At 39.1% G+C, this 115,343-nt stretch carries 119 protein-coding genes and 2 other annotated features (2 of these 121 only partly in view); of the genes, 12 read left to right on the forward strand and 107 right to left on the reverse strand.

The genetic code is table 11. The features are described 5' to 3' along the window. The 23 genes from lepA to rpsB form a co-directional block, all read right to left on the reverse strand. On the reverse strand, positions 1-1,729 hold the 5' portion of the coding sequence (lepA, locus tag PL11_RS09515; protein WP_035167030.1) for a translation elongation factor 4. 110 nt of this gene lie to the left of the window's left edge; only the first 1,729 of its 1,839 coding nucleotides appear in the window; it begins with the start codon at positions 1,727-1,729; its stop codon lies beyond the left edge, outside the window. 172 nt (positions 1,730-1,901) lie between these two features. Continuing rightward, the gene (gene dnaJ, locus PL11_RS09520; RefSeq protein ID WP_035167029.1) at positions 1,902-3,053 is read right to left on the reverse strand and encodes a molecular chaperone DnaJ; all 1,152 of its coding nucleotides are present in this window, start codon (positions 3,051-3,053) and stop codon (positions 1,902-1,904) included. Positions 3,054-3,153: 100 nt separating this feature from the next. Then, entirely contained in the window at positions 3,154-5,004 is a 1,851-nt protein-coding gene (gene dnaK / locus PL11_RS09525) for a molecular chaperone DnaK (RefSeq protein ID WP_035167028.1), read from the reverse strand. 38 nt (positions 5,005-5,042) lie between these two features. Next, positions 5,043-5,594 (reverse strand): nucleotide exchange factor GrpE, encoded by a 552-nt coding sequence (grpE, locus tag PL11_RS09530; protein WP_152639032.1) that lies wholly within the window; start codon positions 5,592-5,594, stop codon positions 5,043-5,045. A gap of 41 nt (positions 5,595-5,635) precedes the next feature. Next, positions 5,636-6,673: a heat-inducible transcriptional repressor HrcA gene (gene hrcA, locus PL11_RS09535; protein ID WP_035167026.1), complete on the reverse strand. Its 1,038-nt coding sequence runs from the start codon at positions 6,671-6,673 to the stop codon at positions 5,636-5,638. Positions 6,674-6,797: 124 nt separating this feature from the next. Next, on the reverse strand, positions 6,798-7,754 hold the full coding sequence (gene ribF, locus PL11_RS09540; protein WP_035167024.1) for a riboflavin biosynthesis protein RibF: 957 nt from the start codon (positions 7,752-7,754) through the stop codon (positions 6,798-6,800). Positions 7,755-7,770: 16 nt separating this feature from the next. Then, positions 7,771-8,676, reverse strand: a complete 906-nt coding sequence (gene truB / locus PL11_RS09545) for a tRNA pseudouridine(55) synthase TruB (RefSeq protein WP_035167022.1) — start codon at positions 8,674-8,676, stop codon at positions 7,771-7,773. A 108-nt stretch (positions 8,677-8,784) separates the two neighbouring features. Next, complete coding sequence (rbfA, locus tag PL11_RS09550; RefSeq protein ID WP_035167021.1) at positions 8,785-9,135, reverse strand: 30S ribosome-binding factor RbfA; 351 nt, start codon at positions 9,133-9,135, stop codon at positions 8,785-8,787. 12 nt (positions 9,136-9,147) lie between these two features. Next, positions 9,148-11,625 (reverse strand): translation initiation factor IF-2, encoded by a 2,478-nt coding sequence (infB, locus tag PL11_RS09555; RefSeq protein ID WP_035167020.1) that lies wholly within the window; start codon positions 11,623-11,625, stop codon positions 9,148-9,150. Positions 11,626-11,629: 4 nt separating this feature from the next. Then, complete coding sequence (locus tag PL11_RS09560) at positions 11,630-11,947, reverse strand: L7Ae/L30e/S12e/Gadd45 family ribosomal protein (protein ID WP_035167019.1); 318 nt, start codon at positions 11,945-11,947, stop codon at positions 11,630-11,632. Continuing rightward, the gene (gene rnpM / locus PL11_RS09565) at positions 11,937-12,236 is read right to left on the reverse strand and encodes an RNase P modulator RnpM (protein WP_035167018.1); all 300 of its coding nucleotides are present in this window, start codon (positions 12,234-12,236) and stop codon (positions 11,937-11,939) included. The genes PL11_RS09560 and rnpM overlap by 11 nt, the downstream gene beginning before the upstream one ends. 26 nt (positions 12,237-12,262) lie before the next feature. Then, a complete protein-coding gene (nusA, locus tag PL11_RS09570; protein WP_035167017.1) occupies positions 12,263-13,390 on the reverse strand; it encodes a transcription termination factor NusA in 1,128 nt (375 codons plus the stop codon). Positions 13,391-13,406: 16 nt separating this feature from the next. Continuing rightward, complete coding sequence (rimP, locus tag PL11_RS09575; protein WP_035167016.1) at positions 13,407-13,877, reverse strand: ribosome maturation factor RimP; 471 nt, start codon at positions 13,875-13,877, stop codon at positions 13,407-13,409. Positions 13,878-13,988: 111 nt separating this feature from the next. After that, complete coding sequence (locus PL11_RS09580) at positions 13,989-18,308, reverse strand: PolC-type DNA polymerase III (protein ID WP_152639014.1); 4,320 nt, start codon at positions 18,306-18,308, stop codon at positions 13,989-13,991. Positions 18,309-18,373: 65 nt separating this feature from the next. Then, positions 18,374-20,086, reverse strand: coding sequence for a proline--tRNA ligase (locus tag PL11_RS09585; protein WP_035167015.1), 1,713 nt, complete (start codon positions 20,084-20,086; stop codon positions 18,374-18,376). A 24-nt stretch (positions 20,087-20,110) separates the two neighbouring features. Next, positions 20,111-21,382: an RIP metalloprotease RseP gene (gene rseP / locus PL11_RS09590; RefSeq protein WP_035167014.1), complete on the reverse strand. Its 1,272-nt coding sequence runs from the start codon at positions 21,380-21,382 to the stop codon at positions 20,111-20,113. An 18-nt stretch (positions 21,383-21,400) separates the two neighbouring features. Continuing rightward, positions 21,401-22,189 (reverse strand): phosphatidate cytidylyltransferase, encoded by a 789-nt coding sequence (locus PL11_RS09595; RefSeq protein ID WP_035167013.1) that lies wholly within the window; start codon positions 22,187-22,189, stop codon positions 21,401-21,403. A gap of 12 nt (positions 22,190-22,201) precedes the next feature. After that, positions 22,202-22,963, reverse strand: coding sequence for an isoprenyl transferase (locus PL11_RS09600; RefSeq protein ID WP_035167012.1), 762 nt, complete (start codon positions 22,961-22,963; stop codon positions 22,202-22,204). A 61-nt stretch (positions 22,964-23,024) separates the two neighbouring features. Continuing rightward, positions 23,025-23,462 (reverse strand): hypothetical protein, encoded by a 438-nt coding sequence (locus PL11_RS09605; protein WP_035167011.1) that lies wholly within the window; start codon positions 23,460-23,462, stop codon positions 23,025-23,027. 10 nt (positions 23,463-23,472) lie between these two features. Further along, a complete protein-coding gene (gene frr, locus PL11_RS09610; protein ID WP_035167010.1) occupies positions 23,473-24,036 on the reverse strand; it encodes a ribosome recycling factor in 564 nt (187 codons plus the stop codon). A 3-nt stretch (positions 24,037-24,039) separates the two neighbouring features. After that, entirely contained in the window at positions 24,040-24,762 is a 723-nt protein-coding gene (pyrH, locus tag PL11_RS09615; RefSeq protein WP_035167009.1) for a UMP kinase, read from the reverse strand. Between the two features lie 157 nt (positions 24,763-24,919). Continuing rightward, on the reverse strand, positions 24,920-25,795 hold the full coding sequence (gene tsf / locus PL11_RS09620) for a translation elongation factor Ts (RefSeq protein ID WP_035167008.1): 876 nt from the start codon (positions 25,793-25,795) through the stop codon (positions 24,920-24,922). 86 nt (positions 25,796-25,881) lie between these two features. After that, complete coding sequence (gene rpsB, locus PL11_RS09625; protein WP_035167007.1) at positions 25,882-26,661, reverse strand: 30S ribosomal protein S2; 780 nt, start codon at positions 26,659-26,661, stop codon at positions 25,882-25,884. 238 nt (positions 26,662-26,899) lie between these two features. On the opposite strand from rpsB, the gene PL11_RS09630 reads away from it, so the two are divergent. Continuing rightward, a complete protein-coding gene (locus PL11_RS09630; RefSeq protein ID WP_035167006.1) occupies positions 26,900-27,616 on the forward strand; it encodes an HAD family hydrolase in 717 nt (238 codons plus the stop codon). A gap of 75 nt (positions 27,617-27,691) precedes the next feature. On the opposite strand, the gene PL11_RS09635 is transcribed toward PL11_RS09630, so the two are convergent. The 3 genes from PL11_RS09635 to PL11_RS09645 form a co-directional block, all read right to left on the reverse strand. Continuing rightward, entirely contained in the window at positions 27,692-28,690 is a 999-nt protein-coding gene (locus PL11_RS09635) for a D-2-hydroxyacid dehydrogenase (protein WP_035167005.1), read from the reverse strand. Between the two features lie 72 nt (positions 28,691-28,762). After that, positions 28,763-29,029 (reverse strand): GIY-YIG nuclease family protein, encoded by a 267-nt coding sequence (locus PL11_RS09640; RefSeq protein WP_035167004.1) that lies wholly within the window; start codon positions 29,027-29,029, stop codon positions 28,763-28,765. Next, positions 29,016-29,765 (reverse strand): tRNA1(Val) (adenine(37)-N6)-methyltransferase, encoded by a 750-nt coding sequence (locus tag PL11_RS09645; protein ID WP_035167003.1) that lies wholly within the window; start codon positions 29,763-29,765, stop codon positions 29,016-29,018. Before PL11_RS09645 ends, PL11_RS09640 begins: the two co-directional genes overlap by 14 nt. 113 nt (positions 29,766-29,878) lie before the next feature. On the opposite strand from PL11_RS09645, the gene PL11_RS09650 reads away from it, so the two are divergent. Next, the gene (locus PL11_RS09650; protein ID WP_035167002.1) at positions 29,879-30,502 is read left to right on the forward strand and encodes a lysophospholipid acyltransferase family protein; all 624 of its coding nucleotides are present in this window, start codon (positions 29,879-29,881) and stop codon (positions 30,500-30,502) included. 31 nt (positions 30,503-30,533) lie between these two features. On the opposite strand, the gene PL11_RS09655 is transcribed toward PL11_RS09650, so the two are convergent. Together PL11_RS09655 and PL11_RS09660 are read right to left on the reverse strand one after the other, a co-directional pair. Further along, complete coding sequence (locus PL11_RS09655; protein ID WP_035167001.1) at positions 30,534-30,758, reverse strand: YneF family protein; 225 nt, start codon at positions 30,756-30,758, stop codon at positions 30,534-30,536. Positions 30,759-30,854: 96 nt separating this feature from the next. After that, positions 30,855-31,103 (reverse strand): DUF896 domain-containing protein, encoded by a 249-nt coding sequence (locus tag PL11_RS09660; protein ID WP_035167667.1) that lies wholly within the window; start codon positions 31,101-31,103, stop codon positions 30,855-30,857. 148 nt (positions 31,104-31,251) lie between these two features. Here PL11_RS09660 and lexA point away from each other — a divergent pair, with 148 nt between their 5' ends. Next, positions 31,252-31,878: a transcriptional repressor LexA gene (lexA, locus tag PL11_RS09665; protein ID WP_035167000.1), complete on the forward strand. Its 627-nt coding sequence runs from the start codon at positions 31,252-31,254 to the stop codon at positions 31,876-31,878. Between the two features lie 60 nt (positions 31,879-31,938). On the opposite strand, the gene PL11_RS09670 is transcribed toward lexA, so the two are convergent. After that, positions 31,939-33,111: a hydroxymethylglutaryl-CoA synthase gene (locus PL11_RS09670; RefSeq protein WP_035166999.1), complete on the reverse strand. Its 1,173-nt coding sequence runs from the start codon at positions 33,109-33,111 to the stop codon at positions 31,939-31,941. 75 nt (positions 33,112-33,186) lie between these two features. Continuing rightward, the gene (locus tag PL11_RS09675; RefSeq protein WP_035166998.1) at positions 33,187-33,438 is read right to left on the reverse strand and encodes a hypothetical protein; all 252 of its coding nucleotides are present in this window, start codon (positions 33,436-33,438) and stop codon (positions 33,187-33,189) included. Positions 33,439-33,553: 115 nt separating this feature from the next. Between PL11_RS09675 and PL11_RS09680 the strand changes: the two genes are divergently transcribed. Further along, positions 33,554-33,742 (forward strand): PspC domain-containing protein, encoded by a 189-nt coding sequence (locus tag PL11_RS09680; RefSeq protein WP_035166997.1) that lies wholly within the window; start codon positions 33,554-33,556, stop codon positions 33,740-33,742. 13 nt (positions 33,743-33,755) lie between these two features. Here the strand turns inward: PL11_RS09680 and PL11_RS09685 are convergent, their stop codons facing one another. From PL11_RS09685 to ccpA, 16 genes are all read right to left on the reverse strand, one after another. Next, complete coding sequence (locus PL11_RS09685; protein ID WP_035166996.1) at positions 33,756-34,394, reverse strand: TIGR01906 family membrane protein; 639 nt, start codon at positions 34,392-34,394, stop codon at positions 33,756-33,758. Between the two features lies 1 nt (position 34,395). Next, positions 34,396-35,169: a TIGR01457 family HAD-type hydrolase gene (locus PL11_RS09690; protein ID WP_191982109.1), complete on the reverse strand. Its 774-nt coding sequence runs from the start codon at positions 35,167-35,169 to the stop codon at positions 34,396-34,398. Between the two features lie 4 nt (positions 35,170-35,173). Beyond that, on the reverse strand, positions 35,174-35,770 hold the full coding sequence (locus PL11_RS09695; RefSeq protein ID WP_035166994.1) for a YutD family protein: 597 nt from the start codon (positions 35,768-35,770) through the stop codon (positions 35,174-35,176). Between the two features lie 11 nt (positions 35,771-35,781). Beyond that, positions 35,782-37,173, reverse strand: a complete 1,392-nt coding sequence (locus PL11_RS09700; protein WP_035166992.1) for a bifunctional metallophosphatase/5'-nucleotidase — start codon at positions 37,171-37,173, stop codon at positions 35,782-35,784. A gap of 6 nt (positions 37,174-37,179) precedes the next feature. Further along, entirely contained in the window at positions 37,180-37,788 is a 609-nt protein-coding gene (locus PL11_RS09705) for a metallophosphoesterase (protein WP_035166991.1), read from the reverse strand. A gap of 152 nt (positions 37,789-37,940) precedes the next feature. Beyond that, entirely contained in the window at positions 37,941-39,320 is a 1,380-nt protein-coding gene (locus PL11_RS09710; protein ID WP_035166990.1) for an amino acid permease, read from the reverse strand. Between the two features lie 122 nt (positions 39,321-39,442). Beyond that, on the reverse strand, positions 39,443-40,633 hold the full coding sequence (locus PL11_RS09715) for an acetate/propionate family kinase (protein ID WP_035166989.1): 1,191 nt from the start codon (positions 40,631-40,633) through the stop codon (positions 39,443-39,445). Between the two features lie 20 nt (positions 40,634-40,653). Next, complete coding sequence (locus tag PL11_RS09720) at positions 40,654-41,739, reverse strand: class I SAM-dependent methyltransferase (protein ID WP_335621937.1); 1,086 nt, start codon at positions 41,737-41,739, stop codon at positions 40,654-40,656. Positions 41,740-41,882: 143 nt separating this feature from the next. Beyond that, positions 41,883-42,323, reverse strand: coding sequence for a competence type IV pilus minor pilin ComGF (locus PL11_RS09725; RefSeq protein ID WP_191982066.1), 441 nt, complete (start codon positions 42,321-42,323; stop codon positions 41,883-41,885). After that, a complete protein-coding gene (locus PL11_RS10395; protein ID WP_052127782.1) occupies positions 42,283-42,480 on the reverse strand; it encodes a hypothetical protein in 198 nt (65 codons plus the stop codon). The genes PL11_RS09725 and PL11_RS10395 overlap by 41 nt, the downstream gene beginning before the upstream one ends. Then, positions 42,464-42,925, reverse strand: a complete 462-nt coding sequence (locus PL11_RS09730; protein ID WP_152639015.1) for a type II secretion system protein — start codon at positions 42,923-42,925, stop codon at positions 42,464-42,466. Before PL11_RS09730 ends, PL11_RS10395 begins: the two co-directional genes overlap by 17 nt. Beyond that, on the reverse strand, positions 42,885-43,214 hold the full coding sequence (gene comGC, locus PL11_RS09735) for a competence type IV pilus major pilin ComGC (RefSeq protein WP_035166983.1): 330 nt from the start codon (positions 43,212-43,214) through the stop codon (positions 42,885-42,887). The genes PL11_RS09730 and comGC overlap by 41 nt, the downstream gene beginning before the upstream one ends. A gap of 1 nt (position 43,215) precedes the next feature. Beyond that, positions 43,216-44,238 (reverse strand): type II secretion system F family protein, encoded by a 1,023-nt coding sequence (locus PL11_RS09740; protein WP_035166982.1) that lies wholly within the window; start codon positions 44,236-44,238, stop codon positions 43,216-43,218. After that, positions 44,195-45,136 (reverse strand): competence type IV pilus ATPase ComGA, encoded by a 942-nt coding sequence (comGA, locus tag PL11_RS09745; RefSeq protein ID WP_237047494.1) that lies wholly within the window; start codon positions 45,134-45,136, stop codon positions 44,195-44,197. Before comGA ends, PL11_RS09740 begins: the two co-directional genes overlap by 44 nt. Positions 45,137-45,235: 99 nt before the next feature. Beyond that, entirely contained in the window at positions 45,236-45,973 is a 738-nt protein-coding gene (locus PL11_RS09750; RefSeq protein ID WP_035166980.1) for a YebC/PmpR family DNA-binding transcriptional regulator, read from the reverse strand. A gap of 215 nt (positions 45,974-46,188) precedes the next feature. Then, entirely contained in the window at positions 46,189-47,190 is a 1,002-nt protein-coding gene (gene ccpA, locus PL11_RS09755; protein WP_035166979.1) for a catabolite control protein A, read from the reverse strand. 210 nt (positions 47,191-47,400) lie between these two features. Here ccpA and PL11_RS09760 point away from each other — a divergent pair, with 210 nt between their 5' ends. Continuing rightward, a complete protein-coding gene (locus PL11_RS09760) occupies positions 47,401-48,498 on the forward strand; it encodes a M24 family metallopeptidase (protein WP_035166978.1) in 1,098 nt (365 codons plus the stop codon). 66 nt (positions 48,499-48,564) lie between these two features. Here the strand turns inward: PL11_RS09760 and PL11_RS10400 are convergent, their stop codons facing one another. Together PL11_RS10400 and PL11_RS09770 are read right to left on the reverse strand one after the other, a co-directional pair. Continuing rightward, positions 48,565-48,972: a YtxH domain-containing protein gene (locus tag PL11_RS10400; protein ID WP_052127780.1), complete on the reverse strand. Its 408-nt coding sequence runs from the start codon at positions 48,970-48,972 to the stop codon at positions 48,565-48,567. 12 nt (positions 48,973-48,984) lie between these two features. Next, positions 48,985-49,398: a DUF948 domain-containing protein gene (locus PL11_RS09770; RefSeq protein ID WP_035166977.1), complete on the reverse strand. Its 414-nt coding sequence runs from the start codon at positions 49,396-49,398 to the stop codon at positions 48,985-48,987. 141 nt (positions 49,399-49,539) lie between these two features. On the opposite strand from PL11_RS09770, the gene PL11_RS09775 reads away from it, so the two are divergent. Further along, entirely contained in the window at positions 49,540-50,406 is an 867-nt protein-coding gene (locus PL11_RS09775; protein ID WP_035166976.1) for a mechanosensitive ion channel family protein, read from the forward strand. Positions 50,407-50,451: 45 nt separating this feature from the next. Here the strand turns inward: PL11_RS09775 and cbpB are convergent, their stop codons facing one another. The 4 genes from cbpB to murI are packed head-to-tail and all read right to left on the reverse strand — an operon-like array spanning position 50,452 to position 52,870. Then, a complete protein-coding gene (cbpB, locus tag PL11_RS09780; protein ID WP_035166975.1) occupies positions 50,452-50,934 on the reverse strand; it encodes a cyclic-di-AMP-binding protein CbpB in 483 nt (160 codons plus the stop codon). A 17-nt stretch (positions 50,935-50,951) separates the two neighbouring features. Continuing rightward, complete coding sequence (locus tag PL11_RS09785; RefSeq protein ID WP_035166974.1) at positions 50,952-51,470, reverse strand: YfcE family phosphodiesterase; 519 nt, start codon at positions 51,468-51,470, stop codon at positions 50,952-50,954. Beyond that, positions 51,467-52,060, reverse strand: coding sequence for an XTP/dITP diphosphatase (locus PL11_RS09790; protein ID WP_035166973.1), 594 nt, complete (start codon positions 52,058-52,060; stop codon positions 51,467-51,469). Before PL11_RS09790 ends, PL11_RS09785 begins: the two co-directional genes overlap by 4 nt. 21 nt (positions 52,061-52,081) lie before the next feature. After that, a complete protein-coding gene (gene murI / locus PL11_RS09795) occupies positions 52,082-52,870 on the reverse strand; it encodes a glutamate racemase (RefSeq protein WP_035166971.1) in 789 nt (262 codons plus the stop codon). Between the two features lie 130 nt (positions 52,871-53,000). Between murI and PL11_RS09800 the strand changes: the two genes are divergently transcribed. Further along, positions 53,001-53,501 (forward strand): DUF2507 domain-containing protein, encoded by a 501-nt coding sequence (locus tag PL11_RS09800; RefSeq protein WP_035166970.1) that lies wholly within the window; start codon positions 53,001-53,003, stop codon positions 53,499-53,501. A 29-nt stretch (positions 53,502-53,530) separates the two neighbouring features. On the opposite strand, the gene trxA is transcribed toward PL11_RS09800, so the two are convergent. The 40 genes from trxA to ezrA all read right to left on the reverse strand — a co-directional run bounded on the left by trxA (position 53,531) and on the right by ezrA (position 98,417). Further along, positions 53,531-53,842 (reverse strand): thioredoxin, encoded by a 312-nt coding sequence (gene trxA, locus PL11_RS09805; RefSeq protein ID WP_035166968.1) that lies wholly within the window; start codon positions 53,840-53,842, stop codon positions 53,531-53,533. 77 nt (positions 53,843-53,919) lie between these two features. After that, a complete protein-coding gene (locus tag PL11_RS09810; protein WP_035166967.1) occupies positions 53,920-56,286 on the reverse strand; it encodes an endonuclease MutS2 in 2,367 nt (788 codons plus the stop codon). Further along, positions 56,287-56,781, reverse strand: a complete 495-nt coding sequence (locus PL11_RS09815) for a CvpA family protein (RefSeq protein ID WP_035166966.1) — start codon at positions 56,779-56,781, stop codon at positions 56,287-56,289. Then, positions 56,778-57,041, reverse strand: a complete 264-nt coding sequence (locus PL11_RS09820; RefSeq protein ID WP_035166965.1) for a cell division protein ZapA — start codon at positions 57,039-57,041, stop codon at positions 56,778-56,780. The genes PL11_RS09815 and PL11_RS09820 overlap by 4 nt, the downstream gene beginning before the upstream one ends. A 74-nt stretch (positions 57,042-57,115) precedes the next feature. Beyond that, positions 57,116-57,436, reverse strand: coding sequence for a DUF1292 domain-containing protein (locus tag PL11_RS09825; protein ID WP_035166964.1), 321 nt, complete (start codon positions 57,434-57,436; stop codon positions 57,116-57,118). A gap of 13 nt (positions 57,437-57,449) precedes the next feature. Then, positions 57,450-57,884, reverse strand: coding sequence for a Holliday junction resolvase RuvX (gene ruvX / locus PL11_RS09830; RefSeq protein WP_035166963.1), 435 nt, complete (start codon positions 57,882-57,884; stop codon positions 57,450-57,452). After that, positions 57,885-58,163, reverse strand: coding sequence for an IreB family regulatory phosphoprotein (locus PL11_RS09835; protein ID WP_035166962.1), 279 nt, complete (start codon positions 58,161-58,163; stop codon positions 57,885-57,887). It abuts the gene before it with no gap. Between the two features lie 96 nt (positions 58,164-58,259). Then, entirely contained in the window at positions 58,260-60,902 is a 2,643-nt protein-coding gene (gene alaS, locus PL11_RS09840; RefSeq protein WP_035166960.1) for an alanine--tRNA ligase, read from the reverse strand. Between the two features lie 271 nt (positions 60,903-61,173). Further along, positions 61,174-62,532, reverse strand: coding sequence for a DEAD/DEAH box helicase (locus tag PL11_RS09845; RefSeq protein WP_035166959.1), 1,359 nt, complete (start codon positions 62,530-62,532; stop codon positions 61,174-61,176). Between the two features lie 8 nt (positions 62,533-62,540). Next, the gene (locus PL11_RS09850; protein ID WP_035166958.1) at positions 62,541-63,488 is read right to left on the reverse strand and encodes a DHH family phosphoesterase; all 948 of its coding nucleotides are present in this window, start codon (positions 63,486-63,488) and stop codon (positions 62,541-62,543) included. Positions 63,489-63,557: 69 nt separating this feature from the next. After that, positions 63,558-64,652, reverse strand: a complete 1,095-nt coding sequence (gene dinB, locus PL11_RS09855; RefSeq protein ID WP_035166956.1) for a DNA polymerase IV — start codon at positions 64,650-64,652, stop codon at positions 63,558-63,560. An 83-nt stretch (positions 64,653-64,735) separates the two neighbouring features. Further along, positions 64,736-65,134, reverse strand: a complete 399-nt coding sequence (yajC, locus tag PL11_RS09860) for a preprotein translocase subunit YajC (RefSeq protein WP_035167664.1) — start codon at positions 65,132-65,134, stop codon at positions 64,736-64,738. Positions 65,135-65,222: 88 nt separating this feature from the next. Continuing rightward, complete coding sequence (tgt, locus tag PL11_RS09865) at positions 65,223-66,365, reverse strand: tRNA guanosine(34) transglycosylase Tgt (RefSeq protein WP_035166955.1); 1,143 nt, start codon at positions 66,363-66,365, stop codon at positions 65,223-65,225. Between the two features lie 17 nt (positions 66,366-66,382). Continuing rightward, a complete protein-coding gene (gene queA, locus PL11_RS09870; protein WP_035166953.1) occupies positions 66,383-67,423 on the reverse strand; it encodes a tRNA preQ1(34) S-adenosylmethionine ribosyltransferase-isomerase QueA in 1,041 nt (346 codons plus the stop codon). Between the two features lie 13 nt (positions 67,424-67,436). Beyond that, positions 67,437-68,459 carry a Holliday junction branch migration DNA helicase RuvB gene (gene ruvB / locus PL11_RS09875; RefSeq protein WP_035166952.1) on the reverse strand — a complete coding sequence of 341 codons (1,023 nt, stop codon included), beginning with the start codon at positions 68,457-68,459 and terminating at the stop codon, positions 67,437-67,439. A 12-nt stretch (positions 68,460-68,471) separates the two neighbouring features. Further along, entirely contained in the window at positions 68,472-69,074 is a 603-nt protein-coding gene (gene ruvA / locus PL11_RS09880; protein ID WP_035166951.1) for a Holliday junction branch migration protein RuvA, read from the reverse strand. 54 nt (positions 69,075-69,128) lie between these two features. Continuing rightward, positions 69,129-71,063, reverse strand: a complete 1,935-nt coding sequence (gene mutL, locus PL11_RS09885; RefSeq protein ID WP_035166950.1) for a DNA mismatch repair endonuclease MutL — start codon at positions 71,061-71,063, stop codon at positions 69,129-69,131. Between the two features lie 10 nt (positions 71,064-71,073). Continuing rightward, positions 71,074-73,674, reverse strand: coding sequence for a DNA mismatch repair protein MutS (gene mutS / locus PL11_RS09890; RefSeq protein ID WP_035166949.1), 2,601 nt, complete (start codon positions 73,672-73,674; stop codon positions 71,074-71,076). 12 nt (positions 73,675-73,686) lie between these two features. Continuing rightward, entirely contained in the window at positions 73,687-74,484 is a 798-nt protein-coding gene (locus PL11_RS09895; protein WP_035166948.1) for a TIGR00282 family metallophosphoesterase, read from the reverse strand. Positions 74,485-74,581: 97 nt separating this feature from the next. Next, on the reverse strand, positions 74,582-76,162 hold the full coding sequence (gene rny, locus PL11_RS09900) for a ribonuclease Y (RefSeq protein ID WP_035166946.1): 1,581 nt from the start codon (positions 76,160-76,162) through the stop codon (positions 74,582-74,584). 205 nt (positions 76,163-76,367) lie between these two features. Continuing rightward, the gene (recA, locus tag PL11_RS09905; protein WP_035166944.1) at positions 76,368-77,471 is read right to left on the reverse strand and encodes a recombinase RecA; all 1,104 of its coding nucleotides are present in this window, start codon (positions 77,469-77,471) and stop codon (positions 76,368-76,370) included. A gap of 93 nt (positions 77,472-77,564) precedes the next feature. After that, on the reverse strand, positions 77,565-78,035 hold the full coding sequence (locus PL11_RS09910; RefSeq protein WP_035166943.1) for a CinA family protein: 471 nt from the start codon (positions 78,033-78,035) through the stop codon (positions 77,565-77,567). A 67-nt stretch (positions 78,036-78,102) separates the two neighbouring features. After that, positions 78,103-78,684, reverse strand: coding sequence for a CDP-diacylglycerol--glycerol-3-phosphate 3-phosphatidyltransferase (gene pgsA, locus PL11_RS09915; protein ID WP_035166941.1), 582 nt, complete (start codon positions 78,682-78,684; stop codon positions 78,103-78,105). Positions 78,685-78,705: 21 nt separating this feature from the next. After that, positions 78,706-79,713, reverse strand: a complete 1,008-nt coding sequence (locus tag PL11_RS09920; RefSeq protein WP_035166940.1) for a helix-turn-helix domain-containing protein — start codon at positions 79,711-79,713, stop codon at positions 78,706-78,708. An 80-nt stretch (positions 79,714-79,793) separates the two neighbouring features. Beyond that, positions 79,794-81,074, reverse strand: coding sequence for an EF-P 5-aminopentanol modification-associated protein YfmH (gene yfmH, locus PL11_RS09925; protein WP_035166939.1), 1,281 nt, complete (start codon positions 81,072-81,074; stop codon positions 79,794-79,796). Continuing rightward, positions 81,061-82,338: an EF-P 5-aminopentanol modification-associated protein YfmF gene (gene yfmF / locus PL11_RS09930; protein WP_052127778.1), complete on the reverse strand. Its 1,278-nt coding sequence runs from the start codon at positions 82,336-82,338 to the stop codon at positions 81,061-81,063. The genes yfmH and yfmF overlap by 14 nt, the downstream gene beginning before the upstream one ends. 168 nt (positions 82,339-82,506) lie before the next feature. Beyond that, positions 82,507-83,361: an amino acid ABC transporter substrate-binding protein gene (locus tag PL11_RS09935; RefSeq protein ID WP_035166938.1), complete on the reverse strand. Its 855-nt coding sequence runs from the start codon at positions 83,359-83,361 to the stop codon at positions 82,507-82,509. Between the two features lie 11 nt (positions 83,362-83,372). Next, a complete protein-coding gene (locus PL11_RS09940) occupies positions 83,373-84,008 on the reverse strand; it encodes an amino acid ABC transporter ATP-binding protein (RefSeq protein ID WP_035166937.1) in 636 nt (211 codons plus the stop codon). An 11-nt stretch (positions 84,009-84,019) separates the two neighbouring features. Further along, positions 84,020-84,673: an amino acid ABC transporter permease gene (locus PL11_RS09945; RefSeq protein ID WP_035166936.1), complete on the reverse strand. Its 654-nt coding sequence runs from the start codon at positions 84,671-84,673 to the stop codon at positions 84,020-84,022. Positions 84,674-84,826: 153 nt separating this feature from the next. Beyond that, positions 84,827-85,055: a binding site (T-box leader), on the reverse strand. A 60-nt stretch (positions 85,056-85,115) separates the two neighbouring features. Further along, entirely contained in the window at positions 85,116-85,922 is an 807-nt protein-coding gene (gene minD, locus PL11_RS09950; protein ID WP_035166934.1) for a septum site-determining protein MinD, read from the reverse strand. Then, a complete protein-coding gene (locus PL11_RS09955; RefSeq protein ID WP_035166933.1) occupies positions 85,915-86,604 on the reverse strand; it encodes a septum site-determining protein MinC in 690 nt (229 codons plus the stop codon). Before PL11_RS09955 ends, minD begins: the two co-directional genes overlap by 8 nt. A 27-nt stretch (positions 86,605-86,631) precedes the next feature. Further along, entirely contained in the window at positions 86,632-87,159 is a 528-nt protein-coding gene (mreD, locus tag PL11_RS09960; RefSeq protein WP_035166932.1) for a rod shape-determining protein MreD, read from the reverse strand. Between the two features lie 16 nt (positions 87,160-87,175). Further along, positions 87,176-88,024: a rod shape-determining protein MreC gene (mreC, locus tag PL11_RS09965; RefSeq protein WP_191982067.1), complete on the reverse strand. Its 849-nt coding sequence runs from the start codon at positions 88,022-88,024 to the stop codon at positions 87,176-87,178. Between the two features lie 68 nt (positions 88,025-88,092). Beyond that, positions 88,093-89,100 (reverse strand): rod shape-determining protein, encoded by a 1,008-nt coding sequence (locus PL11_RS09970; RefSeq protein ID WP_035166930.1) that lies wholly within the window; start codon positions 89,098-89,100, stop codon positions 88,093-88,095. Between the two features lie 152 nt (positions 89,101-89,252). Next, positions 89,253-90,563, reverse strand: coding sequence for a bifunctional folylpolyglutamate synthase/dihydrofolate synthase (locus PL11_RS09975; protein WP_035166929.1), 1,311 nt, complete (start codon positions 90,561-90,563; stop codon positions 89,253-89,255). 152 nt (positions 90,564-90,715) lie between these two features. Beyond that, a complete protein-coding gene (locus PL11_RS09980; RefSeq protein ID WP_035166928.1) occupies positions 90,716-93,367 on the reverse strand; it encodes a valine--tRNA ligase in 2,652 nt (883 codons plus the stop codon). Between the two features lie 42 nt (positions 93,368-93,409). Further along, positions 93,410-93,616: a binding site (T-box leader), on the reverse strand. Positions 93,617-93,642: 26 nt separating this feature from the next. Further along, a complete protein-coding gene (gene tpx, locus PL11_RS09985) occupies positions 93,643-94,152 on the reverse strand; it encodes a thiol peroxidase (protein WP_035166927.1) in 510 nt (169 codons plus the stop codon). Between the two features lie 70 nt (positions 94,153-94,222). Further along, positions 94,223-95,440, reverse strand: coding sequence for a tRNA uracil 4-sulfurtransferase ThiI (gene thiI / locus PL11_RS09990; RefSeq protein WP_035166926.1), 1,218 nt, complete (start codon positions 95,438-95,440; stop codon positions 94,223-94,225). A 10-nt stretch (positions 95,441-95,450) separates the two neighbouring features. Further along, entirely contained in the window at positions 95,451-96,596 is a 1,146-nt protein-coding gene (locus tag PL11_RS09995) for a cysteine desulfurase family protein (RefSeq protein WP_035166925.1), read from the reverse strand. Between the two features lie 120 nt (positions 96,597-96,716). After that, entirely contained in the window at positions 96,717-98,417 is a 1,701-nt protein-coding gene (ezrA, locus tag PL11_RS10000; RefSeq protein ID WP_035166924.1) for a septation ring formation regulator EzrA, read from the reverse strand. Positions 98,418-98,577: 160 nt separating this feature from the next. On the opposite strand from ezrA, the gene PL11_RS10005 reads away from it, so the two are divergent. The 5 genes from PL11_RS10005 to PL11_RS10025 all read left to right on the forward strand — a co-directional run bounded on the left by PL11_RS10005 (position 98,578) and on the right by PL11_RS10025 (position 102,077). Continuing rightward, the gene (locus tag PL11_RS10005) at positions 98,578-99,036 is read left to right on the forward strand and encodes a GAF domain-containing protein (RefSeq protein WP_035166923.1); all 459 of its coding nucleotides are present in this window, start codon (positions 98,578-98,580) and stop codon (positions 99,034-99,036) included. Between the two features lie 197 nt (positions 99,037-99,233). Beyond that, positions 99,234-99,842, forward strand: a complete 609-nt coding sequence (rpsD, locus tag PL11_RS10010; protein ID WP_035166921.1) for a 30S ribosomal protein S4 — start codon at positions 99,234-99,236, stop codon at positions 99,840-99,842. A gap of 95 nt (positions 99,843-99,937) precedes the next feature. Next, positions 99,938-101,212, forward strand: coding sequence for a replication-associated recombination protein A (locus PL11_RS10015; RefSeq protein ID WP_035166919.1), 1,275 nt, complete (start codon positions 99,938-99,940; stop codon positions 101,210-101,212). A 24-nt stretch (positions 101,213-101,236) separates the two neighbouring features. Further along, positions 101,237-101,524: a hypothetical protein gene (locus tag PL11_RS10020; RefSeq protein WP_035166917.1), complete on the forward strand. Its 288-nt coding sequence runs from the start codon at positions 101,237-101,239 to the stop codon at positions 101,522-101,524. 73 nt (positions 101,525-101,597) lie between these two features. Continuing rightward, entirely contained in the window at positions 101,598-102,077 is a 480-nt protein-coding gene (locus PL11_RS10025) for a universal stress protein (RefSeq protein WP_035166916.1), read from the forward strand. Positions 102,078-102,135: 58 nt separating this feature from the next. On the opposite strand, the gene PL11_RS10030 is transcribed toward PL11_RS10025, so the two are convergent. The 15 genes from PL11_RS10030 to PL11_RS10100 all read right to left on the reverse strand — a co-directional run. Then, positions 102,136-103,071: a helix-turn-helix domain-containing protein gene (locus PL11_RS10030; protein ID WP_035166914.1), complete on the reverse strand. Its 936-nt coding sequence runs from the start codon at positions 103,069-103,071 to the stop codon at positions 102,136-102,138. Between the two features lie 115 nt (positions 103,072-103,186). Beyond that, positions 103,187-103,729: a DNA-3-methyladenine glycosylase I gene (locus PL11_RS10035; RefSeq protein WP_035166912.1), complete on the reverse strand. Its 543-nt coding sequence runs from the start codon at positions 103,727-103,729 to the stop codon at positions 103,187-103,189. Between the two features lie 31 nt (positions 103,730-103,760). Further along, complete coding sequence (locus PL11_RS10040) at positions 103,761-104,927, reverse strand: glycerophosphodiester phosphodiesterase family protein (protein ID WP_191982068.1); 1,167 nt, start codon at positions 104,925-104,927, stop codon at positions 103,761-103,763. 385 nt (positions 104,928-105,312) lie between these two features. Beyond that, positions 105,313-106,437 (reverse strand): D-alanine--D-alanine ligase family protein, encoded by a 1,125-nt coding sequence (locus PL11_RS10045; RefSeq protein ID WP_035166910.1) that lies wholly within the window; start codon positions 106,435-106,437, stop codon positions 105,313-105,315. A gap of 135 nt (positions 106,438-106,572) precedes the next feature. Continuing rightward, the gene (locus PL11_RS10050; RefSeq protein ID WP_035166908.1) at positions 106,573-107,442 is read right to left on the reverse strand and encodes an SPFH domain-containing protein; all 870 of its coding nucleotides are present in this window, start codon (positions 107,440-107,442) and stop codon (positions 106,573-106,575) included. Positions 107,443-107,834: 392 nt separating this feature from the next. Further along, complete coding sequence (locus tag PL11_RS10055; RefSeq protein ID WP_035166906.1) at positions 107,835-108,659, reverse strand: MetQ/NlpA family ABC transporter substrate-binding protein; 825 nt, start codon at positions 108,657-108,659, stop codon at positions 107,835-107,837. A gap of 16 nt (positions 108,660-108,675) precedes the next feature. After that, the gene (locus PL11_RS10060; protein WP_035166904.1) at positions 108,676-109,368 is read right to left on the reverse strand and encodes a methionine ABC transporter permease; all 693 of its coding nucleotides are present in this window, start codon (positions 109,366-109,368) and stop codon (positions 108,676-108,678) included. Further along, positions 109,361-110,395 (reverse strand): methionine ABC transporter ATP-binding protein, encoded by a 1,035-nt coding sequence (locus PL11_RS10065; protein WP_035166902.1) that lies wholly within the window; start codon positions 110,393-110,395, stop codon positions 109,361-109,363. The genes PL11_RS10060 and PL11_RS10065 overlap by 8 nt, the downstream gene beginning before the upstream one ends. Before the next feature lie 336 nt (positions 110,396-110,731). Next, the gene (locus tag PL11_RS10070; RefSeq protein WP_035166899.1) at positions 110,732-111,025 is read right to left on the reverse strand and encodes a glycine cleavage system H family protein; all 294 of its coding nucleotides are present in this window, start codon (positions 111,023-111,025) and stop codon (positions 110,732-110,734) included. Between the two features lie 11 nt (positions 111,026-111,036). Then, positions 111,037-112,236, reverse strand: a complete 1,200-nt coding sequence (locus PL11_RS10075) for an FtsW/RodA/SpoVE family cell cycle protein (protein ID WP_035166897.1) — start codon at positions 112,234-112,236, stop codon at positions 111,037-111,039. 21 nt (positions 112,237-112,257) lie between these two features. Further along, on the reverse strand, positions 112,258-112,479 hold the full coding sequence (locus tag PL11_RS10080) for a DUF2969 domain-containing protein (protein WP_035166895.1): 222 nt from the start codon (positions 112,477-112,479) through the stop codon (positions 112,258-112,260). Between the two features lie 17 nt (positions 112,480-112,496). After that, on the reverse strand, positions 112,497-112,772 hold the full coding sequence (gene yidD, locus PL11_RS10085) for a membrane protein insertion efficiency factor YidD (RefSeq protein WP_237047495.1): 276 nt from the start codon (positions 112,770-112,772) through the stop codon (positions 112,497-112,499). 7 nt (positions 112,773-112,779) lie between these two features. Next, positions 112,780-113,790, reverse strand: a complete 1,011-nt coding sequence (gene mreB / locus PL11_RS10090) for a rod shape-determining protein (protein ID WP_035166894.1) — start codon at positions 113,788-113,790, stop codon at positions 112,780-112,782. Positions 113,791-113,980: 190 nt separating this feature from the next. Continuing rightward, positions 113,981-115,288: a UDP-N-acetylglucosamine 1-carboxyvinyltransferase gene (murA, locus tag PL11_RS10095; protein ID WP_035166892.1), complete on the reverse strand. Its 1,308-nt coding sequence runs from the start codon at positions 115,286-115,288 to the stop codon at positions 113,981-113,983. 25 nt (positions 115,289-115,313) lie between these two features. After that, positions 115,314-115,343: the final stretch of a DUF1146 family protein gene (locus PL11_RS10100; RefSeq protein WP_035166891.1), read on the reverse strand. 201 nt of this gene lie beyond the right edge of the window; 30 of the gene's 231 nt are visible here — the last part of the coding sequence; its start codon lies off the right edge, out of view; the stop codon is at positions 115,314-115,316.

Genomic DNA, 115,343 nt, shown 5'->3' on the forward strand with positions numbered 1-115,343 from the left:
TATCGAGCAATTTTGCTCGCCGATCGGGGTCACCAGTATGAATCTTTGAGGTAACATCTTTACGGTAAGCCTTGATGTTTGTTCTGGCAATAATTTTTGACCCGACAGCCGCTTGAATTGGGATTTCAAAGTTTTGTCTAGGGATGATGCCCTTCAACTTGGTAACAATATCTCTACTTCTAGAATCAGCAAACTGCCTATGAGTGATAAAGCTCAAAGCATCGACCTTGTCACTATTCATAAGAATATCTACCTTAACTAGGTCACTTGGTCGATAATCTTCAAGGTCGTAGTCGAGGGATGCATATCCACGGGTACTAGATTTTAATTTATCAAAGAAATCAAAAATGATTTCTGATAAAGGCATATGGTAAATGACGTTTACTCGGTAATCATCTAGATAATCCATCGTCTCAAAAATCCCTCGGCGTCTTTGGCAAAGCTCCATTACGGCACCAACATAATCATTAGGGACCATAATAGTCGCCTTTACAAATGGCTCAGAAATCGTCTTGATTTCTGAAGAATCAGGCATTTCAGAGGGATTTTCGACTTCAGCTTGAGTACCGTCTGATTTTTCAACTTCATACGTTACAGATGGTGCTGTTGTAATCAGGTCAAGATTAAATTCTCGCTCTAGTCTTTCCTGAACAACGTCCATATGAAGTAGTCCCAAAAATCCACACCGGAACCCAAAACCAAGAGCTTGAGAAACTTCAGGTTCAAATTCTAACGCGGCATCATTTAGCTTCAATTTTTCAAGCGATTCACGAAGGTCTTCAAATCGAGCATTATCAGTTGGATAAAGCCCCGCATAAACCATCGGATTCATTTCCCGATAGCCAGGAAGTGGTTTGTCAGCAGGGTTTTTAGCGTTCGTAATCGTATCACCGACACGAGTTTGGCCAATATCTTTGATGCTAGCGGTGATGTATCCAACGTCACCAGACATCAAGTAGTCTCGTTTGACTGGATTAGGTGAGTTAACCCCAACTTCAGTGACCTCATACTCAGAACCAGAGTTCATTAATCTGATTTTGTCACCAGGCTGAACAGTTCCTTCGGCCAAACGGACACTTAAAACAACCCCACGGTAATCGTCATAAACTGAATCGAATACAAGCGCTTTTAATGGAGCCTCAACATCTCCAGCTGGTGCGGGTACCTTGGCCACAATCTGTTCAAGCAGCTCCTTGATTCCAATCCCCTTTTTAGCACTTGCCATAACAGCGTCTGATGCATCAATGCCAATGACGTTTTCAATTTCTTCTTGAACCCGCTCAGGGTCAGCAGATGGCAAATCGATTTTATTAATAACCGGAACGATTTCCAAGTCATCATCCAAGGCTAAATAAACGTTAGCTAGGGTCTGGGCTTCAACACCTTGGGCAGCATCAACCACCAAAATTGCCCCTTCACACGCGGCTAAACTTCTAGAAACTTCGTAAGAAAAGTCAACGTGTCCTGGGGTGTCAATTAGATGAAATTCATAATCATTACCATCGTCAGCGTGGTATTTAAGCTCCACGGCGTTTAACTTAATGGTAATTCCTCGTTCACGTTCCAAATCCATGTTGTCCAACAGTTGATCTTTCATTTCTCGTTCTGAAACCGTATCGGTCATTTCCAGAATTCGGTCAGCCAACGTGGATTTTCCATGGTCAATATGAGCAACAATTGAAAAGTTCCGAATATATTTTTGATGCTCTTTCATTTTTTCAATATCCATGTTGATATCTCACTTTCGTTCAAATTACTACTAGTACAATTATAAGTGATTTTGCCTACAAAAGAAAAGAGGCTGCTAGAAATGTTTCTGCTAACAGTCTCCATATTCATACCTAGGTATCAATATAATGCGATAGCAGTACGATTTAAAAAACGAACCGTCGGCATCAACATTACTTTTTACCGTCAAAGGCATCTTTTAATTTGTCGAACAAGTTTCCTGGCTTACCCGATCCGAGATCTTCCTCACCAAAAGCTGCAGCAAGGGCTTCAAGCGCAACTTTTTGCTCTTTATTTAATGATTTTGGTGTAACAACGTTGACTGTAACTCTCTGGTCACCGTTACCCTTACCACGAAGATGAGGAACGCCCTTACCTCGAAGCTTGAATACAGTGCCGTTTTGGGTTCCCGCAGGAATCGAAAGTTCTACTTCACCATGAACAGTCTGAACCTTGACTTTACCTCCGAGGGCAGCCTTAGCAAAACTAATGTCTTGGGTCATGTAAATTGTAGCACCGTCACGTTGGAATATTTTGGATGGTCGAACTTTAAAGACGATGTAAAGGTCTCCATAAGGACCACCATTTTCGCCTGCTTCACCTTGATTTTGAAGGCGCATTTGTTGGCCATCGTCAACTCCAGCAGGAACTGTAACTTCGATCTCATGGCGTTGGTCAACGTGGCCACTACCACCACAAGTGGGGCATTTTTCTTTAATCTCTTTACCAGTACCGTTACATACAGGACACTCCTGACGGGTTTGCATCCGTCCGAGTGGTGTATTGGTTTCAACAGTCACAAAACCACGACCATCACAATTATGACAGGTTACAGGCGATGTTCCTGGTTTTGCTCCAGAACCTCCACAAGTGTCACATTGTGCTTCACGATTATATTTAATGCGGGTTTTCTTTCCGAAAATCGCCTCTTCAAACTCAAGAGTCATCTGGTACTGTAAATCACGTCCTTGACGCGGAGCAGTTGGATCAGCAGATTGCTGACCGCCACCACCGCCGAAGAACTGACTGAAAATATCATCAAAACCAAAGCCACCACCGAAGTTTCCGGCACCACCTTGTGAGAATCCTCCGCCAAATCCTTGAGGACCGTCAGCAGACCCATATTGATCGTAATTAGCACGCTTTTGAGGATCACCTAGGGTTTCATAAGCCTCGGTAATTTCCTTGAACTTTTGTTCAGCATCTGGTGCCTTATTTATATCTGGATGGTATTTTTTTGATAATCTTCTGTACGCATGTTTAATGTCGTCATCAGAAGCATCCTTAGAAACTCCAAGGATATCATAATAATCTTTGTTAGCCATGCTAAACTCCCGTCTTTGTTACTTTATCATCTTTGACAGAATACCATATTTTAACAAAAAGCCAAAGCTCACTAGCCTTGACTTTGTTAGGTAATATTAATTACTTTTTGTCATCGTCGACTTCTGAGAAATCTCCGTCAACAGTACCGTCATCCTTTTTACCATCAGATGAACCGGCATCTGAAGCACCTTCAGCACCTTGACCATTTTGAGCTTGATCTTGATATAACTTAACCGCTAAATCTTGAGTGATTTTTGTAAGTTCATCCTTCTTAGCCTTCATGTCCTCGATGTTGTTGTCTTCACGAGCCTTCTTCAAAGCATCACGAGCATCGGTTGCCTTCTTGATTTCGTCTTCGGAAACTTTGTCCTTAACTTCTTCTAAAGTCTTATCAGTTGAGAACAATAATTGGTCAACTTCATTGTTAAGGTCAGCTTCTTCTTTACGCTTCTTGTCAGCATCTTCGTTTTCTTGGGCTTCCTTCATCATCTTATCGATTTCCTCATCTGATAAACCTGATGAATCCTTGATGGTAATTTTTTGTTCCTTACCAGTTCCCTTGTCCTTTGCAGAAACATTTACGATACCGTTCTTATCAATATCGAATGTAACTTCAATTTGAGGTACTCCACGAGGAGCAGCAGGAATGTCAGTAAGTTGGAATTGACCCAAAGTCTTGTTATCAGCAGCCATAGGTCTTTCACCTTGCAAGACGTGGATATCAACAGCAGGTTGATTGTCAGCAGCAGTTGAGAATACTTGTGACTTGCTAGTTGGAATGGTTGTGTTTCTATCGATCAACTTAGTGAACACGCCACCCATTGTTTCGATCCCAAGTGAAAGTGGAGTAACATCAAGCAAAACAACGTCCTTAACGTCACCAGTGATAACACCACCTTGGACAGCAGCCCCAAGGGCAACGGCCTCATCAGGGTTGATCGAATGGTTTGAATCTTTACCAGTCCAGCTCTTAACAGCTTCTTGAACTGCGGGAATTCGAGTTGAACCACCATTTAAAATAACTTGGTCGATATCACCAACTGAAAGGCCAGCATCCTTCAAAGCATTGTCAAATGGTACTTTAGTCTTTGAAACAAGATCTGCGGTTAATTCATTGAACTTAGCACGAGTCAATGTAGTTTGTAAGTGAAGTGGTCCACTCTCGCCAGCAGAAATAAATGGCAAGCTAATTTCTGATTCAGAAACTCCTGACAAATCCTTCTTGGCTTTTTCAGCAGCATCCTTTAAACGTTGAAGTGCCATCTTGTCTTTAGATAAATCAACGCCGTTAGCTGCCTTAAAGTCATCAACTAACCAATCCATGATGCGCTTGTCAAAGTCGTCACCACCAAGATGAGTATCACCATTAGTTGAAAGTACTTGGAACACACCGTCACCTAATTCAAGGACGGAAACATCAAAAGTACCACCACCAAGGTCATAAACCAATACCTTTTCATCTTTGTCTTGTTTGTCAAGACCGTAAGCTAATGAAGCAGCAGTTGGTTCGTTGATGATTCGTTCAACTTCAAGGCCGGCAATCTTACCAGCATCTTTAGTTGCTTGACGTTGAGCATCGTTGAAGTAAGCAGGAACTGTGATTACGGCCTTTTCAACGGTATCGCCAAGGTAGTCTTCAGCAAATCCTTTGATGTATTGAAGAATCATTGCTGAAATTTGTTGAGGTGTGTACTTTTTACCTTCAATATCAACAGTATAATTTTCTTCACCCATGTGACTCTTAATTGATACCACCGTGTTAGGGTTAGTGATTTCTTGACGCTTGGCAACTTCACCAACTTGAGGTTGGCCATCTTTAAACGCAACTACGGAAGGTGTAGTTCTTGAACCTTCTGGATTGGGAATAATCTTTGGCTCGCTACCTTCAAGTACGGCAACGGCTGAGTTAGTAGTTCCTAAATCAATACCAATAATTTTATTACTTGCCATGTTTTATCGTATCCTCTTTTTCAAATTTATTTGATTGTTTATTTTGCAACAACGACCATTGCTGGTCGTAACACTCTATCCTTCAATTTGTAACCATCTTGAAGAACCTGAACGACTGTATCAGCCTTGTGATCATCATCGGCAGCAACCGTTTGGATTGCTTGGTGATACTTAGGATCAAACTGTGATCCCTCAGCGGAAATTAATTCGACCCCGTTATCCGACAAAGCTTTTTGCAAGTGTTCAGAGACCATCTGAACTCCTTGCTTTAATTGCTTTCCACTTTCGTCGGTAACCTCAACACTTAGTGCTCTTTGCAGGTTATCCACTACTGGTAGGATGTCATGTGCTAACTGTTGACCATCATACTTAATCAAGTCAGCTTGGTCTTTTCTTGCGTGATTCTGAATGTTTTTAATTTCAGCTTCAGCACGCAAATACTTATTCTCCATGTCATCCAACTTAGCTTGCAGCTCGTTTTGTTTGTCTGCTTCAGAATCTTGAGGCTTAACATCCTCAGCGGACTCTTTATCGTTGCTTGTTTGTTGGCTGTCATCTACAGATTGCTTATCTTCTGATGCCTCATCCATAGAATCTCTTTTTTCCTCTGACAAAAAATCGCCTCCTCTGGTTAACTACCATTTTGATCGTAATACCCAAGAATTTTTCTGGTCATTTCTTCTCTGAGTGCACCAACGATTCCGATTACCTTTGAATATGGCATTCTAGTTGGGCCAATTACGGCAATCACTCCGTGACCATACTCCTTCAAGTCGTATGTTCCAGTAATTAAACTATAATTTCTCAACAAATCATTTCGCAACTCATTACCAATCCGCACTTCGACGTCGTTAGAATCTGGATCAACTAGTTGGGCAACGCCATCCCCAGTGTCCAGAAGGTTATACAATGGTTTCAAATAATCAATATCTTGACGCTCAGCAAACCTTAACAAATTCAAACGACCGCCAATATGGACTCTGTCCTTGCCAACTTCATTGACCATCTCATCAAATACGTTCAAAAATCCTTCAGGAGTTTGAACATATTTTGCAATCAATGCTGGAATCTCAAACTGGAGTTTTTCAGTAATCTCATTCAGAGGCTTGCCAACCAGCTCTTCGTTAATAATATTAACGATTGTTTGAAGCTGTTCTGGTGACACTTCACGAAGATGGAACACCTTATCGACAACGTGACCATTATCGATAACAATGATGGCCATGACTTGTCGATCGTCAAGCTTAACTAACCTAAATCCGGATAACTTGATTGCTTTATCCTGTTCAGGGTTAAAAGTAACTGCCATATAGCTGGTTAGGTCGGACAGCACCTTAGCGGACTCTTGAATAATCTCGTCAATTCGACTGAAATCGCCATTAAACGAGCTTTTAATCAAGTCCTCAGCGCTATCATCTAGCGGATCGGGTTGCACCAAATTATCCACGTAATACCTGTACCCCTCCATCGATGGAATTCTTCCAGATGAAAAGTGGGTCTTAGTTATTAGTCCCTTGGCCTCTAAGGCCGCCATTTCATTTCGAATGGTAGCTGAACTAACACTAGTTGGAAACTCGTTTGAGAGCACCTTGGATCCAACAGGCATTCCGTTCTTAGTGTAATCACGAATAATTATTTGCAGAATTTCCTTCTGTCTATCAGTTAACAATTTGAAATCACCTCTTTTTAGCACTCATTATCTACGAGTGCTAAGGCACATATATAATCTATCAAACCCATTACTATTAGTCAAGGCTTTACGGCGATTTTTTAGCAAATAAGCACCCAGAGTGCTAATCAATAACCTCTGGATGCTTTTGTACGTAATTACGCGTAAAAACTTCATCGTCGTACAGTTGACTGGTAAGTTGCTGTGGAGTGTCAAACTTAACTTCTCCACGAATATATGACAGCCAATCAATTGTTAGTGTTTCACCATAGATATTTTTATCAAAATCAAGAATATTTATCTCAACGGTCATTGGCAAGGAATCTGAAAAGGTAACGTTATGGCCTACCGACGCCATGGCGATGTGACTCTCATCCCCGAAACTAACCCTAACGACGTATATTCCAATACTTGGAAGCCATTGAAGTTCTGGATGCTCAATGTTCGCAGTTGGGTAACCTAACAAACGGCCAACTTCTCGTCCATGAACAGTCACCCCTGACGTTCTGTAAGGTCTACCTAAAAGCTTTCCTGCTAGCTCAACATCGCAATCATCAAGAGCTTTGCGGATCCGCGTAGAGCTCACCTTCTCACCATCAAGCGTCACTGGATCCGCAGTGATCACTTCGAATTCACCATTGCTATATTTAGGCAAATTTTCCATGTTTGCATCTTTCGTACCACCGTAAGTGTGATCAAAGCCAGCAACTACTGCCACCGCGTTGAACCGTTTAATAAAGTTATTCACAAACTCTTGCTCTGATTGATTTTGAAATGCGTACGTATAATTTGTGTAGTAAACCCTGTCCACACCCATCTGCTCAAATAGGCGCATCTTTTCATCATATAGCGTTAAATATCGCTTTTCATGAGCGGTCATCTGTTTATATACGACTGCCGGATGATGGTTGTATGTGAGTACGCAAAACTTCGCCCCCAGCTCCTGAGCTTTTTGCTTTGCTTTATTCAGCACGTCTTGATGCCCGAGGTGGACACCATCAAAAAATCCCATTGCAAGGACGATTTTTTCATCGCCCTTAATTTCAGCTTGCAATGGGTAATGTAGTTTAACGATTTCCAATTCTCTTCACCCTCAACTAGTTTAAAAACATTTTATAAGGTCTGTACTGACCCTTTGTATCATCAAATTGATAAAGTGCTTTGACTTTACCTTCATACTTTAATTTAACCACTTTTTCAGTAGATTGTAGTTCATTAGTGTTTAAGAAAACACCATTACTTACCAAATTCATCAACTTATCTGACAAATCAAAACTCGCATATTTAGACAGCGACTGGTCTAAAGAGACCAAAACATCATCAATTTTTCCTGCATTCATCGCTTCTTCAACCTCAGACAGTTTTACACATTGATCAATAGTGAATCCGGCACTTTTAATTCTAGTCAATGACGACATTACTGCCGGGACACCCAAGTGCTTACCTAGGTCTACTGCCAGCGTTCTAACGTACGTTCCCTTAGAACAACCAACCTCAAAGAAAATTGTCTGTTGTCGTTTATCATGGTCATACACAGCAGGCGAGGTTTGCTTAAAGTAATCAATGTGAATGTTCCTTGGCTGACGTTCGATTTCAATTCCCTCACGGGCGTATTCGTATAATTTTTTACCGTTAACCTTCACCGCTGAAAACATTGGCGGAATTTGTTGAATATCACCGACCATCTTCCCTAATGCGTCATCAATCTGAACATCAGAAAACGGTTCATTGATAGCTTGGGTCGTAATAACTTCTCCATCCAAATCTTCCGTATCATAGGCAACTCCAAAGGTAATCGAGCCCTTATATGCCTTACCTGATTGCATCAACAATTCTGAAATTTTAGTTGCCGGGCCAACACATATGGGTAAAACACCATCCACGTTGGGATCTAATGTTCCAGTGTGACCGATTTTCTTTGTGTTCAGAATTTTTCTAAGCTGACTAACGCAATCATGGCTAGTCATATTTTTTTCTTTAAAAAGTGGTAATACACCATTCATCACTATATCTCCTGTAAGATTAATCTAATAAATTATATCACAATCACACTAACGAATTATGTATCAAAAAAGGAGATTCAACCGATTAGCGGTAAATCTCCAAAATTGTTATTTCTTTGAATTCATTTCGTTTATCAGACGATCGATTTTATCGCCATAACGAACTGATTGATCCTGTTCAAATTGGATTTCTGGTGTCTTATAGATGCTTAAGCGTGAGCCAAGCTCTTTTCTAATCAGACCCGTTGCCTTTTCAAGACCCTCTTGAGTCTTTTCGTTATCAGAGGCTTTATCTGACAAGATACTATAATAAATTTTCGCCTGTTGAAGGTCACCAGTAACGTCAACTCCAGTTACTGTAACCCCCTGAACTCGAGGATCCCGAACCCGCTTCAATAAAATATCAGTGACTTCTTTTTGAATCTCTTGTTCAAGTCGGCCAACTCTATATTGAGCCATGGTCTTCCCTCCTTATTCTACAGGTACTTCTTTCATTTCATAAGCTTCGATGACATCGCCAACTTTAATATCGTTGTAGTCTTCAATAGTAAGACCAAGCTCAAATCCTTGCTTAACTTCGTTAGCATCGTCTTTGAATCGCTTCAAACTGTTCAATTGGCCATCGTACTTAACAACGCTGTCCCGAATTAAACGAACCTTACTATTCTTCTTAATGACACCATCAACGACCATTCCACCGGCAATGGTACCAACTTTAGAAGCCTTGTACGTTTCACGAACTTCAACAGTTCCCGTAACTTCTTCTTTATAAGTTGGTTCAAGCATCCCCTTCATGGCAGATTCAACTTCATCAATGGCGTTATAGATAACTTGGTGAAGACGAATATCAACCTTATCAGTTTCTGCTTGTGATTTTGCTTGTGGAGTTGGACGAACATTGAAACCAATAACAATTGCGTTACTTGCTTCAGCCAATGCAATATCACTTTCGTTGATTGCTCCAACAGCTGCATGAATAATGTTGACCTTAACACCTTCAACATCAATTTTTTGCAAACTATTAGCTAAGGCTTCAACAGAACCTTGAACGTCAGCCTTGATTAATACGTCAACTTGCTTCATTTCGCCTTCTTTAAGGGAGTCGAACAAGTTATCAAGAGTAACGTGGGTAGTCTTGCGACGCTCTTCCATTTGAGCTTCTTTGGCACGAGCTTCACCAGCAGAACGAGCAGTCTTTTCATCTTCAAAGACAACGAAACGGTCACCTGCTTCAGGAACATCATTCATACCAGTGATTTCAACTGGGACAGATGGTGTTGCCTTTTTCAAGTCACGGCCAAGCTCATTGTTCATTGTTCTAACTCTACCGAAAGTGTTACCAACTACGATTGGGTCACCAACATGAAGAGTTCCTTGTTGAACAAGTAAAGTTGCAACCGATCCACGGCCTTGATCAAGACGTGCTTCAATTACTGAACCAACAGCAGGTTGATTAGGGTTAGCCTTCAATTCCATCACGTCAGATTCAAGAACAATCATATCTAACAGTTCGTCGATATTCTTTCCGAATTTGGCAGAAATGTTGACGAAGATGGTATCCCCACCCCAGTCTTCAGGAATCAAACCGTATTCAGCAAGTTGCTCAATAACGTGGTTTGGATTAGCATCTGGTTTATCAATCTTGTTCACGGCAACAATGATTGGTGTTCCAGCAGCCTTGGCATGGTTAATTGCTTCAACAGTTTGTGGCATAACACCATCATCTGCAGCAACAACTAAAACAGTAATATCAGTAATATTAGCCCCACGAGCACGCATTTCAGTAAACGCAGCATGTCCCGGAGTATCCAAGAAGGTAATTACGTTATCGCCGTGACGAACTTGGTAAGCACCAATAGCTTGAGTGATTCCACCTGCTTCGCCAGCAGTGATGTGTGAATGTCTCAAGTGATCAAGTAAAGTCGTCTTACCATGGTCAACGTGTCCCATGATGGTAACAACTGGAGGGCGGCTTTCAAGGTGAGCATCGTTAGCCATCTCACCCTCAAAAATCTTATCGATATCAGATACATCTTCTTCAACTTTTTCTTCAGCAGTGATACCGTAATCAGCTGCCAAAATTTCGATTGTGTCTTTATCGAGCGATTGGTTTTGGTTAACCATTACTCCCAGCATAAACAACTTTTTGACAATTTCAGCTGGCTCTCTGTGAAGTGCCTTACCTAAGTCTTGGGCATTCATACCATCAGAATACATTAATACTTCTGGCAATGGCCGTTCCTTACGTTCAGGTGCACCATGATGCTCAACTTCACGCATCCGTTGGTTCTTTTGCTTACGTTGCTTCTTTTGACGCTTCTTGTTGGCCTTACGAGAATTATTATTACCTCGTGATGGATTTAAGCTACCACCAAACCGACCACTTCCGGTATTAGTTCTGTGACCATTGTTGTTATTGTTTGTATGACCACTATTATTACTTGATTGAGTATTGTTTGAGTGGCTTTGTGGCTTATTTTGGCTCTGAGCTGGGCGACTGCTTTGGCCTTGAGAACTATGATTATTGTTACTATTGCCATTGCTATGACTATTATTTTGGTTATGGCTATGGTTATTGTTCAAATTATTACTCCGATTGTTTGCAGAATTGCCACCCCGATTATTATTAGAGTGGGTGTTGCTTTGGTGATTGTTTGCAGCTTGTGGTTTATCCTCGTGTTTAGCGTTAGATGAACCATTGGCTGAATGATTTTTGCTGCCCTGTGTTTGTCTTGGGGCAGTTTGATGGTTATTAGAATGATTTGCAGCGGGCGATTTAGTGCTTTGACTCTTATCACCAAATACCTGACGTAAATGCTTTTCTTGGTGGTCATCAACAGTTGACATATGATTCTTGATATCATAGCCAGCTTCAGCGGCCTTATCCAAAATCGCCTTGCTTGATACTTTGAGTTCTTTAGCTAATTCATAAATTCGCTTTTTACCCATATCATCACTCTCCCTTAAGTTTATTTGTTAACTCGATCAGCTTTTTTGCCATTCCAGGATCACTAATTCCAATTAAACTACGTTTCATCCCTACGGCATCGCTAAGCTCTTCACCTGTAAACATGGTATTTGTGGGAACATTATAAGACTTAGACTTATCAGTAAACTTTTTAAACGTATCCTTACCGCTATCACTAGCGATGAATAGAAAGCGAAGTTTATTGGCACGAAGTTCGCTTAACAATATTTCTTGACCAGAAACTGTTTTCCGAGCCCGTTGTGCAAGTCCTAAAAAGTTTAATGTTGCCTGTTTATTGTCCATCTTCAAACAACTCTTTTCGAGCTTGTTTGTGATCAATGTAAGAGATTAGATCATCATAAAATGAATCTTCAATTTTTGCGGAAAAAGCTTTTTCAAAGACCCGCTCTGCCTTGGCTTTTCGTGCGCTATCAACATTAATCGAAATATAGGCACCGCGACCAGACTTTTTACCAGTTTCATCAATGGCAACATTTCCTTCAGAATCGCGAACGATTCTTACCAGTTCCTTTTTAGGGGCCATTTCACCAGATACGATGTCTTTGCGCATTGGAATTTTTCTCTTCTTCATTAAATCCGCCTCCAAACAACTTTTAATTATTCTTCGTTAGTTGAATCTGACTGCTCGTCACCTTGTTGTTCTTCATCGTCTGGCAAATCAGCCTCTTCATTTGTTTGATCGATTTCGGCTGCTGCCTCTGATTCTGACTTAATATCAATTTTAAATCCAGTTAATTTAGCAGCTAAACGAGCATTTTGTCCTCGCTTACCAATTGCTAATGACAATTGGTAGTCAGGAACGATTACAGTACAAGCTCTGTCGTTATCTTCGTCAAAAATAACGTCAACTACTTCAGCAGGATTAAGCGCATTTGCGATATATCTTGCGTCGTCTTCGTCCCACTCAACGATATCCATGTTTTCACCGTTCAATTCATTAACAATGGTTTGAACACGCTGACCTTTAGGACCAACCGAAGTTCCAACCGGGTCAATATCAGGATTGTTAGTACGAACAGAAACCTTAGCTCTATCGCCAGCTTCACGGGCAATAGACACGATTTCTACAGTTCCATCATATATTTCTGGAACTTCTTGTTCAAACAAACGCTTCAACATTCCAGGTGCTGTCCGGCTGACAAACACTTGGGGACCTTTAGTAGCATTTTCAACCTTTGATACATAAACCTTAATGCGTGACTGAGGGCGATAAACCTCATTAGGCATTTGGTCACGAACGCCCATTACTGCCTCAACTTTGTCTAAACTAACATAAACAAATCGAGTATCTTGGCGTTCGATCGTTCCAGTAACCAATTCATCTTCATACTTGCTGTATTCGTCAAAAACGATTTCACGTTCTGCTTCACGAACTCGTTGCATAATCACTTGCTTTGCTGTTTGAGCGGCAATTCGACCAAAGTTCTTGGGGGTAACCTCAAACTTAATTTCATCACCTAGTTCGTAACCACGGTTGATTGCTAATGCATCCTCAAGGGATACTTGGAGTTGAGGGTCTAAAACATCCTCAACAACCGTTTTAACAGCATAAACATGCATGTTACCCTTCTTTTGATCAAATTCAACATCAACATTTTGTGCTTGACCATAGTTTCGTTTGTAAGCTGATACCAAAGCTGCTTCAAGCGCTTCGATCACAACTTCTTTTTTTATACCTTTTTCTTCTTCAAGAGACGAAAGCGCACCTAAAAGTTCACTACTCATTTTTTACTCTCCTCTTTTAAAATTTGATTGCTAATCTTGATTTGGCAATTAGTTCACGTGGAACTTCCAAAACTGTTTGTTTGGCATCATTAATTTGTAACTTAATGTCGTCATCATTCACACTCAGTAAAGTTCCTTCGTAAGCTTTTTCACCATTTAATTTTTTAAACAATGAAACGTGAATATACTCATTAATTGCCTCTTTAAGTTCTTTTTCGTTTCTCAGAGGACGTTCGGCACCTGGTGATGAGACTTCCAAAAAGTATGCTTCCGGAATTGGGTCTTCTGGCAAAGCATCAATCTTCTCACTTAGCTCGTCAGATACCAATACACAGTCATCAATAGTAATGCCGCCAGGTTTGTCAATATAGACCCTGAGGTAATAGCTCTTATTTTCCTTAACAAATTCTACATCAAATAAGTAAAAGGAATGTGACTCTAAAATTGGTTCAACAAGTTCCTTTACTGTCTCAACAACGTTGCTCAAATATTCTCCTCCTAAAAAATCCAATAAAAAGAGCGAGCATTTCTGCTCACTCCTTTTCCAAGTTATTTAGTAACACTAATTTTAGCATAGTTAAACGGTTTTGGCAAATTGCTACATCATGTCAAACAAGCTTAACTGGTTCTCGTCAGGTAATCCTTCCAATATACCGTTTTCAGTCATAAACTCAATCAGGGTTTTGGAAACCTTTCCTCGCTTAGCAAGGTCCTCTTTAGAGATAAACGGTCTATCTTCCCGTGCCGCAACAATCTGCTTGGCAACATTAAGTCCTAGACCAGGTACAGAATCAAAAGGTGCGATTAAAGAATTACCGTCAATTAACCATTCAGAAGCATCTGATTTGTCTAAATCAACCATTTTAAATTCATAGCCACGTTCTAGCATTTCATTGGCTAATTCCAAAACAGTCAATAAATTCTTTTCTTTGGTAGATGCGTCCATTCCCTTATCGTTAATGGCCTGCATTGCGTTTTTAACGGCTTCTTTACCGCGGCTCATTGACACGATATCAAAATCGTCAGCTCGCACTGAGAAATATGCAGCGTAATAAACCAGTGGGAAGTAAACCTTAAAGTATGCAATTCGTAACGCCATCAAAATGTATGCAGCGGCATGGGCACGTGGGAACATATACTTGATTTTCAAACAAGATTGGATGTACCAATCAGGGATATTGGCCTTCTTCATTTCTGCTTGCCAATCATCTGGAATTCCCCGCCCCTTACGAACGTGTTCCATGATTTGGAACGATAGTTCAGAATCAAGTCCCCAATGAATCAAATCAGTCATGATGTTATCACGACACCCAATAACGTTAGCAATAGTTGCTGTCCCGTTTTTAATTAACTCATCTGCGTTACCAATCCAAACATCGGTTCCATGAGATAATCCAGAAATTTGTAGTAGTTCGGAATAGTTGCTAGGATGAGTTTCCTCAAGCATCCCCCGAACAAATCGGGTCCCAAATTCAGGGACACCTAACGTTCCAGTTTTGGATTGAATTTGGTCTTCAGTCACCCCAAGCACTTCGGGACTAGAGAACAATGACATCACGCCAGGATCATCCATCGGGATAGTCTTGGGGTTGATCCCAGATAAATCTTGAAGCATTCGGATCATTGTTGGATCATCATGACCCAAGATATCAATCTTCAAAATGTTGTCATGAATAGAATGGAAATCAAAGTGGGTAGTCTTCCACGCAGCTGATCTATCATCTGCTGGGAATTGAATTGGCGTAAAGTCATAAATATCCATATAGTCAGGAACAACAATAATTCCGGCTGGATGTTGTCCAGTAGTCCGCTTAACCCCAGTGGCCCCTTTTGAAAGCCTGTCTTCTTCAGTTTGTCTGAATGTTTTACCGGTGTCACGCTCATATGCTTTTACATAACCATACGCTGTTTTGTCAGCAACAGTACCAATCGTCCCGGCACGGAACACATTTTTCTCACCAAACAATACCTTAGTGTAATTATGCGCAATTGGTTGATAGTCTCCAGAGAAGTTCAAATCAATATCCGGAACCTTATTACCTGTGAATCCTAAGAAGGTTTCAAAGGGAATATCATGCCCATCACCGATCATCTGGGTGCCACACTCAGGACAGTTCTTTTCAGGTAAATCATAACCCGAGCTATACTCACCCTTCGTAAAGAACTCACTGTGTTGACAGTTTGGACAACGATAGTGTGGTGGCAATGGATTAACCTCAGTTATTCCAGTTAATGTGGCAACCAAACTTGAACCAACAGAACCACGGGAGCCTACCAAATAACCATCCTTATTACTTTTATGCACCAATCGTTGGGCAATCAGATAAATAACCGAGAATCCATTTCCAATAATACTCTTCAATTCTTTTTCTAATCGCTTTTCAACGATTTCAGGTAATGGATCTCCGTACATCTCATGAGCAGTATTCATCGTCTTACTTTGAATCTCATCCTCTGCTCCTTCCATTCGAGGAGTGTAAAGTTTGTCCTTTAGAGGATGAACCTCATCGATACTGTCAGCAATGGCATTAGTATTGGTAACCACGATTTCTTTAGCTTTCTCTTCACCTAAGAAATCAAATTCAGCAAGCATTTCGTCAGTACTCAAAAAATGTTGATCAGGCAATGTTTGCCGGTTTAGCGGATTTGCCCCACCTTGAGAATTAATTAAAATTTTTCGGTAAATATAGTCATGGTCATCAAGGTAATGAACATCACCTGTTGCAACAACTGGCTTATCAAGTTCATCACCTAAATCTATCATGTTTTGAATAATTTCATGGAGCTTGTTCTCGTCAGAGATCAGGCCAGACTCAATCAATGGTTGATATACCCGTGGTGGTTGTACTTCTAAGTAGTCATAGAACTTAGCCTTTTCACGAGCCTCTTCCATTCCCTTTTGCATCATGGCTGTAAAAACTTCACCACTTGAGCAAGCAGACCCAACAATGATGCCATCACGGTATTTTTCAAGCTGTTTTCTAGGTACTCTAGGCACCCTATAGAAGTACTCGACATTTGAAAGTGAAACGATTTTAAACATGTTTTTCAACCCTGCCTGGGTCTTCGCTAACAACACCGCATGGCTTGGTCTAGCATGCTTATACGCATCGTTGTCCGCCATATGATCATTTAACTGGTCATGGTATTGAATACCATACTTTTCCTCAGCGTCTTTCAAGAAGATATAATTTAAATGCCCAGTTGATTCAGCATCATAAACGGCACGGTGATGATGTTCCAAACTAACATCAAATTTTTTTGCTAATGTATTTAGTCGGTATCCCTTTAAATGAGGATATAAGAACCGTGCCAACGTCAACGTATCAATAATTGGGTTGGAAATTTCTGACATTCCATGACGCTTGTACCCAGTATTCATGAACCCGACATCAAACGTCACGTTATGCCCGACAATAATTGAGTCGCCACAAAATTCACGGAATAGCTTGAAAACTTCCTCCTCAGACTTTGAACCACGAACCATATCGTCAGTAATCGACGTTAAATTAGTCGTTTGTTCAGACAGATGGAATCCAGGATCAATAAATTCTTCAAACTGAGCAACTACATTTGCATTTTCCATCCTAACAGCTGACAACTCGATTACGCGATCATAAATCGCTGACAAACCAGTTGTTTCCACATCAAAGATGACATACGTAGCGTCTTTTAACGGTATGTGAGTATCATTGTAGGTAATTGGAACACCCTCATCTACAAGGTTTATTTCAACACCGTAAAGCATCTTTAAATCGTTTTTTTCTCCAGCATGAAAAGCATCCGGAAATCCTTGAACTCCAGAATGATCTGTAATCGCCAACGCTGGATGTCCCCATTGTTTAGCTCTTTTTGCAAAATCTGCAATATTGTTGGTAGCATCCATCTGACTCATAGAAGTGTGTAAGTGGAGTTCAACTCTCTTTTCATCTTCTGGTGCAAGATCCTTTTTTGAAGTGTGATTGAATGGATTAATATCATTTGCCATAAATGTCAATTCATGAGAGTAATTGTCTTCTTGGACACTTCCTCTAACCTTTATCCAAGCGCCTTCATCCACATTATCGAAGGCACCTTGCTCATTTTTACCAGAGAATTTTTTGATTGAAATTGACGAGGTGTAGTCGGTTACCTTCAACATCAACAATTCACGGCCAGAACGTAACGCCCGGACTTCCTTTGAAAATACATATCCTTCAACGACAACCGAACGCTCCTCGTCTTGAATATCAACCATCTTGGTTATCGGAATATCAGGCTTAATCTTTTTCCCAATCGAGCTTGAGCTATTGTTAGAACTTTGTTTCTTTTGTTTAGCCTCATTTAGTTTCATAGCCGCATTGGCTTTTTTCACTAACTCAGCACCATTAGCTTCATTTCGTTTTCTCATTGCCTCAATGTTTTTTTGTGAGGCAGTTTCATCAACAATCGTATGAATTGAAAAGTTTGGGAAACCAGCCCGGCGATATAAATCTTCAATCGGGCCAAGTGCCGTATTTGTCATAAAGTTCTTAACGATTTCATTTTCAGCGCTAAACTCTACCCTGTCACCATTCATATATGGCAAATGATTATCGCACAGCTCCTTTAAAAGTGGAGATGTAACTCCTGAATTGGTAACAATCCATTCCCAATAATCCTTTAATAAATTCTCGTCAAAGTGGCTTTGAGTGGGTTTGATAATGAATGACACATTGGCAATCTCATTAAAACTAGCTTGCAAACGATCATTAAGCTGATCAAACACATCAAATGGCAGAATAGTATTAGTACTAATATCAAATTGCCACTTGCGACTCTTTTCATGCACCTCTAGTTTGTCCAAGCGTGCATTTTCAAAAACGGGGTCATCTTTCATCTCAAACCATTTAAGTTGTTCAAGAAGCTTTTGAAACATTTCGTTTTGATTGAGCGCCAACCTTATTCCTCCTCAGTAGGTAGAAAAAAACTGGGGTTACCCAGTTTTTTAATAAAAACTATCGATTACTCTTCTAAATTGTCGAGTAATATTTTAACTGTTTCACTTAATTCTTCAACCTTAGCTTCAATTGTCTCACCATTCTTACGAATTTTGATTTCAACGATCCCATCTTCGGCCTTTTTACCTACTGTAACTCGGACAGGAAGTCCTAATAAATCAGAATCGGCAAATTTTACGCCAGCTCTTTCTTTACGATCATCGACCAAGACATCCAAACCACTTTCGGTTAAATTGCTTTCAATTTGGTCTGCTAACTCGCGTTGAACGTCGTTTTTAACGTTAACGGGAATAACGTGAACCATGAACGGTGCAACTGATTTTGGCCAAACTAAGCCGTTTTCGTCCCCATACTGTTCAGCAATTGCTGATAGCAAACGGCTGATACCAATACCGTATGAACCCATAATAATTGGCTTTGCACGGCCATTTTCATCAAGAACCGTAGCTCCAAGACTATCTGAGTATCGGGTACCTAATTTAAAGATATGACCAATTTCAATCCCACGAGTAAATTTAAGGGTTCCTTGACCATCAGGTGATGTTTCACCCTCTTTAACAAAGACAAAGTCATCAACATCGTCACTTTCAAAATCACGACCCAGATTAGCATTTAGGTAGTGGAAGCCATCTTCGTTAGCACCAACAACAAAGTTGCGCATATTTTTAATCCGAACATCAACAAGTAACCGAACTTCATCATTAACATTAATTGGTCCAAGTGAACCAAAGTTAACACCAATATACTTTTCAGCTTGCTCGTCAGTCGCTGGCTCAAGAAAATCAGCTTTAAGGAAATTTTTAACCTTAACGTCATTCACTTCATAGTCACCAGGAACCATAACAAGAACCGGCTTTTCATCAGCAATAAATAACATCGATTTAACAATTTGCTTAGGTTCAACCTTCAAAAAGTCAGAAACCTCTTCGATCGTCTTTGAATCAGGGGTAGCAACCTTTTCAAGCTCCTGCAATTCAGCATGAGACGATTGTTCACTAATTTTAGCCTTAGCCATCTCTAGGTTAGCAGAATAATCACTGTCGCTAGAGTACGCAATTGTATCTTCCCCAATAGCTGCAAGGGCAGAGAATTCTTTAGAATCTGAGCCACCCATTGCACCACCATCACCGATGATGACGCGGTAGTTTAAACCGATTCTGTCAAAAATGTTAACGTAGGCCTTTTCCATTGCGCGATAAGCTTGATCTAAATCTTCCTCATTAGCTGAGAAAGAGTAAGCATCTTTCATGATAAACTCGCGACTTCTGAGCAACCCATAGCGGGGACGATCTTCATCACGATACTTTGCTTGTATTTGGTAAAGCATAAATGGTAACTGCTTGTAAGATTTAACTGCATCACGAACTAATTGAGTAAATGTTTCCTCGTGAGTTGGGCCAAGGATAAAATCAGTTTCGTGGCGGTTTTTAAATTTAAATAACTCTGGTCCGTAGGTTTCATACCGTCCTGATTCCCGCCAAAGGTCAGCAGGTAACACACCTGGAACAAGCATTTCAAACGCATTTGCTTTTTCCATTTCTTCACGAACAATCTTTTCGATGTTAGTGATCACTTTGTATGCTAGTGGTAAATATGCATACATACCAGCAGATACTTGGCGAATGTATCCCGCTCTTAATAACATTTGGTGACTTAAAGCTTCTGCACCACTAGGTGTTTCCTTTAAGGTTGGAATCAAGATTTTTGACTGTTTCATAATTCAACTATTCTCCTTCGGACATTAATGCAAGAAATATCTAGAAATGTCATTCCAAGTTACTAAAATCATTAGTAACATTAAAAAGGCAAATCCGATTAATGTAATTACCGTTTCTGTTTTTTCTGATACAGGCTTATGCCTAATAGCTTCGATGATGTTTAACAACAGCTTCCCACCATCAAGACCAGGAATTGGAATCAGGTTGATGATTGCCAAGTTCAGTGATAGGAATGCCAAGAAATACATAACTCCGGCAACTCCACCCTTTGTAGCTTGAGATGTTGTAGCAAAGATAGCTACTGGTCCACCAAGGTCATTTAGACTAAAGTGACCAGAAACCATTGACCATAATGCAGACAACAAGCGTCCTGTTAAGTTAAAGGTCTGTGTGAACCCACCTAATATTTTTGCTTTAAAGCTATTATCTAAGTGCTGAGTGATTCCAATCACGCCAACTTTTTTATCACCGGATTTAACCGTTTTGGGAGTTAATGTGATTATCTTAGTCTGGTCGTTACGTTTAACCTTGAGGTCAACGTTCTTACCCGCTTTTCCCTGTATTTGGGTAGCTAAGTCCGACCAATTTTTCGTCTTTACTCCATCGACTGATAGAATCTGATCACCATTCTTGATTCCGGCATCCTTAGCAACCGAATCTTGAGGCGCAACATCAATCTTAGTAGAGTTATTAGCGACCCCACCCTGAACAAACGCCAAGATAGTAAACACTAAAATTGTCAGGACAAAGTTGTTGAACACACCAGCAACGTTAGTAATCATCCTCTTTGGCAAGGATGCAGATTGAAATTGAACATCAACTGGAGCGATTTGAACCTCAGTACCATCTGACTCAATGATTGTAGCGTCGTGAGCAACTGAATATCGCTTCAGCTCAGATTCATCACCATTTTCGTAACCTTCGATAAATAGTTCTTGTTCAAGGTCTGTCCTAACAACAGTAACGGGAATTCCTTGGAACAATGAATTCTTGTTACTTGTGTTAATCGAAGTTACTTTATTATCGGCACCAACCTTTAGTGATACTGGGGTTCCCGGTTTGATTTCTTCTTCGTCATCAGCATCACCAGCCATACGGACATATCCACCTAAAGGTAATAACCTCAAAGTGAAAGTTGTGTGATTCTTGATGTAATAAAATAGTTTAGGACCCATCCCCACAGAAAACTCGCGAACGAGGATTCCTGACTTTTTGGCAGCATAATAATGACCAAATTCATGAGAAATGACGATAATCCCAAAAACTATAATGAACGCAATAATAGTTGTTATCAAAGAGGTATTCCTCCGTTTTTATATAATTCCAACCAAGTGCATGATTGGCAAGACAAGCAATAGGCTGTCAAATCTATCTAAAATTCCACCGTGACCGGGAAGAATTTTTCCTGAATCCTTTACATCATAATACCGTTTTAGTGCTGATTCAATTAAATCTCCAAATTGACCAGCAATTGATAGCAATGCACTTACAATAACAATTGTTAAAAGACCCATTGAATTGATTGGATAAAGAATTAGGAAGATAGAACAAATAATCACTGCTGCTAATGAACCTAAAACAGAGCCTTCCCAGGTTTTATTAGGACTAATGTGCGGTGCCAATTTATGTTTTCCAAATGTTCGACCAAACATATATGCGCCACTATCAGTAATCCAGACAATAAATAAGGCGTAAAGCAACGTAGTTAAAGATAACTCTCTTGCCATTAAAAAGTAATGAAATCCTGAGCCAACGTAAAGCATTCCCAGAGTAATCACACCAACATCATCAAACGTGAACATATTCTTTGAAAATACTGTCAGTAATAACAATAAAATTACAAACACATAAAACAAAAACATTCTGTCGATGTAACTTGGTAACAGATTCATCCAGGCGTCTGGGATTATCAAAACCGACACCCCTAAAAAGCTTAAAATCGATTCTGGAGAAACCAATAGTTTTTTCTTCATAACTAAAATTTCAGAAATTCCAATTATTCCGAGCACTAAAGCAGCAACATCAATCCAGGTGCCACCAATAATTATAATTGGGATAAAAATAATTAAGGCCACAACAGCCGTTATAACTCTTTGTTTCAAAATAAAGCACTCCTATTCAGATTCAAGTCCGCCAAACCGTCGATGACGTCCCTGATACTCGATGACTTCCTTAATTAAGGTGTCACCATCAAAATCTGGCCATAATGTATCAACAAATGCTAACTCACTATAAGCAATTTGCCACAGTAAGAAATTAGAGATTCTTTCTTCACCGCTAGTTCTTATCAGCAAATCAGGATCAGCATACTGTCCAAGTGGTGCAGACATTAAGTGATGGCTTACCACATCCTCATCAATTGAATCAACATCAAGTTGGCCCCGTTTAGCCAGATTAGCGATTTCTTTGACTGCATCAACAATTTCTAAACGGCTTCCATAATTAAGAGCAAAGTTCAAAATCATTCCAGTACATTCAGAAGTTTGAGAAATTGCATCAGCAACTGCCTTTTTTGTCGCCTTCGGTAGTTGATCAACATCCCCCATTACTTGAACTCTAACGTTATTTTTAATCAAATCTGGAACAAAGTCGCCAAAAAAAGTCACCGGCAACTTCATTAAAAAATTAACTTCCTTATCTGGCCTTTTCCAATTTTCAGTTGAAAATGCATAGAGCGTTAGAACTTTAATACCCAAGTTACTAGCAGCAATTGCCACTTTTTTGACCGTTTGCATTCCCTCTTTATGCCCTGCTACCCGTGGCAAGTGACGTTTTTGTGCCCAACGACCATTGCCATCCATAATAACAGCCACGTGATTAGGAATATTTTCGCTATCAATTTGGTTAACTAATTCTTCATCGACTTCTTTATTCATAATCCCATCCTTAAATCTTAGCAAAAATAAAGGATGAGTACCTGCTCATCCTAAATAGTCGCTATTCTTCATTTGAGGCATCTTCAGGCTTGTCAACCATGCGCCATTCGCCACGGCCGGCATCAGATAAAGTATTAAAGTACTTTAAAAGGTTATTTGCATCGGCAGGACTAACGCCACCAAGAACGTTAAGTCCCTTACCTGTTGTCATTGGTTCTGATAAATCAGTGATTTCATTATTATTTTCGATTGTGGCAGTTGAAAATGCCATTACCCAATCGTCTTCAACTAGTTTAGAAACAATGAAGAAAAGGTTGAAATCTTCCTGAACAAGGGCAGGCATTGCATAAAGCCCATCTTGAACTTGTTGTAATTCGTTACCGTTGTAATTTAGCACCGAAACGTCACCTGAAGTAACATCCATGTTTAATTTAAACAACATATGTTCAAATTCTTCTGTTCCTGGTACTACTTCTACTTGATTATTATCGTCAGCCATTAAAATTCTCCTATCCGTTTACAACTTCTTTTTCTTTTTCAGCTACTTTTTGATCCACCACTTTAATGGCATCATCGGTTGCCTTTTGGGCTTCATCCTCATACTTGTGAAGTTCATCATCCGTAATTTCTTCAGCTTTATGAGTCTTCTTCAATGCATCCATTGCTTCTCGACGTACGTTTCGAACCGCAACCTTACTTTGCTCACCGGTCGCTTTAACTTGCTTAGCAATTTCCTTACGGCGTTCCTCAGTAAGTGCAGGAACTACTAACCGAATTGAATTACCATCGTTTGTAGGGCTAATTCCAAGATCAGCTTCATAAATACCCTTTTCAATATTTTCCAAAGCAGTTTTATCGTACGGAGTAATCATAATCACCCGTGCTTCAGGAATTGAAATCGCTGCAACTTGGTTAAGAGGTGTTTGAGCTCCATAATAGTCAACCATTACACGATTAAGCAAGCTAGCATTTGCCCTACCTGCCCTAATACCACCTAACTCACGGTCTAAAACTTCATGAGCCTTTTTCATTTTTGTTTTTGCTTCACTGATAATTGATTTAGCATCTGCCATAAATTACTTCTCCTTAACAGTTGTTCCGATATTTTCTCCGGTAATTACCTTACGAATGTTACCTGATTTATTCAAATTAAACACGACCAACGGAATATGGTTATCCATTGAAAGAGAGCTTGCAGTGGAATCCATAACTTTAAGACCTTTACTGATGATGTCCATATAAGTTAAAGAATCATACTTAACTGCGTCTTCGTTAGTTTTAGGATCGTCAGAATAAATTCCATCAACCCCATTTTTGGCCATCAAAATTGCATCAGCACCAATTTCCGCTGCTCTTAATGCAGCAGTAGTATCAGTTGAGAAGTAAGGATTTCCAGTACCGCCAGCAAAAATTACGACTCTGCCCTTTTCAAGATGGCGAACTGCCTTACGTCTGATGTAAGGTTCAGCAATTTGTCTCATTTCAATAGAAGTTTGGACTCTGGTAGGAACTCCTAATGATTCAAGGTTGTCTTGCAGTGCTAGCCCATTCATCACCGTTCCAAGCATTCCGATGTAATCAGCCTGGGCACGTTCCATACCCATTTCAGCGCCTGCTTCACCACGCCACATGTTACCGCCACCGACGACGATACCAATTTGAATTCCTAAATCGTAAATGTTTTTAATTTCAGATGCAACATCCTTAATAACTGGTGGATTTATTCCAAATCCTTTTTCACCCGCTAAAGCCTCTCCACTTAGCTTTAAAACGATTCGGTTGTATTTTATATCAGACATCAAAGTGCCTCCCATTGTTAATCATTAACTATAATTTTAGCATAATCACAAGGGGAACAACAATATATCTGCCAATTTGAGAAATTCTTATTTTCTAATAATTGACGTGGATAAAAAATTGGTACAAAAAAAGCGCCACGCGGGCGCTCCATTCTGATTATTTCAATTGTGAACGAACTTCATCTTCAAAACTTTGTTTGTTTTGTTCGATTCCTTCACCAACTTCATAACGAACAAACTTCTTAATTTTACCGTTCTTAGAAGCAACGTACTTAGCAACTGTTTGGTCTTGGTCCTTAACAAATTCTTGGTCTTCAAGTGAGATTTCTGCCAAGAACTTGTGAAGACGACCTTCAACCATTTTTTCAACGATCTTTTCAGGCTTACCTTCATTTAGTGCTTCTTCGGTAAGAGTCTTCTTTTCTTCTGCAAGACGATCTGCAGGAACTTCGTCTTTGTTCAAGTATTCTGGGTTGATGGCTGCAACGTGCATTGCAACATCTTTAGCAGTTTCTTCATCAGCACCATCAAGAAGTACCAAGGCACCAATTTCGCCACCATTGTGAAGGTATGAACCGAACACTTCGTTGTCGCCCTTTTCAACAATTTCAAAACGTCTCAAAGTAACCTTTTCACCAGTAACTTGAGTGGTTTCGATGATATCGTCTTGAACAGTACCCTTTTCAGTCTTAAGCTTCAAAGCGTCTTCAACTGTTGCAGGTTTTTGTAATGCGATGGCATCACTAACCTTGTTTACAAGGTCCTTAAATGGATCACTAGTAGCAACAAAATCAGTTTCTGAGTTAACTTCAACGATAACTGCAGTGTTGTCATGAATAGCAATGTTAGCTAAACCGTTGGCAGCAACACGACCACTCTTCTTTTCAGCTTTAGCAACACCTTTTTCACGTAAAACTTCGATTGCTTTATCAAAGTCACCTTCAGTTTCAACAAGTGCCTTCTTAGCGTCCATCATACCAACGCCAGTTTTTTCGCGTAATTCTTTAACTTGAGCTGCAGAAATTTTTGCCATTATATTGGCCTCCCTTTTCAAATAAAAACTGACCCCTCACTAGGCCAAATTGGTCTGAAGCGATGGAGTCAGCCTAAGTGCTTTAATTATTCTTTGTTTCCTTCAACTTCGTCAGCAATTGCTTCGATTGAATCGTCGCTCTTTGACTTGTCTCCGTTAAAAGTATCTTCGTTAACATCGTCTTCACCTTGGTTACCTTCGATGATAGCGTCAGCCATCTTTGAAGTGATCAAGCGAACGGCACGAATAGCGTCATCGTTAGATGGGATAATAACATCAATATCATCTGGATCAGTGTTAGTATCAACCATAGCAACGATAGGAATGTTCAATTTTTGAGCTTCCTTAACAGCGATTTGTTCCTTACGAGGATCAACAATGAACATAACATCAGGAATCTTTGGCATATCTTCGATACCACCAAGGAATCTTTCAAGCTTTTCTTGTTGCTTAACAAGCAATGAAACTTCCTTCTTAGGTAAACGTTCGAAAGTTCCGTCAGTTGCCATTTTCTTTAATTCTTTTAATCTTTTAACACGTGATTGGATAGTGTTCCAGTTGGTTAAAGTACCACCAAGCCAACGGTTGTTGACGAAGTATTGGCCTGCACGAGTTGCTTCTTCAGCGATAGCGTCTTGTGCTTGCTTCTTAGTACCAACAAAAAGAATAACAGCACCCTTTGATGCTTCGTCCTTAACAAAGTTGTAAGCAGAATCGATAAGCTTAACAGTCTTTTGTAAGTCGATGATGTAAATACCGTTACGTTCAGTAAAGATATATTCCTTCATCTTTGGGTTCCAACGACGAGTTTGGTGACCGAAATGTACTCCGGCTTCCAATAATTGTTTCATAGAAATAACAGCCATGATATAGCCTCCATATAAATTAGTTTTTCCTCCCCAAAGATCACCTGCGCTAACAACCAAATAGGCACTTGTTAGCACATCACTTCAGGTGTGTATTTAAAACACCTTTAAAATTATATCTAAATCCGCTGATTAAAGCAACCCTTTATTGTCTTAACATAGCAAAAATCCAAGTGAATTTTTAAATTTAGGTTAAACATGTTACAATACTATTTCGTAACAAGGAGGCAACATACAAATGATAAAAGCCATCGTTTTCGACGTTGACGATACCCTGTATAATCAAGAGCCTTGCTTTAATGAGGCATTTAGAACCGTGTTTGATTCTAACATTGATGATAACCAATTAAAACAAATTTATATTAACTATCAAAACCAATTTGAATTAGTGAGTTCACCAAGTGATAAAGAACAAATTAGTCTTAGTGATAGTGAAGCTAACTTTCACAGTCTTCACCACACTTTTAAAAAGTTCGAAATTGAAGGGCTCACAAAAGATAATGCTGACAAATTTGAAGATGCATTTCTACAAAATCGTGAGAATATCCAGCTTTCTGAGGGACTAGCCACAGTTTTTAATCGCCTTGCTTCAAAATTTAAGCTCGGAATCATTACTAATGGATCTAACGAAGAACAACTTTCAAAGATTATGAAACTGAAACTTCATAATTGGATCAGCCGTGACCAAATAATCACTTCAGAAGATGCCAAAGCTGAAAAACCTGATCCTTTGATTTTTACGATGATGAATCGTAAATTTGAACTTCGAGGTAGCGAAATGCTGTATGTTGGTAGCTCATTTAACGAAGACATTATCCCGGCTAAAAAGGCTGGTTGGCAAGCTGTTTGGTATAACCCATTTAACGGCACGATTAGTGATCCAAGTGCAATTCCAGATCAAACAGTTTCCACCCCCGAGGAGCTACGAGAATTACTAACAGAATTAGCGCTTTAATTCTATAAGCACAGAAAAAAGGGACCACGGTGATAGCCACCGTGGTTCCCTTTTTATTTCGAATCACTTGGATGATTATAAATCAACGAGCTTATCTGATTTACCAGATTCAATCAATGATTTATTAGCGTCCATTGCAAAATAAACCATATTTCTGACAGCTCTCTTGGTGTAGAAAGCGATATGTGGGCTTACCAGAACATTTTCACGTTTCATCAAGTTTTTTAACCGTTCATCAGGAATCTTGTCAAAGCTTCCAAAATCAGTGTTGAAAATACCAACTTCGTTTTCGTAGGTGTCAACTGCAGCACCGCCTACTTTTCCTGAATCTAGTGCCCGAATCAACGCGTCTGTATCAATTAATGCTCCACGAGCTGGATTGAGGATATAAACCCCGTCCTTCATCTTTGAAAAAGCATCATCATTTAACATATGCTCGTTTTCCTTGGTTGCTGGAGCATGAAGAGAAATTACGTCAGATTGAGAATACAGCTCATCCATTGTATCAACATAGATCCCCTGTTTTTCTAGCTCGGGATTATGGAATACATCATAAGCAATGACCTTAGCTCCAAAGCCTTCATAAATTTTCATTGCCGCACGGCCAATTCGACCAGTAGCAACAACCCCGACAGTCATTTGATTTAACTCTTCAGCGATGTCAGGTGCCCATTGAAGGTCCCCATCTTTTTGCTTTCGGTCAAATGTATTTGTTCTTCTCAGGAGTCTCATCAACTGAGTAACAGTAAATTCTGCAATTGCTTCTGGAGAGTAAGCTGGAACGTTGGTAACTTTGATTCCATTACGCTTAGCAGCTGTGGCGTCAATATTATCGACACCTACGTTTCTGAGTGAAAGAAACTTGATTCCAAAGCTCCCTAGTTTGTCGAGTACTTCTGCGGTATAAGGCTTTTGTTGGTATGTAACAACCCCATCAGCACCATTTGCCAACCCAACAGTTGATTCATCTAACAAGTCACCTGTTGATTGAACTTCAACATCTGGATTTTCATCGCTCCATTTGTCAAGATAAGGTTTTTCATCGTCTCTAATTCCGTATGCAACAATTTTCACGAAAACTACCTCCTATACGTAATACCAACAGTATAACACTGAAACCGCTGTCTATGACGTTTGGCGTCCTGTTCACAATGATTGATGTTCACGAATATATGTTAGCTTTTGTGATTTGGTATGCTTTTTAAAATGGTACTCCGCACTCATTGCTTCATGTTTCGTAGAAAATTCTTCCTGGTATAAAATTTTAACAGGCTTGTGTGCACGCGTGTATTTAGCACCTTCGCCACTTACATGAGTTTCAAACCGTTTTTGGACATCATCAGTATATCCTGTGTATAAACTATTATCTTCACACAATAAAACATACATATAAAACTTTTTATCGCTTGCCATACAGCATCATCTCGATTGATTTAGAATAGTGATCTCCATCGTGGACAATCACATCATCCAATATTTTGACACCATTATATCTGCCATCTTTAATTCCAGAAACTAAAACCATATTTGCTAACTTTCCATGACTTGGTCTCACAAATTGCAATGCTTTGGGTTCAATTCGATTATGACGCATTGTAGTCAAGATGTCTGTCAGTCGATCCGGTCGGTGGACCATGAAAAATTTCCCATTCATCTTTAATAGATCGGCGGATGTTTTAACAACTTGATTTAAAGTAGTCGTAAGCTCATGACGGGCAATCGCTAAATATTCATTCGGATTTTTTTCGGATGTATCGTAATTTAAAAAGTAAGGTGGATTAACCGTGACAACGTCAACTGAGTCCTTTTTAATGTGATCTGTCGTGTTTTTTAAGTCATCATTAATAACAACGACTTGATCTTCAAGATTATTCAGCTTTACACTTCTAGTAGCCATATCAGCGAGTCTAGGCTGTAGTTCAATTTCATAAATTTTTGCATTAGTCCGTTCACTGATGAATAATCCAACAGCCCCATTGCCGGCACAAAGGTCGACTAAGGTCTTAGTTTTATTTTTAGACACAGATGCAAACTCAGCTAACAAAACCGCATCTAATGAAAATGAAAAAACATTTGCACTTTGGATTATTGAAATATTTTTACTGTATAACTGGTCAATTCTCTCGCCAGACTTTAATTCTGCATTCATTTGTTTGTTCCTTTATTTTGAGTTTGTATTATTAAGTATACCAACATTTGCCAAATAACGGTTTTTTACGTAAAATAGTCCTATTAAATCAGCATGAAAGAAGGAAACAGAAATTGTTTTACTCATTTGCTCGAGTATTGGTCAAAATTATTCTGTTTATCATAAATGGCAACGCTCATTATCTAAATAAAAGTCGATTGCCAAAGGGTAACTATATTTTAGTTGGTCCCCACAGAACTTGGTTTGATCCTATTTACTTCGCGGTGGCCGCGAGCCCTAAAAAGTTTAGTTTCATGGCAAAAAAAGAATTATTCAAAAATCCAATTCTAAAAGCTATTCTGGTCCACGCTAATGCATTCCCAGTGGACAGGGAAAACCCTGGGCCATCAGCAATCAAAACTCCAGTGAAGATTTTAAGAAAAAAGGATCTCTCATTGATCCTATTTCCATCAGGTACCAGGCATTCATCTGAACTCAAAGCTGGAGCCGCATTGATTGCTCAACTATCAAATGTGCCACTCGTCCCAACCGTTTACCAAGGACCGTTAACATTCAAGAGCCTCTTTTCAAGAAAAAAAGTCATCGTTTCGTTTGGTGATCCAATCTACGTTGATCGAAAAACCAAGCTTGACGATCCAGCTCAAAAGGAAATCGAGCAAAAACTACAAGAATCCTTTAACAGACTAGATCAAGAAGTGAATCCAAACTTTAAATACGTAGACGTTTCAAAAAAATAAAAGCGTGATGAGTGTCCAGCTCATCTCGCTTTTATTTTTTATTACTCTGTGACTTCATTGAATTCATCATTTGATGAAGTTTCTTTTGAGATGGTTTTTGTCCCATTTGAAGCATCATTTGTCTCAATTGATCTTCGCTGAATGGAGGGTTTTCTTTGAGGTATTTCTCCATGTAACGACGAGAAATGAAAAAACCACCAAACAGGCCACCAATTAACGCAACGATTACAATTAGAATCCACAACCAAGTTGCCATGTTTCGGCCTCCTTATTTACATATCGATAATAATTTTACACAAGATTGTTGAAAATATAAAGATAAATCGGGATAAAAACGAATATAATCTTTAGATCAGTCGTCACGTAAATTCTTTTTGCGTTGAATTTTACGAACCTTTTCTGGGGTAACTTCCTTGCCATCATTGTCGTAAACTTTCATCATTTCAATCTGACGCCTAAAGTTTTCCTTGAAACGAGTTACATATTTTTTACGTAAGTCGGCTTGTTCAACCTTCTCAACTTCAGTCAAGCCAGCCCCTTTAGCCTTTTTAGCGAGTTCGTTAATTCTAGGAACAATTTTCTTTAATACTTCGTCTTCAATTTCTTCGACAGGATGTTTCTTTTGATTATCTTTAGTCAACTTAATTCCTCCATATTTTTATAGCTTTCCAAATGCGAACATGTGTTTGAAAGCCAGCATAGTTTATGTTACGATTATTATAATAATAAAGAACGATGAGGTGTCTTCGATGAAAGCAACCCAAAGCAAACAAATAGAAATTTTACATTACATATGGGAAAAAGTAAACGAACACGGTTATCCACCTACAGTTCGTGAAATTGGTGAAGCAGTAAACCTTTCATCAACTTCTACAGTTCATGGCCATATTGCTAGGTTAGAGCGTAAAGGTTATATTGTCAAAGACCCATCAAAACCCCGCGCGCTAGAAGTAACTGCTTCAGGTATGGAAGTGTTGGGCATCACTCCCAACCAAAAGCAAATTCCTGTATTAGGAACTGTGACAGCCGGTGAGCCAATTTTGGCTGTCGAGGAAGCCACCGACTACTTCCCATTGCCATCTTCTCTAGCTAATTCTGATCAACCACTGTTCATGTTACAAATTCGTGGTGAAAGTATGATTAACGCCGGTATTTTAAATGGGGACTATGTGATTGTAAAGAAGCAGGCTTCAGCCGAAAATGGTGACATTGTCATCGCCATGACTGACGAAAACGAAGCCACTTGTAAACGTTTCTTCAAGGAAAGCGACCATTTTAGATTACAACCTGAAAATGACACCATGGCGCCAATCATCTTAACTCGGGTAAGTATCCTTGGTAAGGTTGTCAGCTTATTCAGATCAGAAATATATTAATCCAAAAACCATTATAAAAACAAAATTCAGTTGATTTCAAATTGCAATCAACTGAATTTTTTATTTGTCCTCACCAGTCACTTGGTCTAAATAAATCAACTTATCCTTTGCTCTGCCTTTCAATACGAACCTAGAATCATCATCTGAATAATTAATGCTTAGATCAGCCGTTTCTTTTAAGCCGGACCGATACATCTGTTCATATTCTGTAATTGTTAATCGCTTTCTACGATTAATTTGTTGGTCAACTGATTGTTTAAGCAATTTACGGTCGAATTCTCCAAGAACACCGGAATAAAACTCACCTTGGGCACCTGAACCATAGCTGAATAAGCCAATATTAGCACCAGCTGGAATCGTTTTTGAATTCGCGATAAGTGAAATTAGGCTGAGGTACAAAGAACCAGTGTATAAGTTTCCAACAAGAGAGTTATACAATTTCGAATGGTTGAACTCAACCCACAGGGGATTATTTTCCTCCTCTTGTGGTACAACCGTTCTTAATGCTTTTACTCCCATCTTCGGATATGGCAGATGGAAAACTAGAGCATCAAAATCCGTCACCTGTTTATTATATCTATCAAGATACTGATTAAACGTCCGGTTGAAAAAGTCCACGTAGACATCGTTAGAATAATGGCCATCGACCCGAGCCTCTTTTGTATAATTTGGTCTCCAAAAGTCCATGATGTTTTTTGAGTAAAAGGCGCTCTTGCCATCTAACGCAAGGACGGTTGGATTACTAGACAAAAGCATTGCAACTGCTCCGCCACCCTGAGTCACCTCTCCAGGAGTTTCCAAACCATAGCGGGCAATATCCGCACCGATAACCAAAACTTTTCTGTCAGGATTCAAAGCTAGGTAATTGATTCCCATCTGAATTCCTGCAGTCCCACCATAACAGGCTTGCTTAACTTCGAACGCTCTTGCATAGTCAGATATACCTAAAAGTGACTGCAAGTACATCGAAGCTGCTTTCGAATTATCAATTCCAGTTTCGGTACCAAAAATAATCATATCAATTGTTTTTTTATCTTCCTCAGTTAGAATCGTTTCTGCAGCATTTGCTGCCATTGAAACTACATCCTGTGAAGGTGGAATCACTGATTGCTGCTTTTGCCCAATTCCAATCAAAAACTTATTTGGGTCCTGATTTCTTGCTTCCGCTAAATCGACCATGTCGATATAGTAAGGAGCAGTGTAAAAACCAATTTTTTCAATTCCGACACTCATAATAATCCTCCAAAAAATAAAACTATGGTGACACAGTATCTGTCATCATAGCTTTTTAACGTATGTACCCTTAAATTACATCTTAATCTTAATTTGGTACTGTTCTTTTCCGCTCATTGATTCAATGATCATACCATCGCTGAATGCCCCAGAATAAACAAAGCCTTCATGAGCCCGGCCAGTTGAGATGAATGTCCATTGAACGGCCATGGAGTTACTACCTAAAATCGAACCAGAAATGCGTACTCCTGATAATTGACCAGTACTACCATCAGATAATTCAACTTCTTGATTTCCTAAATTTCCGTCTACATATAAAGTTAACATGTGATCTCCTACCAATCATTTTCTATTTCAAAATATATCATAAGATATGAATAATTGCCATAATCCTTGATACGACTTAAACTTAAGTTATAAAATTCCTTGGGAGGGACTAATAATGAAAATTGATATTCACCGCTCAAAAGATGACAAACTCTTGGCTGGAGTGATCGGTGGACTTAGCGATCACTTTGAATGGAACTCAACCTTAGTGAGAGTTTTGTTTGTTATCTTGGCCATTACCCCGATGTTTCCCGGAATTATAATTTACCTTGTACTTTGGATTCTAATGAAAGATCCCGAATAATAATTTGACGCCATTATGGCGTCTTTTTTATTGCCCTTTTTGCCCAGAAATACCAACCTCCTAAAACCAAGAAGAACAATGTAAAAAACAGCAAGAAGAATTGCAAAAACAAAGTATCAGGCAACATATTAATTACTGGATCAACAGCTGGATCAAATATCCAGTCTTCATTTCTAAATAACACTTCATGAAACCAGATGAACACCTGATCAAAGCTAACTGCCATCATGGCAACAATCATTAGTGAAACGGTAACGATAATCTTAATTGGGCTTAACAACAACCACTGCAGACCTGTTCGCTTTAACCATCTAACGCATTGGACAACAAATGGAATTGAAATGATGAACACCAAATTATTAAACATCACAAGGTGCCTAACATCTCGAAAATGTAATAACCCACCCTTTGAACTTCTAAAGTACTTAAACCCAATTTGTGATTTAAAGGGGTTTTCAAGATAGTTTATAATTCTCAAATATTCCTGGTGCATTTGGTTAAACGACAATCCGGTCAACTTTCCCAGGTGTTGAAAATGAGCATTGATACTAAACAGCCACACACTGTTGATTGTCAAAAAAATGGCCAATGAGATTGAGAATAATCCGACAACCAAAGCTACTTGCCACTGCCGTACGGTTAGTCTTCCCATCTTAAAGCTTCCAATCGTCTAAAGACTCAATTTCGTGAGTTGGTTGAATTGCTTCCTTTGCAACTTCATCTCTTGTTGAAAGTCCTGAATATACCAAAAGCGTATCAACATTTGCGTTAATTCCAGCTTTGATATCGGTATTGTAATTATCACCGACCATAATCACATCTTCACGCTGTAACCCAATTTTTTTTAAGGCACTGTTTAAAATCATTGCGTTAGGCTTTCCAATCATAATCGGTTCTTGTTGAGATGCATGCTCAACAAAGTTCACTACGGTCCCAGCTCCAGGAAGCATTCCCCGCTCCTTTGGAATGTTTGTATCAGGGTTCGTTCCAATAAAAACAGAACCATTTCTAACTGCTAAAACAGCTTCTGTTAATTTTTCGTATGTTAAATCGGAATCAAGTCCCACAACAACGTAGTTAGGATCAACATTATCCAAATGAAATCCCTTAGCAAGAATGGCTTGATACAACCCCATCTCACCAACGATATACACAGATGTCTTTGAAGGATCACCCGCATCTTCGGCAATATAATCTGCTGTTGCCATCCCCGACGTATAAACATTATCTTCCGTTACATGAATGTCATGGTTTTGCGCTAAATCAGCCACAACATCACGTGGTAATTTTGTTGAGTTATTAGTCACGAAGAGGAACGGAATTGACTGTGCCTGTAAATTTTCGATAAATCGCTTGGCAGCAGGAATTCTTTTTTTTCCAGCATAAACAGTTCCGTCTAAATCAATAAAATATCCCTTGTACTTCATCATGTTAATCTCCTGCGTTATCTTTGTTTTCTTTAATTACAAAACGGTGCTTATGCTGTGATTTCTTTTCCTGACTAACGGTAACGTTCTTACGCTTGGACAAGGGTGGCTTTGTCTTTGTGACCTTTTGCTTAACATAACCGCCCTTTTGTGGATTTCGTTTTCGGCTATTGTTGTTATTATTTCTTCTCCGTCGGCGAGTATTGTGACGCTCACCATTATTGTTTCGTCTAGTAATTGGGCGGGCCTCTAAATTATGCACAACAAAATATTTAGCACCAAAATTAACTAACTCTAATATATAGTCAGGAATTTGTTCTGCAAACGGACCCTTTACCTCTGAGCGATCATTTTCAAAAAAGCCCTTCAGTCTAAGCTGATCATAGCTATAATCACCAACAATGTAATCATATTGGCTTAAGGCAGGATTATAACGATTACGAAAATCTTCAAACTCAAAGCCTGACACAAATTGAGGATCAATTTCATATTTGTGATCATTAACTGTAAATTCCGTTTCACTTTGGCGAATAATTTTCGCCATTGGCGATTGCTGCTCATTTTTCTCGGCTAACAATTCATCTAAAACACTTTTTTCCAAATGCTCACCTCCTAAATTTTAGTTAATGGGTAGTTCTTTGCCAAATAATCTCCAAATACATCTCGTAAACTTTGATCATATAGTATTTCGTTGTTCCCAATAATATCTAACGTTGGGAAAAATGGAATAAATAAATAATGATCCGGCATTGCCACCTCATAAGTTTTTAGCGGAGAAACCGGCTCTTCGCGGAATAGTAGTTGACCACTATTTTCGTCAAACCTCAAGCCACCATAGTGCAACAAGCCGAAGTACTTACCTCGAAAGCCCATTCCCTTTTGAGGAAATTTAACTAAGAAGTTACGGTTTTTTTGCATTTCTTGAACCAGTCTCCACAAATTATAACCATCCAACGTGACTTTCATTACGTGCATTGAATGAGGTAGCATCTTATGCAACTGGTTTCGATCGACGATTCCAGCTGGCAAATTAGTTAAAAACAAACCCGAATTCAAAATTGCTGCTTGTGTCCCAGCTTTTTGCATCAAAGCATGGAGGCCTTCATTAACTAACCTCGAGTGGCCAACCAGATTAGTGGTCATTTCAGCCGGAATCCTTGCTAGCTTATTTTTGGCCAACAGTTGTTCGCCGCGCGTCTCATATCCTTCAATTTCAGCCTTATCAGATTGCTCCTCTTTTAAATCAGTTGTCTTGATAACTTTAGCTTTTTTATTGACAACTTTATGATCATCTAAATCTAGGGTAATTTCACCAACATAATGCTCCCACTTTTCGGCTGCCGCTAAAATCGACTGATTGACAATCTCACCGTGTAACAACAAATGGTGAGTGTGGGAACCAATTATCACTGTTAACTCTGGAAATTTTCTGGCTAAAATTCGATCTTGGTTAATTCCTAAATGACTAAGGAGTACTACTAAATCGTACTCCCCACGACGCTTGGCCAAGAGTTTAGGAATAACAGTTTCTGGATTGATTGGTTGCCATCCCAAAATTGGGTAAGTTAGCGTATATGGAGCAGTCATTCCTAAAATTAGTACTCGGGTTCCGCCCTTAGTAGTAACAATCTTATCAGGATGTGCCCACTTTGGATACGTGTTATTTTTGTCGTCCAATATATTACCCAGTACAACGTCAAAATTAGCATCTGAATACAATTCATCCAGTTGAGCGTGGGTGTTAGTTAAGCCCTCATTATTGCCAATTGTCACTGCATCATAGCCAATTTGATTTAGTAGTTCAACATTAGCTCTTCCGTTTGTAACCTCTGTCAAAGGATGTGCCCTATCTAACGCATCTCCTAGATCAACGGTAATCACTGAACTTTGCCGCTCATTGGATAATATCTCACGTTCAGACAATAAAAATCTTCTAATTTTTGGCCAATTTTCAAAGTGTGAATGGAGGTCATTGGTATGCAAGATAGTTAATTTTTCCTTCATCACCGATTACCTCCTCTTCGCGAAATCAATTGCTTTTTGTTCCACCATTTTTTCAACCTGAGCTGACGACAATGGGGTTCCAAATGGAATCTTTTCATCAAGATAATCAGTCTCCGGGGTGTCGACACCAACGTTAATGTTCTCTTTGATAGGCACAGCATAGTGATGAATATGCCCATGCAAATTAATTATTTGTTTTACAATTCCCATCATCATTGGATAGTGCGTCAAGTAATACTGGCGATGATTCATCTTTATCAATGCCCCTACATCATGAAATTCAAATTTCATTCCACTGCCAGCAGGATGATTATTTTTTTCAAGATACTTGAATAAATCTCGAGCATCATGGTTTCCCTTAATTAAAACTAAACGTCCATTAAGAGAGTCCAAAACTTCAAAAATTTGTTCATAAGCAGCTTTTGCAGGGCGAGTATGCAACATTGCAATATCACCAAGATGATAGACAATATCATTCTCATCCACCACTTGGTTCCAATTATTGATAATGGTTTCATTCATATCTTCAACAGTCAAAAATGGTCTGGGAGCAAACTCACTGACTCCTAATAAACGATCATGAAAAAAATGCGTATCAGCAGTAAAGTATTGCATTTTATCGTCTCCCGTACTTATTCATACAATATATGATACCACCTGGCTTATGGGCTGTAAGCTAAAATGCGTATCTACATCACACATTTATAAAAACCTAAAAATAAGGTACAGGAGTAATGTGCACTCTCTTGTACCTTACAAAAATAGTATTAGTTTACTTCCTCTTTAACCTTATCAGAAAATCCTTTGAAGAAATAAAGCGCCAATAACCAAACAATTGAACCAATTAGCGCAATTAGCGTGTCAGTCTTGAAGATTAAAACAACACCAACAAAAGCAAGGAAAGCCAACACGAAGTAGTCAGAAAATGGAAATAGTGGCATCTTAAACTTCAAGTGATGGTCTGCTTCCTTATTTTTAATTTCTTTACGGTACTTAAGGTGAGCTACCACAATCGAACCCCAAACAAATAAGAAACAAGTCGTTGCCACACTGGAAATAAAACTAAATACATTTCCTGGCATGAAGATACTAATAATCACGACCAATGCTATAACTAACGTTGAGAACATAATCGCATTGACTGGAATTTGTCTCCGTGAGAGACTCCCCACCTTTTTACCAAACTTTGATTTACTTTCAAACGTAAGCGAAAATAGCATCCGCCCAGTTGTAAAAATCGAACTGTTACAAGCAGACAAAGCAGCCGTTAACACAACAAAGTTAATGATCATTGCTGCTGAATTGATTCCAATTCCTGAGAACACTTGCACAAATGGGCTGCTTGTTGGAGATACGTGTCTCCAAGGAAAAATGCTCATCAACGCAAGCAGTGAACCTACATAAAATAAAATTACCCGAGTTGGCACTTCATTAATACTCTTAGGAATAGTTATTTCTGGATCTTTTGTTTCAGAAGCAGTCATTCCAATCATTTCAATTCCGGCAAAACTAAACAATACCATTTGGAAAGATAGCAGGAAACCGGAAATATGATTAGCAAAAATTCCACCTTCAACAACATTACTAAGCTCTGCATGTCCGTATGGTGTCTTATAGTGCATCAAGACTAGTACGATTCCCACAAGAATTAGTGCTATGATGGCAATTATTTTAATAATCGCGAACCAAAACTCAGTTTCACCGAACGCCGAAACAGCAAAGATGTTAACCAAAAACAGAACCATAAGGATGACTAAGCCAGTAACCCATACGGGAATCTTTGGAAACCAAAACTGGACATACAGCCCAGAGGCCGTCACTTCGGCCATCGCAATTGCGACCCAACAGGTCCAATACGTCCAGCCAATTACAAATCCGGCACGTTCTCCGAGATATTTTTTTATAAAATGAACAAACGAATTACTGTCTACATCTGACAATAACAACTCGCCTAATGCGCGCATTAACAAAAAACACGCAATCCCCGCAATCATATATGCAAGCACGATTGATGGCCCTGCCAAATGAATCGATTGGCCAGCACCAAGAAACAATCCAGTTCCAATCGTGCCACCCAGGGCAATCAATTGAACATGGCGATTTTTCAATCCTCGGGACAGCTGTTCCTCTTCACCTTTAGATTGCACAAATCCACCTCCGAAATTTTATAAACTATTTTAAAAAGTTATCCATAACATTGTATCATTTATTTTTACAGGATAACAAAAAAACCGCGAGAACTTCTCACGGTTTTTTAATCTTTTATAAATTATTTACGAAGTCTTTCGATATCGCGCACAATCATTAACTCTTCATCAGTTGGTATCAACAATGTTTTAACCGTTGATCCTTCTGCACTCAAGTCACGTTCAACTCCACGAATATCGTTCTTTTCTGGATCAACTTTAATTCCGAAGTATGAAAGCTTATCAGTTACTTCTTGTCTTAATGTAATACTGTTTTCACCAATACCAGCGGTGAATACTAATGCATCAATTCCACCCATTTCAGCAACGTAACTACCAATGTAACGAACTACACGGTTCATGAAGATATCACGAGCTAAGTGAGCACGGTGATTTTCTGTCTGAGCTTCTTCGACTTCACGCATATCTGCAGAAACTCCAGAAATACCGATCAATCCTGATTTATGATTTAAGATATCAATCATATCGTCCATGTTGTCGATACCATCTTTTTCCATTACGTATTGGAGAACTGAAGGATCAACATCACCTGAACGAGTTGCCATGGTAATACCAGCAACTGGCGAGAAGCCCATTGAGGTATCAAATGATTTACCATCTTTAACAGCGTCGATTGAAGCACCGGCACCAAGGTGCAAGATAACCAATTTAAGGTCTTCTAATGGTTTGCCAAGCATATCTGCTGCCCGTTGAGATACGTAACGGTAACTGGTACCATGGGCACCATATTTTCTAGCTTTGTACTTTTCATAGTATTCATATGGCAAACTGTACATGTAGTTTACTTCTGGTAATGATGTATGGAATGAAGTATCAAAGACTGCAATACTTATAGCATCGGGAAGAATTTTTTTGAATGCCTTAATTCCAAGAACGTTTGCAGGTTCATGAAGGGGAGCAAATTCCTTTAGTGATTCGATTTTCTTAAGATTTTCGTCATCAACTACAACTGAATCTGTAAAGAATTCGCCACCAGCAACAACCCGGTGACCAACCCCAGTGATTTCATGAAAATCATTAATAATCTTTAGACTGATCAACTTATCAAGCAATAATTTAATTGCTTCATCATGATCCTTAATGTCTAGATTATCCTTGTATTTTTCGCCATCGCCGTACTTGATTTCAACATCTGAGCTACCAAGGCCAATTCTTTCAATGGCACCCATTGAAAGAAGTTTTTCACTTGGCATTTCAAAAAGTTTGAACTTTAATGTAGAACTTCCTGCATTAATTGCAATCGATTTTCCCATAACAGTATTACTCCTCAATTTTATTTATCCAGGTAGTTTTTCCGCCAGTCGTCAATTTCTGTAAGGAACCCTTGTACTCCCTTAGCATCTTTGAACGACGGAAATTCACCCAACATGACTGGCTCAGCTTGCTTGGCACTGCCACCAACTTTTTGCAAAATTAAAACTGACTTTTGAGCAGCTTCGTTAGCAAATAAGTCTTTTGGTAAGTTTAACAATCCTTGCAAATACACTTTGCCCTGCATCCATTTTAGCAAAGATTTAGCTTCTTCGGACTTAAAAATTGCAGATGGAACCAGAAAAATTCCAAATCCGCCATCATTTAAGTGATTAGCTGCCATTTCTAAAAACAAGTGATGCACGTAAGAATGACCTTTTTGAGCTCTGGTTTTAAAATTCTTGACGTTATCATCAACTGGATAATATCCAATTGGCAAATCAGAAATCACTAAATCAACCTTAGGCACCATGACGTCAACAATTGCGTCTTCATGATATAACTCGGCTTGAATCTGTTGAAGTTCAAACGATGCTGCGGCAATCTCAAACATCGCATCATCATTCTCAAGCCCATATGGATGAACCTGGGCACCAATATTATCTGAAAGACTGTTGGTCACCGTAGTTAGCAGGTTTCCTGTTCCCATCGCGGGATCGAGGATGCTGACATTTTTTTGTTTTTCAAACAATCCAGAAGCAATGTAGCTAACCACATCACCAATTGTGTCAGGTGTTAACTGATAGTTTGCTGGCAACTGGTCCTCTTTGGAAGCTTTTAGGACCATCATCTGCAGTGCCTTGCGTAGCGTCTCCGGCTCGTACTCAATCTCATCAAAAGTACTGATTGCCGTTTGAATTTTGTCGGCATCGGAATCAGTTAAACCGCCACCCTCTGGAGTGCCTTCCAAGATGTCATTTAAAACCTCAATTAAAGCGTCAATCCAGGAAGAATCTCGAGCTTGTTTAACAACTTCTGTAGCAGTATTGAATACATTGAAGATCTGTTCAATCTGTGTATTACTCAGCTTGCTCAGCTCCTTTTCACATGTGTTAGTACTGTTAAATACTACCAGAAAAGGGGTACCAAATTCAAGAATGATAGTAATTCACAAACTATTTATGGGACTTATAAGTTCTTATTAACTGATTAACATTACCGTGTTGTTGATAAAATGAATTACTTTTGATAATCAGACAAAAAGTAATCAATGTCGCAAACAAAATGGCTACCACTGTCAAATATCCGTGGTTATCCCGAACCGCTGATAATTTTTGCATGATATGTTTCCCCATTCTGATACCTCACCTCAAAATTAATTTGCTTATATTTTCGCCAGAATCTAATGGCAGACACCCTTTCAATTAGCGGGACATAGCCATTCTCATAACCAGTTAAAATCACATTATCTTTGTATTTCATTAATCGATATTTCTTATGGGTTTTAGGACTGGACATTTTAAGTTCATCATTACTAATTCCATCCACTTTAAACGAAAACTTCTCTCCTTCAATCAAGCTAACACATCGATAAAAGGTAACTTGCTGATAATTTTCAGGTCGCCTAACCGCATCAAGGCTAAGCACCATTAAATCAAAAGCCATTAGTATTATGACCATGCTAACAATTGATTCAATAAGTACAAAGCCACTATTTTTTTGACTGTTTCGAATAACTTGTTTGATTTTCATACTGATACCTAGCCTGTTGCAGTCGAATGTGGTCATACTTGTCCTGTTCATGTAATTGATGTTGAAGTCCAAAGTATAAAATACTGAACATTGTAATTATGGTGATGCCGATCAAAGAATCAATCAGCGTGAACCCTTGTCTATTCTTCTTTTTCAACAACAAACCCTCCCCAACCTAACTGGATTTTTTGTTTATACTTAACGTTGCCGTCCTGATTCAACCATTGAATTGTTTGTGGACTAACGAATCCGGCATCAGTAATATATATTGTTTTTGAATTAGCTAGGTGAATTGTTTCTGGAACATTAAGCGTAAAGTTACGAGCTTCGTCACCATAGTCAATGAACTTTAAATGCCCATCTTCAACTGTAATCTGCGTCTTTCTGTGCATTAATAACGAGCTATTCTGAGCCTTTCTAAAGCAGCGTTCATATTCGTCAAAAAAAGCTTTTTCTTGAATTCTATTTTGCCTGATTCCGCTTATCATGGTAACGGTTAGTCCTAAAATCATCGCCGCAATTAATAACCCAATAATGCTTTCAACAACTGTAAACCCAGACTTACTTGACTGCTTGAGAATCTTTAATTTTAATTCCATCATCGTTTGCTTCTTTTAACTGCTTATTGGTTAAATAACCTTTGTTGTGTAGCTCTGCCAAAGTTACGTGCTTTGCTTTAGGAAATTCGCTGTAATAAGCATCAACTTGTGATTGAACTACTGAAACCATTGCATTTGAATGGATTCCCTGAGCATGCTTACGTTGATTTGAAAGATTAGGAATAATTATCAGAATCAGTAATGAAATGATAAACAGAACAATTGTCATTTCAATCAGCGTAAATCCCCGCCTCTCAACCATTAGTTTCTTTTTAATTTTGGACTTATTCATATCAATATATCTCCTTTAATGATCCGTAAATTGGCATCAAGATTTGAAAGTAAGCTGCCACAATTGCTAATCCAATCACACAGAATAAAATTGGCTGAATACAGCCAATTAGCCTATCAATTCGATTAGAAAACGTCTGAAACATTTTTTGTGAATACGCCAAAAGTGATTGTGCGATTTCATCTGTAGTGCCACCACTGTTCAAGAATTTAATCATCTCTTTAGGTACGAAATCATAGTTTTTTGCCACAATTACAATATCGGTTCCAGATTTTAATTCACGGTTTAATGAGCCTCCCAAGTTGTACAACAACGAGTGATGATCAAACGTTTTCAACAATTCAATGATTTCTTTGATTGGCAATCCGTTTCTCAACAATACCGCTAGGTTGCTGGCTAAGTAATAAGATAGATAGCTTCGAACGACTTTCCCAATAACCGGAAGTTTACTTAATGCTGAAAAGCGGTTAATCACTGACAAACCTGTCCAATAAAACCAACCAAAATAACCAACCACACCAATCAAGAAAACACCTAAAAACAACAAATACGGTGTTTGATTATGGTGATTATTTGCAACGTAGATTCCAGAGATGTTAGGTAATATATACAACTTAATGGTAACCACTAATATCACAATCATCGCCATCAAAAAAACGGGATAAGTTAAAAGTCCCTGGATTTTTTTCATTTGAGTTTGTCTGATGTCAAAAAAAGCTCCTAACTCACTTAACGTGCGTCCAAGTTGACCATGTTTTTCTGCAACCAAAATCTGGTGATAAGTTTCAGAATCAATAAACTCCCTAATACTGACAGAAAATCCTGCCCCAGTTTCCATTTTTTGATTTATTTTTGTCACTGAATTTGTGAGTTTAGGTTCAGTCTCGCAAATGTATGATAGTGCGTGATTTAACGAAAAACCGGTACTGATTAAATCCCCTATCGTTTTAAAAAAGACCGTTTTATCAGCTGCGGACCACTTATCCGTACCAATGCTCTTCAGCTTCAGCAATGGATACTTCATCCTCTGCAACCCCCTTCTGTAAATACTGTTGCCAAGTCGACCAGTCATAATTTTCGTGATTCAGTTCTTCATATGAATGACCGACAATAATTCCTTTTTGACTACCCGAGTTTGTATTCAACAATCTTTGGTACACAATTCCTGTCAGTGCCTGTTCTAAATATCCTGATTCAATACCAAGGTTTAGTAACCGTTGAATCACCCCCGTTGGGCTTTGAGCATGAACCGTTGTCAATACCAGGTGTCCTGATAAAGCGGCCTGAACGGCTGCGTTCGCAGTCTCAAAATCACGAATTTCGCCAATTATGAACACATCTGGTCGGTGGCGTAATCCGACCTTTATCAATTCCATATAAGAGAGTCCTGCATCATTATTGACCTGCAACTGCAAAAAATCATTTTGGTAGACCTCTACAGGATCTTCAATTGCCATAACAATTTGCTGTTTAGAGAAACTAGATGCCAATTGGTAAATAGTTGTTGTCTTCCCCGAACCAGTTGGTCCCGGAAAAACTATCAATCCACGCATTTGGCATAACCGGCTTACTTTTTCGTATTCCTCGGTATTGACAAACTTTGCAGGAGTTGTTTGCCAGTCATAAATAAGTCTAATCACCAAAGATTCGTGGCTGTGAACATCCCCAACAGTTGAAATTCTAAGTGATAACTTTTTGTTTTCCTCATGCCATGACAACCGGCCAGCTTGAGGGCGCCTTCGCTCACTAATTGACATTTCGGCCGCGTACTTACAATAGTTAATTACTTGATTTGCATTCTGCATATTTAGGGTTAAGTAGCCGTCTAAGCCTTTCGTACCTCTAAATAACACTTGGTAACTATCTTCTCGCCACATAAAGTAGATATCAGAAGTCTTGGATTCAATTGCTTTAGTTATCATTTGGTTAAAGAACACCTTTGCATCCATTTTTTTCACCTCGTAAAAACTAAATACGCAAAAAAAGCCAACCTTTTTCAAGGTTGGCTTTAAATATTTATTTTATTCTTCTGATTCAGGCAAAACAGCTGCTTCGTAGACGTCTTGAACATCATCATTATCTTCAAGTTCATCAATTAAGCCAGTGTATTGAGAAATCTTTTCTGCTGGAACTTCAGTAGTCGTTTCAGGGAACAAACGAACTTCTGCAGTATCAAGTGAATAGCCCTTTTCTTGAAGTGCATCACGTGCACTCGCCAAAGATTGTGAATCTGTGAAGATTTGGAACATTTCGTCACTAGTCTTCATGTCATCAGCTCCGGCATCTAAGGCATCCATTAACATAGTATCTTCATCTGTGTCTAAACCATCACGAAGGATTTCAATAATACCTTTACGATCAAACATATAAGACACTGAACCACTAGCTCCAAGAGAACCACCGTGGTGGGTGAAAGCAGAACGAACTGCTGCTGCAGTTCTGTTCTTGTTATCAGTTAATGCGGAAACCATGATAGCAGTACCACCAGGGCCGTATCCTTCATAAGTGATTTCTTCGAACTTAGCTCCACCAACACCTGAGGCCTTATCGATAGCACGTTGAACGTTATCTTTAGGCATGTTAGCTGCGCGGGCCTTATCCATTACCAAACGAAGTTGTGGGTTATTGTCTGGATCAGGATCACCTGCTTTAGCGGCTTGGTACAAGTCACGTGATATTTTTTGGAAAATTTTTCCACGTTTAGCATCTTGAGCGTTTTTACGGCCTTGGATGTTATGCCATTTTGAATGTCCTGACATATCAAATACAACTCTTTTCCTTATTAATTTGGTTATCGTTTACATACTCGTTTATTCTATCAAACTAAAGGCACTGTTTCAAGGTCAGCAAATTCATGAATGCTTGGGCACATTGCAAGGGCTTTAGTTATGGATCATAAAGCTAGCCTTATATAATAAGGGCTGGCATTTCAGTAATATTTTCAAATAAACTATCTGTATGAAACAGCATCACATTATTTTGTTGATTCACGCTTCATCAAACCATAAGGCAAGAGAACGTTCTTTTCATCAATTGGCTCACTATTCATAAGTTTTGTAAGCAAACGCATTGCCACGGCACCAATATCATAAAGTGGCTGGGTGATTGATGACATCTTTGGCCTAATCATCTCAGTTAATTTTGTATCATTACTAGTAATAACCTCAAAATCAGCTGGTACACTTACACCTGCATCAGTCATACCGTTAACAATTCCAGCGGCCAACTCATCATCTGTAACCATTGCTGCAGTCGCCTTAGCAGAAACTAATGCTGGTTGCAAAAGGGTTCCAGTTTTATAGGAATTATCAGTTTCAAATACCAATTTATCATCAAATGAGATTCCGGCATTCTTAAGCGCTTGTTTGTATCCCTTTAAGCGGTACTTACTGTTAATTGGTTGGTCAAGCGGACCACAAACGAAGGCAACTCGCTTATTACCACGGTCGATCAGATTCTTAACTTCTTCCTGAACTGCGGCTGCATAGTCGATGTTGACACTAGGTTTAACTTGCTCATCATCAATTGAACCAGCTAACACAATTGGCGTCTTGGTTCTTCTGAACTCTTCACGCAAATCATCAGTAATGTTATTACCCATAAAAATAATTCCATCAACTTGTTTCGACAATAATGTGTTCAGTACGGTAATTTCTTTTTCACCGTTTGAATCTGAATTGGTTAAAATAATGTTGTATTTGTACATACTAGCAACATCATCAATTCCTCGAGCTAATGCTGAGAAATAAAGGTTGGTAACATCAGGTACAATTACACCAACAGTAGTAGTTTTCTTGCTTGCAAGTCCACGTGCAACGGCGTTAGGACGGTAATCAAGTTTATCAATTACATCCAAAACTTTTTTTCGAGTAGCTGGCTTTACGTTATTGTTCCCATTAACAACACGAGAAACCGTCGCCATTGACACATTGGCTTCACGAGCAACATCATAAATCGTCACAGTTTGTTTATCCATAAGTGATAGCCCTTTCTTTGAAGACACAATATGTTTTCATCAGTTTTCAAAACATACTCCAATATAACAAAAAAAACGCATCATCGCAATTTGAAAACGTTTTCATATCAAATGATAAACTATCGCTATTCACTTTTCAAGAAAAACGCTAATTATTAGCTAATTTATGTATGATATACTGAAATTACTATATATAAAGAGGTGCTTTGATTGAATAAAGTAGAAAAAATTCAAAAATGGCTTTCTGACAACCAAAATGATGTTGCACTGATTACTGACCCTAAAACCATTCAGTATTTAACCGGTTTTTACAGTGATCCCGTTGAACGCGTTTTGATGATGGTCGTGTTCAAAGATAGTGAACCATTTATCTTTGGCCCTGCACTAGAATCTGAAGCAATTAAGGATACAGGCTTTTCAGGCCATGTGTATGGTTACTTAGACCATGAAAATCCATGGAAAATGATTGCTGACCAGATTAATAGTAGAAAACCAAGTGGCAACCGCTACGCAATCGAAAAAACTGCCTTGACAGTCGATCGATTCGAAAATCTAAAACAAGTCCTACCAAACGCAGATTTTGAAACTAATCTCACCCCTTTCATTGAACAAATGAGGCTGATCAAGTCTGCTGATGAGATTGAAAAACTAAACATTGCTGGTAAATGGGCTGACTTTGCATTTAAAGTTGGCTTTGAAGCAGTTAAAAAAGGTGTTCCAGAATCAGCAGTTGCTGCTGAACTAGAATATGCTTTAAAGAAAAAAGGAATCATGGAGATGAGTTTTGATACCCTAATTCAAGCTGGTCCCCACGCTGCCGAACCACACGGAGCTACTGCTGGAAATCTAATCCAAGACAATCAACTCGTACTGTTTGATTTAGGAACTGTCTGGGAAGGTTACATTAGTGACGCTTCAAGAACAGTGGCAGTTGGTAAACCAGACGACAAATCAATGGATATTTATAAAGTCTGTTTAGAAGCTCAACTCACTGCTCAAGAAGCTGCTAAACCCGGAATTACAGCAGCCGAACTTGATAAAATTGCTAGAGATGTGATTGATAAAGCCGGCTATGGAGAGTACTTCATCCACCGTCTTGGCCATGGAATGGGAATGAGTGAACACGAATTTCCATCAATCATGGAAGGAAATGATATGGTTCTCGAACCTGGAATGTGCTTCTCAATTGAACCTGGAATTTATATTCCAAACGTTGCTGGTGTTCGTATCGAAGATTGTGTTCACATTACCGATGACGGTTGTGAACCATTTACCCACACAACTAAAGATCTACAATACGTTGATTAATCAATAAATAAAAAGAGTTAGAAACCAATTGGTTTCTAACTCTTTTTTTATTAAGTATGTTTTAGCTTATTTAAACTCTTCGCTAGTTCCATCTGGATGGATAAGTAATGTTGGTGCAGCTGAAGCAGTTTCGCCACCAAAGGCTTCATCTGGAGTCACGACAATGTCTACATCATCCTTCTGTGTAGCATCCCCACTACTATTTTTTGCCTTACTATTCTTAAATGAATCAACAGTTGATTTAGCTTTATCAGAAGTTTGTTTCATTTGATCAGAAATTACTTCCTTAGCATCATTGATAGCATCCTCTGCGTAGAAGGCGTAGTCAACAGCACGTTCCTTCAAATCATCTGCACGATCCCTCAACTCTTGTTTGAGCTGGTTTCGTTTGTTTTCATCAAGTTTTTGGTAAGCTGCATAAATCCCGGCTCCTAACAAACCGGCAAATAATCCCCCTGCAAGTTTCTTGCCCATTAATATCAACTCCTACTCTGTTTTCTTATTTTTTCTGTGATTTCTAAATGAACTCCAGGCTGCTTTTGAGACTGCCCCAGCAACTCCAGCTTTACTACCTGACTTACCTGAATCTTTAACCCGCTTTGTTAAGTTCTTAGTTGCTTCATTAAGCTCAGAAACACTTTCCCCTAAATCAGCTGCTGCTTGAAATACAGGAGTGGTAATGTTCAACTTATGATCAATATCATTAACCAAACTATTTGAAGTTGCCATTATTTTGTCAGTTTGCTTTGCAATAACATCAACATTGCTAGTAACTGAGCGAATGGTCAAGTTGATTTCTGAAATCGTCCTGGAAATTTTCAATAAGAACAGTCCGATAAAGATAACTAATAGTAAAAATGCACATGCGGCAATTAGCCCCGCAATTTGACCTGCTGTCATAATTCTTCCTCCTTGTGCAACAATTTACTTTTAGAATAGCATTAGGCCGCTAAAATAACAATGAAATTGTCCTAATTCAGCTTTGCAATAAGTCAGGCGTTTGTTACGATAGTGTTAAATAACATGAATTGAGGAAAAATAATGAAAGCTCCAAATCAATTAGTCACGCAAGTTCACGTAAAAAATGTCTTTAAATACTTAAATTGGGATGAAATTTTAAACTCATTGATCAAAAATTCGTTACTGATTATTATCGTTTCCATTTTGTTAGTGTTGGTAAATAAAATTGGAAAAGCATTGATTCATCACCTGTTTAAACAGTATCGAAAGAAATACTCAAAAACAGTCACTGAAAAACGAATCAGGACTTTTCAAACTTTATCCCTCAACATTTTCTCTTATGTTATCTGGTTTCTGTGGATTTACTGGATATTGTCGATCATTGGGATTCCGGTTGGCACCCTAGTTGCCAGTGCTGGAATTTTTTCTCTAGCAATTGGGCTTGGTGCTCAAGGATTTGTGACTGATATCGTCAGTGGATTCTTTATTTTATTAGAGAAACAAATTGAAGTTGGCGAATATGTAAACATTAATAATATTAAAGGAACCGTGAGTGCTGTCGGCCTGAGAACTACCCAAGTGATATCTGATGACGGGACCCTAAACTTTATTCCAAACAGAAGTATCCAAACGATTGCCAACCTTTCACGAAATAATATGGTCGCAATCATTCAAGTTCACATTACTCCGGAAACAGATATCAACAAGGCATTAGAAATAATTGACCAAGTAAATGATGCTAATGTTTCAAATTACACTGATATCGTTGGTGCTCCCAATGTTCTCGGTACGGTTGCTTTGACTGATAATAAACTTGCCATTCAAGTTAATATGACCACTAAGAACGGTGCCCAATACCACATTCAACACGACTTCTTAGCACTATATCTCCAAGCATTAACTCAGAATGGAATTAAATTAGATAATAGTCCCGTGACATATAAGTAAGTCAAAAAAGGAGCTAGCATTTTCAACAGAAAATGCTAGCTTCTTTTAATCATGATTGTATTTATACGCCGGAAGAGCAACGTAGTTTTCAGTAAAGTTATGGGTCAAGAAGTTTATCTGCTTCATTACTTCTCTTCTAGTACAGATTCCAACAAATTCTTCATCCTCGTTAACAACCGGTAAGAAATTTTCATCCTCTAAGTAGCGCATAATCACTTCCAAATCTTCAGGGTCAGTTATGATTGGGACGTCAGTCTGCATAACATCCCTTACCTGAAGGTTTGCCAAAGGTACCGTTGAGATGCCTTCGTTTGTAAGCATATGCTCAGTTATCATTTGAAGTGAAATCAGTCCCTTAAAATGATTTTGATTATCCAATACCGGGATTTTTGCATACTTAACCTTTGTTAGAACTAAAAAAACGTGAGCTAAATTGTTATCTTCGTTAACAGTTGCAACTAAGTCAGCCGCAATCATTGGCTGTCGCTCACTCTTCTTTAAGACGTTTTCAATGGGTTTATCAAGCATTAATTAAATCTCCTTTATCAACGATCAAATTGAAAATGTAATGAAGGAACCAGATTAAGATCTCGATCATAATAATCCACGATGAATTTTTGGGTCGAAACGTCCACGATACAAAATGTGCCACCAATCATCTGGAACTCACCTCTAGGTTGAGAAATACTTCCAGGATTGACTAAAAGCAAAGAACCATCCATCGTACACATTAGTTGATGAGTATGACCGAACAAAGCGATGTTAGCAGATACGGACCGAGCTGTAAGCTCTAAATTTAGTGGACTTTGATTAACATTCTTTAAATGTCCATGGGTTTGGTAGACAACATCATCACCGATATTAACTACATTTTCTAATGGAAAATCTTCAAAATCCATATTTCCCTTAACGATATTAAACTGTTGAACCAGTGGTGAGTCAATGGACAATTCAGAATCTCCATTGTGAAAACGATAGTCAACTTGATCACCAAATTGGTGCAGAATTTTCGTTAAGATTTGCTGGTCTCCGTGGTTATCACTTACAACTAATAATTTACTCATGACCACGCCTCAGATAGTTTAGCGACCAATTGCTTAATCGCCCGACCTCTATGGCTTACGGCATTTTTTTCGTGAATGGACATTTCTGCCATTGTTTTTTGACTGCCTGGAATCAAAAAGAATGGATCATACCCAAAACCATTGTCACCGCGAGACTCAGTTAAAATTTCTCCATCAACCTTACCTTCAGCGACAACTTTATCGCCCGCTGGGGTTAAGAATACTAGAACTGATTCAAAATAAGCTTCCCGATTTTTTCCAGCAAGCTCTTTAATTAGCTTACGATTGTTAGCATCATCATCATGATCACCTGCATATCTAGCCGAATGAATACCTGGAGCACCATTAAGTGCAGGAACAACTAAACCAGAATCATCGGCAATTACGGGCTTATTAACTAAATTCATAACTGCCCTGGCCTTGATTTCGGCATTTTCTTCAAAACTGCTACCATTCTCATCGATTTCCCCAACTTCGGAGTAATCATTCAAAGAGGTTACCTTGACCGAAAATTTTGCTAAGGCTTCCTCAATTTCATTAATTTTATTTTGATTTTGTGAGGCAATTACAATTTCTTCTGGTTTTTCCATTGAACTCTCCTCTAATAAGTATTACAAGTTTAGATTATTCGCCGCAATGCTAGATTTCAAGAAATTATCCGCAACTTTTACGAACTCTTCAGGGTTTCCTGTCGTATAAAAAACATCCGAACCATCGCGATCTGATTCAGCTAATGCATCATTTTGCTCCAGTAGCTCCTTAACCTGCCTTGCTGTAGCAACTCCCGGGTCAACTAATGTTACGTGAGGCATTGCCGTTCCAATCTCTGCTTGAATAACTGGGAAGTGAGTACAACCCAAAATTAATGTATCAATAGATGACGTCTTTAAGTTTGCTAGTTGAGATTCAACAACTTCATACGAGTGTTCACTGCCAGCTTCGCCATCTTCTACCAACTGAACAAAATCAGGGCATCCCTGGGATACTACTTCAAAGTTACCCGCCGCTTTGATAATTCGTTCGTAATCACCTGATTTAACAGTCCCATTAGTCGCAATTACACCGATAGATCCTGTTTTGGAAACTGAAACTGCGGTTTCCGCACCAGGTTTAATTACACCAATTACTGGAATTGGAAGTTCCTGTTTAATTCGCTCATACGCAGCTGCTGTTGCCGTGTTACAAGCGATTACCATTGCTTTTACATCTTGCTTCAAGAAGTAGTTAGCAATTCTTTTTGTCAGCTGATAAACTTCTTCAGCCGTTTTTTCACCGTATGGTAAATTTTTTTGGTCACCAACATAAATAAATTGCTCGTTTGGGAGGATTTTCTGAAGTTGGTTATACACCGTTAAACCACCAATTCCTGAATCCATAACCCCGATTTTTCTGTTATCCATCGTATCACTTCTTTACATAGACTAGACTTAATTATCAAACATTTATTAAGTACATTCAACTAATGACTTCGTTTATTACAAAATATTGTATAATAAAAATATTAGATTTCGAATCAATGGAGATTAGAAAATGAATAGCAAAACATATGAACAACTGCGCAACGATCCAGACTTGGAGAACCTTTTAGGTCAAACTTTACTGAGAGATGACTTATTAGTAGAAATTTTAGGCGATGAGTATCATGAAATTTTATATTGGGCGGGTAAGCGGCTAGGACGCAAATACCGTCTAGCGAACTATGAATCACTGTCTGTGTTCTTTAAACAATTTGGTTTGGGAGACCTAACTCTAGTTAAACAAGGAAAAAATCAGTTAGATTTTGAATTAACTGGAAAAATTATTGAAAGTCGATTACTGCAAAATGATGATCCTGACTTCCAATTAGAGTGTGGATTACTCGCACAATTTGTAGAATACATTCTAAACCGGCAGTCAGAGGCCGAAATCTCTAAAATAAACGCTAAAAAAGGGCTAGTAAGCATCAACGTACTAACCAGTAGTGAACCACCCTTAGACGGCCAGGAATCTGACGAAATTTTTAAACTAATTACAGAGGAAACTAATGAATAAAAAAGGTAAGCCCACCGGCTTACCTTTTTTTAATCAGTATATTGATCTAGAACTTTCTTAAGTTGTTCCTTTGAATGATAACCCACTACTGTATCAACTACTTCACCATCTTTTTTGATAAGTAAAGTTGGAATACTCATGATTCCAAATGATTGGGGTGTATTTGGATTAGCATCAACGTCCATCTTATTGAAAGTAACGTTATCCATTTCGTTGGCTAACTCTTCAACTACTGGAGATTGCATTCTACATGGTCCACACCAAGTAGCCCAAAAGTCTGTTAACGTTACTCCTTTAGAAGTATCGCTTTCAAAAGTTTTATCTGTTGTTTCATTTACCATAAAAAGCTGCCTCCTTATTTTACTTAAACCATTTTAACAACAATCCAGCAAAAAGCCAATCAATTGCACACAATTAATTACTTGAACTTAACAATGGTGGAGCCGTCCCCACCGGCATTAGGGGCTGAATATCCATAGCTACCCACTCGTGGATTGCTTTTAAGGTAATCATTGACACCATTTCGAAGAGCTCCAGTTCCCTTACCGTGGATGATAGTAACGGTTGGATAACCCGCCAGCAAGGCTGAATCAATATATGAATCCAACCGACTCATTGCTTCTTCATAACGCTCGCCCCGCAAATCGAGTGTGGGTGAAATCCCGCTTGAACGGGTTCGAGAAACGTGAGCACGGTATTTTTGTTTTTCCTCAGGAACTGACTTTTCTTTTTCTAGGTCATTGGGATCAATTTTCATCTTCAATATTCCCATCTGAACTTCCCAAGAACCGTCTTTTTGCTTATCCACTAATGTTCCATGTTGTCCATATGACTTAACAAGGACCTCATCGCCCTTGTGAAAATCATGTTTACGCTTCTCGCGCTTAAGAACCTTATTTTTCTTTAAGTTAGGTTCAACTTCCAGTGCGTTCAAGGCACCCTTCGCCTCAATTAGCTCATTTTCCTTAACTGTAGCCTTGCCAACTTGAGCTTGTTTTTTATGCAAGTCAGCAATAATCTCATCAGCTCGTTTCTTAGCATCAGAAACTACTTGGTTAGCCTCAAATTGGGCCTTTTCAAATAACTTCTGCTTACTCCCCTGGTACTTATCAAACTGAGCTTTTAGCTCTGTCTGAAGTTCAGTGGCATCCTGTAATTGTATCTCTAATTCTTCAGCATCGACCCGAGCTTTTCTAGTCTGCTCAGTTAATTCAGCAATCATATTGTTGATATCCTGATTAGAATCATCAGTGTATGCTCTTGCCTTTTCGATAATTGACTCATCGAGGCCTAATTTTTCAGCAATATTTAACGCATTACTTTGGCCAGGAACCCCAATCATCAACCGGTATGTCGGCTTTAGAGTTTCAACATCGAATTCCATAGATGCGTTGATCGTATTTTCCCGATCGTATGCAAATGCCTTCAGCTCAGGGTAATGGGTGGTAGCAATTAATTCAGACGATTTGGCCGCAATTGCATCAATAACCGCCATTGCTAAAGCTGCACCTTCCTTAGGATCTGTACCAGCTCCTAATTCATCTAATAGTACCAATGACTTATCAGTTAACTGATTAAGAATCGATATAATATTATCCAAATGTGACGAGAAGGTACTTAGATTGGCTTCAATTGATTGATCATCACCGATATCGGCAAAAACATCATCAAAAATACCAATGTGGCTTTCTTCGTTAGCAGTGATAAATAATCCTGATTGCCCCATTAGTTGCAAGAGACCAACTGTTTTAATGGTAATTGTTTTACCACCTGTGTTGGGTCCGGTAACAATAATTGAACGATATTTTTCCCCGATCTCAATGTCATTGGGAACAACTTTATCGATATCAATTAATGGCTGGCGTGCCTTACGCAAATTAACGTAATTATCAGTAGAAATCAATGGTAAGGTAGCTTTTACCGAGTCAGCGTACTTCGCCTTAGCATTAATAAAATCAAGGTGACCCATTAGGCTCATGTTGTTTTTCAAACTATCAGAATATGGTCGTAATGTCGCCGTTAATGCAATTAGGATTCTCCGTTCTTCCTCACGTTCAGACAGTTGAAGCCTTCGTAGTTCGTTGTTGTTTTCAACAACACTACTTGGTTCAACGTACAGAGTTTGCCCAGAGGCACTTTGATCATGCACAATGCCACCAAATCTTTGTTTAAACTCTGCTTTGATTGGAATCACAAACCGATCATCTCTAACCGTGATTATGGGCTCGCTAAGATATTTTGCGTCAGCTCCCTTTATGAAACGGTTCATTCTACTACGAATATCAGTTTGAGTTTTCTGGATTGCTCTACGAACAGAACGCAATTCACTTGAAGCCCCATCCAATATCCGACCATCGTCATCAACCGATCTAACTAAATCATCAGTGATTTCAGGCATCAAATCCAATTGAGAAACTAATTCATCAATTGACCTTAATTTAACATCTTCAGCCGCTAAAGTATCAAAGAAACTAACCACCACTTTCATTGATACCAGCAGTTTTTTAATGTGAGCTAACTCTGTTCCCGAAAGAGCAGAATTTTCAATGTTTAGTCGTTTTAAAAATGGGGCAATTTCAGTCAGATTAGGAATTGGGATTTCTCCCTTTAATCTAACAACGTCTGCACCATCAGCAGTTTCATCTAACCATTCTTTCACTTGTTGATAGTCAGAGCTCGGGGTTAAGGAAACCAGTTGTTCTCGACCGGCATCAGTGACTAAAAATTGCTCAATTTGTTGTTTTATTTTTCCGTATTCAAGCGTTGTGAATACTTTAGAGTTCAATTATCTCACCCCTTTTGAGTTTGAATTATCAATAATTCTATCTAACAGATGCGGAGTCTCGCGGACCATGTACTTGGCCACGGTCGCATCTTCGTATTGTTCTTTCACAGGATTGCTTATTGCAATCAATAAATTTAACCCTGCAAATACAAACAAGTAAGCAATCAAGAATCTAATTGCCCCACCAAAGATGGCGTTGATTTGTTTTAATCCAATAATGCGAGTTGCTGGATTTATCACCCGTTTCAAAAGCATTACAACTCGCCAAACGATAGTGTACAGAATCAAAAATGTGACCCAATGAATAATTCTTTCGTATTCCACAAAATTAAATTGGTGAACTACCCAGTCCGTCAGTGGAGTCGTATACCGCCACGCAAGTGCTAAAGCGAATATGAAGCCGACAAAATTCAAGAATTCCGCAACGAATCCCCGGCGAAATCCAGCAGTGAAACTTAAAACTAAAATTGCCAGAATTATCAAATCTAGAATCATTGCTTTGGCCTCTGCTCAGTTGCCGAGCCAGCTTGTCTTGCAGCTTGTTCTTTCATTGAAAGTTGATTAGAAAGCGCATTGAAAGCAACTAGCAATGCTCGATCTTCTTTACTAGTATCTGGTAGTTGTTGTTCAATTTGGGATAGTTCTTCATTTAAAAGGTCAGCAGTAGCCTGCATATGTTCATATGAACCATCACCAATAAAGATGTAAGGCTTGCCATCAATCGTTGCCTTAAACCTTCTCTTTTCGTTTTCCACTTTTGTTTCACTCCTAAATCAATTAAAAAGGACTGGAAGTCGAAGAAATATTCGCTTCCAATCCATTTTAACAATTATTCTTCTTTATTACCGTCGTCTTCTTGGTCATCGTCGCCATGAAGGAATGTGTTAAGAACAGATTCAATCATATCCCATTCTTCATCGCTTTCAATCAATTGAAGTTCGCCACCTTGTGGATCTGATGGATCATCGTCAGCTGGTAATGCGTAAGCCTGAATCTCAACTTCTTCATCATCACTCTTACCGGTTGGGTAAATTAAGATGTAAGACTTGTTGAAGTCTTCAGATTTAAAAGTAAATAAAACATCATATAATTGTTCGTCGCCGTTTTCGTCAACTAGCGTAATTTGTTGTTGAATTGGTTCATCAGCCATTAAAAGTACCCCTCTACATCTGTGTTAGTTTTCCTTTACGATCTAGATAATTTTGAAGAATTAAGCTAGCCGCAAGTTTATCAATTACTTTTTTTCGTTTCTTTCGTGAAACGTCTGCTTCTTCTGTTAACATTCTTTGAGCTTCAACAGTGGTTAGTCGCTCATCTTCAAAGTCAACTGGTAGACCAAACTTTTCAGTAAGCTTCTTACCATATTCCTGAGAGGCAACTGCCCGATCACCCAAAGAATTATTCATGTTTTTAGGCAACCCGAGTACAAATCCACCAACTTGATGTTCTTCAACAAGTTCAGCAATCCTATCTAGTCCAAACTTGCCCTCATCTTCGTTGATTCTAACAATTTCTACTCCTTGAGATGTCCAACCGAAAGCATCACTTACAGCAACACCCACGGTCTTTGAACCAACATCCAGTCCCATTATCTTCATTTAATTCTTCCCTTTGTTATCGCTGGGATGATTGTCTAGATAGAAACGAACAAGTTCCTCGATAATCTCATCACGTTCATGACGCCGAATTAAATTTCTTGCATCAAGATTACGAGGAATGTAAGCAGGATCTCCTGAAATCAAATATCCAACGATTTGATTATATGGATTGTACCCCTTTTCCTCGAGGGCACGGTACACCGTCAAAAGTGTATCACGTACATCCTTTTTTTGATCATCGTTAAAATCAAAAAACATGGTTTTGTCTAATGAGCTCATACAATTCACCTCTATGACTAAAAGTCATTTGAATCAATTTTAACCGATAAGCGCCAAAACTACAATCATGCTAACTGATTTTATCAAAAAAACCAATTATTGTTGACTTAACCAATCAACTGCAGCACTCATTGCTTTATCAAGTCCAGCTGGATTCTTACCACCGGCTTGAGCCATGTTAGGTCGGCCACCACCGCCTCCTTGAATGTTACTTGAGATGGCTTTAATCAGGTCAGAAGCCGAAATTCCTGCTTTGACACTCTCATCAGATGAAGCAACGATCAAATTAGCTTTGTCGCCCTTACCAGTTCCCAGAACAAGAACATCTGACAACTTTTTATCGCGCCATGAATCGGCTAATTGTCTCAATTGGTCCATTCCTGAGTCCTTAATAACACCAGTAATAATGGTATGTGATCCAGCCGTCTCAGCATTTCCAAACACGTCTTGAGCTTGTTGAGCAGCCATTTTAGCTTCCAAACTAGCCTGCTTTGTCTCTAAATCTTTTACTTCTTGTTGGAGTTGCTCTACTCGATTCCCAACTTCTTTCATCTGAGAAACCTTAAGTTTAGCAGCAATCTGCTTTAAGCTATTTTCCTGTCCGTTTAGATAATCAAATGCTTCTTTAGAAGTTACAGCTTCGATTCTTCTAACTCCAGCACCAACTCCAGATTCTGAAAGAATCTTAAACAATCCAATTTCGTTAGTATTCTTAACATGAGTTCCGCCACAGAATTCAATTGAGAAGTCGCCAACGCTAACAACCCGAACTTTATCACCATACTTCTCACTAAATAAGGCGATAGCACCCATCTTCTTACCGGTTTCTGGGTCAGTAACCGTGGTATCAACGTTTATTTCTTTGAAGATCTGTTCGTTGACCATATCTTCAACCTTTTGGAGATCTTCTGAGGTAACTGAGCCAAAGTGGTTAAAATCAAATCGTAAGTAATTTGGTTCAACCAATGATCCAGCTTGTTGAGTATGACCACCTAAAACGTTTCTTAATGATTGATCAAGCAAGTGGGTAGCTGTATGGTTTTTTTCTACCTTGCTATGGAAGGCTTTATCAACCTTTAATGAATAAGATGCACCCTTCTTAAGTGGTTGTAACAAACTGACAGTGTGCAAGTTTTGACCGTTTGGTGCATGCTGAACGTCAATTACTTCAGCAACTTTTTCACCATTTTCGTCGTAAATGTCACCCTTATCGGCAACTTGACCACCCATTTCAGCATAGAAAGGAGTCTTATCAAAAATTACTTCTGCCTCATCTGATTTGGTTTCATCAACGAGGGTTTCATTCTCGATTAATACAACGGCTTTAGCATCATCAACATCAAGTTGATCATAGCCGACATACTCACTATCATCCTTAATTTCAATCAATAGGTCTCGTTGGACACCCATAGATTTAGCATTGCTCCGAGCATTTCTAGCTCGATCCTTTTGCTTTTGCATTTCATTTGCAAAACCTTCTGTATCCACCTTGATACCAGCATCGGCTGCAGATTCTTGCGTTAATTCCAGTGGGAAACCATAAGTATCGTAAAGTTTAAATGCAGTAGCTCCATCGATCATGTTGGTACCATTATTCTTAGCTGTATCGATTTCCTCTGACATCAATTTCAGCCCACCAGCAAGGGTTTCGTTAAACCGATCCTCTTCAGACCTTACTACTTTCGCAATGTAATCACTTTGCTCTAAAACCTCTGGATAATGTGATTTTAAAGTATCTCCAACAACTGGAACTAACTTGTAAAGAAATGATTCTTTGATACCAAGTTTTTGGCCATTAACGATTGCTCGTCTAATCAAACGACGAATAACGTAACCTCGACCTTCATTAGAAGGAATTGCTCCGTCGCCAATCGCAACCGTGATTGCTCTAGCATGATCTGCAATAACTCTAAAACTTTGATCTAACTTAGAATCTTGACCATACTTAACGCCATCGCCAAGCTCTTCAGCTTTATGAATCATTGGTAAAAATAAGTCGGTTTCAAAGTTAGTTTTCGCATTTTGGAAAATTGAAACCACCCGTTCAAGTCCCATTCCCGTATCAATGTTTTTTCTAGGAAGTGGTTCGTAAGTGTCTTCTGGGGTGTGATTGAATTGTGAGAACACAATATTCCAAACTTCTAGGTATTGATCATTTTCCCCGCCAGGATAGTTTTCAGGATCATCAGGTGCTAGATTGTTAAATTTCTCACCACGATCATAGAAAATTTCTGAATCAGGTCCTGAAGGTCCCTGACCAATATCCCAAAAATTATCTTCAACTTCGATGATATGATCAGGAGCAACCCCAACCTCTTCCCAAAACTTTTTGGCATCCGTATCTTTTGGATAAACTGTCATATATAGCTTTTCAGGGTCCCAGCCAAACCACTTATCTGAGGTTAGGAGTTCATATGCCCATGCAATTGCTTCTTTTTTAAAGTAATCACCAACGGAAAAATTTCCGAGCATTTCAAATAGAGTGTGGTGACGTGGAGTCTTCCCAACGTTTTCAATATCGTTTGTCCGAATTGATTTTTGTGAACTTGTCATGCGAGGATTCTTTGGCACAACAGAACCATCAAAGTATTTTTTCATTGTTGCAACACCAGAGTTGATCCATAACAAAGTTGGATCATCAACTGGAATTAATGAAGCGCTTGGTTCGATTGTGTGTCCTTTTTCTTTGAAGAAGTCCAAATACATTTGTCTGATTTGGCCACTAGATAATTCTTTCATTAAAATTCTCCTTACCAAAAATAAAACACCGTTGCATTTAGAAGAGACGCCATTTAAGACGCGGTACCACTCTAATTGCAACGATGTTTCGTAACCACTTTTATTTCCTATAACGTAGGATTTGCGTTTGACATTTACCTTTGAGGATAGCACCAACAGTCATCAATCGTTTTTCACAGCAACCAAAACGTTTCTGAAAATGATTAACTGTTAGCATGTTCCTCGGTCACAAAAATTATACGTTTTTGTGAAAATGATGTCAATGCCTGTTCTAATGGTAACGCGTTGAACTTTGCTTTCTTTGTTTCCGCTTAGCACGCTGATCTTCGCGCTTCTTAACTCGACGATCCATTTCGTCTTTACGGTCCAAATTCATCTTGATTCTTCGCTTATACCCAGGCTTAACTTTCTTTTTCTTCTTCTTGATCATTCCAATCATGGTTGGATCAAGCTTATCATGTTTCTTCTTGTGGGTTGCCCGCCGATTACGATCATAAGTATCAACTACTTCGTGATCCTTAACAGCCTTGGGTTTGAACTTGATGCCCATAGATTCGAGTTCAGCAATTTCATCCTCTTCGTCAGGCGTATACAAGGTAATTGAAATCCCTGACATCCCGTTTCTACCCGTTCTACCAACCCGATGAATAAAGAAGTCCAAGTCATCAGGAATATCGTCATTGATGACGTGAGAAATACCTTCGATATCAATTCCCCGAGCGGCTAAATCAGTCGCAACAACAAACTGAAATTCTAGTTTTTTAATTCGGCGCATTAATTGCTTTCTCTCACGAGGCTGAACACCACCATGAATCATAGCAACCTTTAATCCCTGGCCCTTTAAAAACTCAGTAATTTCTTCAACTCGACGCTTAGTATTTGCAAAGACCAACACCAGGTAAGGTTCACCAATGGTCAAAAGCTCATAAATCAATTGATTTTTGTCCTTACCCTTAGTTGAAATTAGCCAATTATCAATAGTTGGACTAATAATCGTGGATACTGGAATCTCTTCTACGACCGGATTGTTCATATATTTCTTAAGGAATACATTAACTTTTTGAGGGATAGTTGCAGAAAAGACCATCATCTGGACTTCTTTACCAAAACTAGACGCAATCTTATCAACAATATCCAAGAAGCCCATATCTAAAGTCATATCTGCTTCATCAACAACAAATTGTTGGGCATTATGCACATCAAGATGACGACCGGAAATTAGATCCCAAATTCTACCTGGAGTTCCAATTACGACGTCTGGTTGCTCATGTTTTAACTTCTCAATTTGCCGATTTTTATCAGTTCCGCCAACGTATGAACCAATTGTAATTTGGTGTTCTGAGTGTCCTGCAAGCTGTTTGGCATCCTCAATGATTTGGTATGCCAACTCACGACTAGGCGTTGTAATTACCGCTTGAGTTGTTTTTACTTCAGGATCAAGTTTGTTAAAAATTGGTAGTAAAAACGCGTGAGTCTTACCACTACCAGTTGCAGACTGACCAACCAAATCTCTTCCAGACATTACGATTGGAATTAATTTTGATTGTGCAGCTGTTGGTTGTTTAAAGCCCTTTTCTTGCAACGCTGATAACAAGAAAGGCTTTAATTTAAAATCTGAAAATTCTGTCATATACTCTCCTATTTGCTTTCCGAAACTAACTTATCTAATCGGGCAACAAATTCTTTAATTTGGTCTTCGTTCTCAACAACAGCACCACTAGCCAATTCATGGCCACCACCGCCATATTCCTTAGCGAGTTCATTAATTGCTGGTCCTTTTGAGCGCAATCGAATTCTGAATCCGCCGTCTTTTTGCTGAACGAAAATTGCCCAAGAAACAACTTCTTTAATTCTTCCTGGAAGTGGGACCACTGCCGAAGTGCTCTCATCCCCCAAATTAAATGGCTCCAAAACCTCATCTGATAATACTAGGTAAGCTGCGCCACTATCGAGAATGTTTAAATTTGAATAAACATAGGCTGATAATCTAGCCAGTGGGATATCAATCTCATCTTCAATCTGGTTTACCTCAGAAGCGCTAAAGTTATATTCTGTAAGTTTGCTAGCAACCGCTAACGTGTGAGATGAAGTGGCAGGATACATAAACCTACCAGTGTCACCAACAATCCCAGCATATAACAATCTTGCGGCTTCGTCTGGCATCGTCAATTCAGAATGATTAGCATCGTAAAAATCATATACTAACTCTGATGTGCTCGAAGCTTGATCCTCTACCCACTGAATATCGCCAAAAGCGTCATCATTTGGATGATGGTCAATCTTGATCATTGATTTGCCTTGATTATACCGATCATCATCTACCCGAGGCTGATTAGCAGTATCCACAACAATTACCAAAGCATCTTTGTACTGATCATCAGCAACTTCATCAACAGTTCCTAACCAAGCAAAGCTTGAGTACTGCTTACCGACACAAAGGACATTTTTCTCAGGAAATGAAGCTTTCAAAATTTGAGCCAAACCCATTTGAGAACCAATTGCATCTGGGTCTGGGCGCTTGTGCCTGTGAATAATGATAGTTTGGTATTTTTTTATTGTATTGAGAATTTCTGTTTTTTCAGCCATTTTTTTACCTCTCGCCATTTAATAGAACACTTAAGTATATCTTATCTAACCGATAAAGTGAACGCAAACTTATTGAAATAAATCCAAATCAATATTTTCATAGCTCAAATCATCTAGGTTAGTAAGGGTTATCCCAAGTAATCTAACACCTCGTTCTTCTGTTACAGGAGGCACATCCTCTAAGAGCTGGACTGCTAGATTAAGAAATTCGGTATCATCATTATCCAAGTATCTATCAAAACTAACCCTTTTTGTGTAGGTTGAAAAATCCGTAAACCTAATTTTCAAAACTAGCGTCTTGCCGTGTTTCTTCTGTTTGATTACCGCTTCCGTAACCAGTTTAGCAATTTTACCAAGGGCAGCATGAACTTCTTCATCAGACAGTAACGGCGGTCCATACGTCCGTTCCTTACCAATTGATTTACGAATTCTATTTGCCTCAACAGGCCGGGGATCAATTCCTCTAGCACGTTCATAAAGAATGTAGCCGAACTTTCCAAAATTTTTAATTAAGTCTAATTGGCTCCACTTTAATAAATCATCCCCATTATTGATTTTCAACTCGTGCATTTTAGGAACAGTTTTTTTGCCTACGCCTCGGAATTTTTCAATCGGTAGCACCTTTAAAAACTCCAAAGCATCCTTCTGATCAATAATTGTCATCCCTGACGGCTTAGCGTAATCTGACGCTTCTTTAGCTAAAAATTTAGAATATGAAACACCAACCGAGCAAGTTAGATGAGTCATATTCCAAATTTTTGTTTGGATTTCCCTACCTACTCGAATTGGGTCTTTAATATCTTTTTTATTATTAGTGACATCTAAATAAGCCTCATCTAGGGCATATGATTCAACTATGTCTGTGTATTCATTAAAAATTTCATGAATCATCGCAGAGTACTTTCGATAAAAGTCAAACCCCGAAAATCTAAATACCGCCGCTGGGCATAACCTAAGTGCTTCCATTGAACTCATCGCTGAATGAATTCCGAACTTTCGAGCATTATAGTTTGCGGTTGAAACCACACCACGCCCACCAGTTTTTCTAGGATCTTTAGCAACCACTAATAGCTTAGTTTTTAGGCTGGGGTCTAATAACTCTTCGATTGAAGCATAAAATGCATCCATATCAACATGAATAATTTTCCTGTTGTCTTTTTCCATATTTATCAACTCACACTAAGTATACACAAACGTATGTTCTTTTCCAAGCAAAAAAATAAGCCCAAAGGCTCATTTTCAATTGACTATTTAGTTTCTTCAGAATCTTTAGTATCTGGTTCTTCAGCTGCTGGTTTTTCATCAGTAGCAGCTGGTTGAGAACTTTCAACGTTATCCTTAGGTTCAGCTGGCTTAGCAGCTGCATTTGCTTGGTTACCTCTATCAGATGCAACTGGTGCACCAACAGCTGGTTGTTTGATTGAAGCAATAGCGTTCAAATCAAATACCAAGTAAATTCCGTCACAGTCAAGCGTTACAGTTTTGTCAGTTGTGTTAACTTCATCAACGATACCATGTAAGCGGCCAATCGTTACGACTTGATCTCCAGGCTTTACCTTAGAGAGCTCTTCGCGACGCTTTTGTTCTTGCTTACGTTGTGGTCGAATCATAAAGAAGTACATTAAACCAAACAAAACAACAATCATTAAGATCGAGTATACAGAACTATTCAACAATTTCACCCCGCTTATTCATACTATTAACTGTACCAAATTAACATGAAAAGGTCTACACCTAAAAGTTTTTTGGATTTGGCTTGTTATATCCATATTGTTCAAAAACTTCAGCCCGTAAGTCCAACAAGTTGTCATCAATGATTGCTTGTTGAACCCGTTTCATCAAGTGAATTAAATAATGAAGGTTATGAATCGAACATAATCTCATACCAAACGCCTCATCCGTTTTCATTAGGTGACGAATATAAGCCCGTGTATAATTTCGACAAGCATAACAGTCACACTGATCATCCATTGGTGTGAAGTCTCTGGCGTACTTAGCATTTTTGACAACCAACCTACCATGAGAAGTCATTACCGTACCGTTTCTGGCAATTCTAGTAGGTAAAACGCAGTCAAACATATCAACTCCACGAATCACGCCATCAATCAATGAGTCGGTTGCTCCGACACCCATCAAATATCGTGGCTTGTCTTCTGGTAACAAAGGGGCCGTAAAGTCTAAAACTCGATTCATTTCTTGCTTTGATTCGCCAACTGATAGTCCGCCGATTGAATACCCAGGAAAATCTAAACTTACAAGGTCCTCAGCAGATTGCTTTCTTAAATCTTCAAATCCAGCTCCCTGAACAATTCCGAACAGCCCTTGCCAATCAGGATTTTTATGAGCTTTAAGGCCACGTTCAGCCCACCGAGACGTCCGTTCAACTGATTTTTTTACGTAGTCATAACTTTCAAAGTATGGTGGGCATTCGTCCAAACTCATCATGATATCTGGACCTAACGCATTTTCAATCGCCATAGCTTTTTCAGGGGATAAGAACATTTTTGATCCGTTGATTTCGTTCTTGAACGTCACCCCATCTTCGGTTATATCCCGATTCTTAGCTAGTGAAAACACTTGAAAGCCACCAGAATCAGTTAAGATTCCCTTATCCCAATTCATAAATTTGTGCAAGCCACCAGCCTCTTCAACAATATCTTCACCCGGGCGGACCCATAAGTGATAGGTGTTTGCCAAAATAATTGTGGCCCCCATGTCATCAAGTTCCTCAGGTGCAAGGGTTTTAACTGTGGCCTGGGTTCCAACTGGCATAAAAATTGGTGTTCTAAAGGTACCGTGAGGAGTGGTGATTTCACCAAGCCTAGCACCCGTGTGCTTTTCTTTTTTGATCAGGCGATAGGTTATCGCTGGTTGCATAAAAGCATCCTCCTAAATTAATAAATGTACATTGCATCGCCGAAGCTAAAGAAACGATACTTCTCATCAATCGCATGCTCGTATGCATTCAAAATGTTGTCACGTCCAGTGAAGGCAGCAACTAACATAACAAGCGTGGATTTTGGTAGATGGAAGTTTGTGATAAACGAATCAACGACCTTCCACTCATATCCTGGTTTGATAAATATGTCTGTCCATCCTGAGTCCGGATGAATTTCTCCGTTAAACTTTGAGCCAACAGTTTCTAGTGTTCTTATTGACGTCGTCCCAGTGGCCACAATCTTTCCACCACTATCTCTAACTTTATTAAGGGTGCGAGCAGCCTCTTCACTGAGACGATAAAATTCACTATGCATTTTATGATCTTCGATGTTTTCTTCATCCACTGGTCGAAATGTCCCAAGACCAACGTGTAACGTTAAATAAACAAGCTTAACGCCCTTATCTGCGACCTTCTGCAATAATTCCTTAGTCCAATGCAAACCAGCAGTTGGAGCAGCTGCAGAGCCCATTTCTTTGGCGTAGACAGTTTGGTACCTGTCTGGGTCATCGAGCTTTTCTTTAATGTATGGCGGCAATGGGGTTTCACCAAGTTCTTCTAGAATCTCGATAAAGATTCCATCATACTTAAATTCAATTTCCCTACCCCCATGCTCTAACTCCTTGGTAACGACTGCTTTTAACTTACCATCACCAAAAGTTATCACTGAGCCAACCTTAGCTTTTTTGGCAGGTTTCATTAAAGTTTCCCACTTATCGCCTTCGATATTATGAAGCAGCAGTACTTCCAGATGGCCACCGGTAGATTCTTTCTCACCATAAATTCTAGCGGGCATTACCTTTGAATCGTTCATTACCAAGGCATCCCCTGGATTTAAATAATCTAAAATATCGTAAAAGTGGCGATCCTGAGTTTCACCACTCTCATGATTTAAGACTAATAACCTAGAAGTATCGCGATTTTTAATTGGGGTTTGAGCAATTAATTCGTGCGGTAGGTCATAGTCAAAATCATCTAATGTGTAATGAGTCTCCATGATGTGAGCCTCCCTAATCCTTTGTAGTTGGAAATTCATATCCGAGGTGTTCATATCCCTTTGCGGTTACCATTCGTCCTCTAGCTGTCCGCTTAATCAGACCAATTTGCATCAAATAAGGTTCATACATCTCCGCAATTGTATCGGTTTCTTCACCGATATTTGCTGCCAAAGTATTCAGCCCAACCGGACCGCCGTTGTAAAATTCAATCATTGTTTTTAACAACTTAATGTCAGTATCATCTAAACCGAGATTATCAACCTTTAAGAGATTAAGAGCGTACTGGACAATTTCTAAATCAACTTCTGACTTATCAGATACCTGAGCGAAATCCCGAATCCGTTTAAGCAAACGATTGGCAATTCTGGGAGTTCCCCTTGAACGCAAGGCAACCTCATACGCTGCATCATCAGAAATTGAAATGTTAAATATATCCGCGGTCCGTTTGACGATGTTATTTAAATCTTTGGTTTGGTAATAATTCATGTGTTCCACAATTCCAAATCGATCACGCAATGGAGCTGATAAAGCACCAGCTTGGGTAGTAGCCCCAATCAGTGTGAACGGTGGTAGTGGGAAGTGAACTGGGTGAGCACCGGGACCTTGGCCGACAATTATATCTACATAGAAATCTTCCATCGCAGAGTACAACATTTCCTCAACAATTTTTGGTAATCGATGAATTTCATCAATAAACAAGACGTCGCCAGGTTGTAACTCATTTAAAATTGAAAGTAAATCCCCAGGTTTGTCGATAGCTGGCCCACTAGTCGTTCTAATATGAACTTCCATTTCATTAGCAATTACCATCGCCAAAGTTGTCTTTCCTAGTCCAGGAGGCCCATAGAGTAAAACGTGATCTAAAGATTCTTCCCGTTGCTTTGCAGCCTTGATATATATTTGGAGTTCGTTTTTAATATCGTCTTGACCAATGTACTGATTTAAAAATTGGGGGCGCAGTGACATCTCAATTTTTTCTTCATCATTGTTCTCAACGCCGGATGACACTAGTCGATCATCATTTCCCTCGCTCACAAAGTTCACCTCCTACTTCATTAATAATTTCAAACCTAAACTTAGATATTCATCAGTGGAAAGACCACTCTTTTCAGACATCCCATCCTTGATTGCAGAAATCTGCTTTTCTGAATATCCTAGTGCAGATAGTGCTAACAAGGCGTCTCTCAGTTCTGGACTATCATCAGATAGGTTCGGTTCAGGCTTAACTGGTGAATCCAATAAGTCGCCATCAATATCACCAAGTTTACCTTGCAAGTCCAAAATAATTTGTTGAGCAGTCTTTTTGCCTACACCAGGAAACTTTGTCAAGAACTTCACATTACCTTCATTTACAGCGGCAATTAAACCTGAGCGATCATTACCTGCGAGAATCGCCAGGGCACTCTTAGGGCCAATTCCAGACACTGCAATTAGTTTTAGAAATAGTTGCTTATCCTTGGCATCAAAAAAGCCAAATAACAGCAATGCATTTTCGCTAACTGATTGGTAAACATAAACCCTAACGTGCTCATCACCAACTTTAAACCTGTATGGATCAGCAGTATAGATAAAATAGCCGACCCCACCAGTTTGGACAACGATATGATCTGGTGCAACATCAACGATTGTCCCTTGGATAAATTCAAACATGACATTCCCCTATTTCCAATAAATTAATCAACTAATTGTATCATATTGAAATCGCTAGATAAGCTCTTCTTCAGTGTGATGTGGGTCTTGGATTCGCTTAAACATTTTTTCAATATCTTCATTTGTAAATTTTACTAGGACCGGGCGTCCATGTGGGCAGTTATATGGATTTTCACATTGAGGTAACCGCTCCAGTAATGCTTTAGCTTGCCGTTCATCAAGGTGGTGGTTTGCTTTAATGGCCCGTTTGCAACTCATCATAATGGCTGCCTTTTCCCTAAATGCTGCCACAGAAATTTTATGGTTGGTCAATATCCAATCAATCATTTCTTTAATTGTAGACTCTTCCTGACCGGCCTTAAACCACATTGGGTGCTGGTGAACGATAAAACTATTCTGACCAAAGTCTTCCAGAAATAATCCAAGTTCCCTTAAAACTGGTAATTTATCCATAATTAACAGGTAGTCACTAGTTGAATAATCAAGGATGATTGGTACCAATAGCTTTTGTTGGTCAGGACTGACTTCCCCAATTTTTTGGCGATAATACTCGTAATTAACCCGTTCTTGAGCAGCATGTTGATCAACTAAATACATACCTTCCTCAGTTTCTGCAATTAAATACGTACCATGAATTTGTCCAATGTAGTGAAGGTCAGGAAATCCAGAATCAAACTTAAATTCTTCAACATCAGCTAATTCAGCAACTTCACTAGCTTTCTGTTCTGCCGGAGATTGTGGCCCTGAGATATCTTGAAACGCTGGTAACGATTCCGGTTCGGTTGCTACACGGTTTTCAAACCGACTAACTTCTGGAAGACTCAACTCTCGCTTATTATTAATTACGATTGGTTGATTCAATTCGGGAGCGTCATGAAATTCAGATTTAGGTTCAGTTAACGCTGGTTGAGGAGTTGGTGCTGGTCTAACTGGAGCGGGAGTTGAATCAAAAATATCAACCATTTTTGATTGTTGTTTGAATGGCTCAGACGCATCGGGGATCAACTGCTTATCAGCTAACGCACTTGAAATTGCTTCATAAATTAGCTTTGAGATTTGCCCTTCATCGCTGATCCTAACTTCCTGCTTGGTTGGGTGAACGTTAACGTCAATCAATGCAGGATCGGCCTTAATTTCAATTACTGAGATTGGAAAGCGACCAATCATCAACTTGGATCCATAACCAGAAATTACTGCCTTAGTTAGCCCAAAATTCTTAATGTAACGGCCATTCAAAATAATGGAGATATAGTTCCTTGACGCCCTAGTAAGTTCCGGCAAACTAACATAGCCGTTGACCTCTAAATCTAAATTATCAGCATGAATTTTGACCATCTTGCTAACAGTCTTCATCCCATAAATTGCCCCTAAAACTTGAAGTAAGTTACCCCGACCTGAAGTCCGCAATAGCTCTCTGCCATTACTTGTAAAAGAAAAAGCAACTTCAGGATGACTAACAGCAAGCCGGTTGACCATATCAGAAATCCGTGATAATTCAGTGTTTGGCGAACTCATGTATTTTAGCCTAGCTGGGGTGTTATAAAACAATGAAGAAACCTCAATAGTAGTTCCTTTCCGAGCTGGGGCGGGCTTTTCATTAACTAATTTTCCACCTGCGTAATTAACTTCAATTCCTTGGCCGCCCTCTGAGGTTTGCATTCTGACCTTCGCAACTGAGGCAATTGAAGGTAAAGCCTCACCACGGAATCCCAAACTACGGACCCGAAATAAGTCTCGCTGTTCAGCAATCTTACTCGTCGCATGGCGTAAAAAGGCAGTCTTAACTTCCTGAGGATCAATTCCATTACCATCGTCGACGATTTTGATGAACTTTAACCCTGCATCCTCGACAGTAATGTTGATTTCTGTACTTTTGGCGTCAATCGCATTCTCAACTAATTCCTTAACCACAGAGGCTGGTCGCTCGACAACTTCTCCCGCAGCAATCTGGTTAGCTAATACTGTTGGTAATTCATGGATTTTTGCCATTTTAAATCACCTAATCCTTTTTAATCTTCTGTTGCCATTTATAAACTTGATTCATAATTTCCATTGGTGTTCTTGACATTAAATCAAGTTTTTTCAGTTGTGAAATTACATCAGCTTGTTTTTCGTCAATCTGATCCAGTGGGAACAAGGAAATCTGCTCCTCACTCTGAGGTTCTCGCTCAATATTTTCAACCATGGCGTTTGCTGAGCCATGAACTTCATTTTCGTTATCTTCTTGGAGATTGTCCAAAATCGTGCTAGCTCTTCCAAGCAATGACTTCGGTAGGCCCGCCAATTTAGCAACGTGAATCCCGTATGATTTATCTGCTGGGCCCATCTGAATCTTATGAAGAAACACTAATTCACCATTTGATTCAGTTGCTCCCACGTGAACGTTCTTTAACTGTTTTAAAGACTGATCTAAGGCAGTTAGCTCATGATAATGGGTTGAAAATAGGGTTTTCGCCCCAATATTGTTATGCACATATTCAATGATTGCCTGAGCTAGTGCCATTCCATCATAAGTCGCAGTTCCCCGACCAATTTCATCAAATAGGATCAAACTATTAGGCGTTGCGTTTTCAATGGCATCATCAGCTTCCTTCATTTCAACCATGAAGGTACTCTGCCCCGATATTAAGTCATCTGCGGCACCAATTCTGGTAAAGATCTTATCAAAAATTGGCATCTCAGCGCTTTTCGCTGGGACAAAACAGCCTACCTGGTTCATTATGACTGCCAATGCGAGTTGCCGCATGTAAGTACTCTTACCAGACATATTGGGCCCAGTAATAAGTAACACGTTAGTATCCTCATTCAGGTCAACATCATTAGGAACATACTGTTGATGGCCTAAAACCTTCTCAACCACAGGATGACGACCATCAACAATTTTAACTTCATGACCATCAATTAATTGAGGCTTAATAAACCGGTATTCTTCAGACACAGCAGCAAAGCTTTGAAGGACATCAGTCGTCGCAATTGCATCTGCCAAACGTTGAATATCCTTTATCGCTGCTTTTATTTGATCACGAACCTCGACGAATAATTTGTACTCAAGATTTTTGCTTTGTTCTTGAGCTTCTAAAATCATGGCTTCTTTTTCTTTTAACTCTGGGGTCGAGAATCTCTCCGAGTTTGCTAACGTTTGTTTTCTTTGGTAACGATTCTCTGGAATTTTGGCTAAGTTGGTCTTGGTAACCTCGATGTAGTAACCAAAAACGTGATTAAACCCAACTTTTAGATTATTAATGCCAGTAACTTCACGTTCTTTAGCCTCTAACTCAGCCAGCCAGCGTTGAGCATTATTAGTCGCATCACGGTATTTATCGAGCTGCTCATCATAACCGTCCTTAATGACACCTCCGTCTGTAACAGAAATCGGTGGTTCATCGGCAATTGCCCGGTCAATCAAATCGACGATGTTATCTAAGGGAACTAGCTCCCTTAATAAATCATCAAAATTTTTATCCGCAATCTGCTCAAGAATGTAACGTACCTTAGGCACTTGCATCAGTGACGTTTTTAGTTGGATCATGTCTCGACCATTAACGCTTCCAAATGCAACTCGGCCTGATAGTCGTTCCAAATCATAAACTTTGATTAGTTCATCTTGAAGTTGATTGCGTTCAAAGAAATGTTCCACCAAAACACCGACAATGTTTTGTCTTTGTTCAATTTTTCCTCGATTTACTAACGGCCGTTCAAGCCACTGCTTTAAAGTTCTACCACCCATTGCAGTCTTAGTTTGATCCAACAACCACAGTAAAGTCCCTTGCTTCTTTCCAGTTCGAATATTCCGGACTAATTCTAGATTGTATTGAGAATTATGATCCATCTCCAAGAAATCGGAAGGTTCATACATAACTGCCCGCTTTAAGTGATCTAAACTCCGCTTTTGGGTAGTTTCGATGTATGAAATTAAGAGTGACAGTACTTGTCTTGCAGAATCGCCTTCTGCGTCTTGGCTTAAATAACTAGTTGAAGAGTTGGCTGGCAACAATTCCTGTTTAGAAATCAGAATTCCTAATTTAGTCAAAGTTTCGGTAGCTTTTACAGGCAAATTATCGCCCAGAACGACAGTTTCTTTGCTTGATAGTGAAACTACCTCGTTAATGATTTCATCGATAGAAGTAAGATTAGCAACCTTAAGCTCTCCAGTTGAAAGGTCAGCATAAGCGAATCCATAAGTACCTTCATCGGAATTATAGTAAAGGGCAGTCAAATAATTGTTTTCTTTAGCGTTTTCACTACCAGTTTGGAACTGAGTCCCTGGAGTTACCAATTGAATAACTTCTCGCTTAACCATTCCCTTAGCAAGCTTAGGATCTTCCATTTGCTCACAGATTGCGACTTTATATCCTTGGTCTACCAAGATATCAATGTAGTTCTGCACCGACTTATGGGGCACACCACACATTGGCACTGGGTTCTTTGAGCTTTTATTGCGGTTGGTTAACGTAAGCTCAAGAATTTGTGACCCTTTTATGGCGTCATCGTTGAACATTTCATAAAAATCACCCAGACGGTAGAACAAGAATGCGTCAGGATACTGATCCTTGATTTTTTGATACTGCTCCATCATTGGAGTTACTTCACTTTTTGCCAATCTAAAGTCTCCTTAAAAAAGTCCGTTCTCCATTTGCTTAACGGGTTCAATTTTAGTTGCGTTTCCAGTCTTTTCATCAATGTCTATGATACATCCACAAATGATTCCTCGACTATCTTCATCCACTTTATATCTTGCTGGACGCTGATTTAAAAATCTCTCAATGACACTTTTTTCTTGCATTCCAAGCATTCCATCAGCCGGCCCAGTCATCCCTGCGTCCGTAAGAAAAGCAGTTTTTCCATTGATAATTCTAGCGTCATTGGTTTGAACGTGAGTGTGAGTGCCAACAACTGCAGAAACTTCGCCACTCATATACTTAGCGAATGCTAACTTTTCGCTAGTGGCTTCAGCATGAAAGTCAACAAAGAATGCATCAGCTTCGGATTGTAAAGATTTTACCAGCTCAGTTGCTTCCCTAAAAGGATCATCTAAATTATCTAAAAATACTCTACCTTGAAAATTTAACACAGCAAGCCTGAAACCATTGACATTCATAATGGTATATCCTGTTCCAGGGACGTTTTCTCCCGGAAAATTGTACGGTCTGATCAACCGCTTCGAGTCATCAATAAAATCATTGATTTCGGGGTTGCTCCAAGCGTGGTTACCCAGAGTAACAACATCAACTCCAGATGACATCATTTCTTTGTAACCCGAAAGATTGATGCCCCTTCCCATTGGTGTTGAGTTTTCTCCATTAGCAATCGTGACTTGAGGCCGGTATTCCTGCTTTAATGCTGGAACATAATCCCTAATCATTTTCATTCCCTTATTTCCAACAACATCACCGATGAAAAGAATCCGCATTCTGTATTTCCTCATTACTTTCTATTATGTAATTTAAGTTTGATTATCAATAAGATTTTACAATTATAAAAGAAAAAAGACCAGCTTACCTGATCTTTTACTTTGCATATTCAACCGATCTGACTTCACGAATAACCGTGACCTTGATGTGGCCGGGATACTTCATTTCAGATTCAATTTTTTGTTTAATGTTTCTAGAAAGGACAATCGCCTGGGTGTCAGAGACATCGTTTGGCTTTGCAATTACCCTAATTTCTCTACCAGCTTGAATTGCATAACTCTTCTCAACTTCATCGAAACTATCGGTGATCTTTTCGAGGCTATCCAATCTGTGTACAAAGCTTTCCAAAGACTCACTGTGTGCACCTGGTCTAGAAATGGCAATCTTTTCAGCAACTGCAACTAACTCAGAAATAATAAATTCTGGTTGATTTCCTTCGTGATAAGCAGCAATGGAGTCGATAACTACGGGACTCTCATGATACTTCTTTGCTAAATCAACACCAACATCAACGTGAGATCCCTCAACACCGCTGTTGGCGGCCTTTCCTATATCGTGTAATAATCCTGCGCGCTTAGCTAAAGTAACATCCTCACCTAATTCAGACGCCAATGCGCCTGCTAACTTAGCAACCTCAATTGAATGACTTAACAGATTTTGACCATTAACAATCTTAAAGTTTAATTGACCAACCAGCTTGATCATATCAGGACCCATTGAGTGGATTCCGAGTTCAAACAACGTTTCTTCTCCAATTTCTTGGATACGTTGCTCAAGTTCTTTACGACTCTTATCAACCATCTCTTCAATGCGAGCTGGATGAATTCGGCCATCCTTTATCAATTTTTCAAGGGTCATCTTAGCGACTTCTCTTCTAATTGGATCAAATCCGCTTAACACAACCGCCTCGGGAGTATCATCGATAATTAAATCAACTCCAGTAAGGGTCTCAAAAGTACGAATGTTTCGGCCTTCACGACCAATGATTCGTCCCTTCATATCCTCATTAGGCAAATTAACAACTGTAACTGTCGTTTCAGACACAACGTCTGCTGAACTCTGTTGAATAGCTTCGATAATTAACTTCTTGGCATTCTCATCAGCTTCAGCAGCTGCCTGATCATAGCTCTCCTTAACCATTCGAGCCTTTTCATCAGTTAGCTTTGCATCTGTTTCCTTTAAAATCATTTCGCGCGCTTCGTCGTTTGACAACCCAGCAACACGTTCAATTTCTGATTGGCGTTTTTCAATAAGTGAGTTTGCTTCTTTTTGTTGTGATACTAAACTTTGTTGTTCCTTATTAATTCTTTGTTCTTTACGGTTAAGACTGTTTTCCCGCTTTTCGAAGGAAGAATCTTTCCGGTCTAGAGCCTCTTCACGCTGCAAAAGTCTATCTTCCTGTTTTTGAATTTCAGAGCGACGTTTTTTGAGCTCATTCTCAACAGTACTACGATAGCGATGATTATCTTCTTGAGCAGTTAACTTAGATTCCTTAATTAATGTGTCCGCCTTTTTCTTGGCATCTGCAATAATTTCACTAGCACTGCTTTTCGTAGATTGTTCTTCACGCAACTGAATTTTTTTCTGGGTAGTTTTCCCAAATATAAAACTAATAATTCCAACTATACCAGCAACAAGGATAGCGATGATTGCGAGGATTATTCCAGTCATATTCATGACTTCACCTCCAAATCATCATAAAATGATTATAGTTTAAACCAATAATAAGATGTTATTTGATTATTGACACAACTATTATTCTAATGTGTTGGCCTGACAGTGTCAATCATCTTCATCGTAATATCAATGTTTTCATGCAATTTTTCATTTATAGCAAAAAAGCAGTGGCAATTTAGCCACTACTTTTTGCTATAAATCAATTTTATTTGTCGATATTTAAATCTAAGCTTTCTGCTTCAGGTTTAGTTTCTTTGTCGTCCGCCTTGTTATCTTTGCCTTTTGGCTTGTCATCAGTCTTTTTACTATCTGATTGATCATCAGGAATCCCATAGGCTTCTCGAACTTTAGTTTCAACCTCGGCGTAAATATCTGGATGGTCAACAAGGTATTGCTTAGCGTTCTCTCTACCTTGGCCAATCCGATCCTCACCATATGAATACCAAGATCCAGATTTATTAACGATGTCCTTCTCAACGGCCATATCGATAAGTTCACCAGATTGAGAGATTCCTTGGCCATACATGATATCAACTTCGGCTCTTCTAAATGGAGGAGCTACCTTATTCTTAACCACTTTGATTCGGGTCCGGTTACCAATAATGTCAGTTCCATCTTTAATCTGTTCAGCTCTTCTAACTTCAAGTCTGATTGTTGAATAGAACTTCAATGCCCGGCCACCAGGAGTGGTTTCAGGATTACCAAACATAACCCCAACCTTTTCACGAATCTGGTTAATGAACAATGCAATTGTTTTAGTTTTGTTAATTGTTCCGGATAACTTACGAAGCGCTTGTGACATTAAACGAGCTTGTAACCCAACATGTTGGTCTCCCATTTCACCGTCAATTTCTGCTCGTGGAACCAATGCAGCAACTGAATCGACAACTACAATATCGATTGCACCACTGGTAACCAAGGCATCGGCAATCTGAAGCCCTTGTTCACCAGTATCTGGTTGTGAAAGCAACAAATCGTCAATGTTTACACCTAAATGAGTTGCATATACAGGATCCAACGCATTTTCGGCATCGATGTATGCTGCAGTTCCCCCACGTTTTTGAACTTCAGCAACGGCATGTAACGCAACCGTTGTTTTACCAGAACTTTCAGGACCGTAGATTTCAACGATTCTTCCTCGTGGATAGCCACCCACCCCAAGTGCTTCATCGAGGGCTAGTGAGCCAGTTGGAATTGTTGAAATTTGGGTATCGGCTTTGTCTCCCATTCGCATGATGGAGCCTTTTCCGAACTCTTTTTCAATACTCTTTAGCGCCTTATCTAAGGCAGCTTTTCTTTGGTCAGCCATTCGTTACCTCCCACTTTCCGTTAGGAAATGTTTACTAGTCAACTATACTAATGATTTTTAAAAAAATCAACAAAAATGCGAACAAAAGTTCGTTTATTTTTCAATTTCCGCCAAAACTAATTTTAGCCCTTGCTCAACACAATGTGTTCTAATTTCATTTCGACTACCATCGAAGTGATACTCCCTTGAATAAGTTTTATCACCCGGAAGCGCAATCCCGATAAAAACTGTTCCTGCTGGTTTACCTTCTAGTGAATCAGGACCAGCAGCTCCAGTAAATGAGATCCCGATATCTTTTCTTAGGATTGATCGTGCTTGATTTGCCATCCAAACAACAGTCTCACCACTTACTACCCCAAAAGTATCAATTACATCTTTTGGAATTCCCAGCAGTTGTTCCTTAACTTCATTCGAGTAGGTCACAAAACCACCCTCAAAGGCGCTTGAGACTCCAGGCACTTGGCCAATTGTACTTTGAAATTCACCTGCAGTTAAGCTTTCAGCAGCGGTAATTGAAATGTCTTTCTCAATCAGAAGATTTACCACGCGCTCTTGAATTGTCATTACCATTCCTCCCAAAGATATAGATACGAAAAAAGAAGATAAAAAATTATCTTCTTTTGAAAATTATTTAAAAAGAATCAGAGAAAATTGACCGATTTTTAACAAAATAATCAATCCCAGAATAAACTGTAAAGAACAAGCAAATGTATAACATAATTTCTCCAAGTGGTAAGTTAATTGCCGCAAAGAAGACGTTATTAAGTAGCAAGAAAATAATTGCCAACATCTGCGTTGTAGTTTTAATTTTCCCTGGCCAAGCGGCTGCCAATACCTGGCCATCATTTTCAACGATGATTAATCTTAGACCAGTAACTGCTAATTCCCGGCAAACGATTATGGCAACTACCCATGCAGGTGCCATATTTAACTCCACCAAAAAGATAAATGCTGTCATAACCAACATTTTGTCGGCTAATGGGTCAGCAAACTTGCCAAAGTTAGTGACCAAATGGTTTCTTCTAGCAATTTGACCATCCAAAAAATCAGTTAGCGAGGCAACGATGAAAACCAAAGCAGCAAGAAGTCGGCTTCCTGTTAAGACTGTTCCGCCAACCTGCATAACCCCCATTGTTGTAGGAATCGCTAAAATCAAAATGAAAAATGGTATCAAAATGATTCTAAAAATTGTTAATTTATTTGGTAAATTCATCTTAAGCCCTCAACATTCTTATTAATATCCTGTGGTACCTGTATCTGTACCTGTTTGGGTACCCGTAGTATCCGTTGTTGTATCAGTTGTTGATGAAGAAGTTTCAGTGCTTGATGAATCTGCTGAACCGTTAAGTTGGAGAATAACGTTTCTAACCTGACTTGATGCTGTTGGCAACTTCATTTGCTTACCATCAACAGAAATCTTGGTTACGGGTGCATTACCAGAATTAATTGTTACTGATGATGTATTCGCAGGAAGCGAAACGGTGTGTGATTTACCAGCAGTTAAAGCAGCTTGCCACAATGAACTACCGTCCGCAGTTACTGACATCCAAGCACTAGTTGCAGACGAGTCAGAAGTAGCTGAATCTGATCCTGATGCTTCTGTAACGCTTAGCTTAATTTTAGGCGTCTTGGAAGCACCTTTAACCCGATAAGTTAAATCAGAATCAGTTGCTGACAGTTGACTGAAACTAACTTTCGTATTTGAAGTTGAGGCCTTTTTCTTGGCTTTCTTGGCACTGGATGACTTACTGCTTGAGCTTGATCCAGAAACAGAAACTTTGCTAGTCTCAATTTCAGTCTTTGCAGTATTCCTAGTGCTTTTAGCTGCAGCAACCCAAATGGCAATCAAGATGATCAATACAACCACAGAAACGGCTGCAATCGGAATATAACGGCGAATTTTCTCAGTTCGCTCATCAGCTTTACGTTGAACTGAACGAGTTTGAGGATTGTCATCGTTTACTCGATCAACATATTCAGGATCTTCAGTATCCGGAAGCTTGTGGTTAAAGTCGTTTAACAATTCCTGACCGTTTAGTCCCACAGAGTCAGCGTATTGTTTAACGAAGGCTCTCACGTAGAACTCACCTGGTAAAGCATCGAAATTGTTATCTTCAATCGCCATTAAATAACGCTTTTGAATTTTGGTATTTTTTTGTAAATCATCAAGGGTATAACCTTTGGCCACCCTTGCATCGTGTAATTTTTGTCCAATTGTTACGGATTGGTTTTCGTTATCCATACTGATTCTCCATTACTTTTTTTATCATTAAGTCAAGTATAGCATATGATTTTCATCAGATTTACACCTTAAAAAATAATTTAAACTTTCTTTTGAACCGTTACACACCCTGGAGTGTAGTTTGCGAGAAAATTATTACTAATTATTTTAATGTCATCCAATGTCAATTTGCTGATAATCTCAATTTCATCGTAAATGGTTTGTGGTTTGTCGTCAAACCCATAAAATTGATTGGAGACTGCCTCTGGGGAATCCATCATAGCAACATAGTTACCTAACAGTTCCCTCTTTTGCAGTTCAAATTCTTCTGCCTTTGCATCCAGTAATTCAGGAATTGAATCAGCAATTCCCTTTAAGCTTGATACAAATTGGGCAGGATCATCTGTATCTCCAGCCAACATGGCAAATTGAAAGCCTCGTTCAACTTCAATTTCAAATGAAAATGAATCATCAATTATCCCTTGATGGTAAAGCTCATCATACTGGGAAGAGTTTTCTGAGAAAAACAGGTTCATCAATAAATTTAGTCCTAATTCGTGCCGTAATCCTTCATCCCCACTCAACTGCTTATCCAAATTACTTCTTAGAGTAAATGCAGCCTTAGGTCTTGATACGTCCATAGTAATGATTTCTGTGCGCCCCTCAACATCCTCGGGCTTAGGAGCAACAAATTTAACATTCCTATTGCGCTTTGGATACTGCGTTTGGTTTTCACGAATAACTGTCATCAACTTCTCTGGGTCTAAGTTACCACTAACAATTAACGTCATATTATCAGGACGGTAAAATGTATCGTAAGCCAAATTCAGATCTTCCACCGTAATTTTTGCCAATGATTCATCAGTTCCAGCTATGTCATCTGCTAATGATGTCCCTTTATACATAGATTGAACACTCGACGTAAATAACTGATTATCGGGATCATTTTTGTACATATTTATTTCTTGAGAAATGATTCCCTTTTCGCGTTCGACCTTTTGCTTGTCAAAGTATGGTTGCATCACAAAATTAAGGAGCAACTCTAGGTTTTCCTTTGCATTATCCGTTGATGAAAATACGTAGTTGGTTTTAGTGAATGAGGTGTACGCATTTGACCTACCACCATTTTTATTAAACAACTCAAAAACATCATAATCTTTTTTATCAAACATCTTATGCTCTAAGAAATGCGCAATTCCTGCTGGCTGAGTGATCAACTTACCATCACGAACAAACTTCGAGTCCGCTGAACCGTAGTTAACACTAAGTACGGCAGAGGTCCGATTAAACCCTGCCATGGGGTGTAAAAATACTCTCAATCCGTTAGGGAGAGTCTCTTGAAATAACTGTTCACTGAACTCAGGATAATTAATTATTTTCATCCGAACCTCCATTACCCTTTAAGGCAAAAACTGCTCGCAATTTTATTTGCTTGGCTAAGTCAACCACGTCAGACTTTTTAACTGACTTAACGCCGGCTATAAAGTCGTCGTCATCAACACTAGCGTTAGTAATCTCTTTGACAAAAAGCTTTTCGATTTGTGCCCCAAGTGAGTCCGCACTAGATTTTCGCTGGTCAATTAGTGATTGTTTGATTCCCGAAATTACTGTATCGTCAATATTTCCATTCATAATTTTTTCAATGGATTTAGCAACTAAATCTTCAACTAACGGTTGATTTTGAGGTAAGATTCCTGCTGATACCGACAAAGTTCCGTTCAAAGAATTATATGATGAAGAAATATCATAGGCTAGGCTCTGATCCTCACGCACATCATTAAACAGGACTGACTGAGGTGAGCCACCCAGTACCTGGTTCAAAACAATTGCATTATAATAATCAGGATCATTTGAAAGAATTGGTAACTCGTAACCCATGGTTAACACAGTTTGATCAATTTCTAATTTTTGTTCTTTTCGAGCTACCTTATCAATTTGCGGTAATTTAACAAACGGATCTAGTTTGACAAATTGATGATCCGTATTGGGAATGATTTCATCTAATTGATTAACAAACTCGTCATCGATATGACCACCGATAAATCCCATAATGTTGGCATTTTTTAATAACCACTGATAGAAATCAAATAAATCAGCTGCCGTGGTTTTTTGAAGCTGATCAATTGTTCCGTATAAAAAGCTTCCGTGGTTAATGTCGTTTGGAAACATTAATTTTTGCAACTGGATAGTTGCATAGTATTCGCGGTTTTCAATAATTGAGTTGAAGTAATTGAGTAGATTGGCTTTATGTAAATTAAAAAAGCTCTCCTCAAACTGATTACCACCTATTAGTGGATGATTAATAACCTCATCGAGGAATCCCATTATTTCTGAAACAACGTGATGATTATCTGGAAGGTATTTATCATTTGGAAAACTAATATTGATTCGAAGTGTGTGAACATCTCCGTATCTTAAAACTGTAACTCCGAAACTGGCACCATACATTCTCGAAAGCTGTCTAGAAACCTCCGTCTCACTGGAATATTTACTTGTGGCATTTCCGAGTAATTCACTCAATAGCGCCATTTTCGCAAAGTTCTTCTCATCTGACTTAAGCGTAAAGTAAATAGTAATTTTGGTAGTTTTAAATTTATCGGTATTATGAGTAAAAATTCGATAATTTTTTGATTTAATTTCGTTCACAAGCATCCTCCTTGGATGAATCACAAATTTCATGGTAAATGAACCAGGCCAAAATCTCAATAGCGAATGTTTCAAATTAATAAAAAAACTGAATTTTAACCAAATAAATGAGCGCTACAGAACTTTTAATCGTCCGTAACGCTCGCTATACTCAATAATCTACGATAATCACTTATTATTTAAAAGAGGTGAAGATACTTTACTTCCAAACCACTTCTGGTCAATTTGTTTTAACTTACCATTCTTAGCTAATTCCTTTAGGCCTTGGTCAATTTTTTGCTTGAGCATTGTATCACCTTTTCGCATTCCAACGCCATAGTATTCCTTTGGAAAATTGCTTTTAATAACTTTGAATGATTTTCGGTCAGACTGGTGAGCAATGTAATAGTCAGCATAAATGCTATCTATCAATAACCCTTGAATTCTGTTTGAATTCAAATCAATGAACGCATCTGTGAAGGAATCATACAATACGGGACTGTGACCCTTGATCCGATCTTTCAGCAACTTAGGCTGGTTATCAATATCCATTGCCCCAGCGGATCCATTTTGGACCCCGGCAACTTTACCCTGCATGTCCGCAAAACTATTGATGTTATTTTTCTTCTTAGTAACTAAAATTTGGTCGTTCACTAAGTATGGAGTACTAAACGAAACCGCCTTAGATCTTTGCGGCGTAATTGAAAAACCATTCCAAATTAAATCAATCGTCCCATTGCGCAACTCAGTAACGTTCATTGACCAATCAATTGGCTGAAAATCAACCTTAATTCCATACTGTTTGAAAACAGCTTTGGCAAGGTCAACATCGTAACCAACAATTTTGCCACTCTTAGTCTGAAATCCCATTGGAACAAAACTATCATCAAGACCAATAACAATCTTCTTTTGCTTCTGAACGGTCTCCCAGGTGTCAGGCTTACTCTCTAATTTTTGTCGTGATTCAATTCGGCAACCTGATAAAAGTAGCGGAATCATTATCAATGTCACTGCGAACAAACTGCGAATCAATCTCTTCTTCATCCAACCACCCCTTACTTCAGTTGCTCAACCCGTAAAATATTATCAGCAATTTTTTCTGCAAAATCCATATCATGGGTAACAACTAACTGAGTCATTCCTTGTTGCTTCAAATCGATAATAATTTTGGCAACTTCATCTCTCAGCTCGGGATCAAGTGCAGATGTTGGCTCATCATAGCAAAGAACCTTAGGATTCATTGCCAAAGCCCGAACAATAGCGACCCGCTGTTTTTGGCCACCTGACAGCTGATATGGGTATAAATCTTCTTTTCCTTCGAGGCCCAACCGTGCTAAAAGTTCGCTAGCTGACTTTTCTAATTCATCTAGGCTTTCTTTCTTAACCAATCTGGGTGCCAGAGTAATATTGTCCAATACCGTTAAATTTGGAAATAATTGATAGTCCTGAAAAACCACCCCAATAATCATGTTTTTGGGATTAGAATCAGTTGGATCAAACTTTTGGTTATCCCAGTAAAATTCACCAGAGTCAACCTTCTCTAATCCAGTAATACACCTGAGAAGAGTTGTTTTTCCAGCTCCGGATGGTCCAACCACTGATAATATTTCTTGATCTTTAACCTGTACAGACAGGTCATCAATAATCGTTCTGTTTCCAAATCGTTTAACTAAATTTTTTACTTCTAACATTGATGACACTCCTATCTCCAAACACTGGATTTCTTTTCAATTAATCTTAGGATCACTGTGCATACAGCCGTCAATAACAGGTAAATTACCCCTGCAAAAATCAGCGGTAATAATGTGACATCCCTTGCACTAGCAACGTTTCCAGCGCGTAGTAGGTCTCCTAAACCAATTACGTAGACCAATGATGAATCCTTGATCAAATTGATAACTTCGTTTCCAATGGATGGCAACACAATTTTAAACACTTGTGGGATTACGATGTAGCGGATTGTTTGCCAATACGTAAGTCTAAGTACCCGAGCACTCTCAAGTTGACCCTTGGGAACTGCTTGAAAACCGCCCCGAAAGATTTCTGCAAAGTATGCGGTGTAGTTTAATATAAATGCAAATAAAGCCGCTTCGTACCGAGGAAAAACAATTGCAAAAGGATGCATCAAAGGTAGCCCATAAAAGACAATTATTAATTGCAGCAACAATGGCGTTCCTCTCATCAACCAAACATAGAAGTTAATTAGCCAAACTAAGGGCTTAAACTTGCTTAACATGCCCAAACCCACAATTGCTCCTAGTGGAATTGAGGCAATTAATGTCCAAAAAAATACTGATAATGTCATTTTTGTTCCAGATAATAATGCTGGTAAAATTTGTCCTAAATAATCTAACATAATAATTCCTCCATAAAAAAAGTCCCCTTGATAATTTACCAAGAGGGCGATGGTTTTCGCGGTTCCACCTCAATTCGTAGTGGACTCGCGCCCACTACCTCAAGAAGTTTAATTACTACTTTGAAAAACAAAAAATCCTCTTAGGCAAAAGCCTAAGAGGACGATTGTTAAATCGTGGTGCCACCTCATGTTCGTCTACAGCGTAGACCTCAAGAGTTTAGTAACTAAACTTCAGCAATAACGTGCTCACCGTTTTTCCCTACTAAAGCTTTCAGGAAAATGACTCCCAGATGTGAACTAAGCATCGCCAACATCATCATTCCACCAAATTGATGATTCTCTGTAGAAGTTGATAACCTAGATTTCTGATCATAGTCTTTATTAATGTAAAATGTTAGTTTAAATAATACTTAAAGATAAGCCATTCGTCAAGTTCAAATAGCTAATTCTTTTTAAACCAACCAGTAAACTTTTGCCAGAACGAAGCTTTTGACTCTTCCTTCATTTCCATCAAAGGAACAGATTCGCCAGTAATTCTACGCGCAATATCTCGATATCCTTGACCGGCAGGATTATCTGAATCTAATACGATTGGTTCACCATGATTAGAAGTTGAAATAACGGCGTCATCATCAAACACAATCCCTAATAATTCAACTCCCAAATGATGGGTGATTTCATCAACATCCATCACTGAACCATCTTTCATCATGTGCGTCCGAATACGGTTAATGATTAATAATGGTTCTTCCTTTAGTGGATGGGTTTCAAGCAATCCAACGACGCGATCAGCATCACGGACTGCCGAAATTTCAGGTGTAGTAACAATCAAAGCACCGTCTGCACCAGCAATTGCATTCATAAATCCTTGTTCAATTCCTGCAGGACAATCAATTAAGACATAATCGAAATCTGGTTTTAATTCTTCCACGATTTCAACAACTTCATCCTCTGTTAATGCAGTCTTATCAGTATTTTGTGCGGCTGGTAATAGATAAAGGAGATCATCAAATCTCTTATCCTTTACCAGGGCATGTGCTAATTTAGCGCGACCTGCTGCCACATCGACAATATCGTACATGATACGGTTGTCTAACCCCAAAACAACATCAAGGTTTCTCAAACCAATATCAAGGTCAAGCAATACCACCTTTTTGCCCATCATTGCTAATGCGGTACCGATGTTGGCAGAAGAAGTTGTCTTACCAACACCACCTTTACCTGAAGTGATAACTAACGCTTTACCCATTATTGACTCCTCCAATCTGGTTAAAGAACTTTGGGTTAATCTCGTTTAAATCCTCAACTTCGCCGTAATCAAGCAAATGAAGATCGTTAACATATGAAACTGTGGATTCGTTAATCTTGTCACTCTTGGGAGAGTCATCTAGGATTTCGAATTGCTCACCAATTCTAACTTGCTGAGCATTATGTACGTCCCCAATAATCAGCTTATCTTCCATATTGGGGTACCCTGCTTGAATAATACCATCAACTTGTCCCAAAACGAATAAATTACCGCTGACGAATAACTTACCCCCTTCATGGACATTCCCAAGAAATAATACGTCTCCTGTTACTGTTTCTACCTGACCATTTCGAATTGTCTTATCAAGAATATGAACGGTCTGTTGTTCAATAATTCTCTTTGACTCTTCTTTAGTAACAACATCTGAATTGATACGATGAATTGAAAAGTCAGGATAGTTTGCAAATACTTTCTCAATTTCGGAACGTTCGTCTGAATTAAACAAACGGCTTCCCGTTGTAATTTCAAACGCAATTTTTTGCGGTTTTGTTGAAGCCGTCTGCGTTTTTAAGTTGTCCAGTAGCTTAACCAATGATTTAAAGATATCATCGTACGCAGCCCGATCACTCAAGATTATTTCGTAACCATCATTACTGCCTTTCAAAACAGCTGCCTCTGCCATCAATACCTACCCCCTAAGATTTCCAAATTAACGTCTATGTCTAGCATACAACGATTCAATTGGAAAATAACATATTGCAAAGAAAAATAAATTCAATGCCAAAGTTGGGGCCAAAGCATTTACCAGAAAAATAGATGCTGACGGCTCAACCTGGCCAACAAAGATGTTTGCTAGCCAATTTAGACTAATAGCAAAAGTAACATCAATGAAGAAAACCAAAAAACCACTCAGAAAATTTTTAGGTAACGATTCATAAATCGCCTGGCCTATATAAACGACAAGTGGAAATATGAATACGTAAACCCCTAGCAAGCCTGTGTAGTACGAATCAAAGACAAAACCAATGATTGCTGCCCAGATACCCACGTGAAGACGTTTTATTCTAGTAGAGAAGAATGCCGTCATACATAGCCACATCAGGGTTAAATACGGAACCATTGAATTTGGTGCTGCATACAACACACTTGCAAACGCTTGACTTATCGAACCATCCAAGAAAAACGCCAATATTAGACCAACTATAAAAATAACCGAAACCGGAATTCTTCTTTTCAACTATACCAGCCCCCAATTACTCTTTAACCGCAACAGAGACGATTTCAATATCATGAAGATCCGCTGCAGGCTTAATGTATACCTTTTTAGCTAGTCCATAATCATCTTTACCAACTTTTGAAACAGTTCCAATGTAAATTCCCTTAGGAACAACACCGCCTAATCCAGAAGTAGCAACTTTATCGCCCTTAGAAATTTTTTCCTTCGACGTAATGTTACCCATAATCAGTTGACTCGTATCATCGTTATAATCAGTAATGATTCCGTTTAGCACTTTACCGCCATCTCCTGCAATTTGCACAGCAAATCTATTGGAATTCTCAGCAGTATTTGAAATCAAAACAACCTTACTATTCGTCTTGTTAACTTCTGAAACCGTTCCAATCAATCCTTGTCCAGCAATAACTGGCATGTTCTTTTTAATTCCCGAAGCTTGTCCTTTATTGATAATCAATTGACTTGCCCAAGATGATGGTGTTCTTGAAATAACCGCAGCGTTAATCTTGTCATAGCTAGTCATTGTTGAACCAACTTGTAGCTGTTGTTTCAACTGCTTGTTTTCCTTTTCCAGTGCCTGATCCTTAACCTGGGTCTGCACTAGTTGATCAACCTTTGATTTAAGTTGCTCGTTTTCCTGATAGGTATTGAGCAAATTCTTTAGAGATACAAAACCGTGCTGAATTCCATTCATTGGAGTTGCAACGAACCGGTCACCAAAACCAACAATATCATTACCAAATTGTTGAATTACAGGCGGTGTACTGCGTTTGTTTCTCACAGATACGGATAATGTCATTAAACCAAAACTGATGATCAAGCAGATAATTATAATTACCAACTTTCTGTTGGAAAAGAACTTTTGCATAATTGCCTCCATCAGTCAATCGTTCATAAAATAAGCCCTAAGAAATTCCTAAGGCTTAAAAAACGATACTATTGTTTTTTCTTAATCACGTTAATACTCTTCAATGACTCGCCAGTACCAATGGCAACACAGTCCAAAGGATCCGGAGCAATGGTTACAGGAACTTGAGTTTCTTCAGCAATAACTTCCGGAAGGTTCTTAAGTAGAGCACCACCACCAGTTAGCACAATACCATGATCAATAACATCAGCGGCAATTTCGGGAGAAGTCTCTTCCAAAGTTTCCTTAACTGTATCAATGATTTCAGCAACTGACTCTGCGATTGCAGCGTTAACATCAACACCACTAACTTCAACAGTAGTTGGAAGTCCAGTAACTAAGTCTCGACCACGAACTGGAACTGGTTCAATATCCTTGGCAGCCTTAGCTGACGCAGAACCAATGTCCCATTTAAGTTGTTCAGCAGTTCTTTCACCAATCAGTAAGTTGTACTTTTGGCGAACAAATCCAATAATTGAATCGTTTAGCTTATCTCCAGCCATTCTCACTGAACGACTTGAAACAATCCCACCAAGTGAAATCGTGGCAACATCAGTTGTACCACCACCAATATCAACAACCATTGAACCGGTCGGATCCATAACAGGAAGCCCTGCTCCAATAGCAGCTGCAAATGGTTCTTCAATTACGTAGGCATCCCTTGCACCTGCAACTCTCGTTGCATCGATAACCGCACGCTTTTCAACGGCGGTAATTCCAGTAGGAACACAAACCATAACATAAGGTTTCCCTGAAGAATGGCCAAGTGCTTTTTCAATAAAGTACTTCATCATGGCAACTGTGGTGTCGTAATCAGCAATAACACCATCTTTCATTGGTCTAACTGCTTGAATACTACCTGGAGTTCTACCAACCATTGCGCGGGCTTCTTCACCCACGGCAATTACTTCGCCGTCCTTTGTGCTTTTTGCTACAACTGATGGTTCTCGGAGGACGATTCCTTTCCCATCAACGTAAACGATCGTGTTTGCTGTACCAAGATCGATTCCGATATTTTTTTCTCCTAGTCCGAACACGGTATTCCATCCCTTCAATTCACTACAAAAGTTTTTATACGCTTTTTTCGCATTTTAATGTTTTAACGAAATAAGTATAGCATACCAGGTAAAAAAATAAATTATTTCCATGAAAACAGGTTACTATCTTAAAACAAACCTTAGAATTAATCCTAATATTCTAATAAAAATGCCCTTACATCTGAAATAAAGTAAAGTGAGCCAGTCAACAACAACAAATCATCGGCACCCATTTTGGCTTTAATATGATTGATTGCCTCTTTGTAGTCCGGTTCAAAATTGACTTTAACCCCGTTTTTGTTTTCTGCTTGTTCAACGGAAACTGCGTCGAATAGTTCCCGGTTCATCGGTGTATTAAACGTTGTCAACGTGATCTCTACGTTGTTGACCTTACTCATTTCATCCACAAATTCCTTTGCCTGCTTATCTGCGAGAATCGCAATTACAATATAAATTTTCCCAGAAAAATAGTTTGTATTAAGCAACTTCACGAGCTGTTGGGCAGCCGGAACGTTATGGGCACCGTCAATATAAATGAATGGTCGGGAACTCAGCCGTTCAAATCGACCAGCCCAGCTAGTTATTTTGATTGCGTCCTGAATGCTATATCCATTTGGCTGAATGTTATTTAACTTGCAATATACAAGATATGCTGAAACTGCGACAGAAGCGTTGTGTGCCTGAAACTCACCAAGTAATTTAGTTTTGAGATTTAGACTATAATTGAAACCGGAATATACGAATCTTTCCATCCAATCCTTAACTTCACTGTAGCTAGCATGAAAGTCCCTTCCAAGCTTATAAAGTGTGCTACCGTGTGAATTCGCTGTTTGTTGAATCACCTTCATCGGTCCAGCCGCCACATTTCCAACCACGACCGGAACGTTATCCTTGATAATCCCTGCTTTTTGAGCGGCAATTTTTTCCAATGTATCCCCAAGAATATTCATGTGATCATAACCTATCGTCGTTATTACTGAAACCTGTGGGGTAACCACATTTGTCGAATCAAATAGACCGCCAAGCCCCGTTTCAATCAAAACAACGTCTGCATGACCTTCAGCAAAGTAGCTAAACATCATGGCCGTTATAATTTCAAATTCTGTCGGACCGCCTTCAGGTAATTCATTATCCAGCTGGTCCACAATTGGCTTGACGTGGTTTGCCAATCTGAGAATTTCCGCGTCACTGATTGGTTCACCATTAACACTGATTCGTTCATTGAATTTAATCAAAAATGGAGAGGTGAAACTGCCAACTTGATAACCAGTCAACTGAAAGAGGTATCTCAAATACGCGAGTGTCGAACCTTTTCCATTGGTTCCCGCTATGTGAATTGCATTGACTTTTTTTTGAGGGTTACCCAGTAATTCCAAAAACTTGAACATCCTTTTCAAGGTCGGAATCTTTTTAAACTTTGTGCGTCCATGGATAAAATCAAGTGCTTCTTTATATGAATCCAACTGTCTATCTCCTTACATAATTATCATTAAACCCATAATAAACTAAAATGGAGGCCATTAATATCCCAAATTAGAATATTAACAGCCTCCACTCAAGAATCTTCAAATAAGCCAAAAATCATCATTAATTCAGGCAAATTTACTTAATATCATTAAAGTTGACTTGTGATTTGTGCTAAACGAGCTTTCGCCGCAGTTAACTTAGTTTCGTAGTCAGCTTGCTTTTCTCTTTCCTTTGCCACAACATCGTCAGGTGCATTGTCAACAAAGCGTGCGTTACCCAGTTTTTTCTTTGAGCGAGTAACTTCAGATTCAAATTTCTCAACTTCTTTAGCTACTCTGTCCTTCTCTTCATTCAAGTCAACTAGCTCAGCGAGTGGTACGTACACTGTTGCATCAGTAATAACTGCAGACATTGCTAAATCAGGTGCTTCAATATCAGTGGCAATTTGCAATTCCTTATCGTGTGTAAACCGATCAATGTAAATCTTATTTTCTTCAAAGATGGCCTTTAAATTAGCATTCTTAGTAGAAATCATAAGATCAATTGGTGATGATAAAGGTGCATTTGCCTCAGAGCGAATATTTCTTACAGCCTTAATCAAGTCAATCAATGAAGTCATATCAGCTTCTGCCTTAGGATCGTCAAACTCATCGTGAACCGTTGGATAAGGAGCATTAACAATCGTATCACCCTCATGAGGCATTGATTGCCAAATGTTTTCAGTTACGAATGGCATAATTGGGTGCATTAGCTTTAGAGTTTGGTCCAAAACGTATGCCAGTACATTTTGAGTATTACGCTTAGAATCGCCATCTTCGCTAGACAACGCCTCCTTACTCATTTCAATGTACCAATCACAGAAATCGTTCCAAATAAAGTCATAAAGAGCGCGGCCAGCTTCACCAAAGTTAAACTTATCAAACTCACGGGTCACATGCGCAATGGTTTCATTTAAGCGGCTAAGAATCCACTTGTCAGAAAGTTCCCATTGTGATTTATCTGGTAATTCAGGCTTGGTGATTCCATCAAGGTTCATAATTACGTAACGGCTAGCGTTCCAAATCTTGTTTATAAAGTTCCATGCCGAATCCATCTTGTCATAACTGAATCGTAAGTCTTGTCCTGGTGTAGTTCCTGTTGATAAGAACCAACGCAATGCGTCTGCACCATACTTGTCGATAACGTCCATAGGATCGATTCCGTTTCCTAGTGACTTAGACATCTTTCTACCCTGTTCATCACGAATTAAACCGTGAAGTAATACGTTCTTGAAAGGCCGACGTTCAGTAAATTCCAAACTTTGGAAAATCATTCTTGAAACCCAGAAGAACAAAATATCATAACCCGTAACTAAAGTATCAGTTGGGAAATAACGTTTAAAGTCTTCAGTTTCATCTGGCCAACCCATAGTAGAAAATGGCCAGAGGGCAGAAGAGAACCAAGTATCAAGAACATCAGGATCCTGTTCCCAATTTTCAATATCCTTAGGAGCTTCTTCGCCAACGTAAGTTTCGCCAGTCTCTTTGTTGTACCATGCTGGGATTTGGTGTCCCCACCACAATTGGCGAGAGATAACCCAATCATGAACATTCTCCATCCATTGAGTGAAGGTATCTTCGAATCGTTCTGGGAAGAAACTAACGCTATCGTCAGTATCCTGATTCTTAATTGCTTGTTCTGCAAGTGGCTTCATCTTAACAAACCACTGAGTTGAAAGTCGGGCTTCAACTTGAACCCCAGTTCGTTCTGAATGGCCAACTGAATGGACAATTGGATCAATGCTAATCATCAATCCTTCATTTTGCAAATCTTCAACCATTGCTTTTCTAGCATCAAATCTGTCCATGCCAGCATATTTACCAGCATTTTCATTCATTGAAGCGTCTTCGTTCATAGTGTTGATTCGTTCCAAATCATGACGGTTACCAACCTTAAAGTCATTAGGATCATGAGCAGGAGTAATCTTAACCATTCCTGTTCCAAACTCAGGATCAACGTATTGATCAGCGATAATTGGCACTTCTCTGTTAATTAAAGGAACCAAGACTTTTTTGCCAACCAATTCCTTGTAACGTTCATCACTAGGGTTAACAGCAACCGCAGTATCACCCATCATTGTTTCCGGACGGGTAGTGACGATTTCGATGTAATCTTTACCGTTAAAAGTTGTTCCATCAGTGAATGGATATTTAACGTGATAAAAGGCTCCTTTATCATCCTTATGGATAACCTCAATGTCAGACAATGCAGTTCTAGCTTGGGGATCCCAGTTGATGATGTATTCTCCACGATAGATCAAACCCTTTTCGTAAAGCTTAACAAAGACTTTGCGAACAGCTTTTGATAGGCCTTCATCGAGGGTAAACCTCTCACGACTATAATCCAAAGAAAGACCTAGCTTGCCCCATTGTGTCTTGATAGTAGCAGCGAAGTCATCCTTCCACTCCCAAACCTTTTCCACGAACTTTTCTCGGCCTAGATCGTAACGGGAAATGCCTTGGTCACGTAACTTAGCTTCAACCTTGGCTTGAGTAGCAATTCCCGCATGATCCATTCCTGGAAGCCATAGGGTATCGAAGCCTTGCATCCGTTTTTGTCTAATAATCATATCTTGCAAAGTTGTATCCCAGGCATGGCCTAAGTGCAACTTTCCAGTAACGTTAGGTGGTGGCAAAACAATTGAATATGGTTTTGCTTTTTTATCTCCACTTGGTTTAAATACACCATCATCTAACCATTTATCATAACGGCCTTTTTCAACCTCTGTTGGGTTGTACTTGGTCGACATTTCTTTCGTCATCTAATCGCCTCTTTCTCAAAATAAAAAGCACCTCATCCTAATGATTAGGACGAGATGCTCGCGGTACCACCTAAATTGGGCTATTAACCCCACTTAATATCGAATAACGGTCGAACTTACCGATCCACCCTCAATTTCGAATGGATAGCTCACAAGCTACTTTCTCGCTGCTCTGATTAAACGTCTCTCAGCAAATGACGTTCTCTCTGAAAACCAGTCACAGGATACTCTCTTGTTCGTTGCTGATTATAGATTTAATAATAAGCGACAATTTGCTAATCGTCAATGCGATTTGCAATTTTATTCAATGCTTCTAATGCTTTTGCGTAATCAGGTTCATCAGTCAACTCGTCAACAATTTGTCTGTAAACGATGGTCCCCACCTTATCAACAATAAAGATGGTTCTAGCTAATGCACCAAAGTTAGGCAAGTAGACACCCATTGCATAACCTAAAGAAAGTTGCTCATCCGAAAGCATTTTGATGTTTTCAACGCCTTCTGCAGCACACCAATCTTTCTGTTGCTCAACGGTGTTGTTAGACACAGCTAAAAATTGGGCATCAGAATAGTGATCTGCTTCCTGATTGAACTTCCTGGTTTCAATTGAACAAACTGATGTATTAATGTCAGGAATCGTCGAAATTAACGTCACTTTCCCCAATAGATCAGCCGTCTTAACCTTGTTGCCCTCTGAATCCTCTAATTTAAACTTTGGTAACTTATCACCATTAACTGGTGGGTTGCCATAGAGTTGTTCTTCTTTACCCTGAATCGTTATTTGCATGTTCAAGCACTCCTTAGTATCAAAGGTTACATCTACTTTAAAATAGAATGAGTAAAACTACCAGTATATTTTACAGAAGTTCAGCAAAAATTTCTGCATTGGCGTTCATGTAATCTTCGCCTGGCTTGATATCAGTGATTGTCATCCCCGAAATTGCGCGCTCCATTAATCCGTCCACATCAATGTATTGTTCAAACTTTCTGGACTTTTCTAAGTCAGGACGAGTTTTTGGTGCTGGGGGAGTAAAGATTGTACAACAGTCTTCAAATGGTAACACTGACAAATCAAAGGTATCAATATCCTTGGAAATTTCGATAATGTCCGTTTTATCCATTGAGATTAATGGTCTCAATACCGGCATTGAGGTAACATCATTAATTGCCATCATGCTCTCAAGAGTTTGAGAAGCCACTTGACCTAGCGCTTCACCATTAAAAATTCCAGTACAGTGACGATTCTTAGTAATCTCAGCAGCAATTCTCATCATCATTCGCCGCTGAATCGTCATCAAATAGCCTTCCGGAACCTTTTCCTTAATAGTTTCCTGAACTTCTGTAAATGGCACGGCAATAAATTGAATCCCGCCAGAATATTTAGCCAATACAGAAGTTAACTGTTTTGCCTTGCCCAAAGCCTGTTCACTTGTATATGGAGGACTATAGAAATGAATCATGTCGATTTTAACTCCACGCTTCATCGCCATATACGAAGCAACAGGCGAATCAATTCCACCGGAGAGCATCATGGTTGCTCGACCACCAGTACCCACTGGCAGGCCACCAGCCCCCTTGATTTTTTCAGAAGAAAGGTAAGCCCCGTTCATCCGAACTTCGACCCTGATTTCAATGTCTGGATTCTTAACGTCAACAGTAATTCCGTCAACGTTTTCTAAAATATAGTCTCCAAGCATGTTGTTGATTTGATCAGTGTGATATTCAAAATCTTTGTCCTGTCTCCGAGTACTAATTTTAAATGTCTTTCCTGGTTCAAATTGTTCTTTAACCATTTGTAACGCAGTGGTCTTAATTGCGTCCATCGTCTTTTCAATTTTGATTGATGGGTAGAAATTTTCAATTCCAAAAACCCGCTTCAAATCATTCATGACTGGCTGATCATCTTGACCATTTAAGTCAACGTGAAGTCGGTCACGTTGTGCTTTGACAACTACATCACTGTATCCTGCCAAAACAGAGCGAACGTTTTTGCCAAGTTGCTTGATAAAATCTTTCCTGTTTTTACCCTTGGTAGATAGCTCGCCATAGCGAACCATTATCTCAGTGTACTTCATTAAATAACTCCTAACTTAACTTATCAAACTCAGTGTATAGCTGATCAAAAACCTTAATAAACTCATCAGCCTCTGCCAATGTATTCTGATCACCTAAGGAAATTCGAACTGCACTTGTTGAAACATCTTCTGGAACATTCATTGCAGACAATGTGCTAGAAGCCAAATGCTTCTTAGATGAACAAGCACTGGTTGTTGAAATATAAATTCCGTGTTCCTCAAACGCATGAACAATAGTTTCTCCACGAACGCCAGTAATGGCAAAACACAGAATATGTGGTGCAAACTGGTCAGTATTCTTAGAGAACGGAACAACTTTATCAAATTTACTTACATGATCGAAAATTCGCTGCTTAATTTCCCGTTCAGTCTGATTTGCCTTAGTTTCTTTACCTAGCAACAATCTTAATGCTTTTGCCATAGCAGCAATTGCTGGTACATTTTCAGTTCCTGAACGTTGGTTTTTTTCTTGACCGCCGCCATTCATCAATGGGGCAATTCTCCGACCACGTTTTGCATAAATAAAGCCAGTTCCTCGTGGGGCATGAAATTTATGGCCAGAGAATGTCACAAAATCAACCCGGTCATTCATAATTATGTCTTGAATTCCTTTACCGATTCCCTGAACAGCATCAACGTGGAAGTGAATCTTAGGGAAATCCTTAAGCACTTCAGCTGCTTCCTTAAGCGGTTGAATAGTACCAATTTCGTTGTTGACAGCCATAATTGACACTAAAATCGTATCTGGTCTGATTGCTGCCTTTAAATCATCGACATTGATTCGACCCTCGTCATCAACTGGTAGGTAGGTTACGTCATAACCCAACTGCTTCAGTTGTTCCATCGAATTATGAATTGCTGGATGTTCAACCGAGGTCGTGATTAAATGCTTACCGTATTCGCGCTTTTCAATTGCGGTACCTTTGAGAACCCAGTTGTCCCCTTCAGTCCCACCACTCGTAAAGTAGATTTCGTCTGCATGCACTTTTAACAGGTCTGCAATTTGCTTTCGAGATTGCTCTAACAGCTGAAATGCTTGATCTCCAAAGTTATGCAAACTAGATGGGTTACCCCAGACACTCTTACTTACCTTATCGTAAGTATCGACTACTTCGGGCAACGCCTGTGTCGTTGCACTATTATCAAAATAAATCATTTGAAACCTTCTTCTCTTAATTTATTGGTTCGACTCCAATAAGTTAGCTTAAATGATAATACAACAATTTAAGCAAAATAAAAAGCCAATTGTTCATTGGCTTTTAGAAGTTCTTCTTTATTATTGTGCTTTAGCGTAGTAGTCATCTTTAAGTTTTTCGTAACTACCGGGCTTTTCGCTTTCAAGAGCCTGACTAATAACGGCCAAACTTTCGTGATAATTGTTTTCTCGATCAAACAACTGACGCGCTTGGCGACTAGCATTAGCAATCTCTTCGTTGCTTGAAACATAGCGATTAGAGTACTGAAGTGCTTGTTCAGCCAATCTAGCATCATCAATCAACTTCTTGGTAGCTTCCTCAACTGAATCAATATCAGATTCAATCATAACAACTTGTTTAGAAACGTCATCGACATTTACCTTTGGCAAGTTGATTGAATCATCTAGTCTCTTGATTTCTTTAACCACATTAGTGAATGAATCTGTATAGTCGTCTGGCAGGCCAGGTAAATTCAAATTATCGATTCGGCGCTTCTTATTTCTCATTTCCAGGTCAAATTCTCGAAGAGACTTTCGAGCACTCTCTTCCTTTTCTGGAATGGTAATGATTGAATCATACAAATTCTTTTGTGATTGTTCAATTTGTGATAAATCACGGGTCATCTTATCTTGACGGTCAGCAATTTCTGAATAAACCGCACTACCCTCTGCAACAGCAGCCTGGTGCTTATCAAAATCAGTTTGAATCACATGAATTTGTTGACCATATTGACGGTTAGTTTCAACTTCTTGATGGTTTAAATCGTATGAAACTGAAAGGCGCTTAAGTTTTGTATCCAGATCATCATTTTGGGTTGTAACGTGTTCAAGATACTCTGCTAATACTTCATTTTCTTTCTCAACTGTTTTTCTAGCTTTAATTTCCTGTTCTAGACTGTCATAAAGTGAGTCGATAGAATCAGCAATGTCATTATTGTTCTTTTGAACCAAGCCAATATTTAGTTTGCGTAATTCTTCCAAATTAGTGCTGCGCTTATTCTTTAATGCAGCAGCCTTAGGAAGAATGTTGTCTCCCTTGAAATTATAATGTTGCCCTTTCATCTCGTGGTAACCATCGGAAATTTCATTTAACTGAGTAACAAACTCATCGTTTAAGCTAGCATATAGGCCTGGAATCTTATCGATGTAGTCGGATAACTTGTTCGAAGAGTTTTTTAGGTCCGTCAGTACCTCTTCAGCACCATTTGGATCACCCTTCTCAGTTAGATCGATGAATTCATCATAAGTGTTTTCAACATCCTCCAGCATCTTCTCCAGGCCATCTATACTTGGGCCAAATTTTTCATTATCCTCAAGAAGAGTCTTTCGGTACTGTTCATTTTGTTTCTTTAATTCATTGATTGCTAAATGATGTTGTTTATTCAAATCATGTAGCTGAGCCAAATCAGCTTGGATCTCCTTGATTGTTTCATCTGCCTTATCAATTGATGAGTTGGCATTTTTCCAATCATTACGGGTCTTAATAAAGTTAATTCCCTTACCATCTTCTTTAACCAACTCAATTTGACTGTCGATATCCGGAAGCATCCGATTCTTATAAACTTGATATTTGTTATACAGCAAATCATATTTTTTCTGAGATTCACCAGTTAAGTTCATCTGCTTTGCAAGCTTGAACTCATCATCAAGTGGAATCTCACCCAATTTCTTTTTACTGTCATACACCTGAGTAGCCATTTTTATAGTCTTCCGTTGATAGAAGACAAACCCCAAATAGCAGCCGCCGGCAACTATAATGATTCCGATCAGAAGTATTAACATCAAATCCCATCCTCCAACAAAAAATATAGAATATCCTAGTAAATTTGTTAAAAACGCTTTATTATGTATAGAATAATTGCTAAACAAAATATAGTTCTAATGTGAATTATAGCATAGTAAAAAGTCATATACAGACTAATTTTAAAGTGAGGTCACACAAATGCAAGAAGTTAAAAACTTAGTCAACCAACAATTAGATGCACTATTAACTGGAGAACGCGATCAAGTTGCAAACATGGCCAACGCCTCAGCCCTATTAAACCAAACACTCCCAAACATTAACTGGGTGGGATTTTATCGCTATGAATCTAAAAATGATGAACTGATTTTAGGACCATTCCAAGGCAATGTTGCATGTATCCATATCAAAAATGGCAACGGCGTTTGTGGAACAGCACTAAAAGAACAAAAAGTACTTAGAGTTGCTGATGTTAATTCATTTGCCGGACACATTGCTTGTGACGCCAACTCACGTTCAGAAATTGTCATTCCATTATTCAAGGATGGCAAACCTTATGGTGTTTTAGATATCGATTCCCCAGATTTGGATCGATTCACAGAAGATGATGAGCGTAACCTAACCGAATTTGGCGAAGTATTCTTAAGCCATGTTGACTAATTGCAATTAATTTTGTACACTGTACTTTGTGTAAAATAATGCAGCGGTAGATGGTAAGCTCGTCAACATGTTGTTGCCTTTAAGGTTCTATTAGTAACCCACACGGCTGCTTGGGCGAAAATTGCAAAACAACATGCACGAATATTAAATCTACAATGGGTTATTTTACTCCAAAAATTTATTGGAGGAACTTTTTTATGTCTAGATATACAGGTCCAAGTTGGAGAATTTCACGTCGTTTAGGTATCTCACTTTCAGGTACTGGTAAGGAACTTGCTCGTCGCCCTTATGCTCCTGGTGATCATGGTCAAGGTCGTCGCGGTAAGCTTTCTGAATACGGTTTGCAACTCCACGAAAAGCAAAAGCTTCGTTTTATGTACGGTTTAACTGAACGCCAATTCGCTAACTTGTTTACGCGTGCTGGTAAAATCCGTGAAGGTAAGCATGGTGTTAACTTCATGATCTTACTTGAAAGACGTTTGGACAACATGGTTTACCGTTTAGGTTTGGCTACTACTCGTCGTCAAGCTCGTCAATTAGTTAACCACGGTCACATTACTGTTGATGGCAAACGTGTTGATATTCCTTCATACGAAGTTAAAGAAGGACAAGTTATTTCAGTTCGTGAAAAGTCAAAGGATATTCAAGTTATCAAGGATGCTGTTGAAGCTGTTGTGGGTCGTCCACAATATGTTCAATTCGATGCTGACAAGCTTGAAGGTTCATTGGTACGTCTTCCACAACGTGAAGAACTCGATGCTGATATTGACGAATCATTAATCGTTGAATACTACAACAAGCTATAATTTGTCAAAAAACGTTTCGCTTTTGCGAAGCGTTTTTATTTTGCCCACATGAGATGATATAATTATCTGAGTTAATTAAAAATCGAGGGACTAATATGCAACAACCTTTGGCGTACAGAATGCGCCCAACTAAAATTGAAGAAATTGTTGGCCAGCAAGACCTCGTCGGCCCAGGAAAAATCATCGACAGAATGGTCAAAGCTAAAATGCTATCATCAATGATTTTGTATGGACCACCAGGAACTGGAAAAACCAGTATTGCTAGTGCAATTGCCGGCTCAACCAAGTACGCATTTCGAATCTTAAACGCCGCCACAGATTCAAAAAAAGATCTGCAGGTTGTCGCGGAAGAGGCAAAAATGAGTGGTACTGTAGTTTTATTATTAGATGAAATCCACCGTTTAGATAAATCAAAACAAGACTTTTTACTACCACTTTTGGAAAAGGGTTCAATTATCCTTATTGGTGCAACTACGGAAAATCCATACATTAGCATCAATCCGGCCATTAGAAGCCGGACTCAAATCTTTGAAGTCCATCCCCTATCCCCTGAAGATATTGCAAAGGCAATTGATCGTGCTTTATCAGATTCAAAAAATGGTCTTGGTGAATACGATGTTGATTTGAAGGATGAGGCTCGTGACTTTTTATCAAAGGCAACGAACGGCGACTTACGAACCGCACTAAATGCATTGGAATTAGCGGTCAAATCCACGTCTCCAGATACCAATGGTAAGATAGCAATCACGCTCTCCGTAATTGAAGAATGCCTTCAGCGTAAAGCACTCACTTCCGACAAAAACGGTGATGCTCACTATGACGTGATTTCCGCACTACAAAAATCAATTCGGGGTTCCGATGCAGATGCTGCCTTGCATTACGCTGCCAGATTGATTGAATCAGGAGATTTAATTTCCTTAATGAGGAGATTACTAGTTATTGCTTACGAAGATATCGGAATGGCTAACCCAGCTGCATGTGCTCGGGCAGTTTCTGCAGTAGACGCGGCAAGGCAACTTGGTTTACCTGAAGCAAGAATTCCAATTGCCAACGCAATTATTGAGTTGGCGTTAAGTCCCAAGTCAAATTCTGCTATGTCAGCCATCGATGGCGCCCTATCGGACGTCCGCTCGGGAAATTATGGTGACGTTCCAATTCACCTAAAAGATGCCCATTATAAAGGCGCAGCTAAACTGGGGCGAGGTGTCGAATACAAATATCCCCACGACTATCCTAATGATTGGGTACAACAACAATACTTGCCTGATAAAATCAAGAGTGCCCAATATTATGTGCCAAAGGAAAACGGCAAGATTGAACAACGTTTTAAAGAGCAGTACGAAAAATTGCGCCAAGTTTCTCGCAAATAAAAACAGTTGAATAAGGAGTCCAACATGATTTTAGATATTTTAGTATTATTGATGATTTTCATTTCATTTTTTATTGGCAGTTACCTGCTAACTCATTCCAATCAAACACTGTTTGGCCTTGATTTATCAAAGGATATTCATTTACGGAGAATGATAATTGCTCATGCAATCATCTTCTTAGTTTTAGGACTACTCGCGGTTATTGCCTTATTTATCAATAACATGGCAATGGTTGTTGTAACCTTAATTTTAATGGTAATTTTTGGTTCAGTGACCCAAGCAATTTTAGTTTTCAAAGTGACCAAGCATTAAAATATTTTATTATTTGTATTTTTAGTGAAATAACGTACAATTAAGGTATAAATAAGAATTGGGGTGGATGCTTATGCTACAACAATACAAACAAATTTTAGTTCCAGTTGATGGTTCTTACGAAGCTGAACTTGCATACAAAAAAGGGGTTGCAGTTGCCCTTCGTAACCAAGCAACATTGCACTTAGTTCACGTTGTTGACACTCGTGCGTTCCAGAACATTTCTAGTTTTGACACATCGATGGTTGAACAAGTGACTGATACAGCAAAGAAAACTTTAGATAAATATGTTGAGGACGCAAAGGCTGCGGGCCTACAAAACATTGATTACTCAATCGAGTACGGGGCTCCAAAGAGTGTAATTGCAAAGGATATTCCAGAAAACCTTAACATCGACTTGATCATGATTGGTGCTACTGGTCTTAACGCTGTTGAAAGATTATTAATTGGTTCAGTTACTGAATATGTAACTAGAACTGCAGTGTCAGACGTTCTGGTTGTTAGAACTGACCTAGAGAACAAACCAGCAGTCGATCCAAAGAAAAAAGCTTAACCGAGTTAAATAATAAATGCCTCAAAGTGAAGTATCTCTTCACTTTGAGGCATTTTGTTTATCCTAACAATGTTTTTCGCCCTTCAAACGGAACGATTTTCTCTTTAACTAATTTAAATAAATCTTGATTACCCGCAAATATCTTATCCGCCAAGTGTTGGTCACCTTCATGAATTGCCATCGAATACGCAATCATTTGGTTAAAGGTCCCATCAACATGTTTTCCCAATCCAAAGAATGCTTTTGACTTCAATTCATAAATCTCTGCTAGCCGGTAGATTGTTGATGGTTGGCTTGAATTTGAGTTTTCGCCCATACCCTTTTGATAGTCAATAATTGCGTCAGCATATTCTGCTAATAAGGAATATTCCTCAAGTTCAAGGCACACCACTAAGACATCCATGTAAATATCTGTAACCGATTCAATTGTGGCATCCTTACTATCCTCAAGGGTGACCAGCTTAGTTGCTGCCCGTTTAACATTCGTTAGCGCATGGTCCTTTAATCCCATCTTTTTGAATACTAGTCCCATTCCTAATGAAGCCCACGCTACATATAAATCACCAATGTACTTCTGATAGCTAGTCAAACACTCCGTGAATTCTGCTAGTGCACCTTGGGCATCATCTTCAACAAATAAACGGCTATAGCCTTTAAAGCAATGGTTTATTCCCCGGTACTTTGGTTTTTCAAGTAACATTGCTGTTACCCTGTCAGAGCTTTCATCTGCCTTCTTATAACAATGCTTTTGCAAATGTGTAGCAATTACTTCGAACACGTTTTTATCGTAACTATCATTATCAATCACGTCGTTAAAATTCAAATTGAGACGCTTAAAGAGCTTAACAGCGATATCACTCCTAGGAGAAACATTATCTGCCTCGATTTGGCTAATCATCCCCTGGGTACAAATTCCTTCGGATAAATCCTGCTGTGACATTCCAATCTCTAATCTTTTCTTCTTGATAGCATCCCCACAATATCTGGATGACATTTGACTTTCCTCCATTATTATTGGCTCAGTTAACTTGAAATAAAAACGTTTTTAAATTAGGTAAAACGTTCAATGCAAAAGATTATATTATAGTCACTATAAGAATTCAACCCTTTTACCTAAATTCACAATTAACCAGGTGATCATTAACAATTCCAGCTGCTTGTAAAAAGCTATAAGTCGTGGTTGGCCCCATTCTGGTCAACCCCATTTTTTTGTATTGGTCAACATACTTTTTCACAAATTGCTTAATGGATTCTTGGTCTAAGTCTTCCGTTAGTAAATGATCAATTGGGGTTGAATTAGTTGTCCCCCACGTAATTTGTTTGAATTCAGCTGGATTTTCAGCCACTACTCGGGCGTTGTTGACTATTGCATCAATCTTAGCGTGATTTCTAATAATTCGCTTATCAGAATACAGTTGCTCAACTTGTCCAGTTGAAAATTTCGCAATCCGATTAACTTCAAAACCATCAAACGCATCCAGTAGTCCTTGCTCAAACTTAAGTACTGTTTGAAAAGTCAGTCCCGCCTGCATAATCTCTAAGCACAATGCATGAAATAGCTCATTAGTTTCAAATACTGGTTTTCCCCACCTAGTGTCGTGATAAATCATTAGCTCCGGGCTTTTGGTTGCCCATTCACATCTTATTACCATATTTTTCACCTCAAAATTTAAATACGTAGTTTTAAACGTAATTCCAGAATTTATTTAAAATTAATAGCCAACTATCCTTGGATTCCTCAACGGAGACATTCTTTAGGCGACTTGCCTGATCAGTTACCTGACCATCCGTGCCCAACATCTTTGAAGTTTTCATCACCCATTTATCGTCATCAGTCCAACTGTAGACCTTTCTTCCACCTTGGCCACACTGAGCAACCATGTAGTCATTTAGTGTCACTCGTTGCAAGGTGAAAAAGTCAGGGTGTAACTTCGCAATCCCTAAACCATTTAGCATAGTTACTAGTCCCACTTTGATTTTTGGAAATTGGTGTTTAATCTGAATAAGTGGTCGATACCCTACAGAATGAACATAGTTTCCTTGCTCTTGCATGGCTTCACCAAACTGCTGCGCAAACTGGCTGCCCATTTGACCATCGGATGCGTTAGTCACCTTTAATTCAACAATCAGTTTTTGTCCTAGGCTTCCTGCAACTTTTAAATAATCCGCAAATAGTTCAACGTGCATATGCTTTCGAATTTGCTTCAAATTCAAGTTATTAATCAACTCTGACTTCCCAGCCAAATTAACGGTATCATCATGAGCACAAATGAATCGGTGATCCTTAGTTTCTTGAATATCCATCTCGATAAACGGATAACCTTCGTCACCGTTTTTCTTGAGTGCCGCGATTGTGTTATATCCCGAATTATTATTGATAACCCCTCGGTGAACAATAATTTGTGTGTGATTATGAGGCGATACTAGCTGTGGTAGTGAGCTCTGAAAGATCAGTATTCCTAAGAAGAGAACGGCTAACACAGCTAATGACATACTACTATATATTGGCTTGTGCTTAAATATTATCCAGATCATACATAGTTGCTGAACGATATTCACCATCATTACCAAGACCGTTTGAATAAAATTGATATTGAACTGCCCGCCAACTGCCCACTCAATAATCGTTAAAAGGCCAACAATTCCGGCCAGTGAAAACACCATTGCTCCCATGCATAATAGCAATCGGCCAAAAATCGTTGAAACACTTGTATTGGCATAAAAAATCCGGCTAATTGCATAACTAATTAGAAACAATGCAGCCACGTAGCAAATCAGTGCCACAACAACTAACCACCTGCGATTAATCGTCAACCAAGTAAACATGTCCCCGTTAATTGGAATGTTCATCTTTAAAGGTGTGATAATTCCCATCAAACCTACTGGGAGCAGCAATAACTGTAATAAAAACAAAATTGCAAATTTTTGATAGTACCTCCCATTTAACTCACCAAGCAACCATACTAGTAATCTCGATTGAATTAAGATAGTGCCAATAGCTATAACCCAGACTAATAACTGTGAAGAAACTAACCTTCCTATCGTGATATTGGTTAAACACGCCACTGCGATCATTTCAATGAAAATCACTCGTTGTTTACTCTTAGACATTTCCCCACAACTCCATTTACAATAATTAACTTAATTGTATCAGTCCAGAATAGATACTGGTACTTACAAGGTAAATAAAAACCACTTTCCAAGATGGAAAGCGGTCAGTAATTAGTTGTTAAATTTATACATCCTGATCTGTAGGATTTAATGGCTTGAAGTCGTACAGAATCTTTGAACGGTATTCAAACTCATCAATAGCTAGTTGAATCAACCGATCGATTAAATCAGTATATGAAATTCCAGATGCCTCAAACAGTTGTGGATAAAGACTGATGTTAGTAAATCCTGGCAAGGTATTAACTTCACCAACATAAGGATCGTCATTCTTAGAAATCAAGAAATCAATTCTAGCAAGTCCCTTAAGTCCTAATGCCCGATAAGTTTTAAGCCCCATTTCGGTTAACTTGGTTGCAAGTTCATCAGAAATGGCAACAGGAATATCAAACTTAACTTCACTTGCATCAACGAACTTGTTGTCATAAGTATAGAATTCGTCAGTTGCAGGTACTTGAATTGAGCCGATCTTTGATGCGATTGGCTCACGGTTACCAAGAATTGAAATTTCAAGTTCACGAGGGCCTTCAATTGCCTCTTCAACTAGAATTTTGTCATCGTAACGGAACGCATCGCGCATTGATTCTTCATATTCTTCAGCATTTTCAACTTTATGAATCCCAACAGATGAACCTTGGTTAGCAGGCTTTACAAATAAAGTCGTTCCCAATTCTTTAGAAAGTGATTCATAAGTAAATTTTTCAGCAGTTAAAGGAGTAACTAATTCGTATCTAGTATTAGCAACACCAGCTAACCCAAGAATCTTCTTAGTAATGTCCTTATCAAAAGCCATTGCTGAGCCTAACACACCGGTACCAACATATGGTTTGTTCAACAATCTAAGCAATCCTTGAATTGTCCCATCTTCACCCAAGTTACCATGAATAATTGGGAAAAATACGTCCACACCAGTCGCATTTTGTAAATTAGCAATTGGAGCTAATGGATTTGATAAATCCAATTTAGCCATTTCTTCTTTTTCAACGGTTTCTTCTGACTCGCCATCAAAAACTCGTTTTGAGCCTTCATGACTCAAGAAATAGCCATCTTTAGTCATCAAGAACAAGCTAACGTCATACTTATCCTTGTCCATTGCATCATAGATGTTGTGAGCAGATCTCTTTGAAACATCGTGTTCTGAGGAATTACCACCAAAAAGTAGGGCAACATGTCGCTTTTTGTTATTTTCCATTTTTTTCATCCCATTCGTATATATTTCATAATCTTAAGTATACCATTAAAACGCTTATATTGCATTTCTAAACACCTTTATACCCTGATTTTTCACAAAAAAATGCCGACAAAGTTCGTCGCCATTTTAAAAAGACTATTCTAAAGAATCCGTATTAATTACGTTTTGAGTACCCTTTTCGTTTATTATCGACACGAGCACATTGTTTACCATTTGTAACTTGCGATCATCAGTGGTTTTGATGCCTAAGTCAGCTTCGATTTGGGACACAGCGTCTTCCGCAATTGAAACTGCTCCCTCGACAATGATTTTTCTAGCCGAAAGAATCGCAGTTGATTGTTGTCGTTGAAGCATTGCACTAGCAATTTCCGTTGCGTAAGCTAAGTGAGTCAACCTAGTCTCAACAATTTCGATACCTGCAACTGATAAACGTTCCTGTAATTCAGCCTTTAGCGCTTCTGAAACGGAAGTTGAGTTCCCTCTAAGGGTCATTTCCCCAGCGTCATCATCAAAGCTGTCATAAGGATACTGGCTAGCAATATGACGAATGGCAGATTCACTTTGAATCTCAACAAATTGCTCATACGCATCAACATTAAACGACGCTTTAGCAGAATCAACTACTCGGTAAACGATTACTGCGGCAATTTCAACTGGATTACCCTTTAAATCATTAACCTTGATAATCGAACTGTTAAAGTTCCTAACTTTCAACGAAATTGACATTTTATTCGTTAGTGGCACAGTCATGTAGAGTCCCGCATTCTTTATTGTCCCAATGTACTGACCAAAAAATGTGAGGACCTTAGCTTCATTAGGAGAAATAATCGTCAGCGAACTGGCAAATAACAGTCCAATCACGATTACAATGGCAGCAATGACCACCATGAAAACCGAATCGTTAGTGGAACCGAAGTAAATAAGGTATGCTCCCAGAAGCAACATGATAATTACCCCAAGTAGGCCTGCATATCCATTAACGTGAAATACTGATTTTTCTTTCATTAGTCTTACCTCCAATGATTTAATCATAAGCTAAAGCTAGTCGGAATAAAAGGGAGCACTGCAGGAATCTATGACTCCGTCTCAGTGCCCCCACAACGATGACGCATACTAAGTGACACGAATAGTGGCGATTAGTCGCGACAGAGACTGTGTTGAGCACTGCAGGAATCCATGATTCCGTCTCAGTGCCCCCACAACGATGACGCATACTAAGTGACACGAATAGTGGCGGTCAGTCGCGACAGAGACTGTGTTGAGCACTGCTGACCCCCCCTATGTCTCTGTCTTCGTGCCACTCGCCGAACCATCAAAAAAACCGTGATAATTTCAAAAAATAAAATTACCACGGTAGTCTTTCTGTGCGCCTGGTTATATACCATACCTTTAATTAATTATTTAGTTGCCTTTACTGGCAAAACAGCACCCTTGTAATGTTTTGAAATCCAGTTTTGAGTACTCTTTGATTGTAATGCCTTCATTAATTTCTTAATTGCAGGTTTGTTTTGATCGCCCTTACGAGTAACCACGATATTTGCATAAGGTGATGATTGCTTTTCAAGTGCAATCGAATCTTTTCTTGGATCCAAACCAGATTGAACAGCGTAATTAGCGTTAATTACGACGGCATCACCCTCACCGTTTTTATAAATTTCAGCCATCAATTTTGGCTCAAATGTGTGCTTAAACTTTAGGTGACGAGGGTTTGATGCGATATCATTGAAGTTTGCAGATGTGATATCAACGCCCTTCTTGATTGTGATCAACCCTGCGTCCTTAAATAAAGTTAAAACTCGACCATAATCAGGAGTATTGCTACTTACTAAAATCGTAGCCCCCTTCTTTAGATCTTTCAAATTCTTAACTTTCTTTGAGAAAATACCAATTGGTTCCAAATGAACGCTACCGGCATTTACTAAATTACCTTTATTTTCCTTGTTCCATTGCTTTAAAAATGGAACGTGTTGGAAGTAGTTGGCATCAAGTTCTCCACCAGCCAGAGCTTTGTTAGGCATGATGTAATCTTGGAATGTGGTAATTTTAAGGTTAACGCCTTCTTTTTTCAATTCAGGAGCCACGTGACGCAAAATCTGGGCATGAGGAACTGCAGAAGCCCCAATTTTCAGTGTAGTACCCTTGTCACTACTTTTTGAAGAACAACCTACAAGTAACAATAAACTAAATGCAACGGCAATAAATCCATAAATTTTTCTCTTCATCGATATTCCCTCCAAATTAAAGTGTTCGTTTATCAGTATGCTTAACGAATAAATCTCCACAAGCTTGAACAGCAAAAACAAATAACGCAATGATTACAGTGGCAACTAAGATAATGGTATTGTTGTACGATTGAAAACCATCTTGATAAGCAAGCTGTCCTAAACCACCAGCACCGATTGCTCCGGCCATAGCCGTGTATGAAATCAGTGAGATTGCGGTAACTGTGGCACCAGCAATCAAGGCCGGCTTACTTTCAGGCAACAAAACTTTAAAGATGATTTCCCACATATTAGCTCCCATTGATTGGGCAGCTTCAAGAACCCCTGAGTCAACTTCACGCAAATAGGATTCAACCATGCGGGCATAAAACGGTGCCGCTGAGATAATCAGCGAAGGTAAGGCAGCGACCGGTCCAATAATGGTTCCCGTCACGACCTTCGTAAATGGCATTACCAATAAAATTAAAATAATGTATGGAATTGATCTAAATATATTGACCAAGATAGCAATGATCCAGTTAATGACTTTCAGCAGTGGGTTACTCTTGCCATGCGTTAAATATAAAAACAATCCCAAAATTATTCCTAAGATTATTACAACCACCATGGAAAGCAAGGTCATCCAAATGGTTTCCCAAGTCGCACTCCACATATCAGGCCAATTAACCGTACTAAATTTAAAAAACGAACTAAATCCTGTATTAGCCATTTGAAATCACCTCAGTTTCAACTCTTAATGTTTGTAAGTATTCAAGGGCATCCTCAATTTTTGGCATGTCTCCAGTCATCTGTAAATCAAGTGAACCAATTGCCCCTTCTTGAGTCTGATGCATCGAACCAGAAATAATGTTAACTTCCAAATCCGGAAACTTCTTGATTACGTTTGAAACAACTGGCAATTCTGCCTGTGGTCCATGGAATACCAACCGGACAATTTTTCCTTCTGGAAATTTCTGTGCTAGCTCTGAAGCTGTTAAATCAGCATCATTTTGAGGACCAGAGAATTCTTCTTGAACAAACTTCTTCGTAACGTCTGCTTGAGGATTTCTAAACACTTCGAATACAGATCCCTGCTCAACTACCGAACCATTATCCATCACAGCGACCGCATCACACACTTTAGTAATCGCGTGCATTTCATGAGTAATCAACAGAATGGTCAAGTTCATTTCCTTATTGATTTTTAACAACAAATCGAGGACTTCATTAGTTGTATCTGGGTCCAAGGCACTGGTAGCTTCATCAGAAATAAGAATCTCTGGATCATTTGCAAGAGCTCTCGCAATCCCAACTCTTTGCTTTTGCCCTCCAGACAACTCTGAAGGGTACGAATTTTCTCTTCCTTGCAACCCAACCAATTCAATTAAGTGCCTTGCTCGCTTTATTCTCTCGGGTTTAGATACACCAGCAATTTCCAATGGCAACATAACATTCTTAATTACAGTTCTTGACCATAATAAGTTGAAATGCTGAAAAATCATTCCCACCTTTTGGCGTTGCTTCCTTAATGCGGAACCATACAAACTTGCAATATTCGTTCCATTAATATCAATTTCACCACTGGTAGGAGCCTCAAGTCCATCCAACATCCGAACTAACGTACTCTTTCCAGCGCCTGAATATCCAACGATTCCAAAAATCTGACCGTCATCAACCTTAATGTTTACGTCGTTAACAGCAACCAAATCACCATCTTTTGTGTTGTACTGTTTCGAGACATTTTTAAAAGTAATCAAATAAATTCCTCTCCTTATAAGAAAAGCCCTTCATCCATGAACCAGAATACGGTTCAAAGGACGAAGGGCTTCGTGGTACCACCTTTGTTTGTCATCAAATAGATGACCTCAAAAATACCTAAGGTATTATCCGCGGTAATGGACGGTAACCATCCACTCATTTACTAAGAGCTCATGAGTGTCATGTTTTAATCCAGGACCATCTTCACATACCTTGCAATCCCCTTTTTCACCAACCGAGGTCTCTAACAAAGCAAAAATACGCTACTCATCCTGACATTTATTTCTAATAATTTACCAATACAATTTTAACATAAGACAATAACTCGTCAAGAATTATTTCTCAATTCTGGCAACCCATGAGGAAGCTTTGTCTGAGTTATTTAAAACACTAGGATCGCTCAGCGCATCTTCATTGATTTCAATCACAGTACCTTCAACCGGACTTGCAATGTCAGAAACAGCTTTATCAGCTTCAACATTCATCAAAGTATCTGTCTTCTTTAAGCTGTCGCCAACTTTGGGTAGTGATACAAAAGTAATGTTACCCAATTCATTCCGCCCGTCATCTGTTAAACCAACGGTAACAACACCATCATTTTCTTCGGTCCAGTAATAGTTTTCGTTCATGTTAATCACTCCTATGAGAATTCTTTATCGTCACCAAACATGTAACTCTTATTGTGATACTGCATTGACATTATTAAACCTATCCCAATCATATTCCCAATCAGCGCCGATCCACCGGCACTAACAAATGGTAATGGAATACCTGTAAGTGGTAAAAGTCCAATACTCATACCAACATTTTCAAATACGTGGAATAAAATCATCATAATTACCCCAGTTGAAATATTAGCATAAAAAACGTTTCTAGTATCGAAAGTAACCTTGATCATTTGATAAATCAATAAGAAGTAAACAAAGACTAGCAAACAACTTCCGATAAAACCAAAGTTCTCTCCAATAACGGAGAAAATCATATCTGATTCTCTAACTGGCACGTAAACGTGTGAGTTATTGAACCCTGTCCCAAATATTCCACCTGAACCAATTGCTTTCATACTCTGCCACAATTGGTAACCTTGGTTACTAGTATCTGATGAAGGGTGAAGCCAAGTATCAACTCGCGCAAACTGGTATGCTTGGAACCCAACCTTTTCAAGTAACCTACGTCCAGAATCAGGAATGACCAAAGCTAGTGCAGTTCCGCCAATTCCCGTAACTAACAGGAATGCAGGTAGGATAATTCTCCAAGTGACACCAGAGACTACTACCAGCCCGGCTAAGATAGCAAAGAAAACTAGCATAGTACCAAAGTCATTCTGTAATTTTAGTAGAACTGCAACAGGTACAGTCCAAGCAATCATCTTTCCAATTAACAACCAATCACTTTTGATGGACTTGACGGGATAATTATCGTTATGCTCAACGATTACCCGCCCCATCATTAAAATGTATGCAGGTTTCATAACCTCAGATGGTTGGAACGTCAATGGCCCCAATTGAAACCAACTTTTGGCACCAGTTTGTAGGAAGTAAGACCTACTATACAAAACCAAAACAGCGGCCAGAAGCAAGATTCCCAGTCCGTAAGCAAGTGGGGCAACCTTCCAGAGCTGTTCTGAATCAAATTGCATTATAATTACCACGGCAACCGTACCAATCACATACCATACTAATTGCGAGACAACCTGTTTAATCACTGATGCACCGCCTGTGTCGTGTGATGCAGCAACATAGATTGACCCTAGGCCAACTAATGCCAATATCAGCACACAGAGGACGATTCCCCAGTCAATTCTTGACTTATCATCAGAATTTCTGCGACTTGTTTCCAAAACAAACCCTCCTTAAAAATTCTAATGATGCAAATTAAAGTGTCTGATCAAAGTCGTAACACCCTCATCAAAACTCTTTACATGAAAGACATCCTTATCTAAGTTGACCACTTCAAACTTCTTATCTTCAAGTTGACGAATGTTTCCAATCACCTTTTTGCCAACCAACAATTCAGATATTGGTTGTCCTTGACTATTTTTAGTGTCATTGATGTCTACATTAATTTCTTTAGCTTTACTCATGTTTTCTCCTTGGATAATTACTTTAAGTTCATTGTTTTTCTGTATTCGTCGCGTGCTTTCTTGTTTCTAAAAATCGTAAACTTGTCGGGAACTGGGTCATAACCGCCCTTAACAAAAGGATGGCACCTCAAAATCCGCGCTGTCCCCATAATGGCACCAAGAAAGGCACCATGCTTTTTTACCGCCCCTAGCATATAGTTGCTACAGGTTGGGTAATAGCGACAAGACGGTGGAGTCAACGGCGAAATATAATGCTGATAACCATGAACTAAACCAATTAGAATTCGTTTCAATTTATCCCTACTGTTCTTTTTGTGCCTTTGCTTTCGGATTCTTCACATAATGTTCAAGCAAAATTCCAGCGCCCTTAGCGACGTTGTCCAATGGGCTTTCTGAAATGATAACTGGAACGGTTAGAGCGTCCGCAATTACTTGATCGATGTTTCTAAGTAATGCCCCACCACCGGTCAGCATTACTCCACGATCAACAATATCTGAAGCTAGTTCAGGTGGAATTGTTTCGAGGACTTCTTTTGCCCCAGCGATAATTAATTGTACTGTGTCGTTAATTGCCTCAGCAATTTCGTTTGCTGTAATGGTAATGGCTCTTGGCATTCCAGAAACAGCGTCACGACCACGAACTTCCATTTCGGTCTTATCCTCAGGATCCGTCTTAGCAGTTCCGATTTCAATCTTAATATTTTCAGCCGTGTGCTCACCAATAACCAGGTTGTGCTTTTGCTTGATAAAAGTAACAATCTCACTGTTCATCTTATCACCGGCAACCCGGATTGATTTGCTGGCAACGATATCTCCTAATGAAATAACGGCGATATCAGAAGTTCCACCACCCATATCAATAACCATGTTACCTTGTGGCTTCCAAACATCCATTCCGGCACCAACCGCAGCTACCTTTGGTTCTTCTTCGAGGTAAACTTGACCACCACCAGCTTTTTCAGCAGCCTGAATAATTGCGTTTCTCTCGATTTCAGTGACGTTTGTTGGCGCACAGATCATGATCTTAGGCTTTGACATGAATCCTTTAACATCAAGCTTGTTAATGAAATAAGTTAGCATTTCTTCAGTAATATCAAAATCAGAGATTACCCCATCTTTAAGTGGACGGATTGCTCTAATATTACTTGGAGTCCGACCAACCATACGGTAAGCTTCTGATCCAACTGCTAATACTTGATTTGTTTTTGTATCGATTGCTACCACTGAAGGTTCGTTTAAAACGATTCCCTTCCCTGCTACGTAAATCAACACGTTAGCAGTCCCTAAATCGATTCCTATGTCTTTTGCCATCATGAACTTCCTTTCGAAAACTATATAATCTCAATTTGTAATTATAACACATCCAGCGGACTGTTTCGCTATCAGCTTTATTGCTTTTTTTTAAAGAAAGTTAAGCAGTGCTTAATGCTTTACCAAACAACAAAAGAATCCAAGAAAAAAACCATCTCAAAGTTAATTGAAATGGTTTAATAAAAAGATGCTAGTGGTTTACTAACGCTTTTGAAACAACCTTATTGTTTTCATCAACAGTTACACGCTTGATTTCTGCGCCAAGGCTTTCTAATTTTTTGTGGAAATCATAGTAACCACGATCAAGGTATTGTAAGTTACGTACCTGGGTGTAACCCTTAGCAGCAAGCCCAGCAATTACCAATGCAGCGGCAGCCCGTAAATCAGTAGCTGCAACCTCTGCACCAGATAATTCTGTCTTACCTTCCATGACCACCGTTCGACCAGTAATAGTATACTTAGCATTCATTCTTCTAAGTTCTTCCATGTGCATAAAACGGTTTTCAAAAACTGTTTCAGTCATAGCACTGCTACCCTCTGATAACAACTGCAAAATCGTCATTTGTGGTTGCATATCTGTTGGAAATCCTGGGTGTGGTAGAGTTTTAACATCAACTGGTTTTAGCGCATCTGGACCGATAACTCTAATGCCATCTTCGCGTTCAACTACCGTGATACCCATTTCACGCATTTTAAGAATCAATGGCCGGTTGTGTTCCGCAATTGCCCCATCAACGAACACATCGCCGTGAGTTGCAGCAGCAGCAATCATAAATGTTCCCGCTTCAATTCTGTCCTGGACAACGGCATGTTCAGTGCCATGAAGACTCTCAACACCCGTAATTTTAATTTGTTCAGTACCGGCACCACGAACTTTGGCGCCCATTTTATTTAAAACATTAACTAAATCAACAATTTCTGGTTCTCTAGCTGCATTATGAATAACAGTTTTACCCTTTGCTAGGGTAGCTGCCATCACGATGTTTTGAGTAGCACCCACACTTGGAAAATCAAGGTAAATTTCTGCACCCTGTAATCCATTTGGCGCGGTAGCCTCAACATAACCGTCATGTTGTTCAATCTTTGCACCAAGAGCCTCAAAACCCTTTAGATGAAGATCAATTGGCCGTGAACCAATAGCACAACCACCTGGTAATGCAACTTTGGCTTTTCCAAGTCTTGCCAAAAGTGGCCCCATGACAACAATTGAAGCTCGCATCTTTGAAACATAGTCAAATGGCGCTTCACTTGAAACTTTGTTGCTAGCATCAAATTCAATGGTGTTAGTTTCTTCATCAAAATCTACTGAAACATTCAAAAATTTTAATACTTGATTCATTGTGTATACATCTGAAAGTAAAGGTACGTTAGAAATGATAGTTTTCCCTTCGCTTGCCAAAATAGTAGCTGCCTGAATTGGCAACACCGCATTCTTAGCACCATCAATATGTACCGTTCCCCGTAATGGGTTTCCCCCATGAACAATAATCTTATCCAAAACCATAACCTCCCACAATTACTTATCACTTAAATAAAAAAACTAGATTCCTGAT

Source organism: Lentilactobacillus curieae, assembly GCF_000785105.2.
Classification (GTDB): Bacteria; Bacillota; Bacilli; order Lactobacillales; family Lactobacillaceae; genus Lentilactobacillus; species Lentilactobacillus curieae.

Coding starts and splice junctions, on each gene's coding strand:
- dnaJ (WP_035167029.1), bottom strand. CDS start 3,053: ATGGCTAACAAAGATTATTATGATATCCTTGGAGTTTCTAAGGATGCT.
- dnaK (WP_035167028.1), bottom strand. CDS start 5,004: ATGGCAAGTAATAAAATTATTGGTATTGATTTAGGAACTACTAACTCA.
- grpE (WP_152639032.1), bottom strand. CDS start 5,594: ATGGATGAGGCATCAGAAGATAAGCAATCTGTAGATGACAGCCAACAA.
- truB (WP_035167022.1), bottom strand. CDS start 8,676: ATGAATGGTGTATTACCACTTTTTAAAGAAAAAAATATGACTAGCCAT.
- rbfA (WP_035167021.1), bottom strand. CDS start 9,135: ATGGCTCAATATAGAGTTGGCCGACTTGAACAAGAGATTCAAAAAGAA.
- infB (WP_035167020.1), bottom strand. CDS start 11,625: ATGGGTAAAAAGCGAATTTATGAATTAGCTAAAGAACTCAAAGTATCA.
- PL11_RS09560 (WP_035167019.1), bottom strand. CDS start 11,947: ATGGACAATAAACAGGCAACATTAAACTTTTTAGGACTTGCACAACGG.
- rnpM (WP_035167018.1), bottom strand. CDS start 12,236: ATGAAGAAGAGAAAAATTCCAATGCGCAAAGACATCGTATCTGGTGAA.
- nusA (WP_035167017.1), bottom strand. CDS start 13,390: ATGAGTAGTGAACTTTTAGGTGCGCTTTCGTCTCTTGAAGAAGAAAAA.
- PL11_RS09585 (WP_035167015.1), bottom strand. CDS start 20,086: ATGAAACAGTCAAAAATCTTGATTCCAACCTTAAAGGAAACACCTAGT.
- PL11_RS09600 (WP_035167012.1), bottom strand. CDS start 22,963: ATGAATAAAGAAGTCGATGAAGAATTAGTTAACCAAATTGATAGCGAA.
- PL11_RS09605 (WP_035167011.1), bottom strand. CDS start 23,462: ATGGCTGACGATAATAATCAAGTAGAAGTAGTACCAGGAACAGAAGAA.
- frr (WP_035167010.1), bottom strand. CDS start 24,036: ATGGCAGATGCTAAATCAATTATCAGTGAAGCAAAAACAAAAATGAAA.
- pyrH (WP_035167009.1), bottom strand. CDS start 24,762: ATGTCTGATATAAAATACAACCGAATCGTTTTAAAGCTAAGTGGAGAG.
- tsf (WP_035167008.1), bottom strand. CDS start 25,795: ATGGCAAAAATTTCTGCAGCTCAAGTTAAAGAATTACGCGAAAAAACT.
- rpsB (WP_035167007.1), bottom strand. CDS start 26,661: ATGGCTGTTATTTCTATGAAACAATTATTGGAAGCCGGAGTACATTTC.
- PL11_RS09630 (WP_035167006.1), top strand. CDS start 26,900: ATGATAAAAGCCATCGTTTTCGACGTTGACGATACCCTGTATAATCAA.
- PL11_RS09640 (WP_035167004.1), bottom strand. CDS start 29,029: ATGGCAAGCGATAAAAAGTTTTATATGTATGTTTTATTGTGTGAAGAT.
- PL11_RS09645 (WP_035167003.1), bottom strand. CDS start 29,765: ATGAATGCAGAATTAAAGTCTGGCGAGAGAATTGACCAGTTATACAGT.
- PL11_RS09655 (WP_035167001.1), bottom strand. CDS start 30,758: ATGGCAACTTGGTTGTGGATTCTAATTGTAATCGTTGCGTTAATTGGT.
- lexA (WP_035167000.1), top strand. CDS start 31,252: ATGAAAGCAACCCAAAGCAAACAAATAGAAATTTTACATTACATATGG.
- PL11_RS09670 (WP_035166999.1), bottom strand. CDS start 33,111: ATGAGTGTCGGAATTGAAAAAATTGGTTTTTACACTGCTCCTTACTAT.
- PL11_RS09675 (WP_035166998.1), bottom strand. CDS start 33,438: ATGTTAACTTTATATGTAGACGGAAATTTAGGAAATCAAGAAGTTGAA.
- PL11_RS09680 (WP_035166997.1), top strand. CDS start 33,554: ATGAAAATTGATATTCACCGCTCAAAAGATGACAAACTCTTGGCTGGA.
- PL11_RS09685 (WP_035166996.1), bottom strand. CDS start 34,394: ATGGGAAGACTAACCGTACGGCAGTGGCAAGTAGCTTTGGTTGTCGGA.
- PL11_RS09690 (WP_191982109.1), bottom strand. CDS start 35,169: ATGAAGTACAAGGGATATTTTATTGATTTAGACGGAACTGTTTATGCT.
- PL11_RS09700 (WP_035166992.1), bottom strand. CDS start 37,173: ATGAAGGAAAAATTAACTATCTTGCATACCAATGACCTCCATTCACAC.
- PL11_RS09705 (WP_035166991.1), bottom strand. CDS start 37,788: ATGCAATACTTTACTGCTGATACGCATTTTTTTCATGATCGTTTATTA.
- PL11_RS09715 (WP_035166989.1), bottom strand. CDS start 40,633: ATGGGAAAATCGATTGCAATTAATGCAGGAAGTTCTACATTAAAGTTC.
- PL11_RS09725 (WP_191982066.1), bottom strand. CDS start 42,323: ATGAAAATCAAACAAGTTATTCGAAACAGTCAAAAAAATAGTGGCTTT.
- PL11_RS09730 (WP_152639015.1), bottom strand. CDS start 42,925: ATGATGGAATTAAAATTAAAGATTCTCAAGCAGTCAAGTAAGTCTGGG.
- comGC (WP_035166983.1), bottom strand. CDS start 43,214: ATGAATAAGTCCAAAATTAAAAAGAAACTAATGGTTGAGAGGCGGGGA.
- PL11_RS09740 (WP_035166982.1), bottom strand. CDS start 44,238: ATGAAGTATCCATTGCTGAAGCTGAAGAGCATTGGTACGGATAAGTGG.
- comGA (WP_237047494.1), bottom strand. CDS start 45,136: ATGATAACTAAAGCAATTGAATCCAAGACTTCTGATATCTACTTTATG.
- PL11_RS09750 (WP_035166980.1), bottom strand. CDS start 45,973: ATGTCAGGACATTCAAAATGGCATAACATCCAAGGCCGTAAAAACGCT.
- ccpA (WP_035166979.1), bottom strand. CDS start 47,190: ATGGATAAACAAACTGTGACGATTTATGATGTTGCTCGTGAAGCCAAT.
- PL11_RS10400 (WP_052127780.1), bottom strand. CDS start 48,972: ATGGGCAAGAAACTTGCAGGGGGATTATTTGCCGGTTTGTTAGGAGCC.
- PL11_RS09770 (WP_035166977.1), bottom strand. CDS start 49,398: ATGACAGCAGGTCAAATTGCGGGGCTAATTGCCGCATGTGCATTTTTA.
- PL11_RS09775 (WP_035166976.1), top strand. CDS start 49,540: ATGAAAGCTCCAAATCAATTAGTCACGCAAGTTCACGTAAAAAATGTC.
- cbpB (WP_035166975.1), bottom strand. CDS start 50,934: ATGCTTGATAAACCCATTGAAAACGTCTTAAAGAAGAGTGAGCGACAG.
- PL11_RS09785 (WP_035166974.1), bottom strand. CDS start 51,470: ATGAGTAAATTATTAGTTGTAAGTGATAACCACGGAGACCAGCAAATC.
- PL11_RS09790 (WP_035166973.1), bottom strand. CDS start 52,060: ATGGAAAAACCAGAAGAAATTGTAATTGCCTCACAAAATCAAAATAAA.
- murI (WP_035166971.1), bottom strand. CDS start 52,870: ATGGATAACAGAAAAATCGGGGTTATGGATTCAGGAATTGGTGGTTTA.
- PL11_RS09800 (WP_035166970.1), top strand. CDS start 53,001: ATGAATAGCAAAACATATGAACAACTGCGCAACGATCCAGACTTGGAG.
- trxA (WP_035166968.1), bottom strand. CDS start 53,842: ATGGTAAATGAAACAACAGATAAAACTTTTGAAAGCGATACTTCTAAA.
- PL11_RS09815 (WP_035166966.1), bottom strand. CDS start 56,781: ATGATTCTAGATTTGATAATTCTGGCAATTTTAGTTTTAAGTTTCACT.
- PL11_RS09825 (WP_035166964.1), bottom strand. CDS start 57,436: ATGGCTGATGAACCAATTCAACAACAAATTACGCTAGTTGACGAAAAC.
- ruvX (WP_035166963.1), bottom strand. CDS start 57,884: ATGAAGATAATGGGACTGGATGTTGGTTCAAAGACCGTGGGTGTTGCT.
- PL11_RS09835 (WP_035166962.1), bottom strand. CDS start 58,163: ATGAGCTCATTAGACAAAACCATGTTTTTTGATTTTAACGATGATCAA.
- alaS (WP_035166960.1), bottom strand. CDS start 60,902: ATGAAAGAATTATCTAGTGGCCAAATCAGACAAATGTATTTGGACTTC.
- PL11_RS09845 (WP_035166959.1), bottom strand. CDS start 62,532: ATGACAGAATTTTCAGATTTTAAATTAAAGCCTTTCTTGTTATCAGCG.
- PL11_RS09850 (WP_035166958.1), bottom strand. CDS start 63,488: ATGGCTGAAAAAACAGAAATTCTCAATACAATAAAAAAATACCAAACT.
- dinB (WP_035166956.1), bottom strand. CDS start 64,652: ATGGAAAAAGACAACAGGAAAATTATTCATGTTGATATGGATGCATTT.
- yajC (WP_035167664.1), bottom strand. CDS start 65,134: ATGATTGTTGTTTTGTTTGGTTTAATGTACTTCTTTATGATTCGACCA.
- tgt (WP_035166955.1), bottom strand. CDS start 66,365: ATGCAACCAGCGATAACCTATCGCCTGATCAAAAAAGAAAAGCACACG.
- queA (WP_035166953.1), bottom strand. CDS start 67,423: ATGGAGACTCATTACACATTAGATGATTTTGACTATGACCTACCGCAC.
- ruvA (WP_035166951.1), bottom strand. CDS start 69,074: ATGTTTGAATTTATCCAAGGGACAATCGTTGATGTTGCACCAGATCAT.
- mutL (WP_035166950.1), bottom strand. CDS start 71,063: ATGGCAAAAATCCATGAATTACCAACAGTATTAGCTAACCAGATTGCT.
- PL11_RS09895 (WP_035166948.1), bottom strand. CDS start 74,484: ATGCGGATTCTTTTCATCGGTGATGTTGTTGGAAATAAGGGAATGAAA.
- rny (WP_035166946.1), bottom strand. CDS start 76,162: ATGAATATGACTGGAATAATCCTCGCAATCATCGCTATCCTTGTTGCT.
- recA (WP_035166944.1), bottom strand. CDS start 77,471: ATGGCTGACCAAAGAAAAGCTGCCTTAGATAAGGCGCTAAAGAGTATT.
- PL11_RS09910 (WP_035166943.1), bottom strand. CDS start 78,035: ATGACAATTCAAGAGCGCGTGGTAAATCTTCTGATTGAGAAAGACATT.
- pgsA (WP_035166941.1), bottom strand. CDS start 78,684: ATGAATTTACCAAATAAATTAACAATTTTTAGAATCATTTTGATACCA.
- PL11_RS09920 (WP_035166940.1), bottom strand. CDS start 79,713: ATGGATAACGAAAACCAATCCGTAACAATTGGACAAAAATTACACGAT.
- yfmH (WP_035166939.1), bottom strand. CDS start 81,074: ATGAAAATAATTAATTATCCTGAGTTCAGTGAACAGTTATTTCAAGAG.
- PL11_RS09935 (WP_035166938.1), bottom strand. CDS start 83,361: ATGAAGAAGAGATTGATTCGCAGTTTGTTCGCAGTGACATTGATAATG.
- PL11_RS09940 (WP_035166937.1), bottom strand. CDS start 84,008: ATGTTAGAAGTAAAAAATTTAGTTAAACGATTTGGAAACAGAACGATT.
- PL11_RS09945 (WP_035166936.1), bottom strand. CDS start 84,673: ATGTTAGATTATTTAGGACAAATTTTACCAGCATTATTATCTGGAACA.
- minD (WP_035166934.1), bottom strand. CDS start 85,922: ATGGGTAAAGCGTTAGTTATCACTTCAGGTAAAGGTGGTGTTGGTAAG.
- PL11_RS09955 (WP_035166933.1), bottom strand. CDS start 86,604: ATGGCAGAGGCAGCTGTTTTGAAAGGCAGTAATGATGGTTACGAAATA.
- mreC (WP_191982067.1), bottom strand. CDS start 88,024: ATGCAAAAGTTCTTTTCCAACAGAAAGTTGGTAATTATAATTATCTGC.
- PL11_RS09980 (WP_035166928.1), bottom strand. CDS start 93,367: ATGACGAAAGAAATGTCGACCAAGTACAACCCAACAGAGGTTGAAAAA.
- tpx (WP_035166927.1), bottom strand. CDS start 94,152: ATGCAAATAACGATTCAGGGTAAAGAAGAACAACTCTATGGCAACCCA.
- thiI (WP_035166926.1), bottom strand. CDS start 95,440: ATGAAGTACACTGAGATAATGGTTCGCTATGGCGAGCTATCTACCAAG.
- PL11_RS09995 (WP_035166925.1), bottom strand. CDS start 96,596: ATGATTTATTTTGATAATAGTGCAACGACACAGGCGTTGCCCGAAGTA.
- ezrA (WP_035166924.1), bottom strand. CDS start 98,417: ATGTTAATACTTCTGATCGGAATCATTATAGTTGCCGGCGGCTGCTAT.
- PL11_RS10005 (WP_035166923.1), top strand. CDS start 98,578: ATGCAAGAAGTTAAAAACTTAGTCAACCAACAATTAGATGCACTATTA.
- rpsD (WP_035166921.1), top strand. CDS start 99,234: ATGTCTAGATATACAGGTCCAAGTTGGAGAATTTCACGTCGTTTAGGT.
- PL11_RS10015 (WP_035166919.1), top strand. CDS start 99,938: ATGCAACAACCTTTGGCGTACAGAATGCGCCCAACTAAAATTGAAGAA.
- PL11_RS10020 (WP_035166917.1), top strand. CDS start 101,237: ATGATTTTAGATATTTTAGTATTATTGATGATTTTCATTTCATTTTTT.
- PL11_RS10025 (WP_035166916.1), top strand. CDS start 101,598: ATGCTACAACAATACAAACAAATTTTAGTTCCAGTTGATGGTTCTTAC.
- PL11_RS10030 (WP_035166914.1), bottom strand. CDS start 103,071: ATGTCATCCAGATATTGTGGGGATGCTATCAAGAAGAAAAGATTAGAG.
- PL11_RS10035 (WP_035166912.1), bottom strand. CDS start 103,729: ATGGTAATAAGATGTGAATGGGCAACCAAAAGCCCGGAGCTAATGATT.
- PL11_RS10040 (WP_191982068.1), bottom strand. CDS start 104,927: ATGAACATTCCAATTAACGGGGACATGTTTACTTGGTTGACGATTAAT.
- PL11_RS10045 (WP_035166910.1), bottom strand. CDS start 106,437: ATGGAAAATAACAAAAAGCGACATGTTGCCCTACTTTTTGGTGGTAAT.
- PL11_RS10050 (WP_035166908.1), bottom strand. CDS start 107,442: ATGAAAGAAAAATCAGTATTTCACGTTAATGGATATGCAGGCCTACTT.
- PL11_RS10055 (WP_035166906.1), bottom strand. CDS start 108,659: ATGAAGAGAAAAATTTATGGATTTATTGCCGTTGCATTTAGTTTATTG.
- PL11_RS10060 (WP_035166904.1), bottom strand. CDS start 109,368: ATGGCTAATACAGGATTTAGTTCGTTTTTTAAATTTAGTACGGTTAAT.
- PL11_RS10070 (WP_035166899.1), bottom strand. CDS start 111,025: ATGAACGAAAACTATTACTGGACCGAAGAAAATGATGGTGTTGTTACC.
- PL11_RS10080 (WP_035166895.1), bottom strand. CDS start 112,479: ATGAGTAAAGCTAAAGAAATTAATGTAGACATCAATGACACTAAAAAT.
- mreB (WP_035166894.1), bottom strand. CDS start 113,790: ATGGCAAAAGACATAGGAATCGATTTAGGGACTGCTAACGTGTTGATT.